125 protein-coding genes and 2 riboswitches (2 of these 127 only partly in view) are annotated in these 114388 nt (G+C 39.1%); of the genes, 91 read left to right on the top strand and 34 right to left on the bottom strand.

Annotation, left to right across the window (positions count from 1 at the left end):
* The 3 genes from phaQ to BANVL01_RS01815 form a co-directional block, all read left to right on the top strand.
* A protein-coding gene (phaQ, locus tag BANVL01_RS01825) for a poly-beta-hydroxybutyrate-responsive repressor (RefSeq protein WP_066084692.1) crosses the window boundary here: on the top strand, positions 1-285 show its 3' portion. It extends 171 nt beyond the left edge of the window; the window shows 285 of its 456 coding nt (coding positions 172-456); its start codon lies off the left edge, out of view; it ends in the stop codon at positions 283-285.
* The gene (gene phaP, locus BANVL01_RS01820; protein ID WP_066084694.1) at positions 248-847 is read left to right on the top strand and encodes a polyhydroxyalkanoic acid inclusion protein PhaP; all 600 of its coding nucleotides are present in this window, start codon (positions 248-250) and stop codon (positions 845-847) included. Before phaQ ends, phaP begins: the two co-directional genes overlap by 38 nt.
* Positions 848-1188: 341 nt before the next feature.
* On the top strand, positions 1189-2382 hold the full coding sequence (locus BANVL01_RS01815; RefSeq protein ID WP_066084695.1) for a coiled-coil domain-containing protein: 1194 nt from the start codon (positions 1189-1191) through the stop codon (positions 2380-2382).
* Positions 2383-2459: 77 nt separating this feature from the next.
* On the opposite strand, the gene BANVL01_RS01810 is transcribed toward BANVL01_RS01815, so the two are convergent.
* The 3 genes from BANVL01_RS01810 to BANVL01_RS01800 all read right to left on the bottom strand — a co-directional run bounded on the left by BANVL01_RS01810 (position 2460) and on the right by BANVL01_RS01800 (position 4133).
* Positions 2460-2984: a hypothetical protein gene (locus BANVL01_RS01810; protein ID WP_066084700.1), complete on the bottom strand. Its 525-nt coding sequence runs from the start codon at positions 2982-2984 to the stop codon at positions 2460-2462.
* A gap of 67 nt (positions 2985-3051) precedes the next feature.
* On the bottom strand, positions 3052-3492 hold the full coding sequence (locus tag BANVL01_RS01805; protein ID WP_066084701.1) for a DUF6114 domain-containing protein: 441 nt from the start codon (positions 3490-3492) through the stop codon (positions 3052-3054).
* A gap of 50 nt (positions 3493-3542) precedes the next feature.
* Positions 3543-4133, bottom strand: a complete 591-nt coding sequence (locus BANVL01_RS01800; protein WP_066084704.1) for a DUF6230 family protein — start codon at positions 4131-4133, stop codon at positions 3543-3545.
* A 285-nt stretch (positions 4134-4418) separates the two neighbouring features.
* Here BANVL01_RS01800 and BANVL01_RS01795 point away from each other — a divergent pair, with 285 nt between their 5' ends.
* The 3 genes from BANVL01_RS01795 (at position 4419) to BANVL01_RS26485 (ending at position 6054) form a co-directional block, all read left to right on the top strand.
* Complete coding sequence (locus tag BANVL01_RS01795; RefSeq protein ID WP_342342360.1) at positions 4419-5606, top strand: response regulator transcription factor; 1188 nt, start codon at positions 4419-4421, stop codon at positions 5604-5606.
* 177 nt (positions 5607-5783) lie between these two features.
* Positions 5784-5879, top strand: coding sequence for a YjcZ family sporulation protein (locus BANVL01_RS26490; protein WP_082804835.1), 96 nt, complete (start codon positions 5784-5786; stop codon positions 5877-5879).
* 31 nt (positions 5880-5910) lie between these two features.
* Positions 5911-6054, top strand: a complete 144-nt coding sequence (locus BANVL01_RS26485; RefSeq protein ID WP_082804834.1) for a YjcZ family sporulation protein — start codon at positions 5911-5913, stop codon at positions 6052-6054.
* Between the two features lie 39 nt (positions 6055-6093).
* Here the strand turns inward: BANVL01_RS26485 and BANVL01_RS01790 are convergent, their stop codons facing one another.
* The 3 genes from BANVL01_RS01790 to BANVL01_RS01780 form a co-directional block, all read right to left on the bottom strand.
* Complete coding sequence (locus BANVL01_RS01790; RefSeq protein ID WP_066084708.1) at positions 6094-6495, bottom strand: YkvA family protein; 402 nt, start codon at positions 6493-6495, stop codon at positions 6094-6096.
* Between the two features lie 108 nt (positions 6496-6603).
* Positions 6604-8343, bottom strand: coding sequence for an AAA family ATPase (locus tag BANVL01_RS01785; protein ID WP_235845460.1), 1740 nt, complete (start codon positions 8341-8343; stop codon positions 6604-6606).
* A gap of 146 nt (positions 8344-8489) precedes the next feature.
* A complete protein-coding gene (locus tag BANVL01_RS01780; protein WP_066084711.1) occupies positions 8490-8750 on the bottom strand; it encodes a hypothetical protein in 261 nt (86 codons plus the stop codon).
* 168 nt (positions 8751-8918) lie between these two features.
* Here BANVL01_RS01780 and BANVL01_RS01775 point away from each other — a divergent pair, with 168 nt between their 5' ends.
* From BANVL01_RS01775 to BANVL01_RS01760, 4 genes are all read left to right on the top strand, one after another.
* Complete coding sequence (locus BANVL01_RS01775; protein ID WP_066084713.1) at positions 8919-10499, top strand: peptide chain release factor 3; 1581 nt, start codon at positions 8919-8921, stop codon at positions 10497-10499.
* Positions 10500-10664: 165 nt separating this feature from the next.
* Positions 10665-11132: a hypothetical protein gene (locus tag BANVL01_RS01770; protein WP_066084716.1), complete on the top strand. Its 468-nt coding sequence runs from the start codon at positions 10665-10667 to the stop codon at positions 11130-11132.
* Between the two features lie 180 nt (positions 11133-11312).
* On the top strand, positions 11313-12059 hold the full coding sequence (gene sigI, locus BANVL01_RS01765; protein WP_066084719.1) for an RNA polymerase sigma factor SigI: 747 nt from the start codon (positions 11313-11315) through the stop codon (positions 12057-12059).
* The gene (locus BANVL01_RS01760; RefSeq protein ID WP_066084721.1) at positions 12056-13213 is read left to right on the top strand and encodes an anti-sigma factor domain-containing protein; all 1158 of its coding nucleotides are present in this window, start codon (positions 12056-12058) and stop codon (positions 13211-13213) included. Before sigI ends, BANVL01_RS01760 begins: the two co-directional genes overlap by 4 nt.
* 41 nt (positions 13214-13254) lie before the next feature.
* On the opposite strand, the gene BANVL01_RS01755 is transcribed toward BANVL01_RS01760, so the two are convergent.
* Positions 13255-13458 (bottom strand): alpha/beta-type small acid-soluble spore protein, encoded by a 204-nt coding sequence (locus BANVL01_RS01755; RefSeq protein ID WP_024030518.1) that lies wholly within the window; start codon positions 13456-13458, stop codon positions 13255-13257.
* A gap of 113 nt (positions 13459-13571) precedes the next feature.
* Positions 13572-13925, bottom strand: a complete 354-nt coding sequence (locus BANVL01_RS01750; RefSeq protein ID WP_066084723.1) for a DUF3905 domain-containing protein — start codon at positions 13923-13925, stop codon at positions 13572-13574.
* A gap of 133 nt (positions 13926-14058) precedes the next feature.
* Here BANVL01_RS01750 and ykzP point away from each other — a divergent pair, with 133 nt between their 5' ends.
* Positions 14059-14223 carry a protein YkzP gene (gene ykzP, locus BANVL01_RS27640; RefSeq protein WP_169803122.1) on the top strand — a complete coding sequence of 55 codons (165 nt, stop codon included), beginning with the start codon at positions 14059-14061 and terminating at the stop codon, positions 14221-14223.
* Positions 14224-14245: 22 nt separating this feature from the next.
* Here the strand turns inward: ykzP and BANVL01_RS01745 are convergent, their stop codons facing one another.
* On the bottom strand, positions 14246-15994 hold the full coding sequence (locus BANVL01_RS01745; protein ID WP_066084727.1) for a B12-binding domain-containing radical SAM protein: 1749 nt from the start codon (positions 15992-15994) through the stop codon (positions 14246-14248).
* A gap of 125 nt (positions 15995-16119) precedes the next feature.
* Between BANVL01_RS01745 and BANVL01_RS01740 the strand changes: the two genes are divergently transcribed.
* From BANVL01_RS01740 to BANVL01_RS01715, 6 genes are all read left to right on the top strand, one after another.
* Positions 16120-16836, top strand: a complete 717-nt coding sequence (locus BANVL01_RS01740) for a (Fe-S)-binding protein (protein ID WP_066084730.1) — start codon at positions 16120-16122, stop codon at positions 16834-16836.
* An 81-nt stretch (positions 16837-16917) separates the two neighbouring features.
* Positions 16918-18345: a LutB/LldF family L-lactate oxidation iron-sulfur protein gene (locus BANVL01_RS01735; protein WP_066084734.1), complete on the top strand. Its 1428-nt coding sequence runs from the start codon at positions 16918-16920 to the stop codon at positions 18343-18345.
* Positions 18345-19064 (top strand): LutC/YkgG family protein, encoded by a 720-nt coding sequence (locus BANVL01_RS01730; protein ID WP_066096294.1) that lies wholly within the window; start codon positions 18345-18347, stop codon positions 19062-19064. The genes BANVL01_RS01735 and BANVL01_RS01730 overlap by 1 nt, the downstream gene beginning before the upstream one ends.
* A gap of 287 nt (positions 19065-19351) precedes the next feature.
* A complete protein-coding gene (locus BANVL01_RS01725; protein WP_066084737.1) occupies positions 19352-20365 on the top strand; it encodes a 2-oxoacid:acceptor oxidoreductase family protein in 1014 nt (337 codons plus the stop codon).
* On the top strand, positions 20365-22659 hold the full coding sequence (locus BANVL01_RS01720; protein WP_066084740.1) for a thiamine pyrophosphate-dependent enzyme: 2295 nt from the start codon (positions 20365-20367) through the stop codon (positions 22657-22659). Before BANVL01_RS01725 ends, BANVL01_RS01720 begins: the two co-directional genes overlap by 1 nt.
* Before the next feature lie 165 nt (positions 22660-22824).
* Positions 22825-23952: an ATP-binding protein gene (locus BANVL01_RS01715; protein ID WP_066084745.1), complete on the top strand. Its 1128-nt coding sequence runs from the start codon at positions 22825-22827 to the stop codon at positions 23950-23952.
* A gap of 34 nt (positions 23953-23986) precedes the next feature.
* On the opposite strand, the gene mtnK is transcribed toward BANVL01_RS01715, so the two are convergent.
* Positions 23987-25171, bottom strand: coding sequence for an S-methyl-5-thioribose kinase (gene mtnK / locus BANVL01_RS01710; protein ID WP_066084748.1), 1185 nt, complete (start codon positions 25169-25171; stop codon positions 23987-23989).
* Between the two features lie 105 nt (positions 25172-25276).
* Positions 25277-25432: riboswitch (SAM riboswitch) on the bottom strand.
* Positions 25433-25672: 240 nt separating this feature from the next.
* On the opposite strand from mtnK, the gene BANVL01_RS01705 reads away from it, so the two are divergent.
* From BANVL01_RS01705 to BANVL01_RS01660, 10 genes are all read left to right on the top strand, one after another.
* Positions 25673-26851: a pyridoxal phosphate-dependent aminotransferase gene (locus BANVL01_RS01705; protein WP_066084751.1), complete on the top strand. Its 1179-nt coding sequence runs from the start codon at positions 25673-25675 to the stop codon at positions 26849-26851.
* Between the two features lie 79 nt (positions 26852-26930).
* Positions 26931-27041: riboswitch (SAM riboswitch) on the top strand.
* A gap of 74 nt (positions 27042-27115) precedes the next feature.
* Entirely contained in the window at positions 27116-28327 is a 1212-nt protein-coding gene (gene mtnW, locus BANVL01_RS01700; RefSeq protein ID WP_066084755.1) for a 2,3-diketo-5-methylthiopentyl-1-phosphate enolase, read from the top strand.
* A complete protein-coding gene (locus tag BANVL01_RS01695; RefSeq protein WP_066084758.1) occupies positions 28328-29002 on the top strand; it encodes a 2-hydroxy-3-keto-5-methylthiopentenyl-1-phosphate phosphatase in 675 nt (224 codons plus the stop codon). It begins immediately after the preceding gene.
* Entirely contained in the window at positions 28996-29625 is a 630-nt protein-coding gene (locus BANVL01_RS01690) for a methylthioribulose 1-phosphate dehydratase (protein WP_066084760.1), read from the top strand. Before BANVL01_RS01695 ends, BANVL01_RS01690 begins: the two co-directional genes overlap by 7 nt.
* Before the next feature lie 22 nt (positions 29626-29647).
* The gene (locus BANVL01_RS01685) at positions 29648-30178 is read left to right on the top strand and encodes a 1,2-dihydroxy-3-keto-5-methylthiopentene dioxygenase (RefSeq protein WP_066084763.1); all 531 of its coding nucleotides are present in this window, start codon (positions 29648-29650) and stop codon (positions 30176-30178) included.
* Between the two features lie 243 nt (positions 30179-30421).
* Positions 30422-30664, top strand: a complete 243-nt coding sequence (locus BANVL01_RS01680; RefSeq protein ID WP_066084766.1) for an aspartyl-phosphate phosphatase Spo0E family protein — start codon at positions 30422-30424, stop codon at positions 30662-30664.
* A gap of 470 nt (positions 30665-31134) precedes the next feature.
* Positions 31135-31959, top strand: coding sequence for an electron transfer flavoprotein subunit beta/FixA family protein (locus BANVL01_RS01675; protein ID WP_066084768.1), 825 nt, complete (start codon positions 31135-31137; stop codon positions 31957-31959).
* Positions 31960-31995: 36 nt separating this feature from the next.
* Positions 31996-33027, top strand: a complete 1032-nt coding sequence (locus tag BANVL01_RS01670) for an electron transfer flavoprotein subunit alpha/FixB family protein (protein WP_066084771.1) — start codon at positions 31996-31998, stop codon at positions 33025-33027.
* A complete protein-coding gene (locus BANVL01_RS01665; RefSeq protein WP_066084774.1) occupies positions 33020-34315 on the top strand; it encodes an FAD-dependent oxidoreductase in 1296 nt (431 codons plus the stop codon). Before BANVL01_RS01670 ends, BANVL01_RS01665 begins: the two co-directional genes overlap by 8 nt.
* Positions 34315-34599, top strand: a complete 285-nt coding sequence (locus tag BANVL01_RS01660; RefSeq protein ID WP_040204690.1) for a ferredoxin family protein — start codon at positions 34315-34317, stop codon at positions 34597-34599. The genes BANVL01_RS01665 and BANVL01_RS01660 overlap by 1 nt, the downstream gene beginning before the upstream one ends.
* A gap of 217 nt (positions 34600-34816) precedes the next feature.
* On the opposite strand, the gene BANVL01_RS01655 is transcribed toward BANVL01_RS01660, so the two are convergent.
* Entirely contained in the window at positions 34817-35164 is a 348-nt protein-coding gene (locus tag BANVL01_RS01655; protein ID WP_066084776.1) for a hypothetical protein, read from the bottom strand.
* A 234-nt stretch (positions 35165-35398) separates the two neighbouring features.
* On the opposite strand from BANVL01_RS01655, the gene BANVL01_RS01650 reads away from it, so the two are divergent.
* The gene (locus tag BANVL01_RS01650; RefSeq protein ID WP_235845459.1) at positions 35399-35911 is read left to right on the top strand and encodes a hemerythrin domain-containing protein; all 513 of its coding nucleotides are present in this window, start codon (positions 35399-35401) and stop codon (positions 35909-35911) included.
* Positions 35912-35935: 24 nt separating this feature from the next.
* On the opposite strand, the gene BANVL01_RS01645 is transcribed toward BANVL01_RS01650, so the two are convergent.
* Both BANVL01_RS01645 and BANVL01_RS01640 read right to left on the bottom strand, forming a co-directional pair.
* Positions 35936-37174 carry an MFS transporter gene (locus BANVL01_RS01645; RefSeq protein ID WP_066084780.1) on the bottom strand — a complete coding sequence of 413 codons (1239 nt, stop codon included), beginning with the start codon at positions 37172-37174 and terminating at the stop codon, positions 35936-35938.
* A gap of 122 nt (positions 37175-37296) precedes the next feature.
* Entirely contained in the window at positions 37297-38796 is a 1500-nt protein-coding gene (locus tag BANVL01_RS01640; RefSeq protein WP_066084783.1) for an ATP-binding protein, read from the bottom strand.
* Between the two features lie 194 nt (positions 38797-38990).
* Between BANVL01_RS01640 and BANVL01_RS01635 the strand changes: the two genes are divergently transcribed.
* The gene (locus BANVL01_RS01635; protein WP_066084786.1) at positions 38991-39431 is read left to right on the top strand and encodes a MarR family winged helix-turn-helix transcriptional regulator; all 441 of its coding nucleotides are present in this window, start codon (positions 38991-38993) and stop codon (positions 39429-39431) included.
* 102 nt (positions 39432-39533) lie between these two features.
* The gene (locus tag BANVL01_RS01630; RefSeq protein ID WP_066084789.1) at positions 39534-41228 is read left to right on the top strand and encodes a M3 family oligoendopeptidase; all 1695 of its coding nucleotides are present in this window, start codon (positions 39534-39536) and stop codon (positions 41226-41228) included.
* Positions 41229-41271: 43 nt separating this feature from the next.
* Here the strand turns inward: BANVL01_RS01630 and BANVL01_RS01625 are convergent, their stop codons facing one another.
* Positions 41272-43431, bottom strand: a complete 2160-nt coding sequence (locus BANVL01_RS01625) for an ATP-dependent Clp protease ATP-binding subunit (RefSeq protein ID WP_066084792.1) — start codon at positions 43429-43431, stop codon at positions 41272-41274.
* Positions 43432-43611: 180 nt separating this feature from the next.
* Here BANVL01_RS01625 and BANVL01_RS01620 point away from each other — a divergent pair, with 180 nt between their 5' ends.
* Positions 43612-44661 carry a YkvI family membrane protein gene (locus tag BANVL01_RS01620; RefSeq protein ID WP_066084795.1) on the top strand — a complete coding sequence of 350 codons (1050 nt, stop codon included), beginning with the start codon at positions 43612-43614 and terminating at the stop codon, positions 44659-44661.
* 32 nt (positions 44662-44693) lie between these two features.
* Here BANVL01_RS01620 and BANVL01_RS01615 read toward each other — a convergent pair whose 3' ends face one another.
* Positions 44694-45305, bottom strand: a complete 612-nt coding sequence (locus tag BANVL01_RS01615; RefSeq protein WP_066084796.1) for a CPBP family intramembrane glutamic endopeptidase — start codon at positions 45303-45305, stop codon at positions 44694-44696.
* A 145-nt stretch (positions 45306-45450) separates the two neighbouring features.
* Here BANVL01_RS01615 and BANVL01_RS28125 point away from each other — a divergent pair, with 145 nt between their 5' ends.
* Positions 45451-45570, top strand: a complete 120-nt coding sequence (locus BANVL01_RS28125; RefSeq protein ID WP_235845458.1) for a DUF6254 family protein — start codon at positions 45451-45453, stop codon at positions 45568-45570.
* A gap of 45 nt (positions 45571-45615) precedes the next feature.
* Here BANVL01_RS28125 and BANVL01_RS01610 read toward each other — a convergent pair whose 3' ends face one another.
* Positions 45616-45804 carry a YkvS family protein gene (locus tag BANVL01_RS01610; RefSeq protein WP_066084800.1) on the bottom strand — a complete coding sequence of 63 codons (189 nt, stop codon included), beginning with the start codon at positions 45802-45804 and terminating at the stop codon, positions 45616-45618.
* A 180-nt stretch (positions 45805-45984) separates the two neighbouring features.
* On the opposite strand from BANVL01_RS01610, the gene ykzS reads away from it, so the two are divergent.
* From ykzS to ykzE, 10 genes are all read left to right on the top strand, one after another.
* On the top strand, positions 45985-46239 hold the full coding sequence (ykzS, locus tag BANVL01_RS01605; RefSeq protein ID WP_439951332.1) for a protein YkzS: 255 nt from the start codon (positions 45985-45987) through the stop codon (positions 46237-46239).
* Between the two features lie 138 nt (positions 46240-46377).
* Positions 46378-47328: an AAA family ATPase gene (locus tag BANVL01_RS01600; protein ID WP_066084806.1), complete on the top strand. Its 951-nt coding sequence runs from the start codon at positions 46378-46380 to the stop codon at positions 47326-47328.
* On the top strand, positions 47325-48524 hold the full coding sequence (locus tag BANVL01_RS01595; RefSeq protein WP_066084807.1) for a DUF58 domain-containing protein: 1200 nt from the start codon (positions 47325-47327) through the stop codon (positions 48522-48524). The genes BANVL01_RS01600 and BANVL01_RS01595 overlap by 4 nt, the downstream gene beginning before the upstream one ends.
* On the top strand, positions 48524-49741 hold the full coding sequence (locus BANVL01_RS01590) for a hypothetical protein (protein WP_066084811.1): 1218 nt from the start codon (positions 48524-48526) through the stop codon (positions 49739-49741). The genes BANVL01_RS01595 and BANVL01_RS01590 overlap by 1 nt, the downstream gene beginning before the upstream one ends.
* Before the next feature lie 232 nt (positions 49742-49973).
* Positions 49974-51668, top strand: coding sequence for a glycerol-3-phosphate dehydrogenase/oxidase (locus tag BANVL01_RS01585; protein WP_066084812.1), 1695 nt, complete (start codon positions 49974-49976; stop codon positions 51666-51668).
* Between the two features lie 316 nt (positions 51669-51984).
* On the top strand, positions 51985-52251 hold the full coding sequence (locus BANVL01_RS01580) for a phosphocarrier protein HPr (protein ID WP_066084815.1): 267 nt from the start codon (positions 51985-51987) through the stop codon (positions 52249-52251).
* Positions 52251-53966 carry a phosphoenolpyruvate--protein phosphotransferase gene (gene ptsP / locus BANVL01_RS01575; RefSeq protein ID WP_066084817.1) on the top strand — a complete coding sequence of 572 codons (1716 nt, stop codon included), beginning with the start codon at positions 52251-52253 and terminating at the stop codon, positions 53964-53966. Before BANVL01_RS01580 ends, ptsP begins: the two co-directional genes overlap by 1 nt.
* Before the next feature lie 203 nt (positions 53967-54169).
* A complete protein-coding gene (locus tag BANVL01_RS01570) occupies positions 54170-54643 on the top strand; it encodes a hypothetical protein (protein ID WP_066084820.1) in 474 nt (157 codons plus the stop codon).
* A 162-nt stretch (positions 54644-54805) separates the two neighbouring features.
* Positions 54806-55684, top strand: coding sequence for an NAD(P)-dependent oxidoreductase (locus BANVL01_RS01565; protein ID WP_066084822.1), 879 nt, complete (start codon positions 54806-54808; stop codon positions 55682-55684).
* Between the two features lie 71 nt (positions 55685-55755).
* Positions 55756-55935, top strand: coding sequence for a protein YkzE (gene ykzE, locus BANVL01_RS01560; RefSeq protein ID WP_066084827.1), 180 nt, complete (start codon positions 55756-55758; stop codon positions 55933-55935).
* Between the two features lie 16 nt (positions 55936-55951).
* On the opposite strand, the gene BANVL01_RS01555 is transcribed toward ykzE, so the two are convergent.
* Positions 55952-57121: an aminotransferase A gene (locus BANVL01_RS01555; RefSeq protein ID WP_066084834.1), complete on the bottom strand. Its 1170-nt coding sequence runs from the start codon at positions 57119-57121 to the stop codon at positions 55952-55954.
* Positions 57122-57328: 207 nt separating this feature from the next.
* On the opposite strand from BANVL01_RS01555, the gene BANVL01_RS01550 reads away from it, so the two are divergent.
* On the top strand, positions 57329-57841 hold the full coding sequence (locus BANVL01_RS01550; RefSeq protein WP_066084839.1) for an RDD family protein: 513 nt from the start codon (positions 57329-57331) through the stop codon (positions 57839-57841).
* A gap of 40 nt (positions 57842-57881) precedes the next feature.
* On the opposite strand, the gene BANVL01_RS01545 is transcribed toward BANVL01_RS01550, so the two are convergent.
* A complete protein-coding gene (locus tag BANVL01_RS01545) occupies positions 57882-58361 on the bottom strand; it encodes a YkyB family protein (RefSeq protein ID WP_066084840.1) in 480 nt (159 codons plus the stop codon).
* A 307-nt stretch (positions 58362-58668) separates the two neighbouring features.
* Here BANVL01_RS01545 and BANVL01_RS01540 point away from each other — a divergent pair, with 307 nt between their 5' ends.
* Positions 58669-60786, top strand: a complete 2118-nt coding sequence (locus tag BANVL01_RS01540; protein WP_174524275.1) for a sensor domain-containing protein — start codon at positions 58669-58671, stop codon at positions 60784-60786.
* A 50-nt stretch (positions 60787-60836) separates the two neighbouring features.
* On the opposite strand, the gene BANVL01_RS01535 is transcribed toward BANVL01_RS01540, so the two are convergent.
* The gene (locus BANVL01_RS01535; protein WP_066084842.1) at positions 60837-61706 is read right to left on the bottom strand and encodes a metallophosphoesterase; all 870 of its coding nucleotides are present in this window, start codon (positions 61704-61706) and stop codon (positions 60837-60839) included.
* Positions 61707-61973: 267 nt separating this feature from the next.
* Here BANVL01_RS01535 and BANVL01_RS01530 point away from each other — a divergent pair, with 267 nt between their 5' ends.
* The 12 genes from BANVL01_RS01530 to BANVL01_RS01475 all read left to right on the top strand — a co-directional run bounded on the left by BANVL01_RS01530 (position 61974) and on the right by BANVL01_RS01475 (position 73928).
* Positions 61974-63185, top strand: a complete 1212-nt coding sequence (locus BANVL01_RS01530; RefSeq protein WP_066084845.1) for an EAL domain-containing protein — start codon at positions 61974-61976, stop codon at positions 63183-63185.
* 251 nt (positions 63186-63436) lie between these two features.
* A complete protein-coding gene (locus tag BANVL01_RS01525) occupies positions 63437-63673 on the top strand; it encodes a YkuJ family protein (RefSeq protein WP_024029051.1) in 237 nt (78 codons plus the stop codon).
* Positions 63674-63787: 114 nt separating this feature from the next.
* Complete coding sequence (gene cbpB / locus BANVL01_RS01520; protein WP_066084850.1) at positions 63788-64231, top strand: cyclic-di-AMP-binding protein CbpB; 444 nt, start codon at positions 63788-63790, stop codon at positions 64229-64231.
* A 77-nt stretch (positions 64232-64308) separates the two neighbouring features.
* Positions 64309-65196 carry a transcriptional regulator CcpC gene (gene ccpC, locus BANVL01_RS01515; RefSeq protein WP_066084853.1) on the top strand — a complete coding sequence of 296 codons (888 nt, stop codon included), beginning with the start codon at positions 64309-64311 and terminating at the stop codon, positions 65194-65196.
* Between the two features lie 75 nt (positions 65197-65271).
* A complete protein-coding gene (dapD, locus tag BANVL01_RS01510) occupies positions 65272-65982 on the top strand; it encodes a 2,3,4,5-tetrahydropyridine-2,6-dicarboxylate N-acetyltransferase (RefSeq protein WP_066084856.1) in 711 nt (236 codons plus the stop codon).
* A gap of 60 nt (positions 65983-66042) precedes the next feature.
* Complete coding sequence (locus tag BANVL01_RS01505) at positions 66043-67167, top strand: N-acetyldiaminopimelate deacetylase (protein WP_066084859.1); 1125 nt, start codon at positions 66043-66045, stop codon at positions 67165-67167.
* A gap of 159 nt (positions 67168-67326) precedes the next feature.
* Complete coding sequence (locus BANVL01_RS01500; RefSeq protein ID WP_066084862.1) at positions 67327-67875, top strand: peroxiredoxin; 549 nt, start codon at positions 67327-67329, stop codon at positions 67873-67875.
* 69 nt (positions 67876-67944) lie between these two features.
* Complete coding sequence (locus BANVL01_RS01495) at positions 67945-68400, top strand: TlpA disulfide reductase family protein (RefSeq protein WP_066084866.1); 456 nt, start codon at positions 67945-67947, stop codon at positions 68398-68400.
* Between the two features lie 156 nt (positions 68401-68556).
* The gene (locus tag BANVL01_RS01490; protein WP_066084870.1) at positions 68557-70311 is read left to right on the top strand and encodes an ABC transporter ATP-binding protein; all 1755 of its coding nucleotides are present in this window, start codon (positions 68557-68559) and stop codon (positions 70309-70311) included.
* Positions 70312-70323: 12 nt separating this feature from the next.
* The gene (locus BANVL01_RS01485; RefSeq protein ID WP_066084875.1) at positions 70324-72144 is read left to right on the top strand and encodes an ABC transporter ATP-binding protein; all 1821 of its coding nucleotides are present in this window, start codon (positions 70324-70326) and stop codon (positions 72142-72144) included.
* A 129-nt stretch (positions 72145-72273) separates the two neighbouring features.
* Positions 72274-73182 carry a DUF4349 domain-containing protein gene (locus BANVL01_RS01480; RefSeq protein ID WP_082804833.1) on the top strand — a complete coding sequence of 303 codons (909 nt, stop codon included), beginning with the start codon at positions 72274-72276 and terminating at the stop codon, positions 73180-73182.
* An 86-nt stretch (positions 73183-73268) separates the two neighbouring features.
* Positions 73269-73928 (top strand): potassium channel family protein, encoded by a 660-nt coding sequence (locus BANVL01_RS01475; RefSeq protein ID WP_066084885.1) that lies wholly within the window; start codon positions 73269-73271, stop codon positions 73926-73928.
* 170 nt (positions 73929-74098) lie between these two features.
* Here the strand turns inward: BANVL01_RS01475 and rnjA are convergent, their stop codons facing one another.
* Both rnjA and BANVL01_RS01465 read right to left on the bottom strand, forming a co-directional pair.
* Positions 74099-75766, bottom strand: a complete 1668-nt coding sequence (gene rnjA / locus BANVL01_RS01470; protein ID WP_066084888.1) for a ribonuclease J1 — start codon at positions 75764-75766, stop codon at positions 74099-74101.
* Between the two features lie 6 nt (positions 75767-75772).
* A complete protein-coding gene (locus BANVL01_RS01465; protein ID WP_066084889.1) occupies positions 75773-75982 on the bottom strand; it encodes a DNA-dependent RNA polymerase subunit epsilon in 210 nt (69 codons plus the stop codon).
* Positions 75983-76477: 495 nt separating this feature from the next.
* Here BANVL01_RS01465 and BANVL01_RS01460 point away from each other — a divergent pair, with 495 nt between their 5' ends.
* Complete coding sequence (locus BANVL01_RS01460) at positions 76478-77248, top strand: Cof-type HAD-IIB family hydrolase (protein WP_066084893.1); 771 nt, start codon at positions 76478-76480, stop codon at positions 77246-77248.
* A 31-nt stretch (positions 77249-77279) separates the two neighbouring features.
* On the opposite strand, the gene def is transcribed toward BANVL01_RS01460, so the two are convergent.
* Positions 77280-77834: a peptide deformylase gene (def, locus tag BANVL01_RS01455; RefSeq protein ID WP_066084896.1), complete on the bottom strand. Its 555-nt coding sequence runs from the start codon at positions 77832-77834 to the stop codon at positions 77280-77282.
* A gap of 175 nt (positions 77835-78009) precedes the next feature.
* Between def and BANVL01_RS01450 the strand changes: the two genes are divergently transcribed.
* The 5 genes from BANVL01_RS01450 to lpdA all read left to right on the top strand — a co-directional run bounded on the left by BANVL01_RS01450 (position 78010) and on the right by lpdA (position 84002).
* Positions 78010-78672: a YkyA family protein gene (locus tag BANVL01_RS01450; RefSeq protein WP_235845457.1), complete on the top strand. Its 663-nt coding sequence runs from the start codon at positions 78010-78012 to the stop codon at positions 78670-78672.
* A gap of 438 nt (positions 78673-79110) precedes the next feature.
* The gene (gene pdhA / locus BANVL01_RS01445; protein WP_066084898.1) at positions 79111-80226 is read left to right on the top strand and encodes a pyruvate dehydrogenase (acetyl-transferring) E1 component subunit alpha; all 1116 of its coding nucleotides are present in this window, start codon (positions 79111-79113) and stop codon (positions 80224-80226) included.
* A gap of 3 nt (positions 80227-80229) precedes the next feature.
* A complete protein-coding gene (locus BANVL01_RS01440; RefSeq protein WP_066084901.1) occupies positions 80230-81207 on the top strand; it encodes an alpha-ketoacid dehydrogenase subunit beta in 978 nt (325 codons plus the stop codon).
* A gap of 41 nt (positions 81208-81248) precedes the next feature.
* The gene (locus tag BANVL01_RS01435; RefSeq protein ID WP_066084906.1) at positions 81249-82583 is read left to right on the top strand and encodes a dihydrolipoamide acetyltransferase family protein; all 1335 of its coding nucleotides are present in this window, start codon (positions 81249-81251) and stop codon (positions 82581-82583) included.
* Positions 82584-82586: 3 nt separating this feature from the next.
* Positions 82587-84002 (top strand): dihydrolipoyl dehydrogenase, encoded by a 1416-nt coding sequence (gene lpdA / locus BANVL01_RS01430; protein WP_066084911.1) that lies wholly within the window; start codon positions 82587-82589, stop codon positions 84000-84002.
* Between the two features lie 436 nt (positions 84003-84438).
* Here lpdA and BANVL01_RS01425 read toward each other — a convergent pair whose 3' ends face one another.
* The gene (locus BANVL01_RS01425) at positions 84439-84873 is read right to left on the bottom strand and encodes a DUF1885 family protein (protein ID WP_172800898.1); all 435 of its coding nucleotides are present in this window, start codon (positions 84871-84873) and stop codon (positions 84439-84441) included.
* A gap of 161 nt (positions 84874-85034) precedes the next feature.
* Between BANVL01_RS01425 and BANVL01_RS01420 the strand changes: the two genes are divergently transcribed.
* Together BANVL01_RS01420 and BANVL01_RS26475 are read left to right on the top strand one after the other, a co-directional pair.
* Entirely contained in the window at positions 85035-85334 is a 300-nt protein-coding gene (locus BANVL01_RS01420; protein ID WP_066084917.1) for a DUF3055 domain-containing protein, read from the top strand.
* Between the two features lie 166 nt (positions 85335-85500).
* Positions 85501-85623, top strand: coding sequence for a GapA-binding peptide SR1P (locus BANVL01_RS26475; RefSeq protein ID WP_082804831.1), 123 nt, complete (start codon positions 85501-85503; stop codon positions 85621-85623).
* A gap of 58 nt (positions 85624-85681) precedes the next feature.
* Here BANVL01_RS26475 and BANVL01_RS01415 read toward each other — a convergent pair whose 3' ends face one another.
* Positions 85682-87154, bottom strand: coding sequence for an aminotransferase class I/II-fold pyridoxal phosphate-dependent enzyme (locus tag BANVL01_RS01415; RefSeq protein ID WP_066084920.1), 1473 nt, complete (start codon positions 87152-87154; stop codon positions 85682-85684).
* A gap of 197 nt (positions 87155-87351) precedes the next feature.
* On the opposite strand from BANVL01_RS01415, the gene BANVL01_RS01410 reads away from it, so the two are divergent.
* Together BANVL01_RS01410 and BANVL01_RS01405 are read left to right on the top strand one after the other, a co-directional pair.
* Entirely contained in the window at positions 87352-88311 is a 960-nt protein-coding gene (locus BANVL01_RS01410) for an NAD(P)H-dependent flavin oxidoreductase (RefSeq protein ID WP_066084921.1), read from the top strand.
* 36 nt (positions 88312-88347) lie between these two features.
* Complete coding sequence (locus BANVL01_RS01405; RefSeq protein WP_066084925.1) at positions 88348-88620, top strand: UPF0223 family protein; 273 nt, start codon at positions 88348-88350, stop codon at positions 88618-88620.
* A 42-nt stretch (positions 88621-88662) separates the two neighbouring features.
* On the opposite strand, the gene BANVL01_RS01400 is transcribed toward BANVL01_RS01405, so the two are convergent.
* Positions 88663-89295: a YktB family protein gene (locus tag BANVL01_RS01400; RefSeq protein WP_066084928.1), complete on the bottom strand. Its 633-nt coding sequence runs from the start codon at positions 89293-89295 to the stop codon at positions 88663-88665.
* A gap of 184 nt (positions 89296-89479) precedes the next feature.
* Here BANVL01_RS01400 and BANVL01_RS01395 point away from each other — a divergent pair, with 184 nt between their 5' ends.
* Both BANVL01_RS01395 and BANVL01_RS01390 read left to right on the top strand, forming a co-directional pair.
* Complete coding sequence (locus BANVL01_RS01395) at positions 89480-89674, top strand: YkzI domain-containing protein (protein ID WP_066084934.1); 195 nt, start codon at positions 89480-89482, stop codon at positions 89672-89674.
* A gap of 245 nt (positions 89675-89919) precedes the next feature.
* The gene (locus tag BANVL01_RS01390) at positions 89920-90717 is read left to right on the top strand and encodes an inositol monophosphatase family protein (protein WP_066084939.1); all 798 of its coding nucleotides are present in this window, start codon (positions 89920-89922) and stop codon (positions 90715-90717) included.
* A gap of 26 nt (positions 90718-90743) precedes the next feature.
* Here the strand turns inward: BANVL01_RS01390 and BANVL01_RS01385 are convergent, their stop codons facing one another.
* Positions 90744-90929 carry a YlaF family protein gene (locus BANVL01_RS01385; RefSeq protein ID WP_066084940.1) on the bottom strand — a complete coding sequence of 62 codons (186 nt, stop codon included), beginning with the start codon at positions 90927-90929 and terminating at the stop codon, positions 90744-90746.
* A gap of 146 nt (positions 90930-91075) precedes the next feature.
* Here BANVL01_RS01385 and typA point away from each other — a divergent pair, with 146 nt between their 5' ends.
* The 3 genes from typA to BANVL01_RS01370 are packed head-to-tail and all read left to right on the top strand — an operon-like array spanning position 91076 to position 93551.
* Complete coding sequence (gene typA, locus BANVL01_RS01380; RefSeq protein WP_066084948.1) at positions 91076-92914, top strand: translational GTPase TypA; 1839 nt, start codon at positions 91076-91078, stop codon at positions 92912-92914.
* 23 nt (positions 92915-92937) lie between these two features.
* The gene (locus tag BANVL01_RS01375) at positions 92938-93243 is read left to right on the top strand and encodes a YlaH-like family protein (protein WP_066084951.1); all 306 of its coding nucleotides are present in this window, start codon (positions 92938-92940) and stop codon (positions 93241-93243) included.
* 14 nt (positions 93244-93257) lie between these two features.
* On the top strand, positions 93258-93551 hold the full coding sequence (locus BANVL01_RS01370; protein ID WP_066084954.1) for a hypothetical protein: 294 nt from the start codon (positions 93258-93260) through the stop codon (positions 93549-93551).
* Between the two features lie 51 nt (positions 93552-93602).
* On the opposite strand, the gene BANVL01_RS01365 is transcribed toward BANVL01_RS01370, so the two are convergent.
* Entirely contained in the window at positions 93603-93803 is a 201-nt protein-coding gene (locus BANVL01_RS01365) for a YlaI family protein (RefSeq protein ID WP_066084957.1), read from the bottom strand.
* Positions 93804-93969: 166 nt separating this feature from the next.
* Between BANVL01_RS01365 and BANVL01_RS01360 the strand changes: the two genes are divergently transcribed.
* The gene (locus BANVL01_RS01360) at positions 93970-94425 is read left to right on the top strand and encodes a pyridoxamine 5'-phosphate oxidase family protein (RefSeq protein WP_066084959.1); all 456 of its coding nucleotides are present in this window, start codon (positions 93970-93972) and stop codon (positions 94423-94425) included.
* A 24-nt stretch (positions 94426-94449) separates the two neighbouring features.
* Here the strand turns inward: BANVL01_RS01360 and BANVL01_RS01355 are convergent, their stop codons facing one another.
* Positions 94450-95040, bottom strand: a complete 591-nt coding sequence (locus tag BANVL01_RS01355; protein ID WP_066084964.1) for a YhcN/YlaJ family sporulation lipoprotein — start codon at positions 95038-95040, stop codon at positions 94450-94452.
* Positions 95041-95249: 209 nt separating this feature from the next.
* Here BANVL01_RS01355 and BANVL01_RS01350 point away from each other — a divergent pair, with 209 nt between their 5' ends.
* Positions 95250-96578 (top strand): PhoH family protein, encoded by a 1329-nt coding sequence (locus BANVL01_RS01350; RefSeq protein WP_066084967.1) that lies wholly within the window; start codon positions 95250-95252, stop codon positions 96576-96578.
* Between the two features lie 29 nt (positions 96579-96607).
* Here the strand turns inward: BANVL01_RS01350 and BANVL01_RS01345 are convergent, their stop codons facing one another.
* Positions 96608-97105: a molybdopterin-binding protein gene (locus BANVL01_RS01345; protein WP_066084970.1), complete on the bottom strand. Its 498-nt coding sequence runs from the start codon at positions 97103-97105 to the stop codon at positions 96608-96610.
* Positions 97106-97275: 170 nt separating this feature from the next.
* Here BANVL01_RS01345 and BANVL01_RS01340 point away from each other — a divergent pair, with 170 nt between their 5' ends.
* Entirely contained in the window at positions 97276-97557 is a 282-nt protein-coding gene (locus BANVL01_RS01340; protein WP_066096308.1) for an Fpa/YlaN family protein, read from the top strand.
* Between the two features lie 175 nt (positions 97558-97732).
* The gene (locus BANVL01_RS01335; RefSeq protein WP_066084974.1) at positions 97733-98941 is read left to right on the top strand and encodes an FtsW/RodA/SpoVE family cell cycle protein; all 1209 of its coding nucleotides are present in this window, start codon (positions 97733-97735) and stop codon (positions 98939-98941) included.
* 48 nt (positions 98942-98989) lie between these two features.
* On the opposite strand, the gene BANVL01_RS01330 is transcribed toward BANVL01_RS01335, so the two are convergent.
* The gene (locus BANVL01_RS01330) at positions 98990-99898 is read right to left on the bottom strand and encodes a COX15/CtaA family protein (protein WP_066084976.1); all 909 of its coding nucleotides are present in this window, start codon (positions 99896-99898) and stop codon (positions 98990-98992) included.
* A 508-nt stretch (positions 99899-100406) separates the two neighbouring features.
* On the opposite strand from BANVL01_RS01330, the gene cyoE reads away from it, so the two are divergent.
* The 7 genes from cyoE to BANVL01_RS01295 all read left to right on the top strand — a co-directional run bounded on the left by cyoE (position 100407) and on the right by BANVL01_RS01295 (position 106999).
* Positions 100407-101345: a heme o synthase gene (cyoE, locus tag BANVL01_RS01325; protein ID WP_066084979.1), complete on the top strand. Its 939-nt coding sequence runs from the start codon at positions 100407-100409 to the stop codon at positions 101343-101345.
* Positions 101346-101452: 107 nt separating this feature from the next.
* Positions 101453-102523: a cytochrome c oxidase subunit II gene (gene coxB, locus BANVL01_RS01320; protein ID WP_066084982.1), complete on the top strand. Its 1071-nt coding sequence runs from the start codon at positions 101453-101455 to the stop codon at positions 102521-102523.
* A 31-nt stretch (positions 102524-102554) separates the two neighbouring features.
* Entirely contained in the window at positions 102555-104423 is a 1869-nt protein-coding gene (gene ctaD / locus BANVL01_RS01315; protein ID WP_066084986.1) for a cytochrome c oxidase subunit I, read from the top strand.
* Positions 104423-105052, top strand: a complete 630-nt coding sequence (locus BANVL01_RS01310) for a cytochrome (ubi)quinol oxidase subunit III (protein ID WP_066084989.1) — start codon at positions 104423-104425, stop codon at positions 105050-105052. The genes ctaD and BANVL01_RS01310 overlap by 1 nt, the downstream gene beginning before the upstream one ends.
* Positions 105053-105056: 4 nt before the next feature.
* The gene (gene ctaF, locus BANVL01_RS01305) at positions 105057-105392 is read left to right on the top strand and encodes a cytochrome c oxidase subunit IVB (RefSeq protein ID WP_066084992.1); all 336 of its coding nucleotides are present in this window, start codon (positions 105057-105059) and stop codon (positions 105390-105392) included.
* 130 nt (positions 105393-105522) lie between these two features.
* The gene (gene ctaG, locus BANVL01_RS01300; RefSeq protein ID WP_066084995.1) at positions 105523-106428 is read left to right on the top strand and encodes a cytochrome c oxidase assembly factor CtaG; all 906 of its coding nucleotides are present in this window, start codon (positions 105523-105525) and stop codon (positions 106426-106428) included.
* A 106-nt stretch (positions 106429-106534) separates the two neighbouring features.
* Positions 106535-106999, top strand: coding sequence for a DUF420 domain-containing protein (locus BANVL01_RS01295; protein WP_066084998.1), 465 nt, complete (start codon positions 106535-106537; stop codon positions 106997-106999).
* Positions 107000-107225: 226 nt separating this feature from the next.
* Here the strand turns inward: BANVL01_RS01295 and BANVL01_RS01290 are convergent, their stop codons facing one another.
* The gene (locus BANVL01_RS01290; RefSeq protein WP_066085001.1) at positions 107226-107585 is read right to left on the bottom strand and encodes a YugN family protein; all 360 of its coding nucleotides are present in this window, start codon (positions 107583-107585) and stop codon (positions 107226-107228) included.
* A gap of 187 nt (positions 107586-107772) precedes the next feature.
* Between BANVL01_RS01290 and BANVL01_RS01285 the strand changes: the two genes are divergently transcribed.
* Positions 107773-108207 carry a CBS domain-containing protein gene (locus BANVL01_RS01285; RefSeq protein WP_066085004.1) on the top strand — a complete coding sequence of 145 codons (435 nt, stop codon included), beginning with the start codon at positions 107773-107775 and terminating at the stop codon, positions 108205-108207.
* 285 nt (positions 108208-108492) lie between these two features.
* Complete coding sequence (locus tag BANVL01_RS01280; protein WP_235845456.1) at positions 108493-109443, top strand: CAP domain-containing protein; 951 nt, start codon at positions 108493-108495, stop codon at positions 109441-109443.
* Between the two features lie 17 nt (positions 109444-109460).
* Here BANVL01_RS01280 and BANVL01_RS01275 read toward each other — a convergent pair whose 3' ends face one another.
* The gene (locus BANVL01_RS01275) at positions 109461-109820 is read right to left on the bottom strand and encodes a hypothetical protein (RefSeq protein WP_066085011.1); all 360 of its coding nucleotides are present in this window, start codon (positions 109818-109820) and stop codon (positions 109461-109463) included.
* Between the two features lie 23 nt (positions 109821-109843).
* Positions 109844-110398, bottom strand: a complete 555-nt coding sequence (locus BANVL01_RS01270; protein WP_342342305.1) for a PaaI family thioesterase — start codon at positions 110396-110398, stop codon at positions 109844-109846.
* Positions 110399-110475: 77 nt separating this feature from the next.
* Here BANVL01_RS01270 and BANVL01_RS01265 point away from each other — a divergent pair, with 77 nt between their 5' ends.
* From BANVL01_RS01265 to coaD, 7 genes are all read left to right on the top strand, one after another.
* A complete protein-coding gene (locus BANVL01_RS01265) occupies positions 110476-110886 on the top strand; it encodes a YlbD family protein (RefSeq protein ID WP_066085014.1) in 411 nt (136 codons plus the stop codon).
* Between the two features lie 19 nt (positions 110887-110905).
* Positions 110906-111145: a YlbE-like family protein gene (locus BANVL01_RS01260; RefSeq protein ID WP_066085016.1), complete on the top strand. Its 240-nt coding sequence runs from the start codon at positions 110906-110908 to the stop codon at positions 111143-111145.
* A 101-nt stretch (positions 111146-111246) separates the two neighbouring features.
* Complete coding sequence (locus BANVL01_RS01255; RefSeq protein ID WP_066085018.1) at positions 111247-111693, top strand: hypothetical protein; 447 nt, start codon at positions 111247-111249, stop codon at positions 111691-111693.
* 55 nt (positions 111694-111748) lie between these two features.
* A complete protein-coding gene (locus BANVL01_RS01250) occupies positions 111749-112192 on the top strand; it encodes a YlbF/YmcA family competence regulator (RefSeq protein WP_066085022.1) in 444 nt (147 codons plus the stop codon).
* Between the two features lie 94 nt (positions 112193-112286).
* Positions 112287-112562 (top strand): YlbG family protein, encoded by a 276-nt coding sequence (locus BANVL01_RS01245; protein WP_066085025.1) that lies wholly within the window; start codon positions 112287-112289, stop codon positions 112560-112562.
* A 357-nt stretch (positions 112563-112919) separates the two neighbouring features.
* Complete coding sequence (gene rsmD / locus BANVL01_RS01240; protein ID WP_066085028.1) at positions 112920-113480, top strand: 16S rRNA (guanine(966)-N(2))-methyltransferase RsmD; 561 nt, start codon at positions 112920-112922, stop codon at positions 113478-113480.
* A 12-nt stretch (positions 113481-113492) separates the two neighbouring features.
* Positions 113493-113978, top strand: a complete 486-nt coding sequence (gene coaD / locus BANVL01_RS01235; RefSeq protein WP_066085029.1) for a pantetheine-phosphate adenylyltransferase — start codon at positions 113493-113495, stop codon at positions 113976-113978.
* Between the two features lie 26 nt (positions 113979-114004).
* Here the strand turns inward: coaD and spoVV are convergent, their stop codons facing one another.
* Positions 114005-114388 carry the final stretch of a dipicolinic acid transporter SpoVV gene (gene spoVV, locus BANVL01_RS01230; RefSeq protein ID WP_066085032.1) on the bottom strand. 831 nt of this gene lie beyond the right edge of the window, so only the last 384 of its 1215 coding nucleotides appear in the window; the start codon falls outside the window, past its right edge — the gene reads right to left on this strand; its stop codon occupies positions 114005-114007.

The following is a 114388-nucleotide window of genomic DNA, read 5'->3' as shown; positions in this document are numbered from 1 at the left end:
TTGGAAAAGGACGAACTTCTTTCATCAGAATGGGATACAACTGGAAGTGGTCCTGCAAAAAGAAGATATTCCATAACAAAAGCTGGTATTACATACTTAAAAGGCTATGCCAATCAACTAGAAACCTACCAATCACTATTAGATCAATTCTTCAAGATGTATACCAGTTTCTTTGAGCTCTATATTCCTTCATTTCAGAAGAAGGATCCAATAGAGAAAGTAAATAATAGTAGGAGGAGGAAAGACGATGGCACAGAAGAAAATGGAAACGGCTCCAGCCGCTGATGAAAAAGTGATTCCAGCAGCGGTGGAACCAATTGCTGCTGGTTCATTTGTAAACACATTTTGGGATCAGTTTGAGCAATCGCGCGAACGTGCACTCAAGATTCGGGAAAATCGGGAGGAAGCCTATATTAATGCATTAAGGGAGGTCATCAAGTTCAATAAGCAATATCGAAAATCGATTGGCAAATTGTATGAGCAGACCAAAAAGACAAATAAAGATATGGTTACAGAACTGATGAATCAATTTAATGGCGGTAAAGAAGATTTAATAGAAGAAGACATTCCGGTTAATGACAGAGAGGAACTAAAACAACAGTTGAAAGAGGTTTCTGGTCAACTTGAAAAGTTAGCACTTACACCAATAAAATCAATTTTTCATATTGTCGACCAGCTAGAGGATAATATAGAAAGGAATGCAGAATCTAGTGCAGCCTATGCGCGTGAACGAAGAAACGCATGGTTTCTGGTTAGAAAAGAATATGTTAAATTAGCGAGAAACACTCATTTAAATCTTGTTGATCGCGGTCGAAAGAGTTTTAAAGAGCTAATAAAAACACAATAACTTTTATTGTTTAAAAAGGGGAATTAACAGCATTGATTGACAATAGAATCCTTGAAAAAAGTTAGAACCACAATTTTCTTTTCAATTAAAGAGATTGTGGTTTTTTTATTATTATTGAATTCTTTGTATAAATCCCACTAAAAAACCTTTTGAAATATAACTGTAATCTAAAAATAACTTGTTTGACAACTACAGATGATATACTTTTGTTGAGATCAAAACAGGATGATATTGGGTATTATTTGTGAAATTTGTCTTACATAGAATAAATGTATAGCTGACCATTGGACCATGATAAATAGAATATTGTCATTTTCTGTGAAGAAAGCAGGGGAACTAGAATGAAAAAGAAGCTTACCGCACTTAGTATGACTATTATCCTGGGAATTGGAAGCGTATTCTCACTTCCCCCTGTAAAGGCAGAGGCTACAAGCATCAAAAGCGTTCAGGAGCAGCGATTAGGTATTCAATCAGATATTTCAAAAGCGAATCAGGAAATTTCTCAGGTTCAAGATGAATTAGCTAAATTAACGGAACAGATTAATAGAGTTGAACAGGCTATTCATGATAATAATAACGTGATTGTTCAGACAGAAGAAAATGTAAAAGCTTCTCAGGCAGAAGTGGCAGGGCTTCAGCAGGAAGTGACTATGATTCAAGCTAGGATCGATAAACGGAATGAAATACTAAAAAAACGTGCTTTGTCCCTCCAAGAAAGTGGAGGAAAGGTGAACTATATAGATGTTCTCCTCGGAGCTTCAAGCTTTAGTGATTTTGTTGAAAGATTAGGTGCGGTTGTAACAATGGTAGAAGCGGATCAAGATTTAGTGAAACAGCATCAAGAAGATCAGAAAGCGGTCGTAAAGAAACAAACGGCAGTTGAAAAAAAGCTTGATAATTTAAAAGACATGATGACGGAGCTTGAAGGGATGCAGGCTCAGATTTTAGAACAAAAAGAGCAAAATGACGCCTTAAAAGAAGAACTTAAGGTGAAAGAACAAGCAAAACTTGCTAATAAGGCTGAGTTACAAGAGCAAGATAGTACACTCGCATTAAAGGAAGTGGAGCTTAATACCTCGGCTCAAACTACTGTTGTCTCGTATACAGCTGATCTGAATGTTTCGATACCAACAACAACAAATGAAGCGATAAACATTGTAATCCATGCAGGAGAAAGGTATATTGGGAACTCCGTTTATGTATTTGGCGGCGGCAGAAATGCCTACGATGTTGCCCATGGAAGATTTGACTGTTCAGGATTTGTTGCCTGGGCATTCGCGCAGGCAGGCATTAATGTCGGGGCTCACACGGATATCTTGAAGAATACCGGAACGAGGGTGCCGATGAGCGAAGCACGTCCAGGGGACCTAGTATTCTTTGATACTTATAAAATCGACGGCCATGTGGGGATTTACCTCGGCGGCGGGAAATTCATCGGTTCACAAAGTTCAACTGGAATTGCCATTGCCGATATGACGTCAAGGTACTACGCAGAACATTTTAATGGACGTGTTATGAGAATTATTAACGACTAGGACTAGCAGAAGCCTTAGTCAATGGCGACTATAGTAAAAATTGAAAGAAGCGATGCTTTTATTGGCATCGCTTCTTTTTATTGCTGTTGAACACTATTAATTAGCTTTTCTAAGACTGCTTTCATATAAAGGAGTTCTTTCTCGCTTTTCGGTTCCATTTCGACCTTACCGCCCTCATTGAAACTTAAATTGAATTGAGGGAGATTTAAGTTATCAGCTGTTACCTGGTGGGCCAATAGTTTAACATTTTTCAAGCCGATATTACCTGCCGATGGTAAATAATGTTCACTGAATTCAGCGTTGGTAACATGTAAGCTTAAGTGGTTAAAAAGAGCAGAATCTTTATGGCTGATTTCAATCGTAATAAGATCATTTGGAGTTTCGACTAACTTCTTAATAATTAAGTTCTTAGCTGAAAGATTATCAAACTTTAATTCCAGCATCGGCCGATCTTTTTGTTCTGCCGTATCACCTGTAATCATAACAGGATTTTTCATCGTACCTTCCATTTGGTTAGCCTCAATAATAAATCCAATGATTGTCGGATTACTAGCAAAACTATCCTTGGTAAGTAAGAACAGCCCGCTAAAGGGAAGAACCAATACAATAATTATCTTAATTTCTGCGTATCAATACGATCACCATTTCTATGAATGCTATAGGTACTAATTATTCCGGTAAAACTTCCTTCCCCGAAGCGATTTCCTTTTCTGCAATAAGATCGCTATTTGACTGTTTCTTCGAATCAAGAGCGGCAAGCTCCGGTTTCCAGGCAATTAGCATTGAACCTCCAACAATTCCAAGAAGTGTGCCGATTAGGAAACCGCCTAATGCCCCCATAATCGATAAAACAGATGAAAAAATTCCTAGAACTCCAAACAGGGTAGAAAGCTTAGGCATGATATATGCTAGGACGCCCATTATTAAGGTAAGACCTCCTAATAGGAAGCCAACAACAATGATGCTCCCCGGGGCAGCTGCAATTTCATAAAGCTGTGCAGGAACCATTAAAATGATTAATCCTGATAAAATAGACAAGGTCGCCCCCCAAAAAGGGCGCCTTGCTCTCCAATTCTTAAACCTTTTACGTTTTGAAAAAGTAGAGCTCATTTTTATCATCCTTACTTGTTAGTCCTTTGATGTTCTAGATTATTTTAGTGTTATTGTTTTTCAAAAGAAACTTTCATGCCATTCAGAGATACTGTTTTTTGGAAAAGATAGACTGTTTCAAGTATTCCGTTTTTGATGGTAATGGTATTTGCCGTTTGCGTAAAATGCTCGGCTGCTGCCCCGGCAAGTACCTTAGGGTCGCTAAGGTCTCTATCCCCGACATATTTCTCTGCCATGGTTAGTTCATTAAACGTAGCATCACCTGTTACTAAGGTTGCTTTCTGTTGTAGCCCAGTTATTGTAACTGGTTTTTCAGCAGTAATAACTGCATTAATCCCTAAAAATGGAATAGGTTTTGAGATTTTTAAATTTTTTATTGTCGCACTATCAATTTCGTTAACAGCAACGGGATTGTTCTGTTTCATGGCACTATCAGCAAGGCTGCCATAAAGTTTAAATCCTGTACCTGTCATCTCATCGAAGCTGACGGTGAACCCGCCCACTAATGGTATTGCTGCGGCCATACCGGTTAGTCCAAAGGTACCTAGAAGTGCCCCTAAAAATAAAAACCCTCCTACTAATGCAATGATGAGTTTCTTCTTGACTGTTTGCCCTCCGATAATAATTGTTTCAGCTGTCATACACTCTTTCCTCCCTTTTTGTTTTAAAAAGTGAAAGCGCTTAAACAAAAAATAAATGCTTACACCATTCGTCACAATTTTATGACAAGTAAATAAATTAAGAAATCCCTACATTTGTAGGAAGTTTATCCTATATTTGAACAAGAAAGGACAAGCGCCTACAAAATAACCAAAATGATTGATAAAAAGGAGGAATTTTGACAGCTTTAGCTGAATTATCTATAGAAATAAACGAATTGATAAATAGGATAAACAACAGCTTAGATTCTTCCGTGAAGGAGAGTGATGAAATTGTCGAAGTCATTAAATCACCATTTGGATCACCTTTTAAATGATGCTGTTAAAATGTTATCTTCTTATCAAGAGGACCTATTACAGGAATGGAGATTCATGCTCCAATCTCTTAAAAATACGAATAAGAAATCAGTGGTGGTTTTTGAATTTATAAGCGAATTTCTAGAAAGGTTTTTACGGTCGGTAAATGAAGGGAATGTTGATATATATCGGATGTTAAATGAACTTCAGGAGGATTGGTTCGCCTATTTCCAAAGGAGCCCGGAACCGGAGGCGCTTATCTTTCATATCAATCTGTTGGAGAATGCTGCGCATAAGGTTCTGAAATCAAGAATTGCTTATTCCTCGAAATTACATCCTTCGGTCCATTACTTATTTTCGAAAATTAGTGAAGTCATGCTTTTTCAATCGGAAAAAGAGAATCATAGTATTTGGAAGGATGCTGTTATCTTATTTAATGAATGGATTATCCGCTCGCAAAATTTTCAGGAGTCAATCAAAAATATTTGCTATGGATTTGGCTATTTCCTTCCCTTTGAACGATGTGCCCTTTTTAAGTTTGCCAATAAGGAAAGTGTAGGGGTTGGCTTATTTGGACATCATTTAAACAATACAGAGATCCAAGCAATTGCCGAAAAAATCGCCAATATACCAGTGCTCAATCAAAGTCTCGTGAAGTTAAAATCACAAGGTCACGAGATGAAAAATTTTCAGCCAATTTATATTCCTTCGGCGGCAATTGACCTTCCAGAAAAGTATGTAGAAAATTTTGAACTTACTTCCTTAGTTATTGTACCGATTTATGTTCCAGAGGAGGGGAAAATAATAGGAGGGGTTGTTTTAGATCAAGGCCCGGGGAAGCAGTTTACTGTCGATACTAGTCTTTTTCCTGCATTGATGAAATTTGGCCAAAGTTCTGGGGAATTGCTATCAAAATTTATTGAAGCAGATATTAAAAAGGACAACCTGCCCAAAAAGGATTCCATCTCCTTATCACCAAGGGAAACAGAAATTATTAAGCTGTTGGCGGACGGTGCTTCAACAGCAGAGGCAGCATTAAAGCTCTATTTAAGTGAATTTACGGTTAGAGATTACATATCAAGTATTATGAAAAGACTGAACGCGCAAAACAGGACAGAAGTTGCAGTTAAAGCCATCCGAATGGGAATAATTGACTAAAATAATGGAGAACAGAAATAAATGTGGCTGGGTTATTAGGCCGCATTTTTTTAATTAGTAGATGATAAGAATGGGCTTAGTCTTTTTTTGTAAACATATTAATTTGGATATGCGTCTATCGCACATTTTTATTTAGGTGAATAGGATATAAAGAAATCAAAAAAGGAGGTAATGTAAATGTCAGGTGTAGCAGCTGGCTACGGCGGCGGATTTGCCCTACTAGTCGTTTTGTTCATTTTGTTAATCATTATCGGGGCAGCTTGGGTTTACTGAGTCTAATATAGAGAAAAAGGAGGTAATAAATATGTATGGATATGGTGGCTTTGGCGGCTGCGGTTATGGCGGCTGTGGGTACGGGGGCGGAGTTGGCTTTGGCGGCGGCTTTGCTTTAATCGTGGTGTTGTTTATTCTTCTAATTATTGTAGGTGCAGCTTGCTTTAGATTTTAATCCATGAACCCGCTTGAAAACTCAAGCGGGTTTTCTGGGTTAATACCTACCGGACATTTTCCAAACACTAAATGCATCAATTTCCGTTGATATCTTTTTAAGAGCATAGCCAATCACGGCGGCATCATCGATGAAACCAATGCCGAGGAGAAAGTCAGGGATTAAATCAAGTGGTGAAACGAAATACAAAAGGGCCCCAATGACGGTTATAATGGTCTTGGTGGAGACATTTCGATATTCACCTTTTGAATATGCTTTTACTAAATCAATAAATAATTGCAGTTTATTCCAAGCATCCCCTAAGTTTCCCTTTTTTCGCTGTGCTTTTTTTCTTGCTTTATTTAGCAGTTGTTGCGTTTTTTGCTGATTGCCAAGATAATCCTTCGCTTCATCATCATATTTATCCTGCTCTCTTTCAAAGAAAACATTTTTCCTAAACAAACTGCTCACTTCCTTTTTATTAGTTTACCACGAAGGCGGAAATCCATTAGATTTTTGAATAATTTATACGAAAAATCCAGATGCCAATTGCGGCACCTGGATTTCATTTTACACAAGGACGAGGTCATCGACATTCAGATTGGATTTACCTGAGACAATTTCTTCAATTTCAGATCCTTCTAATGTTTCTTTCTTTAATAAAGCCATGACTAATTGGTGATACTGAGATTGATTGCTTTTTATTAGAACTTCTGCTTTCTCAATCCCTTTTGCAAAGAGTTCCTGCATCTTAGTTTCTTGATCTTGTTTATTAAAAGTTAGTGTAAAACCATCTTGAAGCATTCCGGTATCCACCATTTGCTCGATGATGTGCTTTGCCTGCTGTACGTCGCCGCTAACACCGATACTGTGTTCACCGAGAAACATTCTTTCCGCTACACCACCTGCAAGCACCATAGAGACCCGGTCTAATAGGTCACTAGTAGTCGACAAATGGAGTTCTTTTGGGATTGGAGCTACATAGCCGAGTGCTTCTCCCCGTGGGATAATGGTTGCTTTTCGAACTGAACCAGGTTTGGTTAGCGATGCGACAATTGCATGACCGGCTTCATGAATAGCAACTCTACGTTTTGTATCATAATCCTGCAAAGTCCGTGAAGTGCTTCCAAGGATTGTCCGATCAAGGGCATAATCAAGGTCGTGTCTTTGAATCATGTCCTGGCCGCTTTGAACGGCGCGCCTGCTTGCTGTCTCAAACAGGGATTGCAGTTCGGCACCTGAAAATCCTGATGTGCTTTCCGCAAGCTCATCTAATGAAGCATAGACATCTTTAGCAAGTGACTTTCCTTTTGAATGAATATCAATGATTTCTCTTCTTCCTTTCGTATCAGGGAGTGGTACGTGGAAGGAGAAGTCGATTCTTCCCGGACGGAGGAATGCTTCATCAAGCATGTCTTTTCTATTTGTTGCGGCGATAAATAAAATTCCGTCATTAGAATGGCCGCCATCAAGCTGGACAAGCAGTTCGGTTAAGGTTTTTTCTGCTTCCTCGCCGCCATGTGCCTTTCGTCTTCCAGCTAAGGCATCGACTTCATCGATGAAAATAACCGCAGGCCCTTGTTTTCTTGCAGAATGGAATAAAGACCGGACACGACTTGCTCCAACACCAACAAATAGTTCATTGAAAGCGGATCCGCTCGCAGAGAAGTAGTCGGCATTTAATTCCCGTGCGATTGCCTGGGCTAACAAGGTTTTACCTGTTCCAGGAGGTCCGTATAATAGAATTCCTTTTGGCGGTTTTATTCCTAATTTTGCTGCGCGTTCCGGTTCTTTTAAGGTTGAGAGTGTTTGTAGAATTTCTTCTTTCATTTCTTCCCCAAGTCCGCCTACATCCCTTAAGGTGATAGAAGGCAGCGGGCGCGGCTTGGCAACGCTGTTCTTCATCGAGTTATGAAGACCGAATCCGCCTTTCTTCTTTTGCAGGACAAATCCAGCACCTAAGAGGAGCAGAACAATTCCTCCCATAATCCATTTTCCATAACGGCTGTTGGTGGAATAGGAATAGTCGATATTATATTTTTCTACCAGTTTGTCAACCATTTGACTGTTTGGTGGAACATGGGAAATGTATTCTGAATTTCCGGCTTTCAGATAAAGGCTGCCATTAGCTTCTTCCATAAGTGTGACTGATTTCCCATTTTGCTCTTGAATGGTTTTTTCGACAGAAGAAAATGGGATACCCACCTGATTATTCGTTGTTTGGATAAACCAAATGATTCCCGCAATAATTAATATTAACGCTGCAAACAGCGGAATAAACTTAGAAACTATTTTTTTGCTTTGATTCACTTTATTCATCTCCTTAAATAAGGTCATAATCTATTATACTGGAATTTCCAGAAAAATGGATGTGGAAATCAGTGGAAGGAAGAAAAGCGAAAATGAAATTGAAAACCACACACCAGCCTTTTACTAGGCAGGTGTGTTTTTGAAATTTACGATAATAATCGAAGATGCGGGATGATGGGCATTAGCACACTTTGCGCTAGAACCCCAAAACTTACTCCGACACTGGATGCTTTACTCCATTTGAAAACATGAACTTTTTCATCACGATCTTCATACAAAAATAATAGCTGTTCTCCTTCTTCGGCAATCCCAATTTTATTAAAAGTAACGTTGTTTTGCTTTAGGACAATTTCGAACGCTTTATGCAATAATGCAAGGGTTTGTTGATCAAAATGCTTAATTTCCATTTTTCCTCCTAGGGGAATCGTATTTATATCTTTATTATATAATTTTAACATAGGGGATGATAGAAAAAATCGTTGTCAATCAATTGAAATATTGCAAAGTTATTGTTTGCTCTGATATGATTGAAGGTATGGTAAAAATTTATTCGGTCAAAAAGAGAGGAAGACATGATGGGTAAGAATTTTAAAGAAGAAGTATTATCACGCCGTACATTTGCAATCATCTCCCATCCGGATGCAGGGAAAACCACGCTAACGGAGAAATTATTATTATTTGGCGGAGCTATTCGCGATGCTGGTACGGTAAAAGCGAAAAAGACAGGAAAATTTGCAACAAGTGACTGGATGGAAATTGAAAAGCAACGGGGAATTTCTGTAACTTCCAGTGTGATGCAGTTTGATTATGATGGATTCCGGGTTAATATTTTGGATACTCCTGGACACCAGGATTTCAGTGAAGATACGTACAGAACCCTAATGGCTGTAGATAGTGCGGTAATGATTATTGATTCAGCAAAAGGGATTGAGGAACAAACACTCAAACTTTTTAAAGTGTGCCGGATGCGCGGTATCCCGATTTTTACGTTTATTAATAAGCTGGACCGCCAAGGAAAATCCCCGCTTGAGCTTTTGGCTGAATTGGAAGAAGTTCTCGGAATCGAATCTTATCCGATGAACTGGCCGATTGGGATGGGAAAAGAATTTCTTGGCATCTATGACCGCTTTAATAACCGGGTCGAGCAATTTCGTGTAAGCGACACAGAACGATATATTCCGGTAACCGATGATGGTGAAATTGCCGGTGACCATCCGTTAAAATCATCAGGCCTATATGAGCAAACACTTGATGAAATTTTGCTTCTAAATGAAGCTGGAAACGAGTTTTCTGCAGAAAGAATAGCAGCGGGTTCATTGACGCCTGTTTTCTTTGGAAGTGCATTAACAAACTTTGGTGTTCAGACATTCCTTGAGTCATATCTGAAATTTGCCCCTGCGCCAATGGCACGCAATTCATCGATTGGAGAAATTGATCCATTAGGAGATCAATTTTCAGGCTTTGTCTTTAAAATTCAAGCCAATATGAATCCTGCACACCGTGACCGGATTGCCTTTGTACGGATATGTTCGGGGAAATTTGAACGGGGAATGACGGTTAATGTTCCACGGTTGGCCAAACAAATTAAGCTTTCACAATCGACCTCATTTATGGCTGAAGAACGCAATACGGTGGATGAGGCCGTCAGTGGGGACATAATTGGACTTTATGACACGGGCACCTATCAAATAGGTGATACACTGACGACAGGTAAAGATAATTTTCAATATGAAAGATTGCCGCAGTTTACACCAGAATTATATGTCAGGGTATCCGCGAAAAACGTTATGAAACAAAAGTCCTTTTATAAAGGAATCCAGCAGCTTGTTCAAGAAGGAGCCATCCAGCTTTACAAAACGATTAAAACGGATGATTATTTATTGGGTGCTGTTGGGCAGCTGCAGTTTGAAGTATTTGAGCATCGAATGAGAAATGAGTATAACTCAGAGGTTATAATGGAGCGGATGGGTTCGAAGATAGCACGCTGGATTGATGGCGATACTGTTGATGAGAATCTTTCTAGTTCCCGGAGTCTGCTCGTAAAGGACCGTTATGGTCATTATGTGTTTTTATTTGAGAACGACTTTGCCCTTAGATGGTTCCAAGAAAAAAATCCAAACGTTAAACTGTATAATCCAATGGATCAGCATGATTAACAATAAAGCAGCGGGAAATAATCCCGCTGCTTTATTGTATATTTATGCAAATTAGGTTGGGAAAATAATTGGTAAAGTGCCCGTTGGTTTGGTAAAAAACTGGATAAACTAAAGTGAAGGACTTTAGCTATTTAAAAAATTGTCAAATAGAAACGGGATAGTACTATGAAAAAGATGTCCAGGTTGGAAGCGGTGTTATGGAATATTGCCTTTCCGGGTTTCAGTCAATTGTTAGCAGGGCATTATCTCAAAGGGGTACTGTTGGTAGCCTTAGAGTTCCTTATGAATGTTAATAGCCATTTTAACCAAGCAATCATGTATAGTTTCCTAGGCGAAATTGAAAAGGCTGAAGCGGTTTTAAACTATCAGTGGCTCATGTTTTATCCATGTGTTTATCTGTTTTCCTTGTGGGATGGTTATCGTACGGCGATGCCAAAAGAAGAAAAATACTCCTTTTTGCCGTTTGTTTTTGGTGCCTATTTTGTCACTGTCGGTTTAATGCTATCTCCGAAAGTTACCATTTTCCAAATTCACCCTGGTCCTGTATTTTTGCCAATGTTGTTTTTAATTCCAGGATTACTCATCGGGTTTTTAATCAAATATACATTGTCACGAAAAAATCACAATGAATAATTCTACAAAAGCTTCAATCCAGGTTATTACGGATTGAAGTTTTTCTTGTTGGGAAAATATTTTTTGTTAACCCCCACAAATTGTTTTAGGGTAAACGTAACTATGTAGTGAAAAAGTAACACCCTCTTAAAGTCCAAAATATCAATCATATGGTATAATTGGTCGAATAGAGGTGAGCAAATGCTGAGTTTATTGTTTATGGCTAAAAGGAAAAAAAGAACTTTGGAAGAAACGGTCCTGTTAATTCAGGAAGGGGACCGCAATTTACTTAATGAACTAATTGACGCCTATAAACCTTTTATTGCAAAAACTGTGTCATCCGTATGCAAACGGTACATTTATGAAACTGATGATGAATTTAGCATTGGTCTCATCGCGTTTAATGAAGCGATTGAAAAATATTCTCCAGAGCGGGGAAGTTCGTTGTTGAGTTTTTCTGAAATCATTATTAAGCGAAGAGTGATTGACTATATCCGTAAACAGACTAAAAATCAATATATTAGTATTGATTTGACCGATGCATCGTCTGAGGAAGAATCAGCGGGTACAGTCATCGTAAATGAACTATCCCTTGATGATTATCATAAAAAAAGGGACGAACAATTAAGGAAAGATGAAATTCATCACTTTCAAGCATTATTAACTACCTTTGATTTATCCTTTAGTGACTTAGTTGAGAATTCGCCTAAGCATGCTGATGCACGGAAAAATGCTATTATAGCTGCTAAAATGTTAGTGGAAGACCAAGAATTGAAAAAATTATTATTGGAGAAAAAACGACTTCCCATTAAGCAACTAGAAAAAATGGTAAATGTCAGTCGAAAGACAATTGAACGGAACCGAAAATATATTATTGCGATTGCACTTATTTTATCAAGTGATTATGTATATATGAAGGATTATATAAAGGGGGTGCTAGACACATGAAAAAGGGAATTATAATGGGAATTGATGATGCATTTCTAACGCTTTTAACCCCCGAAGGTGAATTTTTGCGCGCAAACAAACGAGACCAACCCTATGCTATCGGTGAAGAAATTCACTTTTTTCCGATTGAAAGCAAACCTGATTATCAATCAAACCGTTTTTTAACTATTTTTAAACGTAAAACCGTTTGGGCTGTTATGGCTGCACTGATTATTTTTATTGGCTCCTATATTCCGATGTATCAAAATAATAAAGCTTATGCCTATATGTCGATTGATGTAAACCCTAGTATTGAGCTTGGTGTAAATAAAAAAATGCAGGTTGTCGAGTTAAATGGGTACAACCAATCCGGTAAGAAGATAATTTCTCAATTAAGCAGTTGGAAAAATATGGATGTATCGGAATTAACTGCGCTTATTTTTACTGAAATGAAAAAAGCAGGTTTAATTATCGATAATCAACAGGTGATTATTTCTACTGTCAGGACCAAACAACCAGAAGAAAGTGTAGAAAAAGAGTTCCAAAAGAATATGGATAAAATTAAAGCGACAGTAAACAATCAGCATTTAGAACTGACAGTGGTAACAGCTACAGAAAAAGACTTGGATAAAGCACATGAACTAGGGATTACTGCAGGAAAGTATCAAGAAAACAAAATTGAACCAGCTAATAACGTGAAAAACAAAGAGAAAGAAAGAACCATTGAGAAAAGGCAGGAAAAAAATGCTGTTTCATCCGAGCCTAGTAAAACGGTTCCACCGGGACAATTGAAGAAACAGATAGATGACAATAACGGCTCCAATCAAAGCGATAGAAATAAATTGCAGGGAGAACCCAATCGTTGGGGAGGAAAGTCAATGCCCCCTGGACAGTTGAAGAAAATGGAAGAAGAGCAAGTGAAACAAAACAATGGGCAGCAAAACAAACAATTTTACCAAAAGGAAAAATCAAACGAGAATCAGAAACCCAAAAGTAACGGAAAAGATAACGGCAAGCACAACGAAAAAAATAACGGCAGACACAACGAAAAAAATAAAGAAAAACAAAACGGAAATAATCACGAAAAACAGAACGGAAATAATAAAGAAAAACACAACGGAAATAATAAAGAAAAACAAAACGGAAATAATCACGAAAAACAAAGGAATAAGTAAAAGTCCGGTAAAATACCGGACTTTTTTCCATGTATATTAAATTATTGTTTGTTAAATTGTCCAGACATTTGGGCTTGAGCTTGCTGTACAAGTCTTTTGGTTATTTCGCCGCCTACAGATCCGTTGGCTCGAGAAACTGTATCTGAACCTAAGTGAACACCAAATTCTTGGGCAATTTCGTATTTAACTTGATCTAAATATTGTTCAATTCCTGGCACTAGTAATTTGTTGCTGCTATTAGCCATTAAGTTCCACTCCTTATAATCATTACAGCGGTTTTAATCCCCTGTATAAATATTATTTAGCTGCAAACCTTTTTTCATAAGTGGTAATGTTTTTCGGAATTGGATATTTCATATTAATCTGTCCCCTTACCTGCATCTTTTGTTGGGTGCATAAAGGGAGATGCTTGTGGTTTGCGTTTGCTTTCAAGCAGCTCCCGGTTCTCGGTTGTGTTCCAGCCAATATCATTAGTAGGATGAACCCATTCATCACCTGCCATAATCTCAGGGTCAGTATCCTCAGTCCAGTTTTCTAAGGGGGAATTGTTAGAGGCATATAGACTGTCGCCGATAGTCACGCCATATTTATTGACAAATGGATCCATCATTTTGATGTCGGTACCCTTAAAGGTTGGAGCATTCATTTGATGTGGCATTGTTTCGTCGATGGTTACCTGCTCGCTAGTCTCTTTCTTAGTTTTCTTAGTCAAACTGCTCACTCCTTTTTTTTCTTTATTTTCTGCTTGCGGGGTAATTTTATTTATGAAAAATAAGGAAAGGAATGATTGCAGTCAAAATGATTAAAACTATAGATGTACGATTACATTTTAGGAGGACTACTTTATGGCGAAGCGGAAAGCGGAATTTGATGCAGTGGAAAAATATACGAAAACACCTCACAAAAATATTCAGGAAAGTGAATTTTCAGCAGAATTTACCGATAATAACAATGCTATTAGGTTTGCAAACCGCAATTCAAAATTAGGGGAAAAAGGAAGAAGTGAATAAAAAATAAGCCGGAATATCCGGCTTATTTCAATTCCTTAAATGGAAAAATAAGAGTCCGATCGTTTGTCGGGTCAAAATAGGCTAATAAGTAGGCAGGATGCTTATCGATTTCTCCTGTTGCTAAATACTTTGTTAAATCAAAGGAAAATTCTTCGAGCATGGTATGCTTATATAAATCCTTTTCTTCCAGTTTAAGCTTGCTAAATTCTTGACCGAGAAGTTGCCTATTCTCAAGGATTTGTTTATAAAGCTGTGAGCGCGCGCTTTTATCAAGTGTTGGACCCCACCAAGGCTTTCTCGGTTTGTATTTATGATTTTTTAAATAATCATACTTCATGAGACCGAGGATGATTTCAAGATTACCTGCCGATTTCTGTTCAAGGAAGGAATATAAGCGCCGGAATAAGTCCTCAAGCTGATGACCGATTCTAGACCAGCCCCGCACGTCCCAATAGGAACCAAATTCCTGAAAGAAATCAAATGGGGAAGGGAAAATATTCGTTACTAAGTATTCAACGCTGGTATCCATTCTATGATCATTCCAATATTTTTCTAACACGTCTTCCACTTGTTTAATCCGAACAATATCATCGAAAGACAGAACATTATTAGACAAGATTTCATATGGAGAATGATCCATATAGACATATTGATGCTGCTCAGCCCGAAGTCGTAACCCTGTTCCCCGGAGCATTTTCAAAAATCCCAATTGTAATTCTTCAGGTCGCATTTCAAAAACATCATTAAATGTTTTGCGAAAAGACGAATAATCTTCCTCCGGAAGTCCCGCAATCAAATCAAGGTGCTGATCAATTTTCTTGCCTTCTTTTACCATCGTGACAGTTCTAGTTAACTTTGAAAAATTTTGCTTACGCATCACGAGCTCATTCGTATAATCATTGGTTGACTGAACGCCTATTTCAAAGCGGAAGAGTCCTTTTGGAGCCTCTTGATTAAGAAATTCAATAACCTCTGGACGCATGATATCAGCGGTAATTTCGAATTGAAATACGGTGCCGGGAAGATGTTCATCAATCAGAAAGCGGAACATTTCCATTGCATAGCTTCTGCTGATATTAAATGTCCGGTCTACGAACTTAATTGTCTTGGCTCCATTGGCCATTAAATAGCGAATATCTTCCTTAATTTTTTCCCGATCAAAATAACGAACCCCGACTTCTATCGAAGAGAGGCAGAATTGACAGCTAAACGGACAGCCGCGGCTTGTTTCGATATATGTGACACGTTTACCAAGACCTGCCGTATCCCCAGGGAATCGATACGGTGAGGGAAGTTCTTTAAGATCAAGTTTATTCATTTGCAATGTTACCTTGACTTGACCTTTATCCCGATAAGCGATTCCAGGGACATTTTGATAATTTTTGTCCGTTTCTATTTCAGTGAGCAGTTGTTTAAACGTTTGTTCACCCTCGCCGATGACAATAAAATCGACTTCAGTATGTGTTTCCATCCATTCAGTCGTATCATAGGTTACTTCAGGACCCCCTAAGACAATCAAGATGGACGGGTCGATTTTCTTGAGCATATTTACAACTTTAAGGGTTTCTTCGATATTCCAGATATAGCAGCTAAATCCAATCACCGTTGGTTTTGCTTGATAAAGGTCGGAAACGATGTTCATGATTGGATCCTTAATCGTGTACTCTTTCATTTGTATGTTATATTCGGGTTCGGCGTAAGCTTTTAAATAACGAATCGCAAGGTTTGTATGGATGTACTTTGCGTTCAGGGTAGAACAGATAACATTCATAAAAAATCTCCTTTTTAAAAATGAAACAATGAATAATTATAACTTATTCTAGTCTAAAAAGATAGGAGCGAATGTGTATAATTGGGATATGATCTCTAACAATGGTTTAGGAGAGGAAGAGAAAAATGAAGGTTACACTTTTTTCCACTTGTTTAGTAGATATGTTTCAAAGTAATGTAGGAAAATCTTCGGTTGAATTGCTTGAGAGGCTCGGTTGTGAGATTGAGTTTCCTGAATCACAAGTATGCTGCGGTCAGCCCGCTTACAATAGCGGTTATGTTAAAGATTCAAAAGAGGCCATGAAACGGATGATTAATACTTTTAGTGATGCAGAATATGTTGTTTCACCGTCCGGGTCATGTGCTTATATGTTTCGGGAATATCCACATATTTTTAAGGGAGATCCGATTTGGGAGCCGAAAGCTAAACAATTGGCAGAGAAAACATTTGAACTAACGCAATTTATTGTCGATGTTTTAAAAGTAGAGGATGTGGGTGCCAGGTTTGAGGGAAGTGTTACCTATCATACATCCTGCCATATGACAAGATTACTAGGGGTTAAAGAGGCTCCGACGATTCTGTTGAAAAATGTAAAGGGTCTTACGTTCACAGAATTACCAGGAAAGGAACAATGCTGTGGTTTTGGAGGAACCTTTTCCGTGAAAATGGCCCAAATTTCAGAACAAATGGTGGACGAAAAAGTTCTCCACGTGGAAGAAACAGAAGCAGAATACCTTATTGGAGCAGATGCAGCCTGCCTTATGAATATCGGCGGCCGGATTGAGAGAAGGGGTAAGCCAATTAAAGTTATGCATATTGCTGAGGTTTTGAATAGCCTGTAATGATCTAATGCGTGCAAGAGATTTCAATTCGGGAAAAAAGCGGTGCTGGAGATATATTTTTTAGGGTGGGGGAATAGACGAATGGCAATGAAGATTGGTGCGGATCAATTTAAAGAACGTGTTGACAAAGGGATTCATGATTCCTTTATGCGCGGCGCTGTTGCCGGGGCGCAGGACGGTATGAGCACAAAAAGACGCAATGCTACTGAGGAGCTTGGCAACTGGGAGGATTGGCGTTCACATGGTGAAGAAATCCGCCAGCATGTCCTCGAAAACTTGGATTATTATTTGGAACAATTAAGTGAAAATGTCGCGAAACGTGGCGGCCATGTCTTTTTCGCCCAAACGAAGGAAGAAGCAAATGAGTATATCAGGGGTGTTGTTCAAAAGAAAAATGCTAAGAAAATTGTTAAATCAAAATCAATGGTTACAGAGGAAATCAGCCTAAATACTGTGTTAGAACAGGAAGGCTGTGAGGTCATTGAAACAGACCTTGGCGAGTTTATTCTTCAAATTGATGATCATGACCCGCCATCACATATCGTTGTGCCTGCTTTACATAAAAATAAAGAGCAAATCCGTGACGTCTTTGCTGAAAAGCTTGGCTATGAAAAGACATCCAAGCCTGAAGAATTGGCTTGGCATGCACGTGAGATGCTCCGTAAGGAATACCTTTCGGCGGACATCGGCATAACAGGCTGCAATTTTGCTGTTGCTGAAACGGGCTCCTTTAGCTTAGTAACAAATGAAGGGAACGCAGACTTAGTAACGGCACTGCCAAAAACTCAAATTACCGTCATGGGAATGGAACGTCTTGTACCTACATTTGAAGAAATGGAAGTCCTCGTCAGCCTGCTGACAAGAAGTGCCGTTGGGCAAAAATTAACAAGCTATATTACCGTTCTAACGGGACCAAGGGAAGAACTAGATGTTGATGGTCCGGAAGAATTTCATCTTGTTATTATTGATAATGGCCGCTCGAACATACTGGGAGGGGAATTCCAATCGGTCTTGCAGTGTATCCGCTGCGCAGCTTGTATAAATGTCTGCCCTGTATATCGCCATGTCGGCGGTCATTCCTATGGGTCGATTTATTCCGGTCCAATTGGAGCAGTCCTTTCTCCACTGCTTGGCGGCTATGACGAATACAAAGAACTTCCTTATGCATCCACACTTTGCGGGGCATGTACAGAGGTTTGTCCAGTAAAAATACCATTACACAATCTCCTGCATAAACATCGCGAAATCATTGTTGAAAAAGAAGGAAAAGCACCTATTTCTGAAAAATTAGCCATGAAGGCATTTGGATTGGGAGCTGCTTCTCCGACCTTATATAAGATTGGTTCTAAAATTGCTCCAGCGGCAATGAATCCCTTCACGGTGGGAGATAAAATTTCTAAAGGACCGGGTCCGTTAAAAGCCTGGACGGATATTCGCGAGTTTCCGGCACCGAATAAAGAGAGATTTAGAGATTGGTTTAAAAACCGCGAAAAAGGAGACAAAAAATGATGACAGGAACCATACAAAATCGCGATAAGTTTCTAAATCAACTAGCTAATCGTCTTGACCGTCCCCGAAAATCCACATCGGTTGAAAGACCAAAGTGGAAATTTCAGCCTCAATTAGAGGTATTGAAGGGGGCATCACAAGATGAATTGTTAGCTGTTTTGAAAGAGCAATGCAAGGTTATCCATACTAGCATAACAGTAACAGACAGCAAAAACTTAAGCTCAACAATTAATGAAGTAGTTTCTAACTATGGCGGCGGCCCGGTGGTTACTTGGAAAGATGAGCGATTTTCCAAATGGGGTCTTGATTCCCTGTTCAAACAAGAGTGGCCAGATCAAAAGATTGATCTATTTGAATGGGATCTGAGCAAAGGAGAAGAAAACATCACGAAGGCTGAAAAGGCGAATGTTGCCATCACGATTAGTGAAATAACACTTGCTGAATCTGGTACTGTGGTTTTATTCAGCGATCAAAACAAGGGGAGGACGGTTAGTTTCTTACCGGCAACCTTTATTGCACTTGTACCGAAAAGTACCCTGGTTCCCCGGATGACCCAAGCAGCCCAGAAAATGCGGGAAATTCATCAGACAACCGGACATGTTGCCTCCTGCATCAATTTTATTACCGGGCCAAGTAATTCAGCCGACATCGAATTGAATCTTGTTGTCGGTGTCCACGGTCCCGTTAAAGCTTCCTATATTGTCATAAACGATCTTTAATTCAATATAAAAACAAAGACCTGCCACGCTTTCAATTGTGTCAGGTCTTTGCTTTTTTAAATCTGTTATACTACAGTAAATTTGTTGTTATATAATTGTAAGGGTGCTGTAAAACCATATAAATTGGTGTATTTTTCACTCTAAAATATTGTGTTATAGAATTTTTTTTGCAATGTTTAACATTTGTCACAGCCTAAACAGATATTAAGTCCTACAATTGCTTTGGGGAAGTTAATTTCTTATGGAATTTTGCATGAACTTTTGAACGAAAAAGTGGGAGGGGAATTATGTCTATTTTACCGAAAAAAAATGAACTGGGATTCTTTGAAATCCGATTAGAATCAATCGGAGGGCTTGGAGCAAACCTAGCCGGAAAAATGTTAGCTGAAGCAGGCGTTTTCAGCCTTGGTTTAAAGGGGTCAAACTTTTCATCCTATGGATCCGAGAAAAAAGGATCTCCTGTAAAAAGCTTCGTCCGATTTTGTGACCCTGATGTGGAAATTAGAGATCATAGTCCAATTGAACAGCCGCATATTGTCGGTGTTTTCCATGAAGCACTATATAAGACAGTTAATGTCGTCAGCGGCCTAAATGCTGATGGGATTGTCTTGGTAAATACAGCAAGAGATTTTGATGATGTTAGACATGATTTACAGTTAGAATATGGCGCACTTGCGATTGTCGATGCCTTGACCATTGCTGTTGAGGAAAAAACAAAAGTAAATACCGCGATGCTTGGCGCCTTATATCGTATTTGTGATTTCTTGGATCCAGAATCAATGAGAGATGTGATTCGAAAGACTTTCACAAAGAAATATCCTCATTTGGTTGAACCGAATATTCGCACCTTTGACCGCGGATATAATGAAGTTCAATTTAAGACATATGATGTTCCAGAAGGAGCTGAAGGGAAAAAATTCACCAGGGCACTTCCACAGCTTGGCTATATGACGCAAGAAATTGGCGGGGTTATTGTAGCCCAGGCAAATAGTATTTTTAAAGATCTAGGCGGTTCTCGCCAAGGATTCCTGCCAGAGTTTCAACAAGAAAAATGTATTCATTGTGCAGCATGTGATAATGTTTGTCCGGATTTTTGTTTTGTTTGGGAAGAGGGAGAAGATAAGCGCGGCCGGAAACAAATGTTCCTCCAAGGAATTGATTACCAATATTGCAAAGGCTGTCTCAAATGTGTAGAAGCATGTCCAACCGATGCACTTGGCAATCTTCGTGAACTGATCGGTTATGCAGATGAACATCGCGTGAAGCAAAACTTTCCTTATTTGTCAGGAGGCAGTTACTAATGGCAATTTTAGAAGATAAATTAACAACTCAGGGTATCGCTGAACAAGTATCTACCTTTGAGTCAGGGAATGAAATGGCAGCAATGGCAGCTGCGCAAATCAATTATCATATTATGGGCTATTTCCCAATTACACCATCAACAGAAGTAGCGCAATTTCTAGATCAAATGAAAACACGCGGGGAACACGATATTAAACTGATTCCAGCAGACGGCGAACATGGTTCAGCAGGAATTTGTTATGGTGCCGCTGCGACAGGGGCGCGGGTAATCAATGCCACAAGTGCCAATGGGTTCTTATATATGATTGAACAAATGCCTGTACAATCGGGAACACGTTTTCCAATGGTCATGAACCTTGTAACTCGTTCGGTTAGCGGCCCGCTTGATATTAGGGGAGATCATTCCGATCTTTATTATGCCTTGAATACGGGATGGGTTATTTTAACAGCAAAAACACCTCAAGCCGTTTATGATATGAATATTATGGCATTGAAAATTGCCGAGCATTCCAAAGTAAGACTGCCAGTTATTGTTGCCTATGACGGTTTCTTTACGTCTCACCAAAAAAGGAGGGTGGAATATTTTAATGACCGCAGGGTGGTACAGCAATTTGTTGGCGAGTGCCCAACTGATTACAATTTTATCAGGGATCCGCAAAAACCAGTAACGATTGGTGCACATATGAGCGGCGATGATTTCATCAATAATCATTTCCAACAGTCAGAAGCAATTTACAATGCCGGTGAGGTATTTAGAGAAGTTGCTGCCGAATATGCAAAGCTTTCCGGCCGAGAATATCCTGTTCTTGATTTATATAAAATGGAAGATGCTGATGTCGCTCTATTTTTATTAAACTCTGCCGCTGAATCGGCTAAGGATGTAGTGGATCAGCTTCGTGCAAAAGGGATAAAAGCAGGTATTATCAGCCCGAATATCATCCGTCCATTCCCGGCGAAGGAAATTCGTGAGGCCCTAAAAAATGTGAAAGCATTGTTAGTGGGGGAACGTGCGGATTCTTACGGTGCCAATGGTCCTAACTTAACCCATGAAGTGAAATCTGCACTTCAAGATGATAAAGAAAACCAAACCATTGTCTTAAGCCGTGTCTTTGGCCTCGGCGGTAAGGATTTTTATGCAACCGATGCGCAGGCTTTGTTTGATATGGCCATTGACGCAATGGATAAAGGAAGAGCTGATAAGCCGTTTGATTACTACGGTCATGTTCCAGGTGATCCGGAGAAAATCCTGAAACCCGTGATTATGCCACAGCATGGGGATGCATTTAAAACAGGCTTAATTGATGTGAAAATGGATGAGGAAACGAATAAATTAAAGGTGAAAATCCCGCCGCTTCGGGCACTTACAGGCAAACCGAAACGGATTGCCTCAGGTCATGGGGCCTGTCCTGGATGTGGCATATTCGCTGGATTGGAATTATTCTTTAAAGGCATCGAAGGCGATGTCGTTACCCTATTCCAAACGGGCTGTGCCTATGTTACCACGACTGGTTATCCAAACACATCACATAAGCAAACGATGATTCACAATCTGTTCCAAAATGGTGCTGCCACATTATCCGGTACGCTTGAAGCCTTTATGGAACTGAAGCGCCGTGGTGAAATTGAGGTAGCTGACGATGCTACATTTGTCATGATAACTGGTGACGGCGGAATGGATATCGGAATGGGTTCGGCCATTGGGACGGCTCTTCGCGGACATAAATTAATTATGCTGGAATATGATAACGAAGGCTATATGAATACAGGTTCACAAATGTCCTATTCGACGCCGCTTGGGCATATGACTAGTACATCTGGTGTTGGAAAAACACAGCGAGGTAAAGCCTTCCACCATAAGGATACAGCGCAAATCATGGCTGCAACCAATATACCGTATGTGTTTACTGGTTCGGAAGCCTTTCCGCAAGACTTGGTGAAAAAGGGTGCTAAAGCACAGTGGTATGCCCAAAATGTAGGAACTGTGTACGGGAAGCTCTTAATCGCTTGTCCTTTAAACTGGAAATCGGACGACCGATTCGGTACCACAATTGTTGAAGCTGCTGTAAATTCCTGCTTCTTCCCGCTTTATGAAGTAGAACAAGGGGAAACAACGATTACCTACAATCCAGAAGAAAAGAACAAACGGATTCCACTTTCTGATTGGTTAAAATATATGGGTAAAACAAAACATCTCTTAAAAGATGAAAACAAACCTATTTTACAAGAGTTCGAAGCAGAAGTAGAAAAAAGATGGCAGCGTCTAAAAGCGAAGCATGAAAACCCTATGTTATAGGTAAGGAAAAAACGTAAAGCACACAAGTGCTTTGCGTTTTTTTTACGATCTTGGTCATTAAAAATTTGCTTAACATGCGAAAAGGATTTTTCTTGTTCGATGTAGAATATATGACTTATAATACTATTTATTGGACGATTATTTATGTTCGCGGGGTGGCTACGGTTGGAGAAGCAGATCAAACAAGAAAGCGCTTTACCTCTTGAAAATAGTGAAATGCAGAAAGTGGAATTTGATTTACAGAAGAGCGAACAAAGATACAGACGGATTTTTGAAGATTCCATCGATGGCCTTATTTTATGGGATAATCAGCATCGTATTGTTGATATTAATTTGGCCGGTGAAAAAATGCTTTGCCTCCCAAAGGAAAGATTAATCGGATTTCGGTTATACGATTTATATACCCATCATGAAAGCAATACACAGGAAATAATACAACATATTGAACAGGTACTCAATAATGGGCATTGTACTCCTATAACCATTGTTGAAACAGTGGATGGCAAGAAGAAATATTTTGAATATTCCTCAAAAGCGGAAATCGTTGAGGGGTTGAATTTTACCGTTTTTAAGGATATATCGGAAATGATGGAAATGCAAGAGCATCTGCGAAAATCAGATACCTTAAATGTGATTGGCGAACTGGCGGCAGGAATCGCTCATGAAATTCGTAATCCGATGACAGCATTAAAAGGTTTCATCCAATTACTTGAAGGCAGTATCATGAAAGAGCATTCGATGTATTATCAGGTTATTACCTCGGAGCTTCAGCGAATTGATTCGATTATCAATGAATTTTTGATTCTTGCTAAACCGCAGGCAACTAGGTATGAAGAGAAGGAAATAACTCAAATCATGAAGGAGACTGTCGACCTGCTGACTGCACAAGCGGTCCTTCACAATGTTCAATTTGTTACGAACTATAATGAACAGCTTCCACCAATTTTTTGCGAACCAAATCAGTTGAAAAAAGTTTTTATCAATTTAATCAAAAATGCCATCGAAGTTATGCAAGAAGGCGGCAATATAACCATTACCATTAAGAAAATAGCCAATCGAATGAGTATTTCGATTGAGGATGAAGGGATAGGAATACCGAAAGAAATCATAAATAAGCTTGGCGAACCATTTTATACAACTAAGGACCAGGGAACCGGCCTTGGCTTAATGGTTAGCTTTCGCATCATTGCAGAGCATAAAGGAACTATCAATGTTGAAAGTGAAGAAGGGAAAGGGACGATTTTTCGGATCACCCTTCCAATTGAAGATAACAATGTTGCGATACCTAAGTAAAAGCAATCCGAATAACATCGGATTGCTTTTACGATTAAAGTACGCCTTTAACCGTACCAATAAAAGCTCCAAGATCCTTGATTTCTTTCCTTTGTTTGATAAGGATTCCCCCAAGTTCTAACGATTTACGTTTGGCAGCTAATCTAGTTTGCTCCTCTACAATACTATCTAAATCGGCAACATGTGCGAGTCCAATGGTTCTCCGGATTAGCTCACAGCCGGCAAATCCAAGAGCATCCTCGAAAAATTTAGCTAAATTGTAGTGTAAGAATGCAGAGGATTGTGCTAAATTTTCCTTATTTTCAGTATTCCAAAGGTGTGTGAATTGATCTTCAAATACATTCCACACTGTTTCAAGATGTTTGATAAAGAGAGCTTGGTTTTGCTCGTTCACTATGACTTGGAAAAGGAGATTCGCAAATACCTGGCCAATATCAAATCCTGCTGGGCCATAAAACGCGAATTCAGGGTCAATAACTTTTGTTGCTGAATTATCGGCAAAAATACTTCCAGTATGCAAATCTCCATGAAGGAGAACCTCTGCTTCAGTTAAAAAGCTTTTTTTCAAAACGTTCACATGAAATTTCAGCTCACCATCTTTCCAAAGATCCTCGACCGCAGCTCGCAAGCCAGCCTCAAACTCGTTGGTCTCTGCATCATAGAATGGATCGGTGAAAATTAAATCCTCGGTGATTTTGCAAAGCTCTGGATTGATAAATTGCTGAACCTGTTCTTTTTTTACAGACGGACTTAATCCATAATCGGATGTAAAAAATAGTGTTCTCGCCAGATATTCACCCAGATGTTGGGACAAAAGCGGGTAGGTTTCCCCTTTAATGAATCCCTTTCTCGCAATCAAAAGATGGGAGAGGTCTTCCATGACAGTCACGGCCAGCACGTCGTTGGTATAGTAAACCTCTGGAACATAATTTGGAGCAATAGAACCGAATATTTTCAAGGCATCTGCTTCAATCTTTGCCCTTTTAAGTGTCAATGGCCAGCTTTCGCCTACAACTTTGGCATATGGAAGAGCTTGTTTGATGATTACGCCTTTTCCGTTCTTTTCGTCGACAATATGAAATACTAAATTAAGATTCCCATCACCAATCTCCTTACAGGAAAGTTCAGGGTTATCAGAAAAAAGATTTAATGCTAGGGCTAACTCTTTGGCGGTAGTTTCGGTAAATGACTGATAGGTTGTTTGCTTTAATAGACTCATTTCTAAAAATCCTCCTAATTAGTGGAGGCTTATCCGTGCTTATTTCTGCACTAAAAAAGCCTCTTTCTCATCTGAAAGAGGCTAGAAGACGGTTACTCTTCGAACCTCTTATCTCTCAGAAAGACAAACATCTGTTGGAATTAGCACCGTGCCTGTTAGGGGACCCCTCCCCGGCGCAAATAGGCGCCCCATTTCATAATGGTTTTCCGGTCGGTTGCTGGGCTTCAAAGGGCCAATCCCTCAGCCAGCTCATGATAAGAGTAAATAAAATTTTCAGTTTTTTTCAATCTGATAAAAACTATACCAAGATTAAGTAATGGGTGTCAATATTTTTTATTATATCAGCAAGCCAATCCATCCAAAAGATAAGAACAGGAAATCTTTAATTTCAAGAATCTTCACCTCTTTTGAAATTTTCCCTTTACAAGCTAGTATAAAAGTTATAACATTTGTCACTAGAAATTCAACAATAATTTGAAAATAAAAAAGCAGGTGAGAACGATGAAGCAGTTTCCGTCATCGGAACTATTGAAAAGACTACCAAAACAATTTTTTGCAGGTCTTGTTAAAAAAGTGGGGGAATATATAGCCGCGGGCCATGATGTGATTAACTTAGGACAAGGCAATCCAGATCAGCCAACACCGCCCCATATTGTGGCAAGGCTTCAGGAAGCCGCGGCCAATCCGCTCAACCATAAATATTCGCCCTTTCAAGGATTTGGTTACTTAAAACAAGCTGCTGCAGATTTTTATTTAAGAGAATATGGTGTGACCATTGATGCAAACAAAGAGGTGGCGATTTTATTTGGCGGTAAAGCGGGGCTGGTCGAGATTCCTCAGTGTTTATTAAACCCAGGCGATACCATCCTCGTTCCCGACCCGGGTTACCCTGATTATTGGTCAGGCGTTGCCCTTGCACAGGCGGAAATGGTTACGATGCCTTTAAGAGCGGAAAATGATTTCTTACCGGATTATCAAGAACTGGATTCGGCTGCTTTATCAAAAGCAAAATTAATGTTTCTCAATTACCCAAATAATCCTACCGGTGCCACCGCAAGTGAGGAGTTTTTTGCGAAAACTATCAAACTGGCCAATGAAAATGATATTTGCGTCGTTCATGATTTTGCTTACGGTGCAATTGGCTTTGACGGTGTAAAGCCGGTTAGCTTTTTACAAGTAGATGGAGCGAAGGAAGTGGGAATTGAAATCTACACGCTGTCGAAAACCTATAATATGGCAGGCTGGCGGGTGGGATTTGCCGTGGGGAATGAAAGTGTTATTTCCGCGATTGAACTATTGCAGGATCATCAATATGTCAGTTTATTTGGAGCGGTACAGGAGGCAGCTGCCGTTGCATTAACGGGTCCCCAGGATTGTGTGAACGAACTTAATGATCTGTATGAACGGAGGCGAAATGTTTTAATTACTGGCCTTCTATCGCTCGGTTGGAATGTCACCGCACCAAAAGGCTCATTTTTTGCCTGGCTTAAGGTTCCCGATGGGTATTCATCTGAGGAATTTTCGACCATTCTTCTTGAACAAGCCCATATAATGGTCGCACCGGGGATTGGGTTTGGAGAATTTGGCGAGGGCTTTGTCCGTGTTGGTTTATTATCATCCGAGGAACGGTTAACGGAAGCTGTCAGAAGAATAAGTCGTTTAGAAATTTTTCGAAAATAGGGTTGACATTTTATTCTTTTCTTGGGATAATCCAAAATAAAGTTAAACATTGTGAAAAAATGAATAAATACGAATCGTTTTCTTATCAAGAGCAGGCGGAGGGAAAAGCCCGATGAAGCCCGGCAACCGACTTAAACCTTGTGGTTAAGCACGGTGCTAAATCTTGCAGCGACAAGCTGAAAGATGAGAAGATGGTTAGTTTGTGACGCTAACCTCTTCTTTTTGAAGGGGTTTTTTATGTTTTATCAAAGAGGAGTTTGAAATATGTCTGAATTAATTGCTACTTATCTCATACATGATGAGAAAAATCCCGAAAAAAAAGCCGAGGAAATTGCTCTTGGTTTAACGGTAGGGTCATGGACCAATCTGCCTGAATTAGAGCAAAGCCAATTGCGCAAGCATAAAGGCAGAGTAGTTTCGATTGAGGGATTACCTTCTGACAATGCGGATCAATCCCTTATTCGGATTGCCTATCCAACAATTAATTTTTCCAACGATCTTCCTGCTATCCTAACAACGGTATTCGGAAAGCTTTCTTTGGATGGAAAAATCAAACTGCTAGATTTGCAGTTTGATAACGGATTAAAAAGTTTGTTCCCTGGGCCAAGGTTTGGTATGGATGGCCTTCGTGAAAAATTAAATGTGTTTGATCGACCGCTGTTAATGAGCATTTTTAAAGGCGTGCTCGGTAAAGACCTTTCCTTTTTGGCTATGCAGCTCAAACAGCAAGCCCTAGGGGGAGTTGATTTAGTAAAGGATGATGAAATCCTTTTTGAAAATGAGCTGACGCCGTTTGAAAAAAGAATTACTGCCGGGAAACAGGTGCTTCGAGAAGTACAAGAACAAACAGGGCATCGTACCCTGTACGCGGTAAACTTAACCGGAAGAACATCACAGTTAAGAGATAAAGCAAGAAAGGCTGCAGAACTTGGTGCCGACCTCTTATTGTTTAATGTGTTTGCCTATGGTCTCGATGTCCTGCAGGAGTTACGAGAGGACGATGAAATAGCCTTACCGCTGATGGCACATCCTGCAGTAAGCGGTGCACTCACTTCCTCCCGCGAATATGGATTGTCACACTCCCTGCTCCTTGGCAAGCTGCTCCGTTACGCAGGTGCAGATTTATCATTGTTCCCATCACCTTATGGAACAGTAGCCTTGGAACAAACTTCGGCACTATCAATCGCAAGTGAGTTGACGAAGGAAGACGTGTTTAAAAAGGCATTTCCTGTTCCTTCAGCGGGCATTCATCCGGGATTAGTACCGTTGTTAATCCGTGATTTCGGGAATGATTCTGTGATTAACGCAGGTGGAGGAGTCCATGGTCATCCAGACGGTGCCCGCGGCGGCGGCCTTGCATTCCGGCAGGCGATTGAAACCAATCTCCAAGGCAAGCTACTGGTTGAGGGGGCTGAACAGTGCCCTGAGCTAAAAAAGGCACTCCAGCTATGGGGAAATGCCGAGGTGACTTCTTAAATGACAAAGCCGGTAATTTATTGTGACTTTGACGGAACAGTAACCGAAAGTGATAACATCATTGCCATTATGAAAAAATTTGCGCCCCCTGAATGGGTGCAGATCAAAGATCAAATCCTTTCCCGCCAGATATCGATTAATGAGGGCGTAGGAAAATTATTTTCACTTTTACCTAGTCACTTAAAGGAGGAAATTACCGCGTTTGCGATTAAGAATGCTAGGATTCGACCAGGCTTCAACGAGTTTGTTGAATTTGCACGCCAGGAAGGTATCCCTTTTTATATTGTTAGTGGCGGTATTGACTTTTTTGTTCATCCGGTTTTAGCAGATTATTCCCCGTTAGCTGGAATTTACTGTAATGAATCTGATTTTTCAGGTGAGACCATTAAGATTCTTTGGCCTTATGAATGCGATTCATTATGTAAAAATGATTGCGGCTGCTGTAAACCGAGTATCATTCGTAAACTGAACCACAATGAAGACAGCTTCAAAATCGTTATTGGCGATTCTGTTACCGATCTCGAGGCTGCCAAGCATGCTGACTTTGTGCTGGCCCGCGATTTACTGCTGGAAAAATGCGGGGAATGGGGGATTAATCATGAAGGGTTTACTACATTCTTTGATTGTATCGATGAAATAAAAAAAAGAATTGGGGCGGGTGAGCTGACATGTTAAGGGAAAGATGGACTGAACTGGCTGATGTAAAGGATGAGCTGGCAAAGCGGGACTGGTTTATGGGAACAAGCGGAAACCTTGCGATTAAAGTAAGTGATCATCCGCTGCGATTTTTGGTGACGGCAAGTGGGAAGGACAAACGCAAGCGTACAGCCGAGGATTTTCTCCTTGTGGACGAATTCGGTCGTGCAGTTGAAGAAACGCATCTTAAGCCATCAGCTGAAACGCTTCTACATGTTGAGATTTACCGCAAGACGAATGCAGGCTGCAGTCTACATGTCCATACGATTGATAATAACGTCATTTCGGAAGTTTATGGTGACAATGGCGAGGTAACATTTAAGGGGCAAGAGCTGATAAAGGCCTTTGATAAGTGGGAAGAAGAGGCTGTCCTGAAAATCCCAATCATTCGCAACTATGCCCATATTCCGACACTTGCACATGCCTTTTCTGAACAGGTTTCAGGGGATACTGGTGCCGTATTGATTCGAAACCATGGAATCACCGTTTGGGGAAGAAACGCATTTGAAGCAAAAAAAATCCTTGAAGCATCGGAATTTTTATTTCGCTACCAATTACGTTTGCTAGAGCATAAACCATATCAATTATTTAAGGTTGTATAATTAAAAGGGAGAGTTGATAAACATGGCATATATTACATTTCAAAGTAATGAAGAGCAAATCCACGGACAAGAGGAAGTCGCAAGCTTCCTAGAATCACAGGAAGTTATTTATGAAAATTGGGATATTAGCAAACTTCCGGCATCGCTCGTTGAAAAGTATCTTTTGAGTGATGTGGAGAAGGAAGAAATTCTTAGTACCTTTGCGGAAGAAATTGCAGATGTTTCCGCTAGAAGAGGCTATAAGGCTCAAGATGTCATCTCATTATCTGATAATACGCCCAATCTAGACGTCCTGCTTACCAACTTTAAAAATGAGCATCATCACACAGATGATGAAGTTCGCTTTATTGTGAGCGGCCATGGTGTATTCGTCATCCAAGGGAAAGATAGTGAGTTTTTTGAAGTCCATCTAAATCCGGGAGATTTGATTTCGGTTCCTGAAAATACAAGGCATTACTTCACACTTGAAGAGGACAGGAAAGTGGTAGCCGTTAGAATTTTTGTCACCACGGAAGGCTGGGTGCCGATTTACGAACATGAAGAAGTACATTAATAAGAAAAAACTGGCTGCCGCTTCTGTGGGCCAGTTTTTTCAATTATCAGTAAATAACCCAAATGGAATTTGTCGTAAATACAAGAAAAAACAAAAGTAATTTGTCGAAAAACAAAAGAAATAGAATGTTTTGTCTACTTTTGCGAAAGTGTTTACATTTACCTAAATTCTTGGCATAATTCTTCAAGTAGTCTACTTTTCTAAATGGTAGACAGTAAGAGTGTAATGGGTAGGAGGATCACATTGTATACGTATAGTAATAGTCAATCTGAAATGATTGAAGAGATAAAAGTCAAAAGAGAATTAATGATTAATAGCGCAACAACATTGGGCTATACGAGTGAAGAAACGATAAAATTTAGCCAAGAATTAGACGAATTAATCAATATGTACCAAAGGTTTATGGGACAAGCTTCAAGACCCAATGAAGAAGTAAAAATTGCCTTTAAACAAATGATGATGGTGTGGCCTAAATTATTAGTTTAAAGATAAAGAAAAGGTTATAACAATTGCACCTGTTCCTATTAAAGTTACATCATGAAGGCCTTCAATTTTTCCGATACCGAATTAAAATTAAACTATTAGGAAGGCCTTCCGGCACCTTTTGAAAACAAATTATTTTCAATTGGGAAATATTCATTCTCCATCTCCTCAGAGGCTAGCAAACGCCATCAAATTTTCCCGCAACTAATCATGTAATTCTACAATATTAGACAACTGTGATTTTTATCATTGTTTAAATCTCAATATTTCTTATAGTTATATTAGTACTATTTTCCTGTAATTTAACATTGCGATGAACTTTATATTTTTTCACTTCAAAAAAGAAAACGATCATTGTTTGGTACTATGCTTATGTGACGATTCATATATCGTTAATAAAGGCATTTTTTATAACCAAAGGAAGCAAACGCTTTCAACAATCTAGAGAATAAATGGAGGAGGGAAAGTCCTACATGCACATTGTCGTATGTGTCAAACAAGTACCCGATACAAAAATCATTAAAATTAATCCTAAAACCAACACACTCGACCGCCGAAGTGCGCCAGCCATCTTGAACCCTTACGATGCCCATGCCGTTCAAGAGGCCGTTAAAATCAAGGAAAAGACAGGCGGCACAATTTCGGTTTTGTCAATGGGACCGCCGCAAGCAACTGCTGTTATAAAAAAGAGCATTGAAATAGGTGCAGACTTAGGCTATTTAATTTCTGACCGTGCTTTTGCAGGTGCGGATACACTGGCAACAAGTTATGCCCTATCTAAAGCACTGGAAAGAATCAGCAAAGATCTTCCTGTCGATATGGTTATTTGCGGGAAACATGCCATTGATGGAGATACAGGACAGGTTGGACCAGGTATCGCAAGGAGGATGGATATTCCCCCTATTACCAATGTAATCGAGGTTTCGGAAGTCAATCAGCAGGAAAAAACCGTTTTAATTAAACGGAAATTAACCAGCGGCTATGAATTAATTCAGTCCGAATTGCCTTGCTTATTAACAGTTGAAAAAGAAATTAATGATATTGAATATTCACCAATGCCAAACATGATTAAAGCAGCAAGATATGAGCCAATAATCTGGGCGGTTAGTGATCTTGAAAATGTAGAACGCACGCAGCTTGGACTAAAAGGTTCACCAACTATCGTTGGTAAAATGTTTACACCTCCACGGCCAGAAGGCGGCATCCGGCTTGAGGGTTCTGCTGATGAGCAAGTTAGCAAGCTAATGGAAGTTTTGATGGAGAAAAAGGACCTGTTAACAATCCAGTCATCTAAATAAATTAAGATTAATCTTGTCTCGCAGGGAGGGGTTTACATGAATCTAGACGATTATCGTGGAGTCTGGATATTCATCGAACAAAACGATGGGAAAATCGAAGGTGTTTCCCTAGAATTACTTGGAGCTGGCAGGAAGCTGGCTGATAAATTACAAGTTCCGCTATCGGGATTTTTATTAGGCAGTGAAATTAAATCATTAGCAAATCAAGTGATTACTTATGGTGCTGATCAAGTATACATGGTCGACCATCCAGTATTAAAGAATTATCGGACAGAGTCCTATATGAAAGGCGTTATGCTCCTAGCGGAAAAATACAAACCAGAAATTATCCTTTACGGGGCAACACCAAACGGGAAAGACCTAGCAAGTGCCGTCGCTACGGATTTAAATACCGGGTTAACAGCAGATACAACGATGTTGGACGTGGATGTAGATAATCGATTACTAGAGGCAAGCCGTCCAGCTTTTGGCGGTAATATTATGGCAACCATTCTTTGTAAGAAGCATCGTCCGCAAATGGCCACTGTCAGACCAAAGGTCATGAAGGCATTAGAACCAGATACTGCAAGACTAGGCAAAATCATTGAAGAGAAAATATCACTTAAAGAAGAAGATATGCGCACAAAAGTGCTCCGAATTGTGAATGATGTAACAAAAAAGGCTAATTTGGCTGATGCCCATGTGATTGTCTGTGGCGGTAAGGGAATGGGAGATTTGCAAAACTTCCAGCTCATTCATGAATTAGCAGATACAATTGGAGCGAGTGTGGGCGGTACCCGTGATGTTGTCGAAGCAGGCTGGCTGCCGCATGAGCAGCAGGTTGGTCAAACTGGGGAAACGGTAACACCAAAAATCTATTTTGCGATTGGGTTATCAGGCGCAATCCAGCATGTCGTCGGCATGAAAAACTCTGAGTTTATCATTGCCATTAATAAAGATCCGAACGCACCCATCTTTGATGTCGCCACATATGGAATTGTAGGAGACGCTATGGAAATCATCCCTAAACTAATCGAGCAGTTTAAGCAGCTAAGGACAGAAAAAGGCGGTGAAATAAGCTATGCCTGAAAAATTTGATGTGATTGTTGTTGGAGCGGGCCCAGCAGGTACGGCTTGTGCCTTAACTTGTGCGAAGAGCGACCTTAACGTTTTGCTTATTGAAAGAGGGGAATATCCTGGAGCTAAAAACGTAATGGGCGGGGTATTATACCGCAAGCAAATGGAAGAATTAGTTCCTGAATTTTGGAAGGAAGCACCGCTTGAGAGACCGGTCATTGAACAGCGCTTTTGGATGATGGATAAAGAATCTGTCGTTCAATTCGGCTACAAAGGTCTTGAATGGGCCACTGAACCATATAATAACTTTACCGTGCTACGGGCGCAGTTTGACCAATGGTTTGCGAAAAAGGCAGTCGATGCTGGAGCCCTTTTGATTAACGAAACGGTTGTCACTGAATGTATTGTTGAAAACGGAAAGGTAGTGGGTGTCCGCACCGACCGCCCGGACGGAGAGGTTTATGCGGATGTTGTGGTACTTGCCGACGGGGTTAACTCACTCCTCTCGAAACAATTGGGCTTCCATAAAGAATTCCGTCCAGATGAAGTAGCCTTAACGGTTATGGAAGTTATTAATCTGCCAAAAGAAAAGATTAATGACCGCTTTAACGTTGAAGATAACCAAGGTTGTACGATTGAGATTTTTGGAGATTCAACAAAAGGAAATCTTGGTACCGCCTTCCTGTATACGAATAAGGAAAGCTTGAATATCGGCGTAGGAACAACCCTTTCAAGTATGATTAAAGCGAAAATAAAGCCATATGAGCTTCTTGATTACTTGAAAAATCACCCTATGGTCAAACCGTTGATTGCGGGCGGAGAATCAGCAGAGTATCTTGCCCACTTGATTCCAGAAGGCGGTTACCGTTCGGTTCCGAAGGTGGCTGGCAATGGCGTCATTATTATTGGTGATGCTGCCCAGCTTGTTAACGCCATTCATCGTGAAGGTTCGAACATGGCGATGTACTCTGGCAAATTGGCTGCTGAGACAATCGTTCAGGCAAAGAGCCGCGAGGATTACAGTGAGTCTAGTTTAAATAGCTACCGTGAAGCTCTTTATGGCAGCTTTATCATGAAAGATTTAGAGAAATACAAAGATGCGGCCCATACTTTTGAGAAGTATCCACAATACTTTAACGACTATGTGCCGATGATGAATAAAGCAATGAGTAAATTCTTTACCGTTGATGGGACGCCAAAACGCGAAAAGCAAAAACAAATCATGAAGAGTGTAACTGCAGAAAAAGGAACGCTTCGAGTATTGCAAGATTTATATCGTGCTTGGAAGGCGGTGAAATAATGTCAACGAAGAATATCGAGGAAAAACAGTATCTTCTCCGGTTTAAGTGTGATACAAAGTCCCATTTGACCGTGCTTGATCATGATGTTTGCATGACACAATGTCCCGATAAAATTTGTACAGTATTTTGCCCAGCGGAGGTTTATAAGTGGGAAGGAACACGGATGCAGGTAGGATATGAAGGCTGCCACGAATGCGGCAGCTGCCGGATTGGCTGCCCATATCAAAACATCAAGTGGGAATATCCAAAAGGCGGACATGGAATTGTCTTCCGGTTAGCTTAAATAAAAAAGTGCTGCTTGCCATACGCGAGCAGCACTTTTTTAGCCGATTGGAGAGTATAACTTTCCCATCAGGCATAAGTGCAACTACGCCTCATGAACCGCCTAACGGCTCGCCAATCGACGAGTTTTCTAAAAAAGAATAAATACCACTATATGTAGGTTTTTTCACAAGTGAGGGTAAAAAGAAGGTGAAGCAGTGGGTAAGTATTTTAGGAGTTTAGCTTATTTTCTCTAATAGGGCTGCTGAGGTAAGTTCATCTTTTATGCTTGATGCTGCTAATGACGAAGCAAGTGTGATGGCATGATCGATTAATTTCATCGGTGCTGAACAATAATATGGCTTTTGCCAATTAAAATCGCCTTCACTGTTAGCGGGATAAACACTCACTTTCCAGTGATAATAAATTTTTGGCTGTGGGAGTTGTACCCCTTCAACAGCGATGAGCCAGTGGGTAGAAGGTGAATATGGATTGTAAGTATCGGATTCTTTTAGTGTTATTAAATCATCTACACCAATTGCAATTAATTCCTTCGGATAAAAGTCATGATAATTTGGGGTTTTCATGTTTTTGCCCTCCCTTAAATGGTTTATCTATATTATATGAAACTTTTAAACATTTTTGAGTGATAAATGTTAAAATTTTTCAAAAAGTTTAAGCGTTTTCATAAAATGGACAAATTAGAAGCACTTTTTTAACATGTATCAATGAATGTGACCTATGTCACTACATTAAATGATGGTTCCTTTTATACTTGAGGCATTAAATGATGTATGAGGTGAATGATGATGAGTGGCTGTATGAGTGGTTTTGGGGGCATGCCTCAAGCTGAATTAAGTGAAGGGCTAAAACAATTAAAAAGTGAACATCCTCCATTATTAGGACAATTAGAAGAATTATATGGTTTAACACAACAAATTGATCAAGAAATCGATTTAGAAAATAATTTTAACGAATTAATTACCAAGGTCAAAGCATTTAAGGCAGCTCTTGACCCGCATTCAGAAAGAGAAGAAGGAGTTCTTTTCCCGATGATGGGTGTCTATATCGGCACAACTTCTGGACCGATTGCGGTTATGGAATATGAACATGATCAAGCGAAAGCAAATATTGGTGCTTTCTTATCAGCAGCGGAGGTTGGCCAAGGGTCGACTGTTGAAAAAAAGAAATTAGCTGAATTCATTCAAAATGCCTACTTTATCTTAACCGAGCATTTCTCTAAAGAGGAAAATGTGTTATTCCCAATGGCTGAACGAATGCTTACAGATGAAGAAAAAGTGGAATTATTGCGTAAAATCCAAGATATAAAATAAGGATGGACCCCCCGGGGGCCATCCTTATTTTATTTGATTCCACTCCCAAACCTTGTGATCAGAAGGAAGGAGGAAGGCGATTAGACCGAGCAGCGGCAGCACTCCGAGCCAGGTGATCATCGACTGTAAACCAATCCAATCGGCAATATACCCCAGACCAACAGAGCCAATTGCTCCCATGCCAAACGCAAGCCCTACTGTCAAACCAGACATCGTCCCAATTTTACCCGGAACTAATTCTTGTGCGTACACGACGGTAACAGAAAAACTGGTCATTAAGATAAATCCGGTAAGAATAAGGAAGATAAAGGCTATCGTTGGCGGAACATAAGGAATAAGAATCGAAAAAGGAACGGTTGCCAACATCGAAAAGGAAATAATGTTTTTCTTACCAAATCGGTCTGCCAGTGGACCTCCGAAAAATGTCCCGATGGCCCCGGAGACTAAAAATGCAAACAAAAAAACTTGAGATTCTTTAATTGAAAGTGCATATTCTTTAATGGCATAAAAGGTGTAAAAGTTGGTCATTCCCGAGGTGTACCAAGTTCTTGCAAAGATTAATAATAAAATCAAGGCTAATGTATTTTTTACCTCTCTAGACAAACCAGTCTTCTTGTCAACTCCAGCTTTCTTTTTCTTTGTTAAGTTTGGAGAAGCTATCAATCTCTGATTATACCAATTGGCGATATAAATTAATAAAATAACGGCGAGGGCGGCGACAATCGTAAACCAGGATGCGCCAATTTGGCCAAGAGGAACCAATACCAGGGCAGTAATCACTGGGGCTAACGCCTGGCCCGTATTTCCGCCAACTTGGTAAATCGATTGAGCGAGTCCTCTTCGCTTCCCGGCAGCCATATAAGCCACCCTTGAGCCTTCAGGGTGAAATACAGCGGAACCGAGCCCAATGAATAGAACAGACAAGACAATCATCCCAAAGCTTGAAGCAAACCCTAATCCAAGAATACCGACTAAGGTAAACGAGAGACCGATTGGCAGTGCATAGGGCATTGGCTTTTTGTCAGTAATGTATCCAACCATTGGCTGCATGACAGATGAGACCATATTTAACGAGAAAGCAATAATTCCGAGCTGTGTGAAGCTTAAACCCATTGATTTAGCTAAAATAGGAAACATTGCCGGTACAACAGCCTGAATAGCATCATTCAATAAATGGCAAAGTCCAATAATAAAAAGAATTTTATATATGGTCGATTCGGAGGCATTGGAATTATTCGCGGGCAATACTGCTTGTTGACTCATGGTATCCCTTCTTTAATAAAAGTATCTAAATATTTTCTATCCTATCTTACTACTTAATGGAGAAAATAAGAAATATTTATTTTCACATCCCACTAGTAATTCCATTACCTCCCGCCCCGTTTTCATTTAAGAGGCAGGGTGATTGTCACTGTTGTGCCTATTGTTTCCTTACTGTCAATTTGGATCGTGCCTCCAAAAGAGATAATAATCCGCTTGCAAATAACTAGGCCAAGCCCTGTTCCGGTCTCTTTTGAGGTATAGAAAGGGTGAAAGATTTTATCAAGTACTTCCTTTGACATACCTATTCCATTATCATTAATTTCTAACCTGCAAAAATCGGCAAAATGATCAAGCTTTATTTCCAAAGCTCCAGCGCTTTCAAATGATTCGAAGGCATTTTTGGTGAGGTTAAGCAGCACTTGTTTAATTTGGTCTTTCACGCATTTAACAATCACAGGTTCATCAGGAAGATGCCAAAAACACTCCACATTGTGAGAATTTGCTTCCGATATGATCAGAGGTTTCAGTTCATGAAGTGTTTTAGTAATATTAACATCTTCTGTCATTTGCGCAGTTGGTTTACCCAGGATTAAAAACTCACTGACAATTTCATTAATACGTTTCAATTCGGAGTTAATAACCTCGAAATAATAGCGGTCTTCGGGAGCTGTATACTTTTCACCAAGAAGCTGGATGAGCCCCTTTACACCAGTTAATGGATTACGGATTTCATGGGCTGTACTGGCGGCCAATGTCCCAACTAATTCCAACTTCTGTAATTCATTCTGCTTTCGCTCATTAACTGTATGCCTTTTTAGCAGGATGTACTCAATCAACAAGAAGAGGACGTGCAGGACGACAAGGATGATGAATAATACTTGCGCAAAGTTTTTTCCAATCCCTTTCAGATCTCGATCAGCCATTTTTACTTTAATACTCCATGGTAAACGGTCTAATGTTGTTGTGACCCAATGCGTATCATCATTCCAATCATTCTCACTGACATTCATTTCAAGAATCGTCTTTTTTTCTCCATTTACTACATAAAGCTTGGTTTCAGGAGTAAGTACCTTTATGAGATTTCTCATATAATCAATCCGCAAATCCGCAACAAGAATCGCTTTTAAATTTTCTTTACCGTCAAGAACAGGTTTGGCTAAGCCGATAATCCGTTGGTTATTCCTTAGAATTTCTTCTTGACCAGAAATAATCGTATCCTTCGTTTTGATTACGTCTTGAATAAACAATAAATTTGAAAAATCAGCTTCGGCTTCATTTCTCAGTGAAACGGTGCCCGCTGCCAATTTTCCCTTGTCGTTAAGGAAATAGAGCCCCCCGTATCGAGGGTCGTTTTGGTTTACCTGATTGAGTAGCGGCTCGACTTTTTCTGGAGCGTTTAAATTCTCTTTGACTGAAAAAGAAAGAATTTCTAAACTGGTCATGGTTTCACTGATAAATTGATCCCAGTTCTTTTGATAAATCGATGCAACCCAGAGTGCCTCCTTTTTTCTTCCGTTGTCATTTTCTTTTAAAATATCATAAAAATAATATAAACCTAAAAGGAAAGCAGGTATGATAACAATAACTAAATAGATAAATAAATTGCCTTTATGTATTTTCATTTATATACCTCGATAAAATTCGCTTAATTATAAATGTAACTATTATACCATCTGGTCCGCATGTTAATGAAATATTCCTGTTTTTTTAAGATAATTTGACAGAAATACATTTTTTTTTTATAATAACTTTGAAATCGAGATAATTTAGCGTAAACTAGATTATGATTATATAAACTTAAAAGGATGAGTTTTGTATGGAAAATGATGCAATTGCTAAATCATTGAAGCTATATATTGTCCTTTCAAGAGCTTATAAAGCCATTAATGAACACGTGAATAAGGTTATTCAGGCAAGTGGGTTAAATCCTACTGAATTTGCTGTTTTAGAACTGCTTTATCATAAAGGCGATCAGCCGATGCAGCAAATTGGCGGAAAAATATTGCTTGCGAGCGGAAGCATTACTTACGTGGTCGATAAGCTCGAACAAAAGGGATTGTTGATAAGAGTCGCCTGTCCAAGCGACCGAAGGGTAACGTACGCTCAAATAACGGACGAGGGAAAAAAGTTTATTCAGGATATTTTTCCGGAGCATGCAGCGCAAATCGATAGGTTAATGTCGAGCCTCACAGATTCTGAGAAAACAGAAGCAATTGACCTGTTGAAAAAACTAGGTCTGCCTGCGGGAAAATTTTAATACGGCCAATGGTCGTATTTTTTTTGTAATGAATAGTAGTCGATAGTGTATAATAAAAGGGGTTGGAATATTAAAAAAATTTTTACTATAGGAGAGAGATAAATGAACTTTGAAAATTATACATATGAACGGCCAAATCTTACTGACATCACAACAAAGTTTAACGCGGCGATTGAAGAATTCAAGAATTCTGCCACCGTTGAGGAACAAAGTAAGGCAATGAATTTGGTAAATGAGCTTAGAAATGATCTTGGCACTATGTTTAACCTTTGCTATATCCGTCATTCGATTGATACGAACGACGAGTTTTATAAAGCAGAACAAGATTATATGGATGAACTCCAGCCTGAGGTTGAAGGGTTAGTGACCAACTATTATCAAGCCTTGGTTGATTCAAAATTCCGCAATGAGTTAGAAGAAAAGTGGGGCAATCAGCTTTTCGCACTAGCCGAAGGACAGCTTAAGACGTTTAAACCGGAAATCGTTCCGTTATTGCAAAAGGAAAATCGGTTATCAACAGAATATACGAAGCTGATTGCTGCAGCGAAAATTGACTTTGAAGGAGAAGAACGGACACTTGCACAAATCGATCCGTTCATCGAATCGACTGACAGAGAAATGCGCAAGCGGGCAAGTGAGGCGAAATTTGGTTTCTTCGCTGAACATGAAGCAGAGCTTGACCGAATTTATGATGAGCTTGTCAAAGTAAGAACTGAAATAGCCGAAAAATTAGGGTTTGAAAATTTTGTTGAACTTGGATACTACCGAATGATGCGAACCGATTATAACGCAGAAATGGTCGCTAATTTCCGCCAGCAGGTGAAAGATTTTATTGTCCCAATTGCGACAAAACTTAAAGAGCGTCAACGCGAACGATTAGGCCTTGAACAATTAAATTATTATGATGAAGGCTTCGTTTTTCAAACTGGGAATGCAATTCCAAAGGGAAGTCCGGATTGGATTATTGAAAACGGACAAAAAATGTATGAAGACCTATCAAAGGAAACGGGCGACTTTTTCCGTTTTATGCAGGAAAATAACCTTATGGACCTCGTCGCCAAGAAAGGGAAAGCCGGCGGTGGATATTGTTCGTTTATTGAGAACTATAAAGCGCCGTTTATTTTCTCTAATTTCAATGGAACTTCAGGGGATATTGATGTACTGACACATGAAGCAGGCCATGCCTTCCAGGTTTATTCCAGCCGTCAGTTTGAAATTCCGGAATATTATTGGCCGACCTTTGAGGCTTGTGAAATTCATTCCATGAGTATGGAGTTTTTTACTTGGCCATGGATGGAGCTTTTCTTTCAAGAGGATACAGATAAATATAAGTTTTCCCACTTAAGTGGTGCGCTTCTATTCTTGCCATATGGGGTTTCAGTTGATGAATTCCAGCATTGGGTATATGAAAATCCAACCGCTTCTCCAGCAGAACGCAAACGGCAATGGCGTGAAATTGAGAAAAAATATATGCCGCATAAAGACTATGATGGCAATGAATATTTAGAAAATGGCGGCTTCTGGCAGCGCCAGGGACATATATATAATTCACCGTTTTATTATATTGATTACACGCTTGCGCAAATTTGCGCCTTCCAATTCTGGAAACGGTCAAGAGAGAATCAAGAAGAAGCTTGGGCAGATTACGTCAAGCTGTGTAAGCTTGGCGGCAGCATGTCGTTTACCAAACTTGCCGAAGCGGCAAACTTAATTTCACCTTTTGAAGATGGCTGTGTCGAATCAGTTGTCGGTGTAATTGAGAATTGGCTAAATTCTGTAGATGATAAAAAACTATAAAAAAATAAAGCGAAGCCGCTTCATTAGTGGCTTCGCTTTATTATCACTTAACAGTTACTGCAATTTCTGAAACAACTTTTAATTCCCCGTCTTCAACTACAGCGGCTAATTTTTTTGTATCCGGCTGATCTAAGATGAAGTCAGCGATTTTATCTTCAAGCTGTTCTTGGATTACCCTGCGAAGAGGACGTGCGCCAAAAGCAGGGTGGTAACCAAGCTCAGCTAGTTTTTCTTTTGCATCCGCTGTGATGGTTAATTCAATGTTTTGTTCTGCTAATGTTTCATTTAAAACAGCTAACATTAAATCAACAATATACAAAATATGATCTTTAGCGAGTGAGTTAAACTCAATAATACTATCAAAACGATTTAAAAATTCTGGCTTAAAGAAGCTGCCGAGCGAATCGAGAATACTTGCTTCCTCAACTGCTTCACTTATTCCGAAGCCAACGTGAACTGGTTTGTGGGCAATGCTGGCATTGCTGGTCATTATGATGACCGTATCCTTAAAGCTTACAATTCTTCCCTGACTATCCGTGAGACGGCCGTCTTCAAGGATTTGCAGGAACATATGCTGGACGTCAGGATGCGCCTTTTCAATTTCGTCCAGTAAAATAATGCTATAAGGGTTCCGACGAACTTTTTCAGTAAGTTGACCTGCCTCATCATGACCAATATAGCCGGGAGGAGAACCAATTAATTTAGCGACACTGTGCTTTTCCATGTATTCGCTCATATCAAGGCGAATCATCGAATTCTTTGTCCCAAATAATTCTTCCGCAAGTGTTTTCGATAACTCGGTTTTTCCGACACCTGTCGGGCCGACAAATAAGAATGAGCCGATTGGACGATTCTTTGCTTTTAAGCCGGCACGGCTGCGGCGGATCGCTTTTGAAATTTTTTGGACAGCTTTTTCTTGCCCGATGACCTTTTTGTTTAAGTTTTCTTCTAAATTTTTCATTTTTAGCTGTTCGTCTTGCTGTAGCTTACCAACCGGAATTCCGGTTTTTTGTTCAATGATTTCTTGAATATGATTTATCGTTACAATTGGTCTCTCCGAACTTGGAACATGATTTAAAGACTTCTCAAGTTTTGCTTCTTCATCACGCAGCTTTGCTGCCTTTTCATACTCTTCATTTTTAAGTACTTCTTCCTTAGCAGCTACAATTTCCTTTAGGCGTGCTTCAATCTGCTCATTACTAATGTTATCAGCAGTAAGATTCAATTTTGAACCTGCTTCATCAAGTAAGTCAATCGCTTTGTCCGGCAGGAAACGGTCTTGAATATAGCGCTGTGATAGGTTTACACAAGCCAGGATTGCTTCATCTGTATAAATGACATCGTGATAATCCTCGTATTTCTTCTGAATGCCTTTTAAGATTTCAATCGCAGCGCCGGCAGTTGGTTCTTGGACGTGTACTGGCTGGAAGCGGCGTTCTAAGGCGGCATCCTTTTCAATTTGCCTGTATTCCTTTAAGGTTGTGGCACCGACTAACTGCAATTCACCGCGGGCAAGTGCAGGCTTTAAGATGTTGCCGGCATCCATGGAACCTTCTGCAGAGCCTGCTCCAACAAGCAGATGAATTTCATCAATGAACAGGATCACATTCTTGCGCTCCTGTACCTCTGTGATTAATTGTTTCATGCGTTCCTCAAATTGCCCGCGGATTCCGGTATTGGCAACAAGTGATGCAACATCTAATAAATAAACTTCTTTATTTCGCAGTTTGCCAGGGACATCTCCGTCAGCAATTTTTTGGGCAAGCCCTTCGGCAATAGCTGTTTTCCCGACACCGGGTTCACCGATTAGTACTGGATTATTTTTGTTTCGTCGATTTAGGATTTCAATGACGCGATTGACTTCCTCGTCGCGTCCAATTACCGGGTCAATTAAGCCTGCATTAGCTAGATGGGTTAAGTTCCGGCCGAATTGATCAATAAAACCTCCGTGTGCAGTTTTACGCTGAGTTTGCGGTGCAAATTGATTAGTCGGGTTTTGACCGTCTGAATAGTTTTTATTCATAAAGAAATCTTCAAGTGGAAATCCTTGAAAAGGATTCATTTTCATTCCAAAGCCCGCGCCTAATGCTTGCTTTTCTTTTGTATAACAATCATGGCAGAGTTTCATATCATTTCGCTGCCCGTTCACTTTCACAGATAATTGAATATGTGCTTGATTTTGATTGCATCGTTGACAAAGCATTAAAAACCCTCCCTGTTATTTGTTAATTTGACTTTGACTATATTTGACCTTATGAACATAGTATACTCTGACCTTTTTTGACTTTCAAGTATTTTGACTATGGGAATGCTTACTAATTAGAAAAAAAGCTCGTCTTTGTTTGTCCCCATGGTCATATATTTATGATAAGGGGGAGATGGAGTGAAAAGGAACTGGAATCAAGCCTTTCAAATTGCGGCAGTTTATGTAGGAACTGTTGTGGGAGCAGGATTCGCCACAGGAAAAGAAATCGTTGAATTTTTTTCGCGATTCGGTTTCTTTGGCTTTATTAGTATATTAATGAGCGGTTATCTCTTTGTCATGATTGGGTCGAAAATGATGAGAATGGCGGCTCAAATCGAGGCAAAATCCTATCAAGAGTTTAATGAGTACCTGTTTGGAAAATGGGCAGGCAGTGTCATTAATATATTTATGCTTTTAATGCTTCTTGGGGTTAGCGCAGTAATGCTTGCCGGAGCAGGAGCGGTTTTTGATGAACAGTTAGGGCTTCCAAGAAATATTGGCGTTTTTCTAACAATATTTCTTTCCTATCTTGTGATGCTTGTCGGAACAAAAGGTCTGTTTGCTGTTAATACATTTGTTGTTCCATTGATGATCACCTTCAGCTTAATCTTGATGTTTTTATCCGTGCAAATGCCGAACTTTTTAGAACAATTTTTGTATATTCCTCATGCTCCGGATGGCTGGAAGAGTGTGATTGCTCCTTTTTCTTATGCAGCATTGAATCTTGGCTTAGCCCAGGCAGTATTAGTACCGGTTGCCACCGAGGTTAAGGATGACTGGACAATCAAATGGGGGGGAATCCTTGGCGGACTGGCATTAACACTGATTTTAATCGGTAGTCATTTTACGTTAATTATGCTGCCGAATTTAGAATTATATGATATTCCAATGGCCATTATTATGAAAAACCTGGCTCCATTTTTTTATTGGATTTTTGTCCTGGTTATTTATGGGGAGATTTTTACTTCTGTGATTGGAAATGTCTTTGGTCTTGATAGGCAGCTGCAGCAGCTTGTTCCGGTTTCGACAATGGTATCGGTTACTGCTATTTTTGCCGTCTCGTACTTAATTAGCCTTGTGAATTATAGTACGCTCCTTTCCTATCTATATCCTTTGTTCGGCTATATTTGTATGTCGTTTTTTATTTTATTATGGATGAAACCATTTACACCAAGTAAGAGAAATTAAGAAAGCAGCTGAAGAGGTATCAGCTGCTTTCTCTATTTTAACGGTAAGATGATAAAAATCATAATATCAAAGATGATATGTGAAACAATGACAAGCGGCATACTCTTTTTCCAATAATAAAGTAAACCCCAGAAAAAACCTGAAATTAAGGCAGCAAAGACTAGTAAAAATGAGCCTGAATAGATATGTACTGAAGCGAATAATACCGCGGCTATTCCAATGCTGACAATCGGTTTAAAGTTAGCTAATAGACTTTTTTGGATAAACCCCCGCCAAAAAAGTTCTTCTCCAGGCGCAGCAACCAAAACTAGTGCAATATACTGCCAAAACAGTTTTGGTTCATACCAGCGGTACAGTTTTTTGATGTCTTTCTCAAACGGAAGATGAAGATTGTGGATGGCTTGAAATCCCATCCAAAAGACAAAATATAACAAGAGTCCGCTGATTGCTCCCAGGAAAATATATTGGAAAAAGGGTGCCTCATCATCAACATCACCTTGAAACATCGCAAACGCTATTAGCACGAGCAATGATCCAGTAAAGATATACCAAAAGATTGCTTTATCATGAAAGGAAAAGAACATCAGTGCATGTGCAATCATCAATCCGGCAATAAAGCGGATGTTTAGGAAGTGTTTTTTCATTTTAGCGAACCCCTTTAAGAATCAATAAAGTATACTTTAACAAAAAAAATGCCGGAAAGGAAATGATTACATTAAACATTTTAGCCAAATACATTGATAAGATTATCAAAAGAAGAAAAAAATAATCGGGAAAGGAGTGAATGTGATGAGTAAATCGCAGAGTCAGCATGAAAGGGAATGGACTGTCAGGAAACAGGATCAAAATCCCCATGGTAAGGTAAAATCATTAAAGCAGATCGCAAAAGAAACTGGGCAAGGAAAGTAAGACATAAGGGAAAAGGCAGCCTGGGCTGCCTTTTCTACGATTCTATTAATAAGCGCTTTCTTTTACCACCTTATAGTTTTTATGGTTGACAACTGTACGCTGATCCAATTCTAAATCGCGGTAATTATCCATAAATGTTAGGTCGACTATGACAGAATTTTCATTTACCTTTTCTACAATCCCCTGCAAGCCGCCGCGGAATTCGATGATATTACCTACTTCTGCTTTTTTCATTAGTCTCTCTCCTCTACATTACAAAACTATAAAATCATTTAAATAACAGTTTGCACTACTTTTTTGAATTCGTAAAGGCTTTTATTTGACAATTTTGTTAATTCCTCTTGAATAATTGATTATATGTAACAAATCCTACAAAAAGAATAGAAAACGCTTACAAAAATAGAGTGTAAGAATATGAAGGTTGACTTTGAGAAAGGTCTTTACGGTAAAATATATTTAGGTAAAGGTGGTGCAGCTATGAAGGAAGAAATAACGGAAATATTGGATCGACTGATGACGGGGGAGCTTTCAGAGTATTACGTCAAGAATGAAGATTTTATGGAATTTCGCGAGGTTCTCGTAAAGAGAGAGGATTTTAAGTATTTTCGCGGCATCGGTCAGCGGGGCGGAGATGTTTTGTATCAATATTTGAAAGAACCTAGAAGTTAATAGCTTTTTAAGAGGAGATCTCAGTAATTCGGGTTCTCCTCTTTTTCTTTATATTAGTTAAAAGTTTGGAAGAGTATAAAAATTTGCTAAAATATAAAAGGACATATACATACAAATAGCTTCTAAGGGGATGAAACAATGGGATTTACAGAGAAAATCGACCAATTAAAGCAGGAGATCGGCAAGGTAATCGTTGGAAAGGATATGGAAGTGGAGTTAATGGCCATTTCCGTTTTATTTAATGGACATATTCTATTAGAAAGTGTCCCAGGAACAGGAAAAACAATGCTCGCAAAAAGCTTTGCCGCCGCAATCGGCGGGGAGTTTTCGAGAATCCAGTTTACCCCGGATGTTCTTCCTAGCGATGTAACCGGGATTCAGTTTTTTAATCCAAAGGTGCAGGAGTTTGTGCACCGGCCGGGGCCCATCATGGCAAACATCGTTCTGGCGGATGAAATTAACCGGGCAACACCTAGAACCCAGTCCAGTCTATTGGAGGTAATGGAAGAAAGGCAAGTAACCATCGATGGAATAACAGTGCCGTTAGAAGAGCCCTTTATGGTGATAGCGACTCAAAATCCCGTGGAATCCCAGCAAGGAACCTTTTCACTGCCTGTTGCGCAAATGGATCGTTTTTTTATCAAAATAAAAGTAGGTTATCCAGATTACGAGGATGAAAAAAGAATTATGCAAATTCATCGCGGCAATAAAAAAATTGACCCTATTGCCCAAGTATTCTCCATTCAAGAAATAGAGCAATTAAAAACAGCGATAAATAGCACACAAATTTCAGCGGATATCGAAGAATACCTTTTAACGATTGTAAGAAAGACCCGTGAGCACAATAGCATCGAACTAGGTGTGAGCCCTAGAGGAACATTGGCGCTTATGAAAGCGGCGCAAGGAAAAGCCTTTTTAAATGGAAGGACATATGTTACACCAGATGATGTGAAAACAGTCGCCCCCTTTGTGCTGGGACACCGAATTTTTCTTTCAATTGAAGGGTCACTGACGAAAACGGCAGAAACAATTATCGCAGAAATTCTTGATTCGATACCTGTCCCGGTAGAAGCAGGTACAAATGGATGAGTTGGAAAAAGTATTCGGTAGAAGATCGGAAAATTCCGGGTATTAGCGGCTTTGCCATCATCCTTATTATTGTAAGTCTATATATTCAATCAAAATTAGTGCTGTTCCTTGCTGTTTTTTTCCTGATTGTCGCTTTCTGTAATCAGCATTATTTAAAAAGGGCAGGCGAAAAGCTCTATTTTGAAAATCTGAATGTAAAAAATCACTTTTTTATTGGCGATAAAGGCGAATGGTTCTTAACGTTTCGGAACGAAGGGTTTCCGATTCTAAAAGCTGAATTGAAGATTTATTTTGATTATTTTGTGTCGCCAAATGAAGAACAGCAGGAAACAAGTCTTTCTTCCATGTATGAGATGTCGTTTCCTTTTTCGTTATTCACCAATCAAGCAAAACAGATAAAAATTCCCTTTACAGCGAAACAGCGGGGCATTGCTCGCATTCGCTCCATCGAGTTTCGTGTTCCCAGCCTGTTAGGTTTTGGGGAAACCATTCTAGAATCCAAATATTTCGTGAAACAACAAGCAGTGGTCTATCCGTTGCCCATTCCTGTAAAGGGTATAAAGGAACAAATCTCTGTCCTTCAAGGAATCCATGTTGTCCCCGTTTCTGTTTATGAGGATTTGCTTGGACCCGTTGGAACAAGAGACTATGTACCCTCCGACAGCTTTAATCGAATTCATTGGAAAGCCAGTGCCAGGAAACAGGAGCTCCAAACAAAAGTATATGAACGAATCGCGGAAAAGGGCTGGAATATCGCCCTTAATGTTTCCGATGGACATTCGATTACAGGGAATCTTGAAAAATTAATTAGCAGCATCACGGAATTTGCCTACTATGCTTTCCATAAGCAAATTCCCTACTCGCTTTGCATTAACGTTCGTACGGCTGCGAGCACTCCATTCCTTTATCTTCCAATAGGAGAAGGGAAAGAGCATTTACAAAAGGTATTAGAGACACTCGCTTCAGTTAGTACACAAAATACAAGTCTGCCTTATGATTATATGCTTTCCTTTTATAGCAGGCATTTAACCGCCCAGCCCTATTTCATCCATGCCGGGATTAAGACAGACGACACCAAGAGAATGCTGCTAGGGATATCGAAAAAAGGAGCAAAATTATTTGAATTGAAAATTGAACAGGAGTTTGGCTTATTAAGTGAAATGGTCATTCATCAGGAAAGAAGGATGCTGCTTTGATGAACCGTGTGGCGGCTGTTACCTATCAATTTATTTTAGAATTAATCTTAGGGATGCTTTTTCTATTTTTAATCTATATCAATAAAAACGAGTTTCCACCGATCCTTTTATTAACAGTATTATGTATCAGCAGTATCATTCTTTTTTCGTTTCTCCTTGCAAAATTTCGCAATAATGGAAAGTGGCTGTATTTTGTAACCATTTTACCATTAATATTATTGATCGGGTTTCAAACCGGGCTGCCACTTTATGGCGGATTAGGACTGGGATTTCTTATTTATTGGCGGGGTATTTCCTTGTTTGATGATGTTTCAGAACGTTCTGAAGCCATCTTGCTGCTGCTTTCATTCATAATTGGTTTGGTTGCGATCATTTATTCAGCCATGAGTAAGTATCCTTTCCAAAGTGAAATGATCTTATTGCTAATAACACAGCTAGTAATAGTGCTTCTTGGCGGGTTTTTAAGAAAATGGAATTCGATTCAAACAGATAAAGCCAAGTTTGCCGTTTACTTTTTAAAAGTGATTGCAGCAGTTTTGGCGATTGGGGTAATACCGGCTTTTTTACTAAAATACATTCAAATGATTTTATTTGCTATTTTACATTTCTTTGTCATCCTTTTATCGACAGTTTCGGCACCTCTATTTGGGTTTCTGGAATATCTGTTACGTTTAAACGGGAATGAAGGACGAAAAACAACTATAAATGCCGACACCGGCTTGCCTGATGAATATCAACCTCCAGCGTACGAAAAGACAGAAACTACTTTGTATATTCTACTAATCGTGGCCGCAGTTGCATTTATCATCTTTCTGTATAAAAAGAAATTCACAAAGCAGGATTTTTCTGTCGTTAATTCAGCTGTTGTTTCTGTTTCAGAAGGTGCGTATGGATCAACTCAATCAAACCTTTTCCGACGCAGGATGAAGCCGCCGGAGGACATCATTAGGCGAGAAATATTTGAATTGGAGAAATATGCTAGCAAACTAAAATTAGGCCGGCTTCCGTTTGAAACACTTGAAGAATGGTGGCAGCGTATTGGTTTATCAGGATCGTCTGAATCGATTGCCATCTATGAAAAGGTCCGTTACGGCGAGGGAAGATCCTCAATTGAGGAACAAACCATAATGAAAACGGAAATCCACCAGTTTAAACAGCAATTAAAAGAAATCTATAAAAGTCTAAAAGATAAGAAGAAAAAATCGAAACCAAATTGAGTACTGATAGTGGTCAGGCACGAATCGCAAATTGCTTTTTAAAATAATAACCATTTTCAAATCGGTTTTCATGTAGTAAAATAGGCTTTAAGTTAATAAATTGGCTGGAGATATGGAGAGACCACGAAAACATTACCGAATTTAGGTGATGTCTTTGTGGTCTTTTTTTATTTCCGATTAATCAATCTACGCATATTAAATAAAAGGGCTTCATAATCGGGAGGAAAACACATTGAATTTTTCAAATTTAAATCGTAAAGAAATTATTAATAAATTGAAAAGTGAAACATATGACGTCCTGGTGATTGGCGGTGGAATCACAGGTGCTGGCATTGCCCTGGATGCTCAGTCTAGAGGAATGAACACTGCACTTGTTGAGATGCAGGATTTTGCCGCGGGGACATCGAGCAGGTCAACGAAGCTTGTCCATGGCGGGCTTCGTTATTTAAAACAATTGGAAGTAAAAATGGTTGCCGAGGTCGGGAAGGAAAGAGCAATCGTCTATGAAAACGGGCCACACGTGACCACACCTGAATGGATGCTGCTTCCATTGCACAAGGGCGGGACCTTCGGTAAAATCAGTACTTCGATTGGATTACTTGTTTATGATTTCCTAGCCGGAGTAAAAAGATCCGAACGGCGAAAGATGTTATCTATTGGGGAGACTTTGGCGAAGGAACCGCTTGTAAAAAGGGCTGGCTTAAAGGGCGGAGGCTATTATGTTGAATACCGTACAGATGATGCAAGGCTGACGATTGAAGTGATTAAGGCTGCGGTTGAAAAAGGAACAATTGCCTGTAATTATACAAAGGTATTGAAGCTCATCTACGAAAATACAAAAGTGGCCGGTGTCCTTATCGAAGATCAGTTAACCGGTGAGAGATATGAGATACATGCGAAAAAGGTTGTCAATGCCGCCGGGCCATGGGTTGATTCCATTCGTGAACTGGATCAATCCAAGAAAGGAAAAACAATTCAATTGTCTAAAGGTGTCCATCTTGTCATTGACCAGTCCCGTTTTCCCTTAAAACAAGCCATTTATTTTGATACAGCAGATGGCAGAATGGTCTTTGCCATTCCAAGAGATGGAAAGGCGTACGTAGGTACAACTGACACATTTTATAATGAAGATACGCTAAATCCTGGCATGACGATTAGTGACCGAAGCTATATAATCAATGCTATCAATTACATGTTCCCTGAAGTGAAAATCAGCGAAAAAGATATTGAATCCAGCTGGGCTGGAGTGCGTCCGCTTATTTATGAGGAAGGGAAAAAGGCATCTGAAATTTCACGGAAGGATGAAATTTGGGAGTCCAATTCCGAGTTACTAACAATTGCAGGCGGTAAACTAACTGGTTATCGAAAAATGGCTGAAACGATCGTAAATTTAGTAGCTGCAAAATTTCAGGCAGAGGAAGCAAGAAGCTTCTCAGCTTGCCAAACAAAGAATATGCCGATTTCAGGCGGTAATGTCGGTGGATCAGCAAATTTCCATGCCTATGTTGCGAAACAAATTAATAACGGTTCAGCAGCGGGCTTAACAAAAGCGGAAGCGGAACGGTTAGCAGCCATCTACGGCTCAAATGTTGAGATTGTTTACGGTCTAGTTAAGCAGAATATAGATGCCGCTGCTAAAGCCAATTTACCGCTCGATTTATTTGCACAATTAGTTTATGGAATAGAGTACGAGATGATTGCCACACCGATTGACTTCTTCAATCGCCGGACTGGTGATATTTTGTTTCGTATTCAATTAGTTGAAAAGTGGAAGAAACAAGTGATTGCTTACATGGCGGAAAGACTGGAATGGACCGAACAGGAAATGGAAAGATATAGTATATCTTTAGACGAAGCCCTTCTTGCTACAGTAATCCCTGTTGATCCAGAAAACGAATATCCTCGTGTTCTGAACGGGAATGAATAAAGAAAGCTGTCGACTGTGATAGCTTTCTTTTCTTCTAAAGGGGAATTGCAGGAATGAAAATGAATGTTCTTGACGGTTTTGTGAACATTGGCGAATCCTGAGTATTTAAGTTGTTTGAAAATGATGAAAATGCTATTCTAGCATTTGGGTGAAAAATCGATACATGATTGTTTTCCTTTAGGTCAAAATACGAAATGGATTAACCTTTTACATCATTAACCAAATAGTGATTTAGTTGACTAAATGAGGAGAAATGTTTATTTTTAAATGAAGCAAGTAAAATTTTTAGATAACTATTAAAGGAGTTTGATTTAACATGGCAGAAAAGCAATTTAAAGTAATCGCAGATACTGGAATTCACGCAAGACCGGCAACTTTATTGGTACAAACAGCAAGCAAATTCGATTCCGAAATTACCTTAGAATATAAAGGGAAAAAAGTGAATTTAAAATCAATTATGGGTGTTATGTCACTTGGGATTGGCCAAGGAGCAGACATTAAGATTGCTGCTGAAGGCAGCGATGCAGACCTTGCACTAAGCAGCCTTGAAGAAACATTGAAAAAAGAAGGTTTGGCTGAATAATGACTTTTTTATCTGGAATAGCCGCTTCAAATGGGATTGCGATTGCGAAAGCATACCGTTTAGTTGAACCGGATCTCTCTTTTGAACAAACAAAAATCGATGATGCTGCTGAAGAGGTTGAACGTTTCCGTCAAGCAATGAACAAATCCAAAGCTGAGCTAGAAGTGATTCGTGACCGGGCCAAGATCGACCTTGGCGAGGACAAGGCCGCAATTTTTGAAGCACATCTCCTTGTACTTAGTGATCCGGAATTAAACACACCGATTGAAGATAAGATCACATCTGAACATGTGAATGCAGAATCAGCCCTTAAAGAAACGGCTGACATGTTCGTCATGATGTTTGAACAAATGGATAATGAGTATATGAAAGAACGGGCAGCAGATATCCGTGATGTCACCAAGCGGGTTCTTTCTCATTTATTAGGAGTTCAAGTAGTGAATCCAAGCATGATTGCCGAAGAAGTCATTATTGTCGCAGAAGATTTAACCCCTTCTGATACCGCGCAATTGAACCGGCAATTTGTTAAAGGCTTTACGACGAACATCGGTGGACGGACATCCCATTCAGCGATTATGGCGCGTTCTTTGGAAATTCCCGCTGTTGTCGGCACCAAGACGGCGACTGAAGCCATTAATAATGGGGATTTAGTGATTGTTGATGGTTTAAAAGGTGAAGTCCATATTAATCCGACATCTGAACTTGTTGAACAATATCGAAATATTCACGAAGAATACGAAGCGCAAAAAGCGGAATGGGCGAAACTCGTCAATGAACCTACTGTATCTGCTGATAACCACCATGTGGAATTGGTCGCCAATATCGGTACACCGAATGACTTAAAAGGGGTTACCGCAAACGGCGGGGAAGGTGTCGGACTTTATAGGACTGAATTCCTTTACATGGGCCGAGACCAGCTTCCAACCGAGGAAGAACAGTTTGAAGCCTATAAAGCCGTCCTAGAAGGAATGGCAGGCAAACCAGTTGTGGTTCGGACCTTGGATATTGGCGGCGATAAAGAGCTGCCATACCTGGAATTGCCGAAGGAAATGAATCCATTCCTAGGCTTCCGGGCGATTCGCTTGTGTTTAGAAGAGCAAGGGATTTTCCGTACCCAGCTTCGTGCCTTATTACGGGCAAGCTCCTATGGCAATCTAAAAATCATGTTCCCGATGATTGCAACGTTGGATGAATTCCGAGCAGCTAAAGCGATTCTTGAGGAAGAAAAGCAAAAGCTTCTTACTGAAGGGCAGAAGGTGGCCGACAAGATTGAACTGGGGATCATGGTGGAAATTCCATCAACCGCGGTTTTGGCTGACCAATTTGCAAAAGAGGTTGACTTCTTTAGTATCGGAACAAATGATTTAATCCAATATACAATGGCTGCAGACCGGATGAACCAGCGTGTCTCTTATCTATACCAGCCATATAGCCCATCTATTTTACGCTTAGTGAAAATGGTCATTGACGCATCACATGCGGAAGGAAAATGGACAGGTATGTGCGGGGAAATGGCCGGTGATGAAACAGCGATTCCTATTCTTCTTGGCCTAGGCCTTGACGAATTTTCGATGAGCGCCACTTCGATTCTAAAGGCTCGCTCTTTAATCCGGAACTTGAAAAAGTCTGACATGGAAAAACTTGCACAAGAAGTGCTAAATATGCAAACAACTTCACAGGTTATCGAAGCAGTTAATTTAGCAACGACAAAATAAATTGTTAAAAGGATCAACATTATGTTATGTTGGTCCTTTTTCTTTGCCTATTTCCAAGTGTTTCCTTAATAAATCTTGTATAATATAGCTATGGACTAAAATGGAGGAATAGAAACTTTCGATACTTTTTCCTTCATTAACCTTTCTTTACGTTTATCACCAATGTATTTTGGCCATGGTAAAAATATAAGGGAGTGTTATCAATGCGAAGTAAAAGTAGAATCGTAAAGGTTTTTGTCTTAGGTTTTTTGTGTTTCTTCTTTCTGAGCGGATGTGGAATGCTATTTTCTAATGAATTAATTGTTAATCGTTATGCAGATGCCCTGCTCACAAAAAATAATGAGCTCCAATTCCGCTTTCGCATTAACAATGAAATCCTTGATGGGGATCAATTATATAAAGTGAAAGTCAGCATCCACGATGATAGGCTTGCTGCGGCAATTGGGAAACGGGAAATTGTCTATGGCGAGGACCAAGTATTGAACGGTGAATATTTAGAAGTAAAAGGAAAAAGCGAGAAATATATTTTTATGGACCCCATCCCCTTAAAGGAAGATTTACATATTGATGAGCTCAAAAGCATGATTGAGCAAGATCAGGCCGTTTCTATCGAAGTGTTTAATAATGAGGAAGTATTTGGCCGTGTCTTTTTAACAAACTTTTCATCCGAACTATAATTACGGTTTATCTTTGAATATTTTGGGCAAGATTAAAATGTGCATAAATTTGGAGATGGAGCACGAAAGCCGGAACGACTGGGACGTTTCGGCTTTTTCTATTCCTAAAAAAAAATGATAGTGCTAAAATAAAAGAAAATACCAATGAGGGGATAGATTCAATTGTTTACTCCAGAAAATGCGGTAATTGGCTTTATTGGAATTGGTGTGATGGGGAAAAGTATGGCGGGGCATTTGCTAAATGCCGGCTATCCTTTAGTTGTTTATTCACGAACAAAAGAAAAAGCAGCAGAATTGTTGGATAAAGGTGCCGAATGGGTAGAAACGCCAAAGGAAGTGGCGAAAAAGGCTTCGGTTATTTTTACGATGGTCGGTTACCCGAAGGATGTAGAAGAAATCTATTTAGGTGAAAACGGGTTAATTCAAAATGGGAGTGAGGGGAGTTATTTAATTGATATGACCACCTCTGCGCCATCACTCGCTGTAAAAATCTACGAACAGGCCAAAAAGAGAGGAATTCAAGCGATTGATGCGCCGGTTTCTGGAGGAGACGTGGGGGCGAGAGAAGCAAAGCTCTCCATCATGGTAGGCGGCGAAGAAGCTGCCTTTGCAGCGGTTCATCGTCTACTTGAGTTGCTAGGAACAAATATCGTTTATCAAGGTGCGCCGGGAGCAGGGCAACATACGAAAATGTCTAATCAAATCGCGATTGCCTCCAACATGATCGGTGTCTGTGAAGCCATCATTTATGCCGAAAAAGCAGGGCTAAATCCGGAAAATGTCTTGAAAAGTATTACAACGGGAGCAGCCGGAAGCTGGTCATTAAACAATCTCGCTCCAAGGATGCTCCATGGGAATTTTGAACCGGGCTTCTACATAAAGCATTTTATTAAGGATATGAAAATTGCCTTAGATGAGGCTGAACAAATGGATATGGAGGTTCCCGGGTTAGCATTGGCAAAGTCGCTTTATGATCAATTAGTTGAACGAGGGGAAGAAAACAGCGGCACCCAAGCCCTTTATAAATATTGGAAATACTAAATTGAGAATGAATAATTTCCGCCTGCCTTCAAGAAACTATGATGGAATCTTGAAAATAGGAGGAATGGTTAATGGCAAAACGGACAAAGAAGAATGATGCAAAACAAAAGAATAAAAAGGGTTTTGATTCTGCTGTTTTAAATGAAGAGTTTGCCCATGAAATGGGATCGGCCGCCGCCAATCAACTTCATAAGGTAAAGGCTAAAAAGGAAAAGGCATCAAAAAATGATGGAAAATATAAAGGGCAATAAAGATAACCCTCACTTTTTAAGTGAGGGTTATCTTTTTCTCATCTTGTAAAAACTGCTCAATCCGATCTAGGCCGAGCTTTAATGTTTCCATGGAACAGGCAAAGGATAAACGAAAATAGCCTTCGCCATAATCGGAAAATGCACTGCCTGGAACAACCGCTACCTTTGATTTCTTCACAAGCAGAAGGGCAAAGTCAAAACTGTTTAAAGGAATGAAATCTGGAATTTTAATAAAGAAATAAAACGCCCCATCAGGTTTGACGACTGCTAATCCCATTGAAATTAACCGTCGATAAACATATTCTCTTCTGGCCAGATATTCCTTTCTCATAGTAATAGCGTCATCCATTCCTGTCGTTAACGCCTCATATGCTGCCTTTTGGGCAATGGAATTGGCACAGGACACATTGTATTGGTGAACCTTTAAAATGTGCCTAGTAATGTTTTCCGGCGCAAATAAAAAACCAATTCTCCAGCCTGTCATGGAATGGGACTTGGATAACCCGTTAATTACAATTGTCTTTTCTTTAATAAAGCTCGCGATTGATTTATGGGGCTGGTCAAAGGTAAGCTCGCTGTAGATTTCATCGGCTAAGATAAAAATATCCTTTTCCCTAAAAAACGCGGCCATTTCTCTCAGTTCTTCTTCAGAGAGACTTACTCCAGTCGGATTCGATGGGTATGGAAGGACAATACAGCGGGTTTTGTCAGTGATATATGGTTTTATCAACTCTAAAGTAAAGCGAAAATGATTTTCTTGTGTATCAACATGGACTGGGACGGCGCCCATCATCCGGATAATCGGTTCATATCCAGGATAAATCGGTCCGGGCAGGATGACTTCTGCCCCCTCTGATAAAATCGTACGAAAGGCAATATCAATTGCTTCGCTTGCCCCCATGGTCACAATCACTTCTGATTCAGGTTTATAGTGTAAATCATATTTTTTTTCAACAAAATCACAGGCTGCCTTCCTTAATTCAATTGTACCGGCATTATGGGTATAGGAGGTAAAGTCCTTCTTAATTGCCTCAATTCCCGCCATTTTTACATGCTCCGGGGTTGGGAAATCAGGCTGCCCTATGGTAAAGGAAATCAAGTCATCCATATGGGAAACCAGATTAAAAAATTTCCTAATTCCTGAGATTTCGATATTTTTTACGCGCTGATTAATCAAATGCTCCAATAGTGTTCATCCTTCCGTACCAGGAATAATCTAGATGTAGAATATATTGATTATAGACTATTTACCACTAAAGGTTCTACATTTCTAGCAACGATTAACAGAAATTATCACATCATTTATTAAATATTTTAATAAAAGAATAAATAAGCCGCTTCTAATGATATACTTACATTGGAATTTTCAATATGATTATCTTGGAGGAATTCAATGGAACCCTATTCTTTAGAAAAACAGCCAGCAAAGCAAGTGAAGTACGGAGGATTTTGGATGCGTTTTGCGGCCTATTTGCTAGACTCAGTCATTATTTCAATCCCACTAACTATCCTTATGATTGTGATTATGGTTTTTGGGTTAGGCACAATGGATGTATTTACGGATCCGGCAGCGGTGGAAAACGGAGATATTACCAATCAGCAAGCAATCTCGTTACTATTATTGACCCTGCTGATGGTTCTAATAGGAGTGGTTGTCAGCACCGTCTATTATGCGGGCATGCACGCATCAAAATGGCAGGCAACAGTTGGGAAAAAACTATTAAAGTTGAAAGTAACAGACCTGCAAGGGAACCGAATTTCTTTTTGGCGCGCATTTGGACGGCTACTGGCAATGAGTTTTTTATCGGGAATATTTTATATTGGCTATATCATGGCTGCTTTTACCGAAAAGAAACAATCATTACATGATTTAATTGCCGGAACAGTCGTTGTCGAAGATAATTAACGAACAAAAAGCCAGGTGCATCCTGGCTTTTTTGCATTTTTTAGGAATATCTTTCGCCTAATTTTTTGAAAATCGGTTTTTGGTAGGGCTGCTGGTTTTTTCGCGGATTTGAAGGCGGCTGTTCGAAATCTGAGATACCAGTATAGGTTTGTAATAATGCTTTCGCTGTATTTAGTGAAAGGGTTGCTTTTGGGTTTCTTACATGGCCGTCCAATTTACCAAGGTGGGGGAGCTCATGAAAGTCCGTTTTAGTTGGAGGAATATGAAAGGTATATTTTCCACATTCAACAAGTACATCTGATTGCTGTTGACTATTTCTTGGATTCTCAGAAAAATGAAGACCTACCTTTTTTGCTTTACCTTCTTCAATCAATTTTTTTAATGATTCTTGTTTTAATTTGTACAAAAATTTGGGGTTTGGTGCTGTTTTTGCATGGCGATTCACAATAAAAACTGCTTGAGCGAGGTTTTCGATGGTTAGGTTTACACTTTTAAGGGGGTATTTCTGATCGGGATTCAAAATATGTTCTCCTTTCTATCTTTTAAAGCAATTATATTATACCTTTATTTCAGGAAAATAGAAATACAACAAAGGATTTTATTTTCTGAAAAGACTAGTTGATTTTTTTTGTATTGAAATATAATCAAGGTAGTATTAGGATTACTAAATCCATTCCATACTATGAAAGAATATAAAACTTTAGTGAAATAATCCTTATTTTCAATAAATTACTTTCTTTCAGGTAATTTCATTGTAAAATAGAAATACTAGAATGTAAAAACATTATTGTAAAAACAGGGAACTTTTTCTTTTGAAGGATGATGATATGGAATATTTAAATAGATTATTAGCCAACGAATTAGAATTAGAAAATACAAGTAATCTCATTCAGAAAATCATGTTTGATATTATTTTTCAACATGTTCAAGACATGGTTTTTGTTATGAAGGTGGAAAAGGGACCAAAATTTCGTTATTTGTTTGTCAATGAATCAGGGATGCAGAAAGCAAAACTCTCAATTGATGCACTGGGAAAAACCCTGCAAGAGGTTCTTCCGATGGAAATTGCCCAATCTCTACAGAAAAACTATGAGAAATTATTAAGGAAAAAAGAAATTTTCTTGTTTGAAGATCAATTCTTTGTTGATGGAGGAAGGAAAATTTACGGGGAAACCATTTTAACCCCAGTATATAACGATGAAAAATCGATTAGTTACATCGTCGCTATTACGAGGGATATTACCCAATGGTCAATTGAAAAAAATAAAATCATAGAAAGCGAACAAAAATATCGTTCTATTGTTAATAACAACTTAGACGCGATATTTAGGATTAGCCCTGAAGGGAAAATTCTCGAAGCTAATCCTGCAGCAACTTTGCTGACTGGATATTCGGAAAAACAAATGACCAATCGAAACATTTATGATTGGATTATTGACCAAGATTTAGAAAAATTTAAAACTTTATTAGAAAAGACTTGTTTCGGATATGCACTAGAGTCACTGGATTGCAAAATCATGCATCGCAAGGGGGCTCAGCTAATCGTCCATATTAAGACGGTGCCCATTGTGGTCCATGAAGAAATAAGCGGGCTATATGTCATATTAAAGGATTTATCAGACCAGGCTAAAAATATGGAAATGATTAAATTTATGGCTTTTCATGACCAGTTAACGGGATTGCTTAATAGAAGAGCTCTTCATGAACATTTAAATGAACATATTTTTTCTCCATCTTCCAAAACAAACGAGTTTGCTTTAATCACCATTGATTTGGATCGGTTTAAATATTTAAATGATACACTTGGGCATTTAGCAGGCGACCAAATATTAAAACGGGTTGCAGAACGATTATTGCGGTTTCAAAATGAGCGTTGCTATGTTTATCGTGTTGGTGGAGATGAGTTCAATATTTTACTTTTACATAGCGGACGCAAGAAGGCCGATATAATTGTACGAAAGGTATTTTCGGCCTTTTCACAATCCTTTTATTTAAATTCCCAAGAATATTTTATTTCACCAAGTATCGGGATTAGTATGTATCCAAACGATGGCAAGGATGCTGAAATGCTAATCAAGAATGCAGATGAGGCGCTTTATCGTGTGAAGGAAAGAGGGAAGGCACATTATCAATTTTACCGGACAGAGATGAATTCTGTCTTTACCAATGTTGTTACACTAGAGACACATTTAAGGAAGGCAATTGATAAATCTGAACTTAGCTTATATTATCAGCCCCAAGTAAACACTGCAACCGGAGAGGTGAAAAACTTTGAAGCCCTCCTTCGCTGGAAGGACAGGGAGTTCGGCGATATTTCACCTAGTAATTTCATTCCTTTGGCTGAAGATACAGGACTGATTATTTCAATTGGCTATTGGGTTATTGAAAATGCGTGCAGGCAAATAAAAACCTGGAATGCATTGGGGTATAATGATATCCATGTTGCTATTAATATTTCACCCAAGCAATTCCAGCATCCAAACCTTGTTCAGTTTATACAGTCGATGATTAAAAAATATACTATTCAAGCCTCATCTTTAGGAATTGAAATTACAGAAAGTGCCATGAATGATACGAAGGAAACGATTCCAATCCTAAGGAAAGTGAAGGAACTGGGTATTTCAATTTCTGTAGACGATTTTGGGACGGGATACTCATCCTTAAATTATATTAAGCGGTTTCCAATTGATATCCTAAAAATTGATCAGTCCTTTATTAGGGATATCCTTGTTGATGAAAAGGATGCGGCGATTACATCGACAATCATCCACTTGGGAAAAAGCCTCGGGCTAGAAGTAGTCGCTGAAGGCGTCGAGAATCTGAAACAAGTAGAGTTCCTTTCCAAGGCCCAGTGTTATAAAATTCAGGGGTTTTATTATTCTAAACCGCTTCCGGCCGATGAAATAGAACAGCAATTTTTGGCGAAAAATATGCTAAAGCAATAACGGCATTTATAAATATAAAAAATCCTTATCAACAGTAGATAAGGATTTTTTTAACCAGACTTTAAGGTAAAGATAGTTAATTCCGGTACAGCCATAAAGCGAAACGGAAGCCGGGTTGTGCCAATGCCTCTGTTTACATAAAGGGTTAATTGGTCGTTAACCCCAATCGTAAAAAGCCCTTCTGGATAATTTTTTGCAAATGGCGGCTTGACAAGTGCTCCGATAAAAGGAATTTTAACCTGTCCGCCGTGACTATGTCCGCTGATTTGCCAGTGGATTGGATAATTGGCAGCATCATCTGCAAGGTCAGGGGCATGTGATAATAAAATGGTAAATCGATTTTCAGGGACATTTTTCAGTGCCAAAGGCAAATCAGGGTTTCCTAACATCGCATCATCAATTCCCAGCAGGTAGATGCTGCCGCCGTCCTTTCGTTTTATTGCTGTCGATTCATTCAGAAGAACAGTAAAATTCGTGGTTTCCATAATATTTCGGTAGATTTCGGAACCGTAGCCTCCATGGTCATGGTTGCCAAAAATGCAGAATTTACCGTGCGGGGCATGTAATTGTTCCAACATTGGTACCAATTGATTCATTTCCCTATATTTATTCGGCTCGTCCATTAAATCACCAGTAAATAAAATCATATCAGGTTGAAGCTTATTGATTTTATTAATTAACTTTTTGAATTGGGTAAGATTGTATTGAAACCCTAGATGGGTATCGCTAAATTGAACTATTTTCATTCCATCAAAGCTTTTAGGGATTAATGGATGTTTGATTTGCTGCTCCTTTATATCGAGTAGTGTGGGCTCAATTCGATTGGCATAAAGGTAGCCCCCCGAACCCAATCCGAGAACAGTAAGAAAGGATCCAAATGTTCTTTTCAGAAACGTTCTCCTCGTCAGTTTATTTGCCATTTTTTTCCCCAGCCTTATCTTTTTTCTATCTATAAAATAAAAGAATCCATAAGTATTTTCGTTAAAAACAGACTATATTGCAAGAGAAAAGTTCACTAATAGTTTATTATTCGAAAAAATTAAAAACATGCTAAAAAATAGCCCAATAATATTTGGGCTAGTATGTGATTGTATCCTTTCAGCTATAATGGTATCCTTTTGGAAAAGAACGAGAAGCCAGATTGAAGCGTATCGTATAAAGAGAATAAAATTTTTGGAGGTACTTGGATGGATGCATTGGAAATCCTATCGGATCTTGAAAATTGTTTTCCGTATTTTCAACCGATTTTTAGTGCCGATGAACAACGTGTGATTGCCTATGAGGTACTGGGAAGGTATCAATCAGAAGGCAATATTATAAGCTTGGGTCCCTTTTTTCAGGATGACCAAATTCCTGATGAATACAAGTTTGAAGTGGATTTACTGTTAGTTAATAAGGCTCTGGAAAAAGCCCTTGAGCTCGATGAGGAAATTACTATATTTTTAAATCGAAATGCCGAGTTATTAATGTATCGGAACGGCGAACCATTTTTACAGGAGCTTCTAGCATTTGAAAAAAGAGGATTGAGTTTAAAACGGATTGTTCTTGAAATTTCCGACCGGAACTACGAAGGTGATTTAGATCAATTTGATCATCTGCTGCAATATTACCGGACGTATGGTATTAAAATTGCCATAGCAGGTATTAATAACGAAAGTCTCTATTTTGAACGAATCGGACAGCTCGAACCTGATATTTTGAAAATTAATCTTCAGGCATTGAAATCCACGGCAACCGGTATTAATTTTAATGATGTCCTATTTTCTTTGTCACTTTTGGCAAGGAAAATTGGGGCGGCGCTTTTGTTTGAAAATATTGAAATGAGTTATCAGCTTCAGTTTGCGTGGAAAAACGGCGGCCGCTATTATCAGGGCTTTTACTTACATCCTCCTTCTAGTGAGTTCGTTGATCGGGATCTGTTAAGACATCGCTTAAAAGAAAAATTTCATGACTTTATTTCCTATGAAAAGAGAAAATTAGAGGCTGTCTTTACTACAACAGAATATTTTCATGCTAGTGTTCAGGAAATGGTTGTCAAAAATAAAAAGGGCGGCTACGAAGAATTATTTCTCATTTTAATAAAGGAAATGGATCAAATTGCTTTTCGCATGTATGTTTGCGACGGGGATGGATTTCAAAAGTCAGCCAATATTTTTAAGTCTAAAAATGGCTGGATCACTCAGTCTGAATATTTGAATAAAAATTGGAGCTGGCGTCCTTATTTTTTGGAAAATATCATCAAAATGCGTCACGAACAAAAGGGAATCCTGTCTGATTTGTATTGTGATATTGAAACGGGAGAGACAATCCGAACTTTTTCATTTCCAATGAACGGTAATGAATATTTATTTATCGATTTAAGCTATCAGTATTTATTCGAACACGACCAATTACTGTAGAGTTGGGGTAATAACTTTTTTAAAAATAGGCCTAATGACTTCTGAGGCCTATTTTTTATGATCTTTTAAGAAAAAAAAGCTAATTTTTTCATTTTTACTTGGACAAATGGGGAGTGTTATTTTATTCTTTTAATATTGGCATAAAAAAATCCAATGTAAAATTCTAAAAAAGAATCCATTAGGATAGAAACATGCCAAATGAGAAACATAAATATAGATAGTTTGTTTGTGTTTAAAAGGAGGAAAAGTCTATGTCACAGCTTCAAGGCATATTAACAAGATTAAAAAACCTGCAGGAACAATCAAATAGTGGTGAGCCGGCACAACGCTATTTCGAGGTAAATGGAGAAAGAAAGTGTCAAGTAACATTTCATCCGAAAACAGAAACATTTGAATTAGAAATATACAATGAGAAGGAAAAGCCTAAAAAATATCAATTTGATAATATTGATATGATTACCATCGAAATTTTTGACTTGATTCAATAGGAACCTTATGGGTTCCTTTCTTTTTAACTAAAGAGGTGTGAAATTTACCCCAGCTCCCAGAAAACTATGTTAGAATATGTCTGAAGGAAAACAAATATTAGGGAGTTTTCGGCGATGATCAGTCTTCCCAGTGGAGAATTTTTGGAATTAACGATAAAAGAATTAATGATACCATCAGAGCGGGTTGCACATGTACAAATTGGAAACAGTCTTGAGCATGCCTTATTAGTGCTAACGAAAAGCGGATATACAGCAATTCCCGTCTTAGATCCACAATACAAGCTGCACGGGTTAATTAGTACGCCTATTATCATGGATTCTATACTAGGTCTTGAAAGAATTGAATTTGAACAGCTTGAAAACAAGCGAGTGGAAGAGGTTATGAAAGGGTCGATTCCACGAATAAAAATTTCAGCTTCAATTACTACATGTCTAGAATTACTTGTTAGCCAACCGTTCCTTTGTGTAGAAACTGAAGATGGATTTTTTGCAGGAATTTTGCCGAGGAGCACAGTATTAAATCAATTAAATAAAATTGTAAAAAGGTTTAAAAAATAGTAAAAGACTTTAGCTCCCGAAAAGGGAGCTGTATTTATTTAACAAGATAAGAAACGGCTTTTTGAAGGAGGTTTCCCTTGTCTTCGTTATCAGAATTTCAATTATTATCCGTTTTAGCCCAGGAAATGAATATGCGCAAAGCCTCGGAACGGCTGTTTGTCTCACAGCCAGCCCTGTCTCAGCGCTTACAAACTATCGAAAAAGAATGGGGTACAAAGCTATTTATCCGCTCGCAAAAAGGTCTGGCACTTACCCCTGCAGGTGAACATGTAATTGAATTTGTGGACGACGTCCTAAAAAAACAGGAGAAGGTTCATGAAACCATTTATTCCCTGCAATCCGGGGTGTCAGGCACCTTAAAAATTGCGGTAGCTTCTATTGTTGGTCAGAATTGGCTTCCACAGGTCCTCAAGAAGTTTATTGATAAATATCCGCAGGCGAAAATTTCTCTTGTGACGGGGTGGAGCAGCGAAATTCTTAAATGCTTATACGATGACCAGGTCCATATCGGAATTATTCGTGGAACCCCTGACTGGAAAGGCGTAAAGGTGCATCTCTTTCATGACCCGCTTTATTTAGTCGACCGGGAAATCACCAAGCCTGAAGAGGTTTTGAATACTGACCGTCCTTTTATTCAATTTAAGAGTGATTCGACATATTACCAGGAGATTCAGGATTGGTGGATGCGGAACTTTAAAACATCACCAAAGAGAACGGTTGTAGTTGATCAAATTGAGACGTGTAAACAGATGGCCTTTAATGGAATTGGGTATGCTATTTTACCTGCGATAACTTTAACCAAAACGGAAAGGGATATTTTTAAAATACCGCTTGTGGATGAGAATAACGAACCGCTAAAACGTGATACATGGCTGTTGGGATATGAATCTGCCTTTCAATTAAAGCAGGTTCAGGCATTTGTGGAATTAATCAAGGAACATATCGCCGAATCTTCAGATAGCTAGTGCTGTTTTTCTTGTTTTCAGCTCTTTTGTTTGTTAAAGTATTTTCTAGTACATATTTATAGGGGGACAAATCTAATGAAAATGATGGATGCAAATGAAATTATTTCTTTTATTCAAAATAGTAAAAAGTCTACACCAGTGAAGGTTTATTTAAAAGGCGAGCTAGAAGGAATTGACTTTGGAAGCAGTGCCAAAGCCTTTATTAATGGAAATACGGGTGTTGTCTTTGGCGAATGGTCTGAAATTAATGCGGCGTTAGAAGCTAATAAGTCAAAGATTGAAGATTTTGTTGTTGAAAATGACCGCCGAAATTCAGCAATTCCATTATTAGATACTAAACATATTAATGCCCGGATTGAGCCAGGCGTGACTATCCGTGATCAAGTAGAAATCGGTGACAATGCCGTCATTATGATGGGCGCTGTGATCAATATTGGTGCAGTGATCGGTGAGAAAACAATGATTGATATGGGCGCTGTCCTCGGCGGCAGAGCTACAGTCGGTAAGAATTGCCATATCGGTGCAGGAACCGTTTTAGCAGGCGTAATTGAACCGCCATCCGCACAGCCAGTAATCATTGAAGATGACGTCCTAATTGGTGCCAACGCGGTCGTTCTTGAAGGAGTAAGGGTAGGAACCGGTTCTGTTGTTGCTGCAGGGGCAGTTGTTACAAAAGACGTAGAGCCATATACAGTCGTTGCAGGAACTCCTGCTAGAAAAATTAAAGATATCGACGAAAAAACAAAGTCAAAAACAGAAATTATGCAGGAACTTAGACAATTATAAGCTAGTGAGCAAAAGCGTGGAGGTATTTCCACGCTTCTTTTATAGAAAGGGAGGGTAAAGATGAACCCTTTGATCAAAATTCGCCGTGACCTTCACCAAATTCCCGAAATCGGATTTCAAGAATTTAAGACACAAGCCTACTTATTGTCTTACTTAAAATCATTACCGCAACAGCGGATTTCGATTAAAAAATGGAAGACAGGCTTGCTGGTTAAGGTTTCTGGTCTAAATCCAAGAAAAACGATTGGCTACAGGACAGATATAGATGGACTGCCAATTAGTGAACAAACCGGATTGCCTTTTTCGTCTGTACATGAGGCAAGGATGCATGCCTGCGGCCATGATTTTCACATGAGCATTGCTCTTGGGGTCTTGACCTTTTTTGTGGAAAATCCTATCGTTGACGATGTTGTCTTTGTTTTCCAGCCTGCTGAGGAAGGACCAGGCGGAGCGGAAGCTATGTTGGAATCGGCTGAAATGCGGGAATGGATGCCGGATATGATTTTCGCCCTCCATATTGCCCCGGAGTATCCTGTGGGAACTATAGCTGTAAAAGAAGGTTTATTATTTGCTAACACATCTGAATTGTTCATTGATCTGAAAGGCAAGGGAGGGCATGCCGCTTACCCGCACCAAACGAATGATATGGTGATTGCTGCCTGCTCGCTCGTTAATCAGCTCCAAACCGTTATTTCAAGGAATGTCGACCCATTAGATAGCGCGGTGATTACCATCGGGAAAATTACCGGGGGCACAGTCCAAAATATTATCGCTGAAAAAGCCAGGCTGGAAGGAACGATTCGGACATTATCACCCGAATCAATGGGTAAGGTTAAGCACCGGATTGAAGCATTAGTTAAAGGTATCGAGACTGGTTATGAATGTGAAGCTGTCATCGACTATGGTTCGATGTACCACCAAGTATTTAACACAGAATCAATTACAAAAGATTTTATCAATTATTTGCAGCAGGGGACAGATGTTAAGGTAATTGAATGCAGGGAAGCGATGACCGGAGAAGATTTTGGTTATATGCTTAAGGAAATTCCCGGACTGATGTTTTGGCTTGGTGTTGAATCACCATTCGGGCTGCATCATGCTAAATTAACTCCAAATGAAGCCGCGATTGATGTGGCTGTAAAAGTAATGACAAGCTATATTTCATTTAAAGGGAATCAAGCGTAAGTAAGGCGTTTTATTTTGTTCTGTTGGTTAATTATGCTAAAATGATAGAGAATTAACCGAAGATTGTTACATATTGTCGTTTATTCTTAAGTTAAATAGGCAAAACTTATGAAGGGACAATGTCAAACTCATTTAAATAATTATCTGGAGGGATTCGTAATGCCTGAACGTATGGTAGGTAAACAAGCACCGCGCTTTGAAATGGACGCGGTTATGCCAAACAAAGAATTCAAAAAAGTTAGTCTTGAAGAAAACATGAAAAATGATAAATGGACAGTATTGTTCTTCTATCCAATGGACTTTACATTTGTATGTCCAACTGAAATAACTGCCATGTCTGACCGTTTTGAAGAATTTGACGATTTAGATGCAGTTGTAATTGGTGCATCAACTGACACGATTCACACACACCTTGCTTGGATCAAAACAGACCGCAAGGAAAACGGACTTGGTGATTTAAACTACCCATTAGCTGCTGATACAAACCATGTTGTCGCTCGTGACTATGGCGTGCTAATTGAAGAAGAAGGTATTGCCCTGCGAGGCCTATTCATCATCAACCCAGAAGGTGAAATGATGTATTCTGTTGTTAACCACAATAATATTGGCCGTGACGTTGATGAAACATTACGTGTACTTCAAGCATTACAAACTGGCGGTCTTTGCCCTGCAAACTGGAAGCCTGGACAAGCAACATTGAACGTGTAATTCTTTATTAACAAAGAGATAGACCTAACCTTTTAGTGTTAGGTCTTTTTTAAAATAGGGGGTTTTAAAATGAAATTGCGTGAACCAATGCCAGAATTAATCGATGCAACGGAATGGCTGAACGGCGAAGTGACTAGAGAGGAGTTAATCGGCGACAAACCAACCCTAATTCATTTTTGGTCGATTAGCTGTCACTTATGTAAAGAGGCGATGCCACAGGTCAATCAATTCCGTGATAATTTCAAGGATAAATTAAATGTTGTTGCTGTTCATATGCCGCGCTCTGAAAACGATTTGAACTTGGAAGAAATTAAGCAAACAGCTGCTGAACATGGAATCAGTCAGCCGATTTTTGTCGACAGCGATCATAAATTAACGGAAGCCTTTGAAAATCAATATGTGCCTGCCTACTATGTATTTGATCGTGAAGGAAAGCTCCGCCATTTCCAAGCCGGCGGAAGCGGGATGAAGATGCTCGAGAAACGGGTCAATCGAGTTTTAGATGAGGTAGAAAAAACAGAATAGGCATGATAAAAGATAGACTGCTCGTTGCTGCCAACGGGCAGTTTTTTTTTTCAATAAATAAAGGAAAAAGGGTAGAAAAATATTTCGAAAACCGATATATTAAGTAATGCGTGTTAATTCTAAAAATTTTAAATAGTAAGGAAAGGGGAATATGAAGTGGAAATATTCAAAAAACTAAAGCCTTACTACTGGCCTTTTAAGAAATATTTTATTTGCTCGATGATCTTTCTATTATTGGTAACGGCGATAACAGTTGTCTATCCAATGATCCTGCAGCTCACCATAGACGAAGTGGTGATGAAGGGAAAATACAATTGGATTCCGTATTTGACAATCGGATTCATTGCGTTGATGGCTGTTAAGGGGGCAGCCACCTATATTAACCAGTATACGGGAGATTTATTTGGCATTACCTCTGTTTATAAAATGCGGAACTCCTTATATGAAAAACTGCAGTATTTGCCCTTCAAGTATTATGATAATGCAAAAACGGGTGACTTAATGTCGCGATTAACAGCGGATGTGGAAGGGTTTCGCTTTTTTCTATCCTTTGGTTTTTCGGAATTATTAAGGTTTTTGCTGCTGATTGCGATTAGCATTACTGTCATGGTTTATTATTCGGCTTCATTAACTATTGTGACCCTCCTGACATTGCCATTCTTAGCAATTGTCGTATATAAATTTGACCGCGCTGTCCATCCCGCCTTTAGGGGTATCCGTCAATCGTTTGGCCGCTTAAATACGAAGGTACAGGAGAGTATCAGCGGTATTAACACGGTGAAATCATTATCAAGGGAAAACCACGAAATTGGCAAATTTAATCATTCAAATGGAGACTACAAGGAGCAAAATATTTTTACTTCCACTATATGGGCCAAGTATTTTCCTTTAATGGAGCTGTTAGGGAATATCAGTGTCGTGTTACTGTTGGCCTATGGCGGCAATCTGGTTATGAAAGGTTCATTAAAGCCCGGGGAGCTTGTCGCCTTTTATAGCTTGGTTTGGTATATCATTTGGCCAATCGTAAACCTAGGCTTCGTCATTAATCTATTCTCACAGGCAAAGGCATCAGGTGAACGATTATTAGAGGTATTGGAAGCCGATAATGAAATTGAGGATTTACAGGCTTCCATTAAAACGGAGCGTCTTAACGGTGAAGTGGAATTTAAACAGGTGACGCTCAGATATGAAAAGGATTTACATGAGGCGCTCTTTGACATTTCCTTTAAAGCTTTACCTGGGGAAGTCATCGGCTTAATCGGCTCAACTGGTTCAGGTAAAACAAGTATCACCCAATTAATGACGCGATTCTATGAACAAAGTAGTGGTGAAATCTTTATTGATGGGAAACAAGTGAACCGATATTCACTCCGTTCTTTACGGAGCAGCATTGGCTTTGTATTACAAGAGTCTTTCTTATTTTCAACGACAATTAAAGAAAACATCTCATACGGACGGCCGGAGGCGACCATGGAACAAATCATTGCCGCTGCGAAACGTGCCCAGGCACACGATTTTATCATGGAATTGCCGAAGGGCTATGAAACGGTTCTTGGTGATCGGGGTATGGGCTTATCGGGCGGTCAGAAGCAAAGAATTGCTATTGCCAGGGCTATTTGCGTCGATCCCAGTATTTTAATATTGGATGATGCCACTAGCGCTGTTGATATGGAAACTGAATTAAACATCCAGAGGGCGTTAAAGGAGGTAATGAAAGGACGGACCACCTTTATTATCGCCCACCGTATTTCCTCACTAAAGCATGCGGATGAAATTCTGGTTCTTGAGGATGGCAGGATTGTCGAACGGGGAACCCACGATAAATTAATCAGAAACAGCGGTCCTTATCAACGAATCTATTCAATTCAATATCAAGACCAACAAGCAATTCTATCATCACAGACTGGTTAAGGGGGGCTGTACATGAACGGAAAAAAGGCTCATGCGAATGCGTTAAAACGATTCCACTATTCAACAGATCAAGTCATTGATAAGCCCTTTAACTGGGTACAAATGTCGAGACTGTTCAGTTATTTAAAGCCTTATCAGAAAAAGTTATTGCCGAGATCCATCTTAATGGTTATCATCACAACCGCGGTAAGGCTGGTCATCCCGATTTTAATCGGGGTCTATACCCTTGATAAGGCAATCGTTAACAAGGATCAAAAGATGTTGGTTATGCTTGTTACGATTATTGGCTTATTATATTTCATCTCCTATCTGGCAAATATTTATAGAATCCGCTGGATGAATGAACTTGGTCAAGGCGTGATTTACGATATCAGAAAGCACCTGTTTACCCATGTGCAAAATCTTTCTCATCGCTTTTTCGATCAACGTTCAGCTGGTTCAATCCTGGTACGGATCATGAATGACATTAATTCGTTACAGGAATTGTTCACAAATGGTGTAATCAATTCATTGATGGATTCTTTATTGCTTATTGGAGTTATGGCGGTTTTATTCTCTTTAAGTCCATCGCTTACCATTGCGATTATGATTATGCTCCCAATTATGTTCTTTATTTCAACTAGTTTAAGGCGCAATATTCGGCGCTCTTGGCAAATGGTGCGCTTAAAGCAATCAAAATTAAATTCGCATTTAAACGAAAGTATTCAAGGAATTCGCATCACACAATCCTTCACCCAAGAGCAAGAAAATATGGCCTACTTTGAAGGGGTTAACCACGAAAACTTTGAAAGCTGGAGAGTGGCGTCAAAGAAGAACGCTATGTTTAGGCCGCTTGTTGAAATAACGAATGCTGTTGGTACCGCCGTGCTCATCTGGTATGGTGCCCATCTCATTCAAACGGACTCGATTACCATTGGGGTATTTGTCTCCGTCGCCTTTTATCTTGGGATGTTTTGGGAGCCGATTTCAAGGCTGGGGCAGGTTTATAATCAACTTTTAATGGGGATGGCCTCCTCGGAACGGATATTTGAATTTTTAGATGAAAAACCGATTGTTGCGGAACAAGAATATGCAAACGATATTGGTGAGGTTAAGGGCCATATTCTTTTTGATAAAGTGGCTTTCTCCTATGATGACAGCCGCATTGCCTTAAAAGGGATTGATCTAGAAATTAAAGCAGGACAGACAGCGGCCCTCGTCGGTCATACAGGCTCTGGAAAAACGACGATTGCAAATCTCATTTCTCGTTTCTATGACCCAACGGCTGGTGCTATCAAGATTGATGGTCATGATTTACGGGATATTTCTTTAAAAAGCTTAAGACAGCAAATAAGTGTGGTCCTGCAGGAAACCTTCATTTTTTCGGGAACGATTATCGAAAATATTCGCTTTGGCCGACCAGATGCGACCGATGAGGAGGTGGTGCTGGCAGCTAAATCAGTGGGGGCACACCACTTTATCGAAGGATTACCGAATGGGTATCATACAGAAGTGGAAGAGCGCGGGAATATTTTATCTGTCGGAGAAAGACAGCTGCTTTCTTTTGCAAGGGCAATGCTTTCAAACCCAAGAATCTTGATTTTGGATGAAGCAACTGCAAGTATTGATACTGAAACTGAAATGCAAATCCAAACAGCGTTAAAGACATTATTAAAAGATCGAACGGCCATCATCATAGCCCATCGTCTTTCAACAATACGCGAGGCTGAACAAATTATCGTCCTTAGGTCTGGAGCTATCATGGAAAAAGGTAACCATCAAGAGTTAATGGAAAGTAAAGGTGAATATTTCCAATTAGTGAAAACACAATTTCAAATGTTAAATGCCGAGTAAAAACAGCCTTCTGGCTGTTTTTTTTCGATGGAGCTTTTGTTTTCTGTAACCTTGTGTCCGTTTAATCGTCGGTATTAGTAAAGAGGAATGTTAGCACGGTTTACAATAGAGAAAAAGGGGTGTCGTGAGTTGAAAAAACTAAAAAAATGGGTACCAATTTATCTTATTGCCTTGTTGGTTTTTTTGGCTGGGTGCAGTGCGAGTAGTGAGGAAAAGAGCGGAAAGATGAATGATGTAGCGATGGATTCAGCAAAGTCCAGTTCAAACGAGTATGACTCGGTATCCGCGGGAGAGAAAGCCACAGAAAATAAAACCACAATGGAAACGGGAAAAATAACAGTATCAAACAAGATGGTGATCTATCAAGCAGATTTACAGCTGAGAGTGAAAAAATTTAATCAAACTGTTCGAAATTTGGAAGATAGTGCGCTAAAATATGGCGGTTATATTGCCGAATCGAATGTTACAAAAGAAGGCAAAGAACAGGTTAGCGGCAGCATCAAAATTAGAATTCCACAAAAGCACTTTCAGGACTTTTTGCATGAAGCAGAAGGGCAGGCTGCAGAGGTTCTCCAAAGGACCATTACGGGGCAGGATGTAACTGAGGAATATGTTGACCTTGAATCACGTTTAAAATCAAAGAGGGTCGTCGAGGAACGGCTTCTGACCTTTATGAAAGGTGCAGCCAAAACAGAGGACTTATTAAAAATTTCTGCTGATTTAGCGGCTGTTCAAGAGGAAATTGAGAGCATCGAAGGGAAAATGAAATTTTTAGAAAATCAAACATCGCTTTCGACTGTCCATATTGCCCTTTACGAGAATAAGGTTGTCGTTCCGAATATTGACAAGGATAAACTAAATACATGGGAAAAAACGAAAAAACAATTTATGAAAAGTACAAACATATTATTGGCCGGAATTTCTGGTTTAGTTGTTTTTCTTCTTGGAAATCTGCCGATTTTATTAATTTTGGCAATTATTTGCTTCCTCGTCTTGCTTTTCTATAAAAAAAGGAAAAACCAAAATAGGCGGGAGTAACTGTGAAATCTCACTATATAAAAAATAGAACAAGGATGCTAAAATGGTACCATATTAGATAATTTATCTTCCTGGGGGAGTTATTTGTGAAAAAAAGTTTTGCTGTCATTGGGCTTGGCCGATTTGGCGGGAGTATCTGCCGTACGCTGACCGATGAAGGAATGGAAGTTCTGGGGATTGATGTGAATGAAGAACGTGTCAATGAATTTGCGATGATAGCTTCCCACGCTGTTGTAGGTGATACAACGGATGAGAATGTCCTAAAAAGTCTTGGAATTCGAAATTTTGACCATGTGATTGTAGCAATTGGCGATGATATTCAATCAAGTATCTTAACTACACTCATTCTCAAAGAATTAGGGGTGAAACGTGTTACCGCAAAGGCACAAAATGATTATCATGAAAAAGTGCTTCGTAAAATTGGTGCGGATCAGGTCGTGCACCCGGAACGAGATATGGGTAAACGAATTGCCCATAACATGGCGTCGGGTAATGTAGTTGACTATTTAGAACTTTCTGATGAACATAGTATCGTAGAAATAGTTGCAAACGAAAAACTTAGCGGTCATACCATTATGGGGATGGATATTCGCAAGAAATATGGTTTAAATATTGTTGCGATTAAAAGGGGAGAAGAAATCATTGTTTCCCCGCAAGCAAAAGAAACGATTAACCTCAATGATGTATTAATAGTAATCGGAAACGATAATGATATAGCCCGATTCGAAAGAAAAGTTTTAGAATAAAGAAAAGCGGAAGCGCCTTGCTCAGCCCCGACAAGCACAAGACGAGCCGGCCGAAAGGTTGTTTTTTAACCTTTTGGACGGATTGGCTTGTGACCTCGAGGGGCTAGGCGCTGGAGCTAGACAATAAAAGAAAAGCGGAAGCGCCTGGTTAGGCGCTTCCGCTTTTTCTTTTACACTTCCATAATGATTGGTAAAATCATCGGTCTGCGTTTTGTTTTTTCGTAAAGGAATGGTGCTAATGTATCGGTAATTTCATTTTTGATTTCAGACCATTGACTTGTCTTACGCTCCATTACCTTATTTAAGTGTTTTGTAATTAGATTTTGGGCGTCATTGATTAAATCGCCTGATTCTCTCATATAGACAAATCCTCGTGAAATAAGATCTGGACCTGAAGCAATTTTAAATTCCTTCATATTGATACTGACAACCACAACGACCAAGCCTTCTTCTGAAAGAATTCTCCGGTCGCGTAAGACAATATTTCCAATGTCTCCTACGCCGCTTCCATCGATATATACAGAACCGGATGGAATCTTTCCAGCCACTTGTGCCGTATCTTCCGAAAGTGCCAGCACTTCACCATTATCCATAATAAAGCAATTTTCGTTTTCGACACCGCAATCGACAGCAAGTTTAGCATGCATAATCTGCATCCGATATTCACCATGGATCGGCATAAAGAATTTCGGTTTAATTAACCGGAGCATTAATTTTTGTTCTTCTTGTCCGCCGTGCCCGGATGTATGGACATTACTTAATTTGCCGTGAATGACTTCTGCACCAGCACGATACAGCAAATTAATCGTTCTGCTGACACTTATTGTGTTCCCCGGAATAGGTGATGATGAAAATACAACCGTATCTCCAGGGATGATTTGAATTTGTCTGTGTGTTCCGTTGGCAATTCTTGAAAGTGCCGCCATCGGTTCACCCTGGCTGCCTGTACAAAGAATAGTCACTTTATCGGCAGGAATGCGATTAATTTGATTTGCTTCAATAAACGTTTCTTTTGGTGCGTTAATATACCCTAAGTCAAGGCCGATATTAATCGCTGCTTCCATGCTTCTGCCAAAAACGGCTACTTTTCTTCCGTTGACCACTGCTGCCTCTACGACCTGCTGTAATCTGTGGATATTAGAAGCGAAAGTAGCAAAGATGATTCGTCCATCTACTTTACGGAATATATCGTGGATACTATCACCAACCCGGCGTTCTGACATTGTAAAATCTGGAATTTCACTATTTGTACTATCAGAAAGTAAACACAATACACCTTCTTTACCGATCTCCGCCATTTTTGTGATATTGGCAGGTTCACCTACAGGGGTAAAATCAAATTTAAAATCCCCTGTATGGACGATTTGTCCGGGAGGGGTTTTCACAACAATTCCATAGGAATCCGGAATGCTGTGGGTTGTTCGGAAAAACGTAACCGATGTTTTGCGGAATTTAATGACATCATCTTCTTTTATTTCAATCAATTTAGCATTCCGTAATAGACCGTGTTCTTCCAGTTTATTCTTGATTAATCCAAGGGCAAGCTTTCCGCCGTAAATGGGAATATTGACTTCACGCAATAAATAGGGAATACCGCCAATGTGATCTTCATGTCCGTGGGTCACAAATAACCCTTTAATTTTATCTTCATTTTTAACAAGGTAGGTATAATCTGGTATTACATAATCAATACCTAAAAGTTCATCTTCCGGAAACTTTATTCCGGCATCGATTAATATGATTTCATCCTGGAACTGAACTGCATACGTGTTCTTGCCGATTTCACCTAAACCGCCAAGCGCAAAAACTGCAGTTTGATCATTTTTTACAAATTTCATAAATTATCAAATCTCCAATACTTTATAGTCTTCATTTTGTTTTTCATATTCTAAATATGCTCCTTTAACTCCTTGTACAAATTCAACATTAAAGCCGCGATCGGCAATTTTCGAGCGGACATCTCTTACCGATTCTCCCTCAATAAATAGAGATTTGGTGTTCTCTCTAACTGGAACTTCTTTAATGCTTGTTTGAAAATATACTTTAAATATCATGACATTTCGCTCCTAACTTTGGTCATAACTTTTTCTATTATATAAAACATTTTCATCTTTTTCATTTATTTTCTATAAAAGTCTAGGACTTAGTATGAAAAGTATGTAAAAAGTGCCGCTGTTTTACAACAATAACGAAGGAGCCCTTCTTCATTTTGAAGGGCCCTTAAAAAATTAGGCAATGGATTTCTTTCGCAGTAAATCATTCCACTGTTTTAAAAGCTTCTTCCTTAGCTTCTTTAACATAGTGGATCATCTCCTTACTTCTTATTTTATACGATCCTTGTCCAATGTAAAGCAAGCAATGGCAGATAATTGAATTATTTTATAAAAAGAGCGGTTTTTTACTATTATTATATGGTGTAATAGCTGATTATTTCATGGATAATCATGGAATATAGATGACAATTTAAGAAATTGACATTTATTATTCGAAGGGTTAGTCTTTTTAAATGGAAAGGCAGCGTTGGTTTGCGGAAAGGAAATTGATAAAGAATGAAAAAGATAGTATTTTTTGATATAGATGGTACCCTGCTTGATCATGAAAAGACTCTTCCGGCAAGCACGAAAAAAGCAATCGAATTATTAAAGGAGAACGGAACCTTTGTCGCCATTGCCACAGGCAGAGCACCATTTATGTTTGAAGGCTTGCGCGAAGAACTTGGAATTGACTCCTATGTAAGCTTTAATGGCCAATTCGTTGTCTTTGAAAATGAAGTGGTTTACGAAAATCCTTTGAATGAAGTTGAACTAAAAAGTCTTTTTCAGCGTGCTGAAACAAACAATCATCCCATTGTTTTTATGAACGAAAAAACAATGAAGGCAAGCGTACAGCATCACCCTTTCATCGAAAAAAGTTTGGGGAGCCTAAATTTTTCACATCCAGAGAAAGACATTTCTTTTTATGTTAATCGAAATATTTATCAGTCCTTGCTCTTTTGTGAAGAGGGCGAGGAAGAAAAATATCTTGCGGACTTCCCTGGTTTTAATTACATTAGGTGGCATTCATATTCTGTAGATGTGTTGCCAAAAGGCGGCTCGAAAGCAGAAGGTATCAAAAAAATGATTGCACGATTAGGTTTCGACTTAAAGGATGTCTATGCCTTTGGGGATGGCTTAAATGATTTAGAAATGCTAAAGGCTGTTGGGACCGGTGTTTCAATGGGAAATGGTGTTCCTGAGGCTAAGAAGCTTGCTGATTTGATTACAACTGATGTAGGTAACGACGGTATTTGGAATGGCTTAAAGGAATTACAACTCATATAAAGAAACACCGGCCGATTATCGGCCGGTGTTTTTATCGTTCAATCGCTATTGCTCCTTCGATTGTCTTAAAAGGATCATGTTTATCAATGTAATCATAAAACATGATACCGTTTAAATGGTCAATTTCATGTTGAAAGCAAATAGCGGTCAGTCCTTTTAAGCGGAGCTTTACTTCTTCGCCCTCTAGATTAACCCCCTTGATAGTAACCCTAGCATGTCTATGAACATAACCCGGAAAGGGTTCATCAACAGAAAGACAGCCCTCACCTGATTGTAAATATGACTTTTCAACGGAATGGCTGACAATTTTAGGGTTAAATAAAGCATAGCTATAAAGTGCTCCATTCTCGTCAGTGATATGAACGGCAATCATCCGTTTGGAAACATTAATTTGCGGGGCTGCAAGCCCGATTCCTGGCCGTAATCCATATTTGGCAGCGACTTCGCTATTTTGGCTATTTATTACGTATTCTAAAAGGCTGGATAGAATTTGCTTATCCACATCTGATGGCGGCATGGCGACCTCTGCAGCCACTTTTCTTAGTGTGGGATGGCCATCTCTAATGATATCCTCCATCGTTATCATGAACCTTCACTCCTGTGTTCAAAAAAGTTATTTGCAACCATTAGTCTATCAAACAATGGATAAAATGTTAATAATGAATGATGAATACCTCAAATATTTTGCGCGTTTTTTTCTTGAGGATATTGTCAAATAATCCAAGTATCGATATAGTTGGTATTAGTTAGGGGGTAGCAAATTGTCTTGTAAGAATAAAGGCCGATATTTATATTTTATGATAGCTATTTGTTTAATTTTATCAGGATGTGTTAATAAAACGACACCCGTTGAAAAGATGTATGATGTTTTAGAGAAGGTTGTTTCCAAAGAAAAGGTATTTGAAGAGCAGCAAGATCCGCTCGTAACATTGGAAAAGGAAGAAAAACAAAAATATGACCAGATTATCGGGCTTGGAATGAAAGAATATGACCAGATAGTCAAGCTTTCGGACGAAGCAATTGCTTTGACCGATAAAAGAAAAGAACATATGGAAAAAGAAACAGATAGTCTAAAGGAATCTGAACAGGAATTTAAGAAAGTGGCTGACATTAAGGATGAACTGGATAATCCAGAACTGAAGAAATTAACAAATGAATTATATGATATCATGATGCAGAGGTATCGGACACATGAAGAATTGTACAGAGAATATACAGAAGTTTTAAAAAGTGATAAAGAATTGTATGGGATGTTTAAGAATAAAAACCTCGCCATGGAAGACCTCGAGGCACAAGTAACTAAACTAAACGAAACGTATAAAAAGGTTCTTGAGGTAAATGAAAATTTTAATAAGCTTACTGAACAATACAATGATAAGAAACTGTTATTTTATAAGAAAGCAGGACTAAAATTGAATAAATAATTTTTTTCCTATTGAAATCGGCTGATAACGGCCGATTTTTGCTATATTATAACAAATAGCGAAAATGTGAAATTCTATATAACAGTATTGGAAGTAAAGTAATACAGATAGGAAGTTGAGATTAAGTATTATTAATATGTTCATGTTGAAAAATTATGATGCTTAGTATTTGACGGGTAAAAATGAATGGTGTACACTCATTAAGGAGTTAAAAAGTTGTATCAATGATGTTACATAAAATAGTAATACAGAATAAGATGTTGATAGAATGAAGCGAATCATAGTCCTATGTAATATCAGAAGCTTTTCCGAAAAACAGTGAGAAAAATAAATGGCTGCTTTCAAGGTGCTTTTATTCAACTGTTTTTGGGGTAATCTAACAAGGTGTATTTATATTTTTAAAATTATGCTCCGAATAGAAAGGAAGAGGTGACCAAAATGGCTTCTAAAACTCAAAACGCCCAGCTGGATGCGAAAAAAGTACTCCAGGCTGTAGAAGATCAATTTCAAACACTTCAAATTCTTAATGAAGAAGGCGAAGTTGTAAACGAGTCAGCAATGCCTGACCTAACAGACGAGCAACTGCAGGAATTAATGCGCCGCATGGTGTATACAAGAATTCTGGATCAACGCTCAATTTCTTTAAACCGTCAAGGAAGACTAGGTTTCTATGCTCCGACTGCAGGACAAGAAGCTTCTCAATTAGCTTCACAGTTTGCCCTTGAAAAAGAGGATTTCATTTTACCGGGTTACCGTGATGTACCACAAATTATTTGGCATGGTTTGCCTTTATACCAAGCGTTTTTATGGTCAAGAGGACATCTTCAAGGTGGACAGATTCCTGAGGGAGTCAATATTGCTATCCCACAAATCATTATTGGCGCTCAGTACGTTCAAACTGCTGGTGTGGCGCTTGGAATGAAAAAACGTGGAGCGAAAGCAGTTGCGATTACCTATACAGGAGACGGTGGAACCTCACAAGGGGATTTCTATGAAGGAATCAACTTTGCGGGTGCATTTAATGCTCCAGCTATCTTTATTGTTCAAAACAACCGTTTTGCGATATCAACTCCTGTTGACAAACAATCTGCTGCCAAGACACTTGCGCAAAAGGCAGTTGCAGCGGGTATCCCTGGTATCCAAGTGGATGGTATGGATCCATTAGCAGTTTATGCGGCGACTCATGATGCCCGCGTACGTGCAATTAATGGTGAGGGACCAACACTGATTGAAACATTAACGTACCGTTATGGCCCACATACAATGGCTGGTGATGACCCGACCCGTTATCGTACATCTGACCTTGACAATGAGTGGGAAAAGAAAGATCCACTCGTTCGTTTCCGTAAATTCCTTGAAAACAAAGGGATTTGGAGCGAGGAAAAAGAAAATGAAGTAATCGAAAAAGCAAAAGAAGACATTAAAGATGCGATTAAAAAGGCTGACGCAGCACCAAAACAAAAAGTTACTGATCTCATCTCTATCATGCATGAAGAAATGCCTTTCAACTTAAAAGAACAATATGAAATATATAAAGAAAAGGAGTCGAAGTAAGCCATGGCTCAAATGACAATGATTCAAGCAATTACTGATGCATTGCGGACGGAATTACGTAATGACCCGAATGTATTGGTTTTCGGTGAAGACGTAGGCGTAAACGGCGGTGTATTCCGGGCAACAGAAGGATTGCAAAAAGAATTTGGCGAAGATCGTGTATTTGACACTCCATTAGCTGAATCAGGAATCGGTGGTTTAGCGGTTGGTCTTAGTTTACAAGGCTTCCGTCCAGTTCCGGAAATCCAATTCTTTGGCTTCGTTTATGAAGTAATGGACTCTATTTCCGGTCAGGCTGCACGGCTTCGGTATCGAACAGGAGGCAAATTTAATGCACCGGTAACCTTCCGTTCGCCATTTGGCGGCGGTGTTCATACTCCTGATATGCACGCTGACAGCTTAGAAGGTCTAATGGCACAGCAGCCTGGGGTAAAAGTGGTTATTCCATCAACGCCATATGATGCTAAAGGGCTTCTTATCTCATCCATCCGTGATAATGACCCGGTTATCTTCCTTGAGCATATGAAGTTATACCGTTCTTTCCGTCAAGAAGTTCCTGAGGGCGAATATACAATTCCACTAGGGAAAGCGGAAGTGAAACGTGAAGGAACTGATGTATCAATCATTACTTATGGTGCAATGGTTCACGAGTCATTAAAAGCTGCTGAAGAACTAGAGAAAGAGGGTCATTCTGCTGAAGTGATTGACCTCAGAACTGTAAGCCCAATTGATATTGAAACTATTATTGCATCTGTTGAAAAAACAGGTCGTGCCATTGTTGTTCAAGAAGCACAAAAACAAGCAGGTATCGCTGCCAATGTTGTTGCTGAAATTAACGATAGAGCGATTTTAAGTTTAGAAGCACCTGTATTGCGTGTGGCAGCACCCGATACTATTTTTGCATTCCCACAGGCAGAATCTGCTTGGCTGCCGAATTATAAAGATGTAATTGAAACAGCGAAAAAGGTATTATCGTTTTAATAAATATACTCAAATACACTTGTTATAGGAGATGAATCTCAGTGTCATTTCAATTTAAAATGCCTGACATCGGTGAAGGTATTCACGAAGGGGAAATTGTCAAATGGTTCATCAAGCCAGGCGATAAAGTCCAAGAAGATGATGTACTTTGTGAAATACAAAATGATAAAGCAGTCGTTGAAATTCCTTCCCCTGTAGAAGGAACTGTTATTGATGTATTAATTGGAGAAGGAACGGTTGCAACAGTCGGACAGGTTCTTGTAACATTTGATGCGCCTGGATATGAAGACTTGCAATTTAAGGGTGACCATGGTGATGAAGAGCCGAAACAAGAAGAAAAAGCAGCGGCACCAACACCATCTCCAGCAGTTCAAGAGACTAAGCCAGCAGCAGTAGCTCCACAACAGGCAGCAGCTGTACAGCCGCAAGCAGAAGTTGATCCTAATCGCCGCGTCATTGCAATGCCATCTGTTCGTAAATATGCCCGTGATAAAGGGGTAGAAATTGCTTTAGTTGCCGGTTCAGGTAAAAACGGACGGATTGTGAAAGCGGACATTGATACATTCTTAACTGGGGGAGCGCAAACAACTGCAGCGCCACAGGCAGCAACAGAACCAGCTCCTGAAGTGGTTAACAATGCAGCACCTAAGGCAGCGCCAATTCCACAAGGCGAATATCCTGAAACACGTGAGAAAATGAGCGGTATTCGCAAAGCAATAGCAAAAGCGATGGTGAATTCGAAACATACAGCGCCACACGTAACACTCATGGATGAAATCGATGTAACCAAACTTGTTACTCATCGTAAAAAATTCAAAGAAGTGGCAGCAGCTAAAGGCATTAAGCTTACTTTCTTACCATATATCGTAAAAGCATTAACAAGTGCATTACGTGAATTCCCTGCACTTAATACATCGCTTGATGACGCAACGAGTGAGATTATCCATAAACATTACTATAATATTGGAATTGCAGCTGATACGGAAAAGGGCTTATTAGTTCCAGTCGTTAAAGATGCTGACCGTAAGTCTGTTTTCTCAATTTCTAATGAAATTAATGAATTGGCAGGTAAAGCACGTGAAGGCAAACTTGCTCCTAACGAAATGAAGGGTGCCTCATGCACGATTTCAAATATTGGTTCAGCAGGCGGACAATGGTTTACTCCTGTAATTAACCACCCTGAAGTAGCGATTTTGGGTGTAGGCAGAATTGCCGAAAAACCAATTGTTAGAGACGGTGAGATTGTCGCTGCTCCTGTTTTAGCTCTTTCATTAAGCTTTGATCACCGCATGATTGACGGTGCAACAGCACAAAATGCATTAAATCACATCAAACGATTATTAAACGATCCAGAACTTTTGTTAATGGAGGCGTAAAAAATGGTAGTAGGAGATTTCCCTATTGAAACAGATACAATCGTCATCGGTGCAGGCCCTGGGGGTTATGTAGCGGCAATACGGGCTGCGCAGCTGGGGCAAAAAGTAACGATTGTTGAAAAGGAATATGTTGGCGGCGTATGTTTAAATGTTGGCTGTATTCCTTCAAAAGCATTGATTGCAGCGGGACATCGTTACGAAACAGCGATGCATTCTGAGGCATTCGGGATTACAGCTGAAAATGTAAAGGTTGACTTTTCCAAGGTTCAAGAATTTAAAGCGAGTATCGTGAACAAATTAACCGGCGGTGTTGAAGGATTATTAAAAGGAAATAAGGTTAATATTGTCCGCGGTGAAGCATATTTTGTTGATGAAAATACACTTCGTGTAATGGATGAAAATTCAGCGCAGACGTATACCTTTAAAAATGCTATCATTGCAACCGGGTCTCGTCCAATTGAACTCCCAGCCTTTAAATATTCAAAACGTGTACTTAACTCTACGGGTGCACTTGACTTAGCGGAAATTCCAGAAAAAATCGTTGTTATCGGCGGCGGGGTAATCGGGATTGAACTTGGCGGTGCCTACGCAAACTTTGGTTCCCAAGTAACGGTCTTGGAGGGCGCGGATGAAATTTTAGGTCTTGGCGTTTTTGATAAGCAAATGGCAGCTCTTGTTAAGCGCAACATGAAGAAAAAAGGTGCGGAATTCTATACAAAAGCATTAGCAAAAGGTGTAGAAGAAACTGAAAACGGTGTGGTTGTAACCTTCGAATCAAAAGGCGAAGAGAAGAAAATCGAAGCTGATTACGTATTTGTAATGGTTGGACGCCGTCCGAACACTGATGAAATGGGACTTGAACAAGTTGGTGTGAAATTGAGTGACCGCGGCCTGATTGAAATCGACAAACAATGCCGTACCAATATTAAAAATATTTATGCCATTGGTGATATTGTTAAAGGTCCTCAACTAGCACATAAGGCGTCATATGAAGCTAAAATTGCAGCCGAGGCTATTGCTGGTCATCCGTCTGTTATTGATTACTTAGGCATTCCAGCAGTTGTCTTCTCTGAACCTGAATTAGCTTCAGTTGGATATACAGAAACACAAGCGAAAGAAGAAGGGATTGCAGTGAATGCTTCTAAATTCCCATTTGCTGCAAATGGCCGTGCTTTATCACTGGACAGCGGTGATGGCTTCTTAAAATTAATCACACGTAAAGAAGACGGTCTTGTGATTGGAGCGCAGATTGCCGGCGCGAGTGCATCGGATATGATTGCAGAACTGGGTCTTGCAATTGAAGCTGGAATGACAGCGGAAGATCTTGCGATGACCATTCATGCCCATCCAACACTAGGTGAAATTACAATGGAAGCAGCCGAAGTAGCCATTGGCAGCCCTATCCATATAATGAAATAAAGAAAAAATAAAGTCCTTTTCGTATAACCGGAAAGGACTTTATTTTTTTTCAGCGAATTGTATTAATTGATGATAATAAAAAGTAATCTAATTATCCGGGTTAATGCATATAATTACAACACGAAATGTCTTTGTTTTTTTAAGAACAATGTATTTTGAGTGGTGATAAATATGAGGGTTTATATTGTCATAATATTGCAATTTATCATTTGGAGCGGCTATACCTTAATAGTATGGCTATCAAATCACGATCAACTCATTTATAAAGTCATCATGTTTTTTGTGTTTTTCTATTTGGCATTGATATTAGGAAATCAAACGACAAAATCAGTGCGGAAAACACTCTTTATTACTACATTTAGCCTAGTTATTTATACGTCTATACATTATACATTAGCATCGCTTTTCCATTAAAAAAAGCTCCCTAAAGGAGCAATTATTTTCTTGGGTAGTAATACATGATACGTTCGTTAAAAAGGTGAAGCTCCCCTTGCAGCTTTTTAGCAAGGAATTTACAAAATTCATTTGCCTTCCCTTTGTCACCAAAGGTGGACTGTTCAGGTAATGTGACCTGTATGTATGTTTGCTCGCTCGGAGTGCCATCCTCACTTCTGACCTTTTCCGAATCAACACCTATTAATATCGCATTGTAGCGTTCGTGGTCAGATTGTAGGTAAAACCATTTTCCTTTTCCGTCTTCGGTTTCTTTCATTTCATATGGAAAAGCGGTTTCCCCGTATTGCCAATTCAATTGGTTTCCTGTTTTTGTGGTAATGTTTTTATAATAATGAAATAAATCCTTTACCTCTTCAATTGCTACTGTTTGCTTTGCGGATGAAGGCACAAGTTTAATGAATGCGTTTTCAGCCATCATCATTCCCCCCCTATTGCTAATGATATATGCTCTTCTATTCTAGCATTGAATAAAAAGTGATGACAACTCTTATAGAAATAAATAGCCAAGTTTCTTGTGTTTCTTCTGAGTATCAATTATAATAATATTCAAAATATTAAAAGAATAGGAGGAACAAAATGGAACTTTTCGATAAGCTCTATGATGAGCATGAAAACACCAAAGTGAGGTTTATTGGATTTACCACCGAAGATACCCGTTATGACTTTGGCATTGTTTATACCAATATGTTTTTTGGTAAACCGCTTGTAATTTGTATGCAAACTGGGCGTTCAACCCTCCTCGATCCAAAGGAAATCGAAGACATAGATTACCTTCAAACTGTATTCCGTATCCCTGATAAACAACAGGCAGTCGATTTAGCTGAGTTTTTCCGCGAAACACTTCCGTCCATCCCTTTTGTCACTCAATATGAATAAAAGTTACAAAAAGGGCCAGAAAAGGGCCTTTTTTTAACGGATTTTTTCAATTGTGACATACAATTTAGACTTGATATTTCTAATGTGATATATTATTATTGCATTAAGGATATTTAAACGCTTTCAAAAATCATGATCATTCACTTAAGAAAAGGGGATTGAACAGATGGGTACACTTGTATGCCAAACATGTAACTCTACAATTGATCATTTTGAAGATGAAAAAGTAACAGTTCTTTACTCGAAATGTAACTGCTGCGACGACCATCACACCGCTGAAGAAGTATAAAAAAGCTATTGAATAAATAAAAACAGGATTCCGCAGCCCGGAATCCTGTATTTTTTGTTTATTTAATTGCTTTATACTCTTTAATGACATGAATGGTTTTGATTTCATCGTCTTCTGGTCCTTGGACAGGCAAGCCGGCTTCAAGGTTTTTGCGGATATAATGAAGATTTTCCTGTGTAATGATTTCACCAGGAATAAAAATCGGAATTCCAGGCGGGTAAACCATAATAAATTCAGCAATGATTCTACCTTCAGATTCTTCAAAAGGAATGACTTCTGTTTCGGCATAAAAAGCATCTCTAGGTGTTAAGGCAAGTATAGGAATCTCTGGAAGGAGAACCTCTACTGGTTCAAACTTTCCTGGACGATGTTGACATTCGTCTGCCAGTTCTTTTAAGGCAGTTACTAAAAGGTCTGCCTCAGCTTCTGTGTCACCTAGTGTGATAATACAAAGGATATTGTATAGGTCGGATAATTCCACTTCGATGTTATGTCTTTCTCTAAGCCACTTCTCTACATCATACCCGGTTAAGCCTAGTTCTTTGACGGAAATAATTAGTTTAGTCGGGTCATAATCAAAAGTTGCCTTAGAACCTAAGATTTCTTCGCCAATACAATGGAGTTGGTCAATCTCATTGATTCTTTTGCGAATAGACTGAGCTAATCGAATCGTTTTATCAATTAAATCCTTCCCTTTTGTCGCGAGCTGCTTGCGGGCAACATCAAGAGAAGCAAGCAATATATACGAGGTTGAAGTTGTAGTCAGCATGCTTAATATCGATTGGACATGCTTAGCTGAAACAAGACCCTCTTTTACATTTAGAATGGAGCTTTGTGTCATGGAACCGCCAAGTTTATGGACACTTGTAGCCGCCATATCAGCCCCGGCCTGCATCGCAGAAAGCGGCAGCTCATCATGAAAATGAATATGAACTCCATGAGCTTCATCAACAAGGACAGGAACATTATAGGAATGAGCGATTTCGACAATTTTCTTTAAATCGGCAGAAATACCAAAATAAGTAGGATTAATGACTAAAACACCTTTGGCATCAGGGTGCTGCTGTAGTGCTCTTTCCACTGATTCAGTGGTAATCCCATGGGATATTCCTAAATCGATATCAATTTCTGGGTGAATGAAGACTGGAATCGAACCGGAAAAGACAATTGCCGACATAACCGATTTATGAACATTTCTTGGCACAATGATTTTTTCTCCAGGTCCACAAACAGCCATCACCATTGCAATAATGGCACCGCTTGTTCCTTGTACGGAAAAGAATGTCCTGTCAGCGCCAAAAGCCTCAGCCGCTAAATCCTGTGCTTGTTTAATAATTCCCTTCGGTTGGTGGAGGTCGTCAAGGGGCCCGATATTAATTAAGTCGATAGATAGGGCATTATCGCCAATAAAATCGCGGAATTCTGGGTCCATCCCAGCGCCTTTTTTGTGTCCGGGAATATGGAATTGAATCGGATTTCGTTTTGCATGCGCTAATAAGCCGCTAAATAACGGTGTTTGATTTTGTGACAAAGATAATTACACCTCTTTATAAAAAAATACTCTAATTTAGTCTGAAAAAAATAAAACAAATCGAATTATAGCACTATTCCTTTGGCTTGCAAAGAGTTAATAGAAAAAATGCAGCAGTTTGTATCTTCAAGTTAGTTTCTCAAAATAAAGGAAAAATAACCTTTTAAGCAGAATATAAAAAAATAGGAGGGATTAAATTGAATTGGGGAACACGAGTTACTGAAATTCTTAATATCCAATATCCAATTATTCAGGGAGGTCTAGCATACCTAGCCTATTCTAACTTGGCTGCAGCTGTTTCAAACGCGGGTGGACTTGGTCAAATTACGGCCATGTCCTTAGCACATCCGGATGAGCTTAGAGAAGAAATACGGAAAGTGAAACAACTGACTAATAGGCCGTTTGGCGTTAATTTTGCCATTGGACAGCATGGCCGGCCGTTTTCAGACTTTCTACAGGCTGCTATTGATGAAAAGGTTCCGGTTGTCTCAATGACAGGCGGGAATCCGGCACCGATTTTTGAGCAGTTAAAAGGAACAGGGATAAAAACACTTGTCCTTGTAGCGGCTCGAAGACAGGCAGTGAAGGCAGAAGAGCTTGGGGCTGATGCGGTAATGGTTGTCGGGCAGGAGGGCGGCGGTCATCTTGGCAGGGATGATATTGGGACGATGGTGTTAATTCCACAAGTCGTTGATGCCGTTTCCATTCCCGTGATTGCTTCTGGGGGTATCGGCGATGGCAGGGGACTAATGGCAGCTCTTAGTTTGGGTGCTGAAGGGATCGAAATGGGAACGAGATTTATTGCAACTAAGGAATGTGTTCATGCAAATGAATTATACAAAAGGAGTTTAGTGGAAGGAACGGAAACAGACACTGTTGTTATTAAAAGGACTTTGGGATCTCCAGCCCGGGCCCTTGCAAACAGTTGGACAGAAAAAATCCTGGAGATAGAGAAGAATAACGGTGATTACGAACAATTAAAAGATTTAATTAGCGGTATGGCGAACAAACGATACATATATGATGGTTCTGCGAGTGAAGGCTTTGCCTGGGCAGGTCAGGTGATGGGACTAATTAAAGATGTACCTACTGTTGCTGAACTGTTTGAAAGGATGATTAAAGATGCGGAACATATTCGTGCAAAATGGGGAAAATAACGATATCATTAGGTGAAAAAGTAAGAAGGTGAAATAATGGAGTACCAATACCCGATTAATTATAGCTGGACTACCGACGAAATTGTCGATGTGATTAAATTCTTTGAAGCAATTGAGAAAGCTTATGAAAAAGGAATTGACCGCGATGAAGTTATGAACGTGTATCGGCGTTTTAAAGAAATTGTTCCCAGTAAAGCGGAGGAAAAGACTTTGTGCGGTGAATTTGAAGAAATGAGCGGCTATTCGTCTTACCGGACCGTCAAAAAGGCAAAAGAAGCTTCTATTGGAGACAGAATAAAAATGAAATAAACAAAAAGCTCCCGAACAAATTTGTTTTGGGAGCTTTTCCTTTTATTTTATATTCTGTGCGATTTTATATAGTGGTGCAACTTTTTTAAATACATCATCAATTTGTTGTAATAACCCTTCGGTACCTAATTGTACAGCCTCGTCTTTATCAATTGTATAGCCGCATAATAATTCTGCTTTTTTAACGTTTTGCAGGCGGTCGAAATAGGTAAGTAAATCGTTTTTGGAAAGTTGTCCATGTGAAATTGTTTCGGGCTTTGTATGATCTAGAGACCAAACAAAATCTTTTGGAATTTCTTTATATATTTTGGCTGCCTTTTTTCTTAATCTCGCTCCGATTTCCGCTTTTTGCGGTGCTTCATAAATCACAGCAAACCAAATGAATAAATGGGTGTTCCATAAGCCGATTTGAAAATGAGGCAACATTTTATAACCGCGGGGATTACTCGCGAATGCGACCCAAGTATCCTTTGGCGGATTTATCGTTCGCCGTGCATGCTTGGCCACATGGACAAATAATTCATCACCTGTAATAGCTGATAATGTTGGAGCAAAATATTGTCCTAATCCTTCTAATTTTGGTCGAATTGTATTTTTAAGAGCCTCCATTCTTGGCTCCAAACCATTTATTAAAAACACATCAAAATCTTCAGTTGTAAATCCAGTGAAATTCATAGTAAAACCTCCAACAAACCATCATTCTTGCAATGATTGTAGCATATTGCCGAGTATACAAGAAGTATGTTGCTTATCTAGGTTAAAGCACATATTTGTTCCAACATTCTAAAATGCCTCATATTATACAGTAAAAAAATTATCTGAAAAGTTAGTAATATTAACAAGGAAGGGGAGGAAAAAGGTGAAACAATTGATGAATACATCACTAAAAAAAGCTGGAGAAAAAGAAAGAACGGCTGTATTAAGATTGGAAATGGACTATGAATTAGCTGTATTATTTGAGGCGATTGAGGAAAAGAATGAAAAAAAGATGAAGGAATGTAAGCAAAAGTTAGAAAAAATCCGCCAAGAATTATTACGATTAAAAGCACTTTGACTGCTAGCTTGATTTTTATTAGCTAAGGGGAAACAAAATAGAATGAAACGAAAAGGAATAATTCGTAGACTTATCTAAAAACGAACTCCAAAAAAGCGGGGGAGTTCGTTTATTATTGTGTACAAGGCTAAAAGTTGCTGTTTACGGTTCATTTTATTAAGCTATAGGTACATCAAATTATTTGTCATGATTCATACTACATACATTGAAATCAATTTTTTAAATACGTTGGCTGGAGGAGAAAAATGAATTGGGAAGACATTTATGCCCATGCGCAAGAATGGGTAAATGAAGCAGGAAAAAGAATCCGAGCATCCTTTGATCAGACGCTAAATATTCAAACGAAATCAGACCCTAATGATCTTGTAACGAATATTGACAAAGAAATAGAGCAATTTTTTATAAAAAAAATTAGAGGAGTTTATCCAAATCATCAAATAATGGGTGAAGAAGGGTTTGGTGACGAACTAAAGAGCCTTGAGGGAATTGTCTGGCTGATTGATCCAATTGATGGAACAATGAATTTTATTCATCAACAGAGAAACTTTGCGATATCCCTTGCGGTGTATGAAAATGGAATAGGCAAAATCGGACTCATTTATGATGTCGTTCATGATGAATTGTACCATGCAATCCGTGGCAATGGTGCGTATCTTAATCAAAAGGCAATTCCTGTCCTTAAAGACACAAGTGTAAAGGAATCAATCATTGCCCTGAATGCTACATGGGTTATGGAGAATCATCGTATAGATCACAATTTAATGATTCCACTTGTAAAGGACGCTAGGGGCACAAGGTCGTACGGAACGGCAGCACTAGAGCTGGTGTTTGTTGCCACTGGAAGGGTGGACGCTTATCTGTCGATGCGATTATCGCCATGGGATTTTGCGGCAGGGTCTGTCATTATTGAAGAACTAGGTGGAGTGGTAACAAATTTACGGGGAGAAAAGCTGGATTTTCTTTCCCAAGATTCCTTATTTGCCGCAAATCCCGGTTTACATCATTCGATATTGAAGGATTATTTAAAAGAGGGAAAATGGTAAAGAAAAGAAGCCCATTAGGCTTCTTTTTAAATTTCCCCATTCTCGCGCATTCTTCTTTTTGTCTTAAATCCCAATCCCATAACAATGACAACTGCCAGGATGGAGACAATTGCCCCGAAGATGCTCTTTGCACTAATGGCAATGCCTATCCCAATAATACTTGCTGCAGCTAAAATCGCATAAATGAGTAATGGCCATTTCACTTGATTCATTAATAAATCCCCTTAAAGTTTTCTTTTATTTTTATAATACATTAAAATGCTTAGTGGTTTCCACTTTAAGTATGGTATAATATTTTAGTTGTATTTGGGAAACTAAAAATAGCTGTTATTTTTATAAAATAGGTAGGAGTGGAATTTTGAAACTAAGAGAAGATGTACGAAATATAGCGATCATTGCCCACGTAGATCACGGAAAAACAACTTTGGTGGACCAATTGTTAAAACAATCTGGAACATTTCGTTCGAATGAGCACGTGGAAGAACGTGCGATGGACTCAGGTGATATAGAAAGAGAACGCGGAATAACTATCCTTGCGAAGAATACCGCGATTCAATATAAAGATACAAGAATCAACATTTTGGATACACCAGGACACGCAGACTTTGGCGGTGAAGTAGAACGAATCATGAAAATGGTTGATGGTGTTCTGCTTGTAGTCGACGCTTATGAAGGCTGTATGCCGCAAACTCGTTTTGTGCTTAAGAAGGCTTTGGAGCAAAAAATCACACCGATTGTCGTTGTCAATAAAATTGACCGTGATTTTGCCAGACCTGCTGAAGTAGTGGATGAAGTCATTGATTTATTTATTGAACTTGATGCATCAGAAGATCAGCTTGAATTTCCAGTAATCTACGCTTCAGGTATTAACGGTACAGCAAGTACAGATCCTGAAAAGCAAGATGAAAACATGAAATCATTGTATGATGCAATTGTGGAATACATCCCTGCACCTATTGATAATCACGAAGAACCATTGCAATTCCAGGTAGCTCTCCTTGATTATAACGATTATGTGGGCAGAATTGGGATTGGACGTGTTTTCCGCGGAACGATGCATGTAGGTCAACAAGTCGCATTAATGAAATTGGATGGCAGTGTAAAACAATTCCGCGTCACCAAGATCTTTGGTTTCTTTGGTCTAAAACGGCAGGAAGTTCAAGAAGCAAAAGCAGGCGACTTAATTGCTGTTTCCGGTATGGAAGATATCAATGTCGGCGAAACAGTATGCCCAACAGAACATCAAGAAGCATTACCAGTTTTACGAATCGACGAACCAACATTACAAATGACTTTTGTCGTAAACAACAGTCCTTTTGCTGGCAGAGAGGGTAAATATTTAACCTCAAGAAAGATTGAAGAAAGATTGCGTTCCCAATTGCAAACCGATGTAAGCTTACGAGTCGATAACACTGATTCACCGGATGCCTGGATCGTTTCCGGCCGTGGTGAACTTCATTTATCGATTTTGATTGAAAATATGCGCCGTGAAGGCTATGAGCTTCAAGTTTCAAAACCTGAAGTTATTGTTAAAGTAATTGATGGCGTCCGTCACGAACCCGTTGAAAGAGTGCAAATTGATGTTCCAGAAGAACATACAGGTTCTGTAATGGAATCAATTGGCGCACGTAAAGGCGAAATGCTTGATATGATTAATAATGGAACAGGTCAAGTTCGCTTAATCTTTAATGTACCAGCACGCGGCTTAATTGGTTACACAACCGAATTTCTTACGATGACACGCGGTTATGGTATTATTAATCACACCTTTGATACCTATCAGCCAATGCTGCCAGGTCAGGTCGGCGGAAGACACCAAGGTGTACTTGTCTCAATGGAATCAGGAAAAGCCTCCACTTATGGTATAATGCAGGTAGAAGACCGTGGAACGATTTTCGTTGAACCGGGTACGGAAATTTACGAGGGGATGATTGTTGGCGAAAACACTCGTGAAAATGACATCACCGTTAATATTACCAAAATGAAGCAGGCAACGAATGTTCGGTCCGCCAACAAAGACCAAACATCGGTTATTAAAAAGCCGCGCATTATGACATTGGAAGAGTCATTAGAATATTTAAATGATGACGAATATTGTGAGGTTACGCCGGTATCGATTCGTCTACGTAAGAAAATTCTTGATAAAAATGAACGTGAAAAATCAGCTAAAAAGAAAAAATATGCTGAATTGAGTTAAGTACAAAGGAGTGCAAGAAGGATATGGAAGGATTTTCCCCTAGTCTAAGATTTTTCATTGAACTAACAGATGTAAAAACGGCTGTATGGTTACAGTATTTATATATTGTAATCCTATCGGCTATTGTATATAAGTTAGGCTTTGCAAAAAAACTGCCTCTTTTGAAAAATATAGTGATTTATTTCTGCCTCTTAATTGGCTGTTTAGTGATGCTGATTTTTTCTTACGCACTGCCAATTGCAGAAGGTCTAGCGGGTGCTGCGCTGTTATTAATTATTTATAAAATCCGCTTACACCAAACGAAAAAGCAGCAGTCAGAAGCAAAATAACGGGGGATACCTAAATGAAATCCTTACAAGATGCACTTTATAATTGGCTTACGATAAAGGTTGTTTGTGATGCTCGTCCAGAAGATTCGGCAGCAAAAGAAACACTTGAATTCTTTGATGATATGTTAACAAATCAACACCATGTTTCGAATATCGAAACGACTACAGATGAAATGATGTATTATCTTTCATACCAGCAAGGCGAAGAAATAAAAAAAGCACGCTATCCGCGTGAGTTAATTGAAATCATGCTCGACCAAATTAATAATGAGCCTGAAAAGTATGAGAATTATCCAACAGAGGAATAAGAAAAAAACCCGCTTGCAAATCCGTAAAGGTTATTGCAAGCGGGTTTTTCTTTACCAATCATCTTTATCAGTTTTTGCACGATATAACTTGAAATTACCTGTATCGATTCGAGCGTTTGTTTTTTCAGTTATTCTCGAGCTGCATTCATTGCACATATATGTATGGATTGGACGATTCCGCAGGCGCTTGGCTGCTAACGATTCATCTTCTATCGTTTCGATTTTATCGCAGATCACACACTTTACTCTCATTAAGGCACCTCTTTTAATTCTTTCTAAATCAGAATATTTATAGTATAACATGGCAGCACATTGCCAAGTAAATCAATTGCGTTTATATTGATGAAAAAATGGGATAGTAGTAATATGAGAATATCTGTTTTAAACAGAATGAAGCAATAATTAAAGGGGTGTAAAGATGGCAAATCAAGTAGAGCCAAAGCTCATTAGTCCATTATATGAAGGGCTGCAAAAAGAACGGTTCGTAACCTTAGCAACAATTGACCATGAAACAGGAGGACCAAACGTTAGCGCTATTTCCTGGGTTTTAGCAAAAGATGACGGTACAATCTATTTTGCTGTCGATAATCGTTCCAGAATACTGGAAAATATTAATAAAAATGATAAAGTGGTTATCAATTTAATCGCTAACGAATCTACATATTCAATTCAAGGGGATGCCCTTGTTAAAGAAGAAAGACTGCAAGATGTACCACTAAAGCTTGCCTTGGTTGAAGTTACAATTAGAGAAGTACGGGACGTTATGTTTTACGGTTCGAAAATTATCACAGAAGTTCAGTATGATAAAACATATGATAAAAATGCGGCTGAAAAGTTAGATAGACAAGTTATGGATGCAATGAAAAAAGCTTAGGATTCCTAAGCTTTTTCCATGCCCTTATTTATGATTATTTGATTGGTCTTTTTGTTCCTTTTTTAGTTTATCTTCTTCATTTGCTGGGAGATTTTTGTCTGGTTTTTCAGTTGCATTTTTCGGGCTTGGGGTAATTAAATCCCCTGGTATTTCCGGCATTAATCGACCGGCCACATCTGCAAGCTCCTCCATGATGCCTCTTATTGGTTTTCCTTTTTTAATATCTGCTTGGATTTCCTTTAACCGCTCTGTTGTGTCAGCATCGGCTACAACAACAGCGTTGGCGCCATAAGGGTCTTTTTTCAAGCTTTCTGCAACAGAATACTTGATTGTCCCGACCTGGGAACGGTCAAGTTTAGCATTTACGTCGATACCGACAATCGCATATCTTCCTAATACCACTGCAGTTGCATCATTCACATCAGGAATACTTGTTGCAAGATGAACCAGGCGCTTGGATATTTGTTGACCCGACTTTCTGTCAGCACTTTCAATATAACTGTTTTTTACATTCACTAACGAATGGTTTTCACTTTTGGCATTTTCCTTATGTCTATCGGTATTACATCCGCCTAAAAGCAAACATAGTGCAGCCATCGTAAAGATTTTCTTCATTTAAAACCCTCCAAGATGCATGATTAAAAGGTTAAATAATTACTAACGCTAGAATTTAACCATCCTTGAGTGCTTACTTACATTTATTGTGCGGAAATCCTTCTATCTTTATTCTGATTCACATATATTTTACCAAAGTCCTATAAGCGCAAATAGGTTGTTGAAACATTTTTACGATCTAGACAACAAGTGAAGCGGGAGGCGTCTCTTTGAGTAAAATATACGTGTTAGATACAAATGTCTTACTGCAGGACCCGTATTCCCTTTTTTCCTTTGAAGATAATGAAGTGGTTATTCCAGCAGTAGTTCTCGAAGAAGTGGACTCAAAGAAAAGATACATGGATGAAATCGGGAGAAATGCACGGCACGTATCGAGGTTAATTGATGGTCTTAGAGCTTCAGGAAAGCTTCATGAAAAAATCCCTCTTGAGAACGGGGGAACGATTAGAATTGAATTAAACCATCGGGCCTTTCACGAGCTACAGGATATCTTTGTTGAGAAAACAAACGATAATCGCATCCTTGCGGTGGCTAAAAATTTATACTTAGAAGAACAAGCGAAAGAAAATGGCAAACCAGTAATTATCGTAAGTAAGGATGCCCTGGTTAGAGTAAAAGCAGATGCCATTGGATTAGCGGCCGAAGATTTTTTAAATGACCGAGTGGTTGAAATAGATCATATATATACAGGTTTTTTCGAGGTTCTCTTGCCAATTGAATTATTAGGCCGTTTCTATGAAAAGGGGGAATTATTCCTTTCTGAGTTTGCCAACCATCCGTTTTATCCCAATCAATTTCTTCTGATGAAGGATGCCCTTGGCAGTTCTACATCAGCAATTGGGATGGTGGATAAAACAAGTAAGAAGGTAAAAAAATTAGCCTTAAATCAAGAGCATGTTTGGGGAATCCACTCCAGGAATGTGCAGCAGACGATGGCGATTGAATTATTGCTGCGTAAGGATATCCCGCTCGTTACCTTAACAGGAAAAGCTGGGACTGGGAAAACACTACTTGCGCTTGCTTCTGGATTAATGCAAACAGAGGATTTCAGAGAATATAAAAAGCTATTAGTGGCAAGGCCGATTGTACCCGTCGGAAAAGACTTAGGGTTCTTGCCAGGTGAAAAACAAGAAAAGCTTAGACCGTGGATGCAGCCAATTTTTGATAACCTAGAATATCTCTTTAATACAAAAAAGCCAGGCGAGCTGGATGCTATTTTAGCCGGAATGGGTTCGATTGAGGTGGAGGCATTAACGTATATTCGCGGCAGAAGCTTACCTAAACAATTTATCATCATTGATGAAGCGCAAAACTTAACGAAGCATGAAGTAAAAACAATCTTAACCCGGGTGGGAGAGGGCAGTAAGATTGTGTTGATGGGAGACCCAGAACAGATTGATCATCCATATCTCGATGCCTATAATAACGGTCTTACCTTTGTTGTTGAAAGGTTTAAGGACCAAGATATTTCAGGACATGTTAAACTATTAAAAGGAGAACGGTCAGGCTTAGCAAGGCTGGCGGCGGATTTACTATAAGAAAGACGGGCGCCGTAATGGCACCCGTCTTATTTTACTGTAAAACCACTTACATTTTTAATTGGATCCTGCTGATTAGAGCCATCACCGAAGTAGACATGAACCGGTCCATCGGCAATTAACGGTTTGCCAGTATCCGAAAACGCCAATATTAAATCAAATGCACTTTCAAAAGGTACTTCGTATTCACCATCTGTACTATGAATGACCAATGTATGTGCATCATCAGCCGGCTCGGAATTTGCCAAAAAAGGCTTGAAAGGAATTCCGAAAGTCCCTGTTAATACTTTTTCTTTTTCAAATTTCTTTTCAGTTTTTAACGTCGGAGGATAAATGGCTCCCTCCATAATTTCGCGATCCCAATGTTTTGAAACAGACTTCGTATAATCTTCCAATGAATCATAGTTTCCTTTTTTGGTTAAAAAATAAGTAGTCAAATCAATGCGCCTGTCATCAAAAATCCAGACACTTGGTTCAAGCGTAATCGTATACTTTACTTTCCCTGATATGGTCATGATAGTTTCCATCTTTCCTACCTCCTAAAGGCTAACATGAATAAGTATAACTTTTTTTAGAGTGAATGTCATAAAAGTAACTCCTGTTAGGCAATATCCTTCATTGTTCTTGCAATTTTCACTTGTAAACGGTAAAATTTATAGATAAGTTGAATTATCGCTCTGAATTGGGGGGATTAATGTTGGCGTCTGAAATGATCGTGAATCACCAGGAAAAAGCCTATGCCTTATTGCAGGCTGACGCTGAAAAGATATTAAAGCTTATCAAAGTGCAAATGGACAATCTCACGATGCCTCAATGCCCTCTTTATGAAGAGGTATTGGATACACAAATGTTTGGCCTGTCGAGAGAAATAGACTTTGCTGTCCGATTAGGCTTAATAGATGGTAGGGATGGAAAAGCGATTTTAGATCAATTAGAGAGTGAATTATCTGCGCTTCATGATGCATCCTTAAGAAAATAGGAGAAATGAACTCAAACAATAACGATGAATTGTTTGAGTTTTTTATTTGCTAACGTATATGTCAGAATATTCTTTATTAAATTTTTATAACAAATAAGCTTTCCTTAAGTCATATCATTCGTTTTCTATTATAATAGAGTAGAGTTTATCAATTTTGAAAATGAGGACAACCTAAATGATTAAAAAAATAGTGAAGTCATATGATTATACCTTAATTATAGCTATTATCCTTTTGTGTGCTTTTGGTTTAGTTATGATTTACAGTGCCAGCATGGCCTGGACTGTTCAATATTATAAAAAGCCAAGTGATTTCTATTATCAAAGGCAAAAATTGTTTTTATTAGCTTCTTCTTTTGTCTTTATTTTTTGTGCAATTGTTCCATATAAATTGATGCAATATACAAAATGGTTTCTCGCACCAATGGTTTGTTTATCGATTTTTGGTCTTTTAGGCTTGGATGTTTTTGGACATGTTGCCGGCGGTGCACAAAGCTGGTATCAAATTGGTCCGTTTAAAATCCAGCCATCTGAGTTTGTAAAGCTTATTGTCATCATCTATTTGGCCGCTGTTTACGCAAAAAAGCAGGCCTATATTAATCAATTTAATAAAGGAGTCCTGCCGCCATTAGTATTTCTGTTTATCGTTTGCGGTTTAATTATATTACAGCCTGATTACGGTACCGCCTTTATTATCGCCGTAATTGCGGTTACCATTATTTTTGCATCCGGAATGAATTTTAAAAGTATTTCGAAACTAATCATCATGGCTCTTATTGTCCTCCTGCCGATTGTTTTTGTTGCTAAAGATAAAATACTTTCTGAGAAGCGTGCAAACCGATTTGCTGTCTTAGATAATCCTTTTGCTCCGGAACTCGTAAATGATGCAGGCTTTCACTTAGCCAACTCCTACATCGCTATTGGTTCAGGTGGTGTCAATGGTCTTGGTTTAGGAAAAAGCATCCAAAAGCTCGGTTATTTGCCTGAAGCACATACAGATTTCATTATGGCAATCATTGCCGAAGAATTAGGTATTTGGGGAGTAAGCTTCGTTATTATTCTTTTGGCTTATATCGTCTTAAGAGGAATTTATATTGGTTTACAATGTAAGGATCCTTTTGGGAGTCTGCTTGCGATAGGGATTTCTAGTATGCTTGGTATTCAATCCTTTATCAATTTGGGGGGGATATCAGGAGTTATTCCGCTTACAGGTGTACCGCTGCCATTTATCAGCTATGGTGGTTCCTCGGTGTTAATGCTTGCTGCAGCGGCTGGAATTCTCGTAAATGTGTCGATGTTTACGAAATATGAAAAAACATATAAAACTAAACAGGTACAAGTGGACAAAAAGAAACAACAGCGAGACGGAAAGGTTTTCTATATTTAATGTTAAATGAAAAAAATTAGCTGCCGGGTGTAACCCGGCAGCTAATTTTTAGTGATGATTTCTTTTTGACCTTGAGTATAACAAGAGAAAATAACTTAATACCCCAAACAAGCAAGTAATAAAGAAGGCATGCATTAGTGCGATGTACAGATTTAAACTGCTGAAAATAATGAAAGCACCTGCAATAACCTGTAATGAAACGAGAATGAAAGAAATGATCCATCCCCAATATAAAACCTTTTGTTCTTTGTAACGGCGAATGGTCAAAATAAAAATGTAAGTTATCCAGATAAAGATTAAACCCGCAGCGGCCCGATGTCCCATTTGCACCCATTCATACATGTTAGCAGGTAATGAGGGGGCGTCATTTAAGCATAAAGGCCAATCAGGGCAAACGAGGCTTGCCTTTGTGTGCCGGACCAATGCCCCCGTGTAAATGACCAGATAACTATAGATGGAAACACCGATAATATGAAAGCCCATTCTCTTATCAATATAAAGTTTTTCTGCATCAAACTTTTTATCGATTTCAAAAATAAGCAATGTCAACAAAAATACAGCTGCAAATGAAATCAGCGAAATGCCAAAATGCAGGGCAAGGACAAACCCTGATTGTCCCCATTTTACTGCTGCAGCCCCAATTAAACCTTGTAAAAGTAAAAAGAAAAAGGAGAGAAAGGAAAGAAATTTTGTTTCTCTAATATGTCCAATCGCCTTCCAGGACCAAATCGAAAGGATGAGAACCAAGACTCCTACTACCCCTGAAACTAGTCTGTGCGCAAGCTCAATGACTAACTCCGGGGTTATTTCTAATGGAAGAAATTTACCATTGCATAAAGGCCATGATCTCCCACAGCCCATCCCTGATCCAGTTTTTGTAACTAATGCCCCGCCAAGTAAAACTATTATCATTCCGATGGTGGTCGCAACCGCCAGCCACTTCAAAGAACGTCGCAAAAAATTCACCTCTTATAAAAGTTCGATAATTTGTCAAAAAAAAATCTTGACAGTATAATGGAGTAAAAAAGTAGAAAGATAAAAAGTACCTATTCATCATAACGAATTCCCTAGGAAAAGAACAGAAATTCAGCTTATTTTTTAAAAGGGAAATTTGAACGGTGATAGACTACTCGATAATTTTTATTTTCCACTATTATTATAGTGGAAAATGTTGAAACTTCCATCATAGTCTGTTAGAAATATTAATAGAAGGAATATTATTTGTAAGATTGCTTATATTTTTCCAAATAAGCCGGTCTAAAATCCGATTATGAAAGATAAGATTTCTTCAGACATAATTTAGTCAAAAATTATTCAAAAAAAGTTCACAAAAATATCGGAAAGTGTGATTTAATATACAGAGAAAGTGTTTTATGAATCAATACATATTTAAAAAACGGACAATTAAGAATCGATAACCCTCAAATGGTGAATATTTGTTAATAAGGATTAGGAGGAGAAATAAATGTCCAACTCTAAGGCTTATGGAGAAGCAGCCATAGAAAATGGTGCTGGAAGCCTGAATACTACAATAGAAAAAACCTCTTTATTGAAAGACTTTACGGCCTTAATCAAAATTGGGATTGTTAATTCAAATCTAATTACCACTTTTACTGGATTATGGCTTGCACTTCATTTTACTGGTCAAAGCTTCCTTAATAATTTAGATATCGTGTTTTTTACGGTTGCAGGTTCTTCCCTGATCATAGCAGGGTCATGTGCCATTAATAATTATGTTGATCGTGATATTGATCATTTAATGGAAAGAACGAAATCAAGACCAACAGTTACTGGAAAGGTGCTTCCTGTGAAAGTTCTCCTCTTGGGTATTATCTTGATTGGACTGGGAACACTGTTTTTATTCTTTACAACGATGACTGCAACAGTAATTGGACTGCTTGGAGTTTTTAGTTATGTTTTCTTGTACACGTTATGGTCTAAACGGCAGTTGGTTTCTAACACGATTATTGGAAGCATCTCAGGCGCCGTGCCGCCGCTAATCGGCTGGGCTGCTGTAGATGCAAACCTTGATATAATGGCATGGGCGTTGTTTGTCCTCATGTTTGTTTGGCAGCCTCCGCATTTTTACGCTCTCGCCATGAGGAGAGTAAAAGAATACAGAGCAGCTGGAGTTCCAATGCTGCCTGTAGTGAAGGGGTTTAAAACAACCAAAATTCACATTGTAGTCTGGGTTGCGGCACTACTGCCAATCCCATTTTTTCTAACCAAATTAGGAATCCCATTTCTAATTCTCGCAACCGTATTAAATATCGGCTGGCTTGCATTAGGGATTTATGGATATAAGATCAAAGATGACATTAAGTGGGCAAAACTAATGTTTGTTTACTCATTGCAATATTTAACTATTATTTTTGTGGCGATGGTCATTGTTACATTAATTTAGTTTTGTTTCACGATTCTTTTCTGAACCAGGAAAGAATGTTCTACATACTTCTTTGATCAACCAAAAAAATTAACAATTTTAAAATGAAAGAGGGGTTTGATTTAGCTATGAAAAGGCTTGCAAATTGGCGCCTATTATCGTTATTCGCGGTTTTAGCGCTTGTGCTTTCCGGATGCCGCGGTGAAAATTTTGTTTCGGCGTTAAGGCCTGCCGGTGAAGTTGCAGATATGCAATTTGATTTAATGAAGCTAAGTACGTATGTTATGGTCGGGGTTATCCTTGTCGTAATGATTATTTTTGTGATCATCTTTTTCCGCTTTAGACGAAAAGATGATAAAGATGAAACAATTCCTAAACAGGTGGAAGGAAGTCATAAACTAGAAATTCTATGGACCTCTATTCCGATTCTTTTACTCTTAATCCTGGCTGTTCCAACTGTTTCTGCTACATTTAATCTTGCAGATGTTTCACCAATGGATAAGAAAAATTCAAAAGCTCTTGTTATTAATGTTCGTTCCCATTTATATTGGTGGGATTTTGAATATCCAGGTCAGAAGCTGGTAACAAGCCAGGAACTGGTTGTTCCAACGAATGAAAGAGTTTATTTTAACCTTAAATCATTAGATGTAAAACATTCATTCTGGATTCCAGCCGCTGGTGGTAAATTAGATACCAATACGGATAATATCAATAAATTTTGGTTAGAGTTTGATGACAAGCGGTCAAATGAAGCTGGAAACCTTTTCTATGGGAAATGTGCTGAGCTTTGCGGTCCGTCCCATGCATTAATGGACTTTAAAGTAAAAGCAATCAGCCGTGATAAGTTCGATGCGTGGGTTACGGCGATGCAGGATATAAAAGAACCGCAAAAAGCACAAAGTGATTTGGCTGTTCAAGGTCAAGATATTTTTAATAAAAGCTGTATCGGCTGTCATGCTGTGACACCAGAAAACAAATTGCCAGATACTGCGCGACAAGCGCCAAACTTAACCAACTTTGGTGACCGCTCTCGGATTGCCGGTATTTTAAAACACGATAAAGAAAAATTAAAACAGTGGATCAGTAATCCTGAACCCTATAAACCAGGCAACTTGATGACTGGAAAATATGATGAGATGTCTCCTCAAGAGCTCGACGCATTAGCAGAGTATTTAATGGGCTTGAAGGTTCAGGAATAATAGGGGAATTGGTTGAAAGGGAGGTAAAATTGTGAGTACCATTGCTCAAAAAAAGGGATTTGGCGGAACTTTATGGGACTTTTTAACAACAGTTGACCATAAAAAAATTGCCATCCTATATCTTATTGCAGGTGGATTTTTCTTCGTTGTCGGCGGACTTGAGGCTGTATTCATCCGTATTCAACTTGCAGTGCCAAACAATGATTTTGTAAGTGCCGGAGCATTTAATCAAATTATTACGATGCACGGAACAACGATGATTTTCTTAGCAGCCATGCCGCTTTTATTTGCCTTTATGAATGCGGTCATGCCGCTTCAGATTGGTGCTCGTGACGTAGCATTTCCGTTTGTAAATGCACTTGGATTTTGGTTATTCTTTTTCGGTGGAATATTCCTTAACCTTTCATGGTTTCTAGGCGGAGCCCCAGATGCAGGCTGGACATCATATGCTTCCCTTGCGATTCATTCCAAAGGTCATGGCGTTGACTTCTATGTCCTCGGGTTGCAGATAGCCGGTCTTGGAACGCTGATAGGTGGAATAAACTTCCTAGTAACGATTATTAATATGCGTGCACCTGGTATGACGTATATGAGGATGCCGTTATTTACCTGGTCTACCTTTGTTGCTTCGGCGATGATTTTATTTGCTTTCCCGCCATTAACTGTCGGCTTGACATTAATGATGTTTGATCGTTTATTCGGCGCTAATTTCTTCGAAGTGGCAATGGGTGGTAATACTGTAATTTGGGAACATCTTTTCTGGATCTTCGGTCACCCTGAAGTTTACATTTTGATACTGCCGGCTTTCGGTATTTTCTCGGAAATTTTCGCTATCTTCTCCAGAAAACGTCTATTTGGTTATTCATCCATGGTCTTTGCAACCGTGTTAATTGGTTTCTTAGGGTTCATGGTATGGGCTCACCATATGTTCACAACTGGTTTAGGGCCGGTTGCAAATGCTATATTCGCAGTTGCTACAATGGCGATTGGTGTACCAACTGGTATTAAAATATTTAACTGGCTATTTACGATGTGGGGCGGCAGTGTTAAGTTTACGACGCCAATGTATTATGCCTTCGGCTTTATCCCATCCTTTGTCTGCGGCGGGGTAACAGGGATTATGGTTGCGACGGCAGCTGCCGACTACCAGTATCATGATACGTATTTTGTCGTTGCTCACTTCCATTATGTTATTGTTGGTGGTGTTGTGCTCGCGATTCTTGCAGCTACCCATCTTTGGTGGCCGAAAATGTTTGGTACGATGTTGAATGAGACATTAGGAAAGATTACCTTCTGGTTCTTCTTTATTGGTTTCCATTTAACATTCTTTATCCAGCATTTCTTAGGTCTTTGGGGAATGCCGCGTCGTGTATTTACTTACCTTCCAGGGCAAGGGTTCGATGCCTCCAACATGGTAAGTTCAATTGGTGCTGCGTTTATGTCAATCGGTGTTCTTGTACTGCTCTATAACATCATAATGACACAAGTGAAAAATGTTAAAGTCGGCAACGATCCATGGGGCGATGGAAGAACACTTGAATGGGCCATTCCATCACCACCCCCATTTTACAACTTCAAGCAGCTGCCGCTTGTTCGTGGGTTAGATGCTTTATGGTTAGAGAAAATGGCTGGTAAAAAAGGCATGACACCGGCTGAACCGCTAGGCGATATTCATATGCCGAATGCGTCATTCATTCCATTTATGATTTCGTTTGGATTATTTATTGCCGCTTTCGGTGCGATGTATCATAAAGATTATTCATGGGGACTCCCAGTCATCATTTTGGGCTTACTCGTGACCTTTGGATCAATGTTCTTACGTTCTATTAAAGATGATCATGGCTTCCATATCCACAAGGAAGACTTAGTTGATGATACTGAGAAGGGGGCTAAGGCATAATGCACGCTGAAGAAAAAATGACGTATGAAAAATGGCCTGCTGCGCCGGAGAAAACAACCCTTGAGGCAAAAAATAAATTCATAGGATTTTGGTTATTCTTAGGGGGAGAGACAACCCTGTTTGCCTCTCTCTTCGCTACCTACCTTGCATTAAAGGATAAGGTTCCAAGCACCGAAGCGGCTTTAGCAAAGGATTTATTTGATTTACCATTAACATTTGTCGCGACAATGCTTCTTTTAACGAGTTCGTTAACAAGTGTTTATGCAATGTATCATATGAAAAACTTTGCGTTTAAAAAGATGATGGTTTGGCTCGGGCTAACGGTATTATTAGGTTTCGGTTTCCTTGGGACTGAGGTTTATGAGTTTAGCCATTATGTGCACACATATAAACATACCTTTACAAGCAGCGCATTCGGGTCTGCCTTCTATACATTAGTTGGTTTTCACGGTGCACACGTAGCCTTTGGTTTATGCTGGATTTTATCGTTAATGATCCGCAACTCTAAACGCGGCTTAAGTCTTTACAATGCACCAAAGTTTTATGTGGCTAGTCTTTACTGGCACTTTATCGACGTAGTCTGGGTGTTTATCTTTACAGTAGTTTATTTAATGGGAATGGTGGGATGAACTGATGACAAATCAACAGTTAAATTCAGGTAACCCAAGTGTTGACATTGAATATCGCCGCCGCAAGAATGCGGAGGAAATGAGATATCAAGTTGTTTCGTTTTCGTTAATGATTTTCCTAACCTTAATTGCGTTTGCGTCAGTGGCAATGAAAGGTTTTACCTCATGGTTTACCGTGCCGTTTATCTTGCTTTTAGCGGTCGTACAGGTAGTGTTTCAGTTGTTTTATTTCATGCATATGAGCCATAAAGGTCATGAAGCTCCACAATTGTTTCTGTTTTCTGGTGTGTTAGTTGCCATGCTTACGGTTTTGACATTTGTTACCATCATTTGGTGGTAAGTCCAAAAGAAAATCGGCGTTATGCCGATTTTCTTTGTTAAGAAGGTATATATCATATCTTTGCTTACTGTTTTTTTAATGGGTATAATGAAGACAGGATTCTTTTACTATATATCGAGGTGAGAGTAAGGTGCTTACATTAAATATTTTTGGTTTTAAAGCCCTTTGGAGCCCGTATTTTTTATTATTTTTACTTGCAGTAATAGCTGCCTATTTTCTCATTACCATTAAATTAAGAACAAAATTTCAGGGGAGTGAGCCGTTAACGGTAAAGCAAGCCTCATTGTTTTTAACTTCGATGGCTATTCTTTATGCTATTAAAGGCTCACCGCTGGATTTAATGGGACATTTAATGTTTTGGGTCCATGGGATTACCATGGTTATTCTAGTATTACTGCTGCCGCCATTGTTCATTAAAGGGATTCCAGCATGGCTTTGGAGAAGCATATTAAAAATTAACGTTCTTAATGCTTTATTCAACTTATTTACGAAACCAGTTATCGCAGTTCTGTTATTTAATGGTCTGTTTTCTTTCTACCATATACCGCTAATTTTTGATCATATCATGCAAAACCGCTTTTACCATGGAGGCTATTCTTTCCTTTTATTCGTGGCGGCAATTTGTATGTGGTGGTCATTAATCAGCCCTCTTCCAGAATATAAGCCATTAAGCGGGATTAAAAAAGTAGCTTTTTTATTCGCTAACAGTATGTTAATCACACCTGCTTGTGCACTGATTATTTTTTCGGATTCTTCATTATATGCGACCTATCATGACCCGGAAGTTTGGGGTCAGGTTATGAGTTTATGTGTTGGATCTTCTACATTTTCAAATTTGAATCTAAGTGGACCGGAGTTGTTTAGCTCGATGTCATTGGTCGATGACCAACGGCTTGGCGGTGTAGTGATGAAAATTATTCAGGAAATCATTTATGCTGTTGTGTTAGCCCAAGTATTTTTTGAATGGTATCGTAAAGATCAGGAAGACTCAGAACGAGAAATGAACCATTTCTTAAATCCAACACCTGCTGAATAACCTCCATTTGTGTGGAGGTTTTTTAATCTGATTAAGGGTATTAATTGATAAAGATAGGGAACTGCATTAATATTAAGGGAGAATATATTAAAGTGAGGAAATTTGAATGAATTCTTTACCAATTTTACCAACGATAAGTACCACTTTCATTGTTTTAAGTGCCATTACGGTAGCGATTGGCTGGCGGCAAATAAAACAAAGAAAAATTGAAGCGCACAAAAAGACGATGTTTTTTGCGGCTGTTTTTGCTCTTATCTTTTTTATTATTTATGCATCGCGGACTATTTTTATCGGCAATACTGCTTTTGGCGGCCCGGACAATATCAAAATCTATTACACCATCTTTTTAGTTTTTCATATCACGTTAGCAACGATTGGAGCGGTATTCGGGATTATTTCGTTACTGACAGGATATAAAAATAAACTGTCTATCCACCGCAAGCTTGGCCCGATAACGAGTTTTATTTGGTTCTTTACAGCAATTACAGGGGTGGCTGTTTATTTATTATTATATGTGTTCTATAAAGGCGGAGAGACCACATCAATGATAAAGGCGATTCTTGGACTATAATTGAAAAGACGCATGAAAATATTCATGCGTCTTTTCTGTAATATCAGAATTGATATCATTGAACTTTGAGAATTGTCCAGCTTCAGCGCCCTAGCGGCTAGTGTCCTTCGCTCTCCGCCCTACGATAAGTCAACATCGAATCGCTCCGCTCTTCGTGTTTCCTTTATCTCAGTTGGAGCGCTCCAGGCCATACGCCGCTGACCAGGGCGCTTCCGCTTTTCTGTGTTTATAAAGCAAATTGGCTAACTTCTTCTTTCACTGTCTCGAGAATCTTTTTGCAAGAGTTCACAAGGGAAGTCGGGAAGTTTTCACCTTCACCATATTCGACGCCATGTGGATAATAATGCTTTCCTAGGAATGGTGTCATTAATTGAATTGTTGCCTTGAAAGTATCAACGTCCCCTTCAAGCGCATAACCTTGAACCCGTAGGTAAAATACACCTTCTTTTAATTCAAACTTGCGATCATATGTAACACGTTCGTAGTCCCATTGACCTGCACGTACTAAACCGTGTTTATCCATTACTTCATCTAAACGGTTTAAATCTGCCTTTAACTTTTCAATACCAGTATTCTCGAATTTCATCAAAAATCCCTCCTAAAACGATTGCCATTACCCCTATGTTACCCAACTCGGTATTAGAGCAAGTATAATTCATTTTAATAATAGTTGAAAATGTTACAACTTGCAATGGATACATGCAGCGAATAAAACATTCATCCTTGGAAACCCTATAAATTGTTAATAGCGATAAATAAAAAGGGGCGACACAATGGGAAAAATTCGTGATATTATGACTGCTGAGATTGAGTGCTGTACATTATTAGATAATGTTTTTGAAGTTGCCGTGAAAATGAAGGAACTAAATGTAGGTGCCATCCCAATAGTTGATCAAGATAAACTAGTTGGAATGATTACAGACCGAGATATTGTTATAAGAGGCGTTGCAGAAAAACACCCCGGTTCATCAAAAGTAGAAGCGATCATGAGTAATGACCTGATAACTGTTACGCCAGATACCTCTAGTAAAGAAGCGGCAAAGGTAATGGCAGAGCATCAAATCCGAAGATTACCTGTTGTTGACGATGGTAGGTTAATTGGAATCGTTTCACTTGGTGATTTTGCCATTAATGAATTAACCGACGACCAGGCAAAGCAAGCGCTGTCGGAAATTTCCGAACAAAATTATAATGGTGTTCAACATTGAAAAACAGATTGACTTAATAACCTTTTAAAATAAAACAGGTACATACAGTACCTGTTTTATTTATCAGACATTTTTGTTATTGACTATTACTAATCATGATATTGATGATATAATTATTTTATCATCTATAAAATGATAGAAAAGTAATAGAGAGGGTGTAGACCTCTGCGAACTCTTAGTCGAATTCTGATACTTTCGGTAATTTTCTTAACAATTGGTTTTTATGTTAACATAAATGAAAAAGATGAAAATAAAGTACTGATTAAGGAAGATCATACTTCAGAAATGAAGCCATCTTTACCAGTGCCCTACAATAATCCAAACAAAAAAACTGTTTCTGAAAAACCAAAAGAGGGATTAGCATTATTAATCGGACAAGATATCACTGCCTTAGAAGAACAACTCGGCACACCAGCACGTATTGATGAATCTTTGTATGGTTTTCAATGGTATATATATAATCAGGACTACAGCCATTATTTTCAGGTAGGCGTTGAAAATAAGCAGGTTGTTACGATTTATGCTGTTGGAGAAAACCTAGATGTTGCTCCATTTGAAATCGGACAGCCTGTGGAGGAAATTTTTAATACCCAATATATCGATACAAATATAAATCTTGATATAAACGGAAATTCCTATCGTTTTGAACTGAACGATAACGATCTAAACCTTCGGCCAATGGTTCAATTAGGTGATATTTATGTCCAGCTCTATATTGATAAGTTTACTGGGAACCTTTCGAGTGTGCGTTTTTTGAACACACAAACATTAGTTAAACAACGGCCTTATGAGCTTGTCTATAGCGGTGAATTAATTGAGCCTCCTGCACCAAGTGAGGATACGTGGAAAATTATTGAATACGGTACCGCAAAAGAGATTTTTGATATTACCAATGTTTTACGAATGAGGCATAACCTAAAACCACTGATATGGGACGAGATTACGGCCGAAGTCGCATTTGGACATAGCAAGGATATGTATGAAAACAATGATTTTTCCCATACATCCAAGAAATTCGGCGACCTCGCCACACGATTAAAGACAGCGCAAGTTGACTTCGTGGCTGCTGGTGAAAATATCGCAGCAAATTATACGGATGGACCGGCTGTCGTTGAAGGCTGGCTAAATAGTACAAGTCACCGGGAATCACTATTTAATAAGGATTATTCGCATCTTGGAGTAGGGGTATATCAAAAGTACTACACACAAAACTTTATTCAAAAAGTGGAGCAATAAAAAAGGTGACAATCCTGTCACCTTTTTTCCATCTCAAAATGATTAAAAATAAATATGCTTCCTTCCCAGCTGCCATAGACGCGAATTACTTCCCCGACAGTAAACGACTCCATTTTTATTTCCTTAAGAAGTGGCGTTATCTTTTTGACGGTGATTAATTTTGTGTCTGTTTGGAGGTTAAGTGTCTGAACATATATGTAACGATGGTAATAAAAGCGCTGCTTTTCCGCAACAATACTTTTAATTTCCCCTGTTAAAACGGCTTCTTCCCTTACATTACCAGCAGCAAGCCATTTCACGTCCTGTTCTTTCATTTCTTTCTTTGTAAGCCAGAAAAAGTATAAACAAATGATGGGAATAACAATGGCGGTGACCATTATTGATCAAACTCCTCCATTTATTATTTATTAATTATAAAAAAAGTGCCTGTGGCATAGGCGATTTTTTTTCCGTCACTACGAAAGGCTTCACCTGAAATAACCAGAGTTTTGCTACCTTGATGAACGACCTCAGCTTTACAGCGGAGTGATTCGCCTATTCCCGGAGCGATATAATGGATATTTAACTGATTCGTTACAGCACCAAAACCCTCGGGAAGCAGGGAATTAGCTAAGCTTCCCATCGCAGTGTCCAGAACCGTCGCTGTAATCCCGCCATGAACAATATTTAGGTTATTATTTATAATCGGATTAATGGGAATTGTAATTTCACAGGATTCTTGGTCCATCGTTCTTTTCATCTGAAGAATCCCATCAATAAAAGTGCTCCGCTTTTGATTGATTTTTTTTTGGACTGCTTCTAAAAGGCAGGTGAGAGCATCTAAATCTGTCTCGGACCCATTTTCGATACATGATTCTAATAATTGACGTAATTCGTCTTTCATTCCATTTACCTCTTTCATTTCGTTTTCTCTTGCTATCTTACCATTCACAAGGATTATTATAAATATTTTCATATCAATTTGAGTTTTCACCTTTCTCCATTTCCTACATATTGTATTATTGGCGATGAATATGGGCAGAGGTGAAAAGTATGACACAAAAAAAATTGCACCCTTCCGTGCTGAAATTCAAAGAATTCGTAAAGAATAATCCGAAAGTAATCCAAGAGGTTCGGAAAGGGAAGGCGACCTGGCAAGAATTATATGAGGATTGGTACCTATTAGGTGAGGAAGATAAGCGCTGGGAATCAATTGGAACAGAAACTGAATCAGAACCTGAAACCAACACCAACACCGAGGCCAAGGGTGATTGGATGTCCAATATCATGGGAATGGTCAAGAAAATGGATCCAAATCAAATGCAAAATCATATTACTAACTTAAGTCAGGCCTTAGGAGCTATTCAGGGTGTTATCGCACAATTTCAAGGGGGTAATCCAACGGCGGGTGCCGTAAAGCCGCCAGAAGGGCCAAAGAATCCCTTTGTATTTAGAAAAGATTAATGGAGGGGAATCTTAACTGATGCGAAGAGAAGTACTAGAGTATATAGAACAACAGAAGGAACTAAAGCAATTTTTGCGGGAACAGCCTCACTGGTATCGGAAGCTGTCAAGAAATCCATATGATATACAGTCTCTTGAAGTTGCATCATTACATTATTATAAAAAAACGATTCCTGATCGGGTCGAGAAATTCTCAAGCGGCGTCCAAATGGCGAATATGATGTATCAAATGTTTCAGGTAATGAAGACTCAAAATTAACAAAGGACCACATTTAAGCAGATGTGGCCTTTTTTTATTGATGTAACAAGACTAAAAAATAAAAAGGAGGCGAACAATACAGGAAAGAAGGAGTGATTGGTTTGAAAGGGGTAATTCCTAAAGCTCTAATTTTACTGTTAACGGGAATCACAATAGGATGTCAAAAAGATTTGCCAAAGCCTGAAACGAAACCAAAAATCGTGATAATGGAACCAACATATAAGAATCAGTTCGAGATTTTACCGGTTTATAATCAAAATTCTAAAGAAATACCGTCTTTAATCGTGAACCATAAAACAAGAGGAAGTCAAGTGATGGTCGAGTGTATCGTTACCGGAATTAGCTTCCGTGAATCTGACCGCACTAAGGATAAGGTTGGCAAAATGGTTATTTGGATCGATGGGAAAAGAACATCTGAAGCCTCCTCAGCAGCCTTTATTATTAAAGGACTATCACCGGGAAGCCACAAATTAAAGCTCGAAGTTGTCAAATTAAATTATGAACCATACGGATTAGCAAAAGAGTTTATGGTAAATATCCCTAAGTAAAAATTTTCGCTTTCTCCAAATATTAATGTTAAAATGTCTTTGGAGGTGGGCGTACATGCTTGCTACGTTAGAGAGAATCGAACTATTGGAAAATGCTGAAAACTTAGCTAGGATGGTCCTAGAATCTGATATAGCAGAACAATACCAAATTTGTTTATATAAAATGCAAAATAACAAGGAAACACAGCGGAAGATAAACCAATTTGTCAACCTAAAGGAACTTTACGAAGAGGTTCAGCGCTTTGGCAAATACCATCCTGATTATAAACGGGTTATGATGCAAATTCGCGAATTTAAACGTGAAATGGATTTAGATCCCCTTGTTGCCGAGTTTAAGATAGCTGAAAATGATTTGCAGGGCCTCTTGGATGAAATCAGCATGTTGGTTGGCGGCGCAGTTTCCAGCCATATTAAGGTACCAACAGGCAACCCATTTTTCGATACAAAGTCTAGTCACGGCAGCGGCTGCGGCGGCGGAGGAAGCTGCGGTTGCGGGTGAAGAAGCGGAGTAGCAAAAAAGTTTGAATTGATAAAGTTTGTTTTAATATGCTAAACTTATGTAAAATGATGGTTTTGCTGAAGGGGAAAAAAGTATGTTTGTTCAAAGGCAAGGATTGGTTATATGGCTTTATTCATTAAAACAAGCTAAAATGCTAAGGCGCTTCGGAAATGTACATTACGTGTCAAAAAAGCTGAAATATGTCGTCTTATATTGCAATCAAGAAGAATTAGCGGGAATTATGGAAAAGTTGAATTCCTTTTCATTTGTAAAAAAAGTAGAACCCTCCTATAAACCATTCTTAAGAATGGATTATGAGAATTCAGCACCAGATAAAGCGAAGGAATATGATTATAAAATGGGTATTTAAAAGGTGGGGCTCTCCTGAGCCTCACCTTTTTGCTGTGACGAAATATTTATTTGAGCGGGAAAATTTATTAAAAGTACGTATAAGCTTTTGGGTTGTGGAAATAATGTTAGTAACAACATCAATTCGAGGATGTTGTTGCCAACCGCGGAGAAGACTTACGTTTCCCCATAAGTTCTTCCTCCGGTTTCTCCTCTCCCTTTGCCTTCTATCCTTTATGAGGATGTGGAAGGACCCTGCAGAATTTTTCTGCAGGGTTTTTTTTTAGCCGAAAGGAAAGTATAATTGTGTACTTTTTGTAAATTATGATAGGATGGATAAAGAAATTGGATTTTAATTAAAAAATGTGGTGATATGTTTGTGAGAGTGGTGTCAGGAGTTTGTAAAGGAAGACCTCTTAAGGCGGTACCTGGAAATTCAACCAGGCCAACTACGGATAAAGTAAAGGAAGCATTATTTAATATGATTGGACCATATTTTGACGGGGGAATAGGCTTAGATTTATTTGCCGGCAGCGGAGGCTTAGGTCTCGAGGGATTAAGCCGTGGAATGGAAAAGGTTATTTTTGTTGATCGTGATGCAAAAGCGATTCAAGTGATCCATGAAAATATTCAGGCCTGTAGATTTGAAGAGCAAACAGAGGTCTATCGTAATGATGCAGGACTAGCACTGAAGGCGCTTATTAAACGAGAAATAAGCTTTGATTACATATTTTTGGACCCGCCCTATAAAAAACAACAGCTGGTCAGTTTGATGGAAAAAGTCGATAACCGGGATTTAGTAAAACCTAACGGAATGATTATCTGTGAGCATGGTTTTGACGTCGAATTACCACTCAGGGCGGGGCGATTTACGCAAATGAAACATGAAAGGTATGGAGTTATTGCTTTGACGATTTATATGCGAAACAATGGAGAGTAAGGGGGAGACATTTTGTCAAGCATTGCTGTTTGTCCAGGGAGTTTTGATCCAATTACCTATGGCCATGTAGATATCATTCGCAGAGGGGCCAAGGTTTTCGATAAGGTATATGTTGTTGTTCTGAATAATTCAGCCAAAAATCCGCTGTTTACAGTTGAGGAAAGAATTAGTTTGATTAAAGAGGTGACAAAGGATATTCCAAACGTAATGGTGGATGAATTTTCAGGCTTGCTAGTCGAATATGCAAAAAGTGTCAAGGCAAATGCCATTATTCGGGGATTACGCGCAGTTTCCGACTTTGAGTACGAAATGCAAATTACTTCGATGAACAGGGTGCTTAATGATGACATTGAAACCTTTTTCATTATGACTAATAACCAGTATTCCTTTTTAAGCTCCAGTATAGTGAAAGAGGTTGCGAAGTACAACGGGAACATATCAACGCTCGTCCCGCCGATTGTTGAAAAGGAATTACAGAAAAAGTTTCTGTTCAAATAAATGGAAAGAGCTAGCAACCCAATTGCTTAGCTCTTTTTTAATCGTTGAAACAAAATAAACACATAGATTAACAGGGAAAAGATGGTGATAAGTGGGCCCGTTTCTACCATCTTTTGGTATAAATGATTCACCCATGACCCATCCTCAAAAAAACCAACTGGAATGGCATTGGATGGATGCCCATTGCTGCTAAAGCGCAAATATATTGGTTTCCAAAGGATGAGAGCAAACAAGCTGGCAAAAATACCATGTATGATTCTTGCAATAAAAAAGGGCTGAAACCTGATATCAGTTTGTGCAAGGATGCTGGCAACCTGTGCTTGGACACTAAAACCACTGAAGGCCAAGATGAAACTTGTAATCATTGCTTGTTGCAGAAGTGTCGCAGCTTCTACACGACTTGTCAGGTC

This window comes from Neobacillus novalis NBRC 102450 (assembly GCF_001591805.1).
GTDB classification, from domain to species: Bacteria; Bacillota; Bacilli; order Bacillales; family Cytobacillaceae; genus Neobacillus; species Neobacillus novalis.
Note: the sequence above shows the minus strand (reverse complement) of the source record. Positions and strands in the feature narration are given on the sequence as shown.

What these genes read in the sequence shown, in the direction of transcription:
- phaP (WP_066084694.1), top strand. Translation starts at nt 248, where the DNA reads ATGGCACAGAAGAAAATGGAAACGGCTCCAGCCGCTGATGAAAAAGTG.
- BANVL01_RS01815 (WP_066084695.1), top strand. Translation starts at nt 1,189, where the DNA reads ATGAAAAAGAAGCTTACCGCACTTAGTATGACTATTATCCTGGGAATT.
- BANVL01_RS01805 (WP_066084701.1), bottom strand. Translation starts at nt 3,492, where the DNA reads ATGAGCTCTACTTTTTCAAAACGTAAAAGGTTTAAGAATTGGAGAGCA.
- BANVL01_RS01800 (WP_066084704.1), bottom strand. Translation starts at nt 4,133, where the DNA reads ATGACAGCTGAAACAATTATTATCGGAGGGCAAACAGTCAAGAAGAAA.
- BANVL01_RS01795 (WP_342342360.1), top strand. Translation starts at nt 4,419, where the DNA reads ATGAAATTGTCGAAGTCATTAAATCACCATTTGGATCACCTTTTAAAT.
- BANVL01_RS26490 (WP_082804835.1), top strand. Translation starts at nt 5,784, where the DNA reads ATGTCAGGTGTAGCAGCTGGCTACGGCGGCGGATTTGCCCTACTAGTC.
- BANVL01_RS26485 (WP_082804834.1), top strand. Translation starts at nt 5,911, where the DNA reads ATGTATGGATATGGTGGCTTTGGCGGCTGCGGTTATGGCGGCTGTGGG.
- BANVL01_RS01780 (WP_066084711.1), bottom strand. Translation starts at nt 8,750, where the DNA reads ATGGAAATTAAGCATTTTGATCAACAAACCCTTGCATTATTGCATAAA.
- BANVL01_RS01775 (WP_066084713.1), top strand. Translation starts at nt 8,919, where the DNA reads ATGGGTAAGAATTTTAAAGAAGAAGTATTATCACGCCGTACATTTGCA.
- BANVL01_RS01770 (WP_066084716.1), top strand. Translation starts at nt 10,665, where the DNA reads ATGAAAAAGATGTCCAGGTTGGAAGCGGTGTTATGGAATATTGCCTTT.
- sigI (WP_066084719.1), top strand. Translation starts at nt 11,313, where the DNA reads ATGCTGAGTTTATTGTTTATGGCTAAAAGGAAAAAAAGAACTTTGGAA.
- BANVL01_RS01760 (WP_066084721.1), top strand. Translation starts at nt 12,056, where the DNA reads ATGAAAAAGGGAATTATAATGGGAATTGATGATGCATTTCTAACGCTT.
- BANVL01_RS01755 (WP_024030518.1), bottom strand. Translation starts at nt 13,458, where the DNA reads ATGGCTAATAGCAGCAACAAATTACTAGTGCCAGGAATTGAACAATAT.
- ykzP (WP_169803122.1), top strand. Translation starts at nt 14,059, where the DNA reads ATGGCGAAGCGGAAAGCGGAATTTGATGCAGTGGAAAAATATACGAAA.
- BANVL01_RS01745 (WP_066084727.1), bottom strand. Translation starts at nt 15,994, where the DNA reads ATGAATGTTATCTGTTCTACCCTGAACGCAAAGTACATCCATACAAAC.
- BANVL01_RS01740 (WP_066084730.1), top strand. Translation starts at nt 16,120, where the DNA reads ATGAAGGTTACACTTTTTTCCACTTGTTTAGTAGATATGTTTCAAAGT.
- BANVL01_RS01735 (WP_066084734.1), top strand. Translation starts at nt 16,918, where the DNA reads ATGGCAATGAAGATTGGTGCGGATCAATTTAAAGAACGTGTTGACAAA.
- BANVL01_RS01730 (WP_066096294.1), top strand. Translation starts at nt 18,345, where the DNA reads ATGACAGGAACCATACAAAATCGCGATAAGTTTCTAAATCAACTAGCT.
- BANVL01_RS01725 (WP_066084737.1), top strand. Translation starts at nt 19,352, where the DNA reads ATGTCTATTTTACCGAAAAAAAATGAACTGGGATTCTTTGAAATCCGA.
- BANVL01_RS01720 (WP_066084740.1), top strand. Translation starts at nt 20,365, where the DNA reads ATGGCAATTTTAGAAGATAAATTAACAACTCAGGGTATCGCTGAACAA.
- mtnK (WP_066084748.1), bottom strand. Translation starts at nt 25,171, where the DNA reads ATGAGTCTATTAAAGCAAACAACCTATCAGTCATTTACCGAAACTACC.
- BANVL01_RS01705 (WP_066084751.1), top strand. Translation starts at nt 25,673, where the DNA reads ATGAAGCAGTTTCCGTCATCGGAACTATTGAAAAGACTACCAAAACAA.
- mtnW (WP_066084755.1), top strand. Translation starts at nt 27,116, where the DNA reads ATGTCTGAATTAATTGCTACTTATCTCATACATGATGAGAAAAATCCC.
- BANVL01_RS01695 (WP_066084758.1), top strand. Translation starts at nt 28,328, where the DNA reads ATGACAAAGCCGGTAATTTATTGTGACTTTGACGGAACAGTAACCGAA.
- BANVL01_RS01690 (WP_066084760.1), top strand. Translation starts at nt 28,996, where the DNA reads ATGTTAAGGGAAAGATGGACTGAACTGGCTGATGTAAAGGATGAGCTG.
- BANVL01_RS01685 (WP_066084763.1), top strand. Translation starts at nt 29,648, where the DNA reads ATGGCATATATTACATTTCAAAGTAATGAAGAGCAAATCCACGGACAA.
- BANVL01_RS01675 (WP_066084768.1), top strand. Translation starts at nt 31,135, where the DNA reads ATGCACATTGTCGTATGTGTCAAACAAGTACCCGATACAAAAATCATT.
- BANVL01_RS01670 (WP_066084771.1), top strand. Translation starts at nt 31,996, where the DNA reads ATGAATCTAGACGATTATCGTGGAGTCTGGATATTCATCGAACAAAAC.
- BANVL01_RS01665 (WP_066084774.1), top strand. Translation starts at nt 33,020, where the DNA reads ATGCCTGAAAAATTTGATGTGATTGTTGTTGGAGCGGGCCCAGCAGGT.
- BANVL01_RS01660 (WP_040204690.1), top strand. Translation starts at nt 34,315, where the DNA reads ATGTCAACGAAGAATATCGAGGAAAAACAGTATCTTCTCCGGTTTAAG.
- BANVL01_RS01655 (WP_066084776.1), bottom strand. Translation starts at nt 35,164, where the DNA reads ATGAAAACCCCAAATTATCATGACTTTTATCCGAAGGAATTAATTGCA.
- BANVL01_RS01650 (WP_235845459.1), top strand. Translation starts at nt 35,399, where the DNA reads ATGAGTGGTTTTGGGGGCATGCCTCAAGCTGAATTAAGTGAAGGGCTA.
- BANVL01_RS01645 (WP_066084780.1), bottom strand. Translation starts at nt 37,174, where the DNA reads ATGAGTCAACAAGCAGTATTGCCCGCGAATAATTCCAATGCCTCCGAA.
- BANVL01_RS01640 (WP_066084783.1), bottom strand. Translation starts at nt 38,796, where the DNA reads ATGAAAATACATAAAGGCAATTTATTTATCTATTTAGTTATTGTTATC.
- BANVL01_RS01635 (WP_066084786.1), top strand. Translation starts at nt 38,991, where the DNA reads ATGGAAAATGATGCAATTGCTAAATCATTGAAGCTATATATTGTCCTT.
- BANVL01_RS01630 (WP_066084789.1), top strand. Translation starts at nt 39,534, where the DNA reads ATGAACTTTGAAAATTATACATATGAACGGCCAAATCTTACTGACATC.
- BANVL01_RS01625 (WP_066084792.1), bottom strand. Translation starts at nt 43,431, where the DNA reads ATGCTTTGTCAACGATGCAATCAAAATCAAGCACATATTCAATTATCT.
- BANVL01_RS01615 (WP_066084796.1), bottom strand. Translation starts at nt 45,305, where the DNA reads ATGAAAAAACACTTCCTAAACATCCGCTTTATTGCCGGATTGATGATT.
- BANVL01_RS28125 (WP_235845458.1), top strand. Translation starts at nt 45,451, where the DNA reads ATGAGTAAATCGCAGAGTCAGCATGAAAGGGAATGGACTGTCAGGAAA.
- BANVL01_RS01610 (WP_066084800.1), bottom strand. Translation starts at nt 45,804, where the DNA reads ATGAAAAAAGCAGAAGTAGGTAATATCATCGAATTCCGCGGCGGCTTG.
- ykzS (WP_439951332.1), top strand. Translation starts at nt 45,985, where the DNA reads ATGAAGGTTGACTTTGAGAAAGGTCTTTACGGTAAAATATATTTAGGT.
- BANVL01_RS01600 (WP_066084806.1), top strand. Translation starts at nt 46,378, where the DNA reads ATGGGATTTACAGAGAAAATCGACCAATTAAAGCAGGAGATCGGCAAG.
- BANVL01_RS01595 (WP_066084807.1), top strand. Translation starts at nt 47,325, where the DNA reads ATGAGTTGGAAAAAGTATTCGGTAGAAGATCGGAAAATTCCGGGTATT.
- BANVL01_RS01590 (WP_066084811.1), top strand. Translation starts at nt 48,524, where the DNA reads ATGAACCGTGTGGCGGCTGTTACCTATCAATTTATTTTAGAATTAATC.
- BANVL01_RS01580 (WP_066084815.1), top strand. Translation starts at nt 51,985, where the DNA reads ATGGCAGAAAAGCAATTTAAAGTAATCGCAGATACTGGAATTCACGCA.
- ptsP (WP_066084817.1), top strand. Translation starts at nt 52,251, where the DNA reads ATGACTTTTTTATCTGGAATAGCCGCTTCAAATGGGATTGCGATTGCG.
- BANVL01_RS01570 (WP_066084820.1), top strand. Translation starts at nt 54,170, where the DNA reads ATGCGAAGTAAAAGTAGAATCGTAAAGGTTTTTGTCTTAGGTTTTTTG.
- ykzE (WP_066084827.1), top strand. Translation starts at nt 55,756, where the DNA reads ATGGCAAAACGGACAAAGAAGAATGATGCAAAACAAAAGAATAAAAAG.
- BANVL01_RS01550 (WP_066084839.1), top strand. Translation starts at nt 57,329, where the DNA reads ATGGAACCCTATTCTTTAGAAAAACAGCCAGCAAAGCAAGTGAAGTAC.
- BANVL01_RS01540 (WP_174524275.1), top strand. Translation starts at nt 58,669, where the DNA reads ATGGAATATTTAAATAGATTATTAGCCAACGAATTAGAATTAGAAAAT.
- BANVL01_RS01535 (WP_066084842.1), bottom strand. Translation starts at nt 61,706, where the DNA reads ATGGCAAATAAACTGACGAGGAGAACGTTTCTGAAAAGAACATTTGGA.
- BANVL01_RS01530 (WP_066084845.1), top strand. Translation starts at nt 61,974, where the DNA reads ATGGATGCATTGGAAATCCTATCGGATCTTGAAAATTGTTTTCCGTAT.
- BANVL01_RS01525 (WP_024029051.1), top strand. Translation starts at nt 63,437, where the DNA reads ATGTCACAGCTTCAAGGCATATTAACAAGATTAAAAAACCTGCAGGAA.
- cbpB (WP_066084850.1), top strand. Translation starts at nt 63,788, where the DNA reads ATGATCAGTCTTCCCAGTGGAGAATTTTTGGAATTAACGATAAAAGAA.
- dapD (WP_066084856.1), top strand. Translation starts at nt 65,272, where the DNA reads ATGAAAATGATGGATGCAAATGAAATTATTTCTTTTATTCAAAATAGT.
- BANVL01_RS01505 (WP_066084859.1), top strand. Translation starts at nt 66,043, where the DNA reads ATGAACCCTTTGATCAAAATTCGCCGTGACCTTCACCAAATTCCCGAA.
- BANVL01_RS01500 (WP_066084862.1), top strand. Translation starts at nt 67,327, where the DNA reads ATGCCTGAACGTATGGTAGGTAAACAAGCACCGCGCTTTGAAATGGAC.
- BANVL01_RS01495 (WP_066084866.1), top strand. Translation starts at nt 67,945, where the DNA reads ATGAAATTGCGTGAACCAATGCCAGAATTAATCGATGCAACGGAATGG.
- BANVL01_RS01485 (WP_066084875.1), top strand. Translation starts at nt 70,324, where the DNA reads ATGAACGGAAAAAAGGCTCATGCGAATGCGTTAAAACGATTCCACTAT.
- rnjA (WP_066084888.1), bottom strand. Translation starts at nt 75,766, where the DNA reads ATGAAATTTGTAAAAAATGATCAAACTGCAGTTTTTGCGCTTGGCGGT.
- BANVL01_RS01465 (WP_066084889.1), bottom strand. Translation starts at nt 75,982, where the DNA reads ATGATATTTAAAGTATATTTTCAAACAAGCATTAAAGAAGTTCCAGTT.
- BANVL01_RS01460 (WP_066084893.1), top strand. Translation starts at nt 76,478, where the DNA reads ATGAAAAAGATAGTATTTTTTGATATAGATGGTACCCTGCTTGATCAT.
- def (WP_066084896.1), bottom strand. Translation starts at nt 77,834, where the DNA reads ATGATAACGATGGAGGATATCATTAGAGATGGCCATCCCACACTAAGA.
- pdhA (WP_066084898.1), top strand. Translation starts at nt 79,111, where the DNA reads ATGGCTTCTAAAACTCAAAACGCCCAGCTGGATGCGAAAAAAGTACTC.
- BANVL01_RS01440 (WP_066084901.1), top strand. Translation starts at nt 80,230, where the DNA reads ATGGCTCAAATGACAATGATTCAAGCAATTACTGATGCATTGCGGACG.
- lpdA (WP_066084911.1), top strand. Translation starts at nt 82,587, where the DNA reads ATGGTAGTAGGAGATTTCCCTATTGAAACAGATACAATCGTCATCGGT.
- BANVL01_RS01425 (WP_172800898.1), bottom strand. Translation starts at nt 84,873, where the DNA reads ATGGCTGAAAACGCATTCATTAAACTTGTGCCTTCATCCGCAAAGCAA.
- BANVL01_RS01420 (WP_066084917.1), top strand. Translation starts at nt 85,035, where the DNA reads ATGGAACTTTTCGATAAGCTCTATGATGAGCATGAAAACACCAAAGTG.
- BANVL01_RS26475 (WP_082804831.1), top strand. Translation starts at nt 85,501, where the DNA reads ATGGGTACACTTGTATGCCAAACATGTAACTCTACAATTGATCATTTT.
- BANVL01_RS01405 (WP_066084925.1), top strand. Translation starts at nt 88,348, where the DNA reads ATGGAGTACCAATACCCGATTAATTATAGCTGGACTACCGACGAAATT.
- BANVL01_RS01400 (WP_066084928.1), bottom strand. Translation starts at nt 89,295, where the DNA reads ATGAATTTCACTGGATTTACAACTGAAGATTTTGATGTGTTTTTAATA.
- BANVL01_RS01390 (WP_066084939.1), top strand. Translation starts at nt 89,920, where the DNA reads ATGAATTGGGAAGACATTTATGCCCATGCGCAAGAATGGGTAAATGAA.
- BANVL01_RS01385 (WP_066084940.1), bottom strand. Translation starts at nt 90,929, where the DNA reads ATGAATCAAGTGAAATGGCCATTACTCATTTATGCGATTTTAGCTGCA.
- BANVL01_RS01375 (WP_066084951.1), top strand. Translation starts at nt 92,938, where the DNA reads ATGGAAGGATTTTCCCCTAGTCTAAGATTTTTCATTGAACTAACAGAT.
- BANVL01_RS01370 (WP_066084954.1), top strand. Translation starts at nt 93,258, where the DNA reads ATGAAATCCTTACAAGATGCACTTTATAATTGGCTTACGATAAAGGTT.
- BANVL01_RS01365 (WP_066084957.1), bottom strand. Translation starts at nt 93,803, where the DNA reads ATGAGAGTAAAGTGTGTGATCTGCGATAAAATCGAAACGATAGAAGAT.
- BANVL01_RS01360 (WP_066084959.1), top strand. Translation starts at nt 93,970, where the DNA reads ATGGCAAATCAAGTAGAGCCAAAGCTCATTAGTCCATTATATGAAGGG.
- BANVL01_RS01355 (WP_066084964.1), bottom strand. Translation starts at nt 95,040, where the DNA reads ATGAAGAAAATCTTTACGATGGCTGCACTATGTTTGCTTTTAGGCGGA.
- BANVL01_RS01345 (WP_066084970.1), bottom strand. Translation starts at nt 97,105, where the DNA reads ATGGAAACTATCATGACCATATCAGGGAAAGTAAAGTATACGATTACG.
- BANVL01_RS01335 (WP_066084974.1), top strand. Translation starts at nt 97,733, where the DNA reads ATGATTAAAAAAATAGTGAAGTCATATGATTATACCTTAATTATAGCT.
- cyoE (WP_066084979.1), top strand. Translation starts at nt 100,407, where the DNA reads ATGTCCAACTCTAAGGCTTATGGAGAAGCAGCCATAGAAAATGGTGCT.
- coxB (WP_066084982.1), top strand. Translation starts at nt 101,453, where the DNA reads ATGAAAAGGCTTGCAAATTGGCGCCTATTATCGTTATTCGCGGTTTTA.
- BANVL01_RS01310 (WP_066084989.1), top strand. Translation starts at nt 104,423, where the DNA reads ATGCACGCTGAAGAAAAAATGACGTATGAAAAATGGCCTGCTGCGCCG.
- ctaF (WP_066084992.1), top strand. Translation starts at nt 105,057, where the DNA reads ATGACAAATCAACAGTTAAATTCAGGTAACCCAAGTGTTGACATTGAA.
- BANVL01_RS01295 (WP_066084998.1), top strand. Translation starts at nt 106,535, where the DNA reads ATGAATTCTTTACCAATTTTACCAACGATAAGTACCACTTTCATTGTT.
- BANVL01_RS01290 (WP_066085001.1), bottom strand. Translation starts at nt 107,585, where the DNA reads ATGAAATTCGAGAATACTGGTATTGAAAAGTTAAAGGCAGATTTAAAC.
- BANVL01_RS01285 (WP_066085004.1), top strand. Translation starts at nt 107,773, where the DNA reads ATGGGAAAAATTCGTGATATTATGACTGCTGAGATTGAGTGCTGTACA.
- BANVL01_RS01280 (WP_235845456.1), top strand. Translation starts at nt 108,493, where the DNA reads ATGAAGCCATCTTTACCAGTGCCCTACAATAATCCAAACAAAAAAACT.
- BANVL01_RS01275 (WP_066085011.1), bottom strand. Translation starts at nt 109,820, where the DNA reads ATGGTCACCGCCATTGTTATTCCCATCATTTGTTTATACTTTTTCTGG.
- BANVL01_RS01270 (WP_342342305.1), bottom strand. Translation starts at nt 110,398, where the DNA reads ATGAAAATATTTATAATAATCCTTGTGAATGGTAAGATAGCAAGAGAA.
- BANVL01_RS01265 (WP_066085014.1), top strand. Translation starts at nt 110,476, where the DNA reads ATGACACAAAAAAAATTGCACCCTTCCGTGCTGAAATTCAAAGAATTC.
- BANVL01_RS01260 (WP_066085016.1), top strand. Translation starts at nt 110,906, where the DNA reads ATGCGAAGAGAAGTACTAGAGTATATAGAACAACAGAAGGAACTAAAG.
- BANVL01_RS01250 (WP_066085022.1), top strand. Translation starts at nt 111,749, where the DNA reads ATGCTTGCTACGTTAGAGAGAATCGAACTATTGGAAAATGCTGAAAAC.
- BANVL01_RS01245 (WP_066085025.1), top strand. Translation starts at nt 112,287, where the DNA reads ATGTTTGTTCAAAGGCAAGGATTGGTTATATGGCTTTATTCATTAAAA.